At 36.8% G+C, this 102,205-nt stretch carries 98 protein-coding genes, 2 pseudogenes, 1 riboswitch and 1 other annotated feature (1 of these 102 only partly in view); of the genes and pseudogenes, 12 read left to right on the forward strand and 88 right to left on the reverse strand.

The window, feature by feature from the left end:
- The 3 genes in view from hemW to fmt are tightly spaced (at most 7 nt apart) and all read right to left on the reverse strand, a layout consistent with a single transcriptional unit that may run on beyond the window.
- A protein-coding gene (gene hemW, locus HMPREF9013_RS06630) for a radical SAM family heme chaperone HemW (protein WP_006627615.1) crosses the window boundary here: on the reverse strand, positions 1-358 show its beginning. Its footprint begins 734 nt before the window's first position; the window shows 358 of its 1,092 coding nt (coding positions 1-358); it begins with the start codon at positions 356-358; its stop codon lies off the left edge, out of view.
- Positions 348-2,153, reverse strand: coding sequence for a translation elongation factor 4 (gene lepA, locus HMPREF9013_RS06635; RefSeq protein ID WP_006627616.1), 1,806 nt, complete (start codon positions 2,151-2,153; stop codon positions 348-350). The genes hemW and lepA overlap by 11 nt, the downstream gene beginning before the upstream one ends.
- Positions 2,154-2,160: 7 nt before the next feature.
- Positions 2,161-3,090 (reverse strand): methionyl-tRNA formyltransferase, encoded by a 930-nt coding sequence (gene fmt, locus HMPREF9013_RS06640; RefSeq protein ID WP_006627617.1) that lies wholly within the window; start codon positions 3,088-3,090, stop codon positions 2,161-2,163.
- 115 nt (positions 3,091-3,205) lie between these two features.
- Here fmt and rpsT point away from each other — a divergent pair, with 115 nt between their 5' ends.
- Positions 3,206-3,466, forward strand: a complete 261-nt coding sequence (gene rpsT / locus HMPREF9013_RS06645; protein WP_006627618.1) for a 30S ribosomal protein S20 — start codon at positions 3,206-3,208, stop codon at positions 3,464-3,466.
- Between the two features lie 656 nt (positions 3,467-4,122).
- On the opposite strand, the gene HMPREF9013_RS06650 is transcribed toward rpsT, so the two are convergent.
- From HMPREF9013_RS06650 to HMPREF9013_RS06695, 10 genes are all read right to left on the reverse strand, one after another.
- Positions 4,123-4,770: a tRNA (adenine(22)-N(1))-methyltransferase gene (locus HMPREF9013_RS06650; RefSeq protein ID WP_006627620.1), complete on the reverse strand. Its 648-nt coding sequence runs from the start codon at positions 4,768-4,770 to the stop codon at positions 4,123-4,125.
- Positions 4,767-6,008: an RNA polymerase sigma factor RpoD gene (rpoD, locus tag HMPREF9013_RS06655; RefSeq protein WP_006627621.1), complete on the reverse strand. Its 1,242-nt coding sequence runs from the start codon at positions 6,006-6,008 to the stop codon at positions 4,767-4,769. Before rpoD ends, HMPREF9013_RS06650 begins: the two co-directional genes overlap by 4 nt.
- A gap of 136 nt (positions 6,009-6,144) precedes the next feature.
- A complete protein-coding gene (dnaG, locus tag HMPREF9013_RS06660) occupies positions 6,145-7,881 on the reverse strand; it encodes a DNA primase (protein WP_006627622.1) in 1,737 nt (578 codons plus the stop codon).
- Between the two features lie 8 nt (positions 7,882-7,889).
- Positions 7,890-9,272 (reverse strand): glycine--tRNA ligase, encoded by a 1,383-nt coding sequence (locus tag HMPREF9013_RS06665; RefSeq protein ID WP_006627623.1) that lies wholly within the window; start codon positions 9,270-9,272, stop codon positions 7,890-7,892.
- Between the two features lie 47 nt (positions 9,273-9,319).
- Complete coding sequence (recO, locus tag HMPREF9013_RS06670; protein WP_006627624.1) at positions 9,320-10,054, reverse strand: DNA repair protein RecO; 735 nt, start codon at positions 10,052-10,054, stop codon at positions 9,320-9,322.
- Positions 10,047-11,000: a GTPase Era gene (gene era / locus HMPREF9013_RS06675; protein WP_050772097.1), complete on the reverse strand. Its 954-nt coding sequence runs from the start codon at positions 10,998-11,000 to the stop codon at positions 10,047-10,049. The genes recO and era overlap by 8 nt, the downstream gene beginning before the upstream one ends.
- Positions 10,937-11,341 carry a cytidine deaminase gene (gene cdd / locus HMPREF9013_RS06680; RefSeq protein WP_006627626.1) on the reverse strand — a complete coding sequence of 135 codons (405 nt, stop codon included), beginning with the start codon at positions 11,339-11,341 and terminating at the stop codon, positions 10,937-10,939. The genes era and cdd overlap by 64 nt, the downstream gene beginning before the upstream one ends.
- Positions 11,338-11,781, reverse strand: a complete 444-nt coding sequence (ybeY, locus tag HMPREF9013_RS06685) for an rRNA maturation RNase YbeY (protein ID WP_006627627.1) — start codon at positions 11,779-11,781, stop codon at positions 11,338-11,340. Before ybeY ends, cdd begins: the two co-directional genes overlap by 4 nt.
- Before the next feature lie 65 nt (positions 11,782-11,846).
- The gene (gene add / locus HMPREF9013_RS06690; protein ID WP_006627628.1) at positions 11,847-12,860 is read right to left on the reverse strand and encodes an adenosine deaminase; all 1,014 of its coding nucleotides are present in this window, start codon (positions 12,858-12,860) and stop codon (positions 11,847-11,849) included.
- A gap of 42 nt (positions 12,861-12,902) precedes the next feature.
- Positions 12,903-13,003: riboswitch (purine riboswitch) on the reverse strand.
- A gap of 30 nt (positions 13,004-13,033) precedes the next feature.
- On the reverse strand, positions 13,034-13,957 hold the full coding sequence (locus HMPREF9013_RS06695) for a PhoH family protein (RefSeq protein ID WP_006627629.1): 924 nt from the start codon (positions 13,955-13,957) through the stop codon (positions 13,034-13,036).
- A 36-nt stretch (positions 13,958-13,993) separates the two neighbouring features.
- On the opposite strand from HMPREF9013_RS06695, the gene HMPREF9013_RS06700 reads away from it, so the two are divergent.
- Complete coding sequence (locus HMPREF9013_RS06700) at positions 13,994-14,755, forward strand: MmcQ/YjbR family DNA-binding protein (RefSeq protein ID WP_006627630.1); 762 nt, start codon at positions 13,994-13,996, stop codon at positions 14,753-14,755.
- A 68-nt stretch (positions 14,756-14,823) separates the two neighbouring features.
- Here HMPREF9013_RS06700 and rpsU read toward each other — a convergent pair whose 3' ends face one another.
- The 9 genes from rpsU to HMPREF9013_RS06745 form a co-directional block, all read right to left on the reverse strand.
- Positions 14,824-15,006, reverse strand: a complete 183-nt coding sequence (gene rpsU, locus HMPREF9013_RS06705; protein WP_006627631.1) for a 30S ribosomal protein S21 — start codon at positions 15,004-15,006, stop codon at positions 14,824-14,826.
- A 128-nt stretch (positions 15,007-15,134) separates the two neighbouring features.
- Entirely contained in the window at positions 15,135-15,617 is a 483-nt protein-coding gene (locus HMPREF9013_RS06710) for a hypothetical protein (RefSeq protein ID WP_006627632.1), read from the reverse strand.
- Between the two features lie 167 nt (positions 15,618-15,784).
- Positions 15,785-16,426 carry a deoxyribose-phosphate aldolase gene (gene deoC, locus HMPREF9013_RS06715; RefSeq protein ID WP_006627633.1) on the reverse strand — a complete coding sequence of 214 codons (642 nt, stop codon included), beginning with the start codon at positions 16,424-16,426 and terminating at the stop codon, positions 15,785-15,787.
- A complete protein-coding gene (locus tag HMPREF9013_RS06720) occupies positions 16,404-17,882 on the reverse strand; it encodes a UDP-N-acetylmuramoyl-L-alanyl-D-glutamate--2,6-diaminopimelate ligase (protein ID WP_006627634.1) in 1,479 nt (492 codons plus the stop codon). Before HMPREF9013_RS06720 ends, deoC begins: the two co-directional genes overlap by 23 nt.
- Before the next feature lie 2 nt (positions 17,883-17,884).
- A complete protein-coding gene (locus HMPREF9013_RS06725; RefSeq protein ID WP_006627635.1) occupies positions 17,885-18,592 on the reverse strand; it encodes an RsmE family RNA methyltransferase in 708 nt (235 codons plus the stop codon).
- A gap of 16 nt (positions 18,593-18,608) precedes the next feature.
- A complete protein-coding gene (locus HMPREF9013_RS06730; RefSeq protein ID WP_006627636.1) occupies positions 18,609-19,874 on the reverse strand; it encodes an HlyC/CorC family transporter in 1,266 nt (421 codons plus the stop codon).
- A 140-nt stretch (positions 19,875-20,014) separates the two neighbouring features.
- Complete coding sequence (gene ftsZ / locus HMPREF9013_RS06735; protein WP_006627637.1) at positions 20,015-21,067, reverse strand: cell division protein FtsZ; 1,053 nt, start codon at positions 21,065-21,067, stop codon at positions 20,015-20,017.
- Positions 21,068-21,085: 18 nt separating this feature from the next.
- A complete protein-coding gene (locus tag HMPREF9013_RS06740; RefSeq protein WP_006627638.1) occupies positions 21,086-22,345 on the reverse strand; it encodes a hypothetical protein in 1,260 nt (419 codons plus the stop codon).
- A 53-nt stretch (positions 22,346-22,398) separates the two neighbouring features.
- Complete coding sequence (locus HMPREF9013_RS06745; RefSeq protein WP_006627639.1) at positions 22,399-23,766, reverse strand: MATE family efflux transporter; 1,368 nt, start codon at positions 23,764-23,766, stop codon at positions 22,399-22,401.
- Between the two features lie 152 nt (positions 23,767-23,918).
- Here HMPREF9013_RS06745 and rpmB point away from each other — a divergent pair, with 152 nt between their 5' ends.
- Positions 23,919-24,122 carry a 50S ribosomal protein L28 gene (rpmB, locus tag HMPREF9013_RS06750; protein ID WP_006627640.1) on the forward strand — a complete coding sequence of 68 codons (204 nt, stop codon included), beginning with the start codon at positions 23,919-23,921 and terminating at the stop codon, positions 24,120-24,122.
- Between the two features lie 48 nt (positions 24,123-24,170).
- On the opposite strand, the gene HMPREF9013_RS06755 is transcribed toward rpmB, so the two are convergent.
- The 14 genes from HMPREF9013_RS06755 to sufC form a co-directional block, all read right to left on the reverse strand.
- Positions 24,171-24,779: a thiamine diphosphokinase gene (locus HMPREF9013_RS06755; protein WP_006627641.1), complete on the reverse strand. Its 609-nt coding sequence runs from the start codon at positions 24,777-24,779 to the stop codon at positions 24,171-24,173.
- Positions 24,776-25,405, reverse strand: a complete 630-nt coding sequence (gene rpe / locus HMPREF9013_RS06760) for a ribulose-phosphate 3-epimerase (protein ID WP_006627642.1) — start codon at positions 25,403-25,405, stop codon at positions 24,776-24,778. Before rpe ends, HMPREF9013_RS06755 begins: the two co-directional genes overlap by 4 nt.
- Entirely contained in the window at positions 25,402-26,271 is an 870-nt protein-coding gene (gene rsgA / locus HMPREF9013_RS06765) for a ribosome small subunit-dependent GTPase A (protein ID WP_006627643.1), read from the reverse strand. Before rsgA ends, rpe begins: the two co-directional genes overlap by 4 nt.
- 7 nt (positions 26,272-26,278) lie before the next feature.
- The gene (locus tag HMPREF9013_RS06770) at positions 26,279-27,898 is read right to left on the reverse strand and encodes a protein kinase domain-containing protein (RefSeq protein ID WP_006627644.1); all 1,620 of its coding nucleotides are present in this window, start codon (positions 27,896-27,898) and stop codon (positions 26,279-26,281) included.
- Positions 27,895-28,641, reverse strand: coding sequence for a Stp1/IreP family PP2C-type Ser/Thr phosphatase (locus tag HMPREF9013_RS06775; protein WP_006627645.1), 747 nt, complete (start codon positions 28,639-28,641; stop codon positions 27,895-27,897). Before HMPREF9013_RS06775 ends, HMPREF9013_RS06770 begins: the two co-directional genes overlap by 4 nt.
- A complete protein-coding gene (rlmN, locus tag HMPREF9013_RS06780; protein ID WP_006627646.1) occupies positions 28,638-29,684 on the reverse strand; it encodes a 23S rRNA (adenine(2503)-C(2))-methyltransferase RlmN in 1,047 nt (348 codons plus the stop codon). The genes HMPREF9013_RS06775 and rlmN overlap by 4 nt, the downstream gene beginning before the upstream one ends.
- Before the next feature lie 5 nt (positions 29,685-29,689).
- Positions 29,690-30,904 carry a 16S rRNA (cytosine(967)-C(5))-methyltransferase RsmB gene (gene rsmB / locus HMPREF9013_RS06785; RefSeq protein ID WP_006627647.1) on the reverse strand — a complete coding sequence of 405 codons (1,215 nt, stop codon included), beginning with the start codon at positions 30,902-30,904 and terminating at the stop codon, positions 29,690-29,692.
- A 76-nt stretch (positions 30,905-30,980) separates the two neighbouring features.
- The gene (priA, locus tag HMPREF9013_RS06790; protein ID WP_006627648.1) at positions 30,981-33,065 is read right to left on the reverse strand and encodes a replication restart helicase PriA; all 2,085 of its coding nucleotides are present in this window, start codon (positions 33,063-33,065) and stop codon (positions 30,981-30,983) included.
- 53 nt (positions 33,066-33,118) lie between these two features.
- Positions 33,119-33,643, reverse strand: coding sequence for a 5-formyltetrahydrofolate cyclo-ligase (locus HMPREF9013_RS06795; RefSeq protein WP_006627649.1), 525 nt, complete (start codon positions 33,641-33,643; stop codon positions 33,119-33,121).
- Positions 33,636-35,042, reverse strand: coding sequence for a Fe-S cluster assembly protein SufB (gene sufB, locus HMPREF9013_RS06800; protein ID WP_006627650.1), 1,407 nt, complete (start codon positions 35,040-35,042; stop codon positions 33,636-33,638). The genes HMPREF9013_RS06795 and sufB overlap by 8 nt, the downstream gene beginning before the upstream one ends.
- Complete coding sequence (gene sufU, locus HMPREF9013_RS06805) at positions 35,032-35,490, reverse strand: Fe-S cluster assembly sulfur transfer protein SufU (protein WP_006627651.1); 459 nt, start codon at positions 35,488-35,490, stop codon at positions 35,032-35,034. The genes sufB and sufU overlap by 11 nt, the downstream gene beginning before the upstream one ends.
- 9 nt (positions 35,491-35,499) lie before the next feature.
- A complete protein-coding gene (locus HMPREF9013_RS06810; RefSeq protein ID WP_006627652.1) occupies positions 35,500-36,714 on the reverse strand; it encodes an aminotransferase class V-fold PLP-dependent enzyme in 1,215 nt (404 codons plus the stop codon).
- On the reverse strand, positions 36,711-37,511 hold the full coding sequence (locus HMPREF9013_RS06815; protein ID WP_006627653.1) for a SufD family Fe-S cluster assembly protein: 801 nt from the start codon (positions 37,509-37,511) through the stop codon (positions 36,711-36,713). The genes HMPREF9013_RS06810 and HMPREF9013_RS06815 overlap by 4 nt, the downstream gene beginning before the upstream one ends.
- Positions 37,508-38,350, reverse strand: coding sequence for a Fe-S cluster assembly ATPase SufC (sufC, locus tag HMPREF9013_RS06820; RefSeq protein ID WP_006627654.1), 843 nt, complete (start codon positions 38,348-38,350; stop codon positions 37,508-37,510). The genes HMPREF9013_RS06815 and sufC overlap by 4 nt, the downstream gene beginning before the upstream one ends.
- A 116-nt stretch (positions 38,351-38,466) precedes the next feature.
- Between sufC and HMPREF9013_RS06825 the strand changes: the two genes are divergently transcribed.
- The 3 genes from HMPREF9013_RS06825 to HMPREF9013_RS06835 are packed head-to-tail and all read left to right on the forward strand — an operon-like array spanning position 38,467 to position 40,727.
- Positions 38,467-39,447 (forward strand): peptidylprolyl isomerase, encoded by a 981-nt coding sequence (locus HMPREF9013_RS06825; protein WP_006627655.1) that lies wholly within the window; start codon positions 38,467-38,469, stop codon positions 39,445-39,447.
- A 1-nt stretch (position 39,448) separates the two neighbouring features.
- The gene (locus tag HMPREF9013_RS06830) at positions 39,449-40,321 is read left to right on the forward strand and encodes a peptidylprolyl isomerase (RefSeq protein WP_006627656.1); all 873 of its coding nucleotides are present in this window, start codon (positions 39,449-39,451) and stop codon (positions 40,319-40,321) included.
- Position 40,322: 1 nt separating this feature from the next.
- Complete coding sequence (locus HMPREF9013_RS06835; RefSeq protein WP_006627657.1) at positions 40,323-40,727, forward strand: HIT family protein; 405 nt, start codon at positions 40,323-40,325, stop codon at positions 40,725-40,727.
- Positions 40,728-40,760: 33 nt separating this feature from the next.
- Here the strand turns inward: HMPREF9013_RS06835 and HMPREF9013_RS06840 are convergent, their stop codons facing one another.
- From HMPREF9013_RS06840 to HMPREF9013_RS06865, 6 genes are read right to left on the reverse strand one after another with little or no spacing between them, the layout of a single operon-like run.
- The gene (locus HMPREF9013_RS06840) at positions 40,761-41,762 is read right to left on the reverse strand and encodes a LacI family DNA-binding transcriptional regulator (protein WP_006627658.1); all 1,002 of its coding nucleotides are present in this window, start codon (positions 41,760-41,762) and stop codon (positions 40,761-40,763) included.
- A gap of 36 nt (positions 41,763-41,798) precedes the next feature.
- Positions 41,799-43,685: an alginate lyase family protein gene (locus tag HMPREF9013_RS06845; protein WP_156780660.1), complete on the reverse strand. Its 1,887-nt coding sequence runs from the start codon at positions 43,683-43,685 to the stop codon at positions 41,799-41,801.
- A gap of 51 nt (positions 43,686-43,736) precedes the next feature.
- Positions 43,737-44,555 carry a PTS system mannose/fructose/sorbose family transporter subunit IID gene (locus HMPREF9013_RS06850; protein WP_006627660.1) on the reverse strand — a complete coding sequence of 273 codons (819 nt, stop codon included), beginning with the start codon at positions 44,553-44,555 and terminating at the stop codon, positions 43,737-43,739.
- The gene (locus HMPREF9013_RS06855; RefSeq protein WP_006627661.1) at positions 44,542-45,330 is read right to left on the reverse strand and encodes a PTS mannose/fructose/sorbose/N-acetylgalactosamine transporter subunit IIC; all 789 of its coding nucleotides are present in this window, start codon (positions 45,328-45,330) and stop codon (positions 44,542-44,544) included. The genes HMPREF9013_RS06850 and HMPREF9013_RS06855 overlap by 14 nt, the downstream gene beginning before the upstream one ends.
- Before the next feature lie 21 nt (positions 45,331-45,351).
- Positions 45,352-45,843 (reverse strand): PTS sugar transporter subunit IIB, encoded by a 492-nt coding sequence (locus HMPREF9013_RS06860; protein ID WP_006627662.1) that lies wholly within the window; start codon positions 45,841-45,843, stop codon positions 45,352-45,354.
- A 10-nt stretch (positions 45,844-45,853) separates the two neighbouring features.
- Complete coding sequence (locus HMPREF9013_RS06865) at positions 45,854-47,041, reverse strand: glycoside hydrolase family 88 protein (protein WP_040333757.1); 1,188 nt, start codon at positions 47,039-47,041, stop codon at positions 45,854-45,856.
- Positions 47,042-47,228: 187 nt separating this feature from the next.
- On the opposite strand from HMPREF9013_RS06865, the gene HMPREF9013_RS06870 reads away from it, so the two are divergent.
- From HMPREF9013_RS06870 to HMPREF9013_RS06885, 4 genes are read left to right on the forward strand one after another with little or no spacing between them, the layout of a single operon-like run.
- Positions 47,229-48,212 carry a bifunctional 4-hydroxy-2-oxoglutarate aldolase/2-dehydro-3-deoxy-phosphogluconate aldolase gene (locus HMPREF9013_RS06870; RefSeq protein WP_006627664.1) on the forward strand — a complete coding sequence of 328 codons (984 nt, stop codon included), beginning with the start codon at positions 47,229-47,231 and terminating at the stop codon, positions 48,210-48,212.
- A 1-nt stretch (position 48,213) separates the two neighbouring features.
- Positions 48,214-49,233, forward strand: a complete 1,020-nt coding sequence (locus tag HMPREF9013_RS06875) for a sugar kinase (RefSeq protein WP_006627665.1) — start codon at positions 48,214-48,216, stop codon at positions 49,231-49,233.
- A gap of 13 nt (positions 49,234-49,246) precedes the next feature.
- Positions 49,247-50,050 (forward strand): gluconate 5-dehydrogenase, encoded by an 804-nt coding sequence (locus tag HMPREF9013_RS06880; protein ID WP_006627666.1) that lies wholly within the window; start codon positions 49,247-49,249, stop codon positions 50,048-50,050.
- A gap of 11 nt (positions 50,051-50,061) precedes the next feature.
- Positions 50,062-50,694, forward strand: coding sequence for an RpiB/LacA/LacB family sugar-phosphate isomerase (locus tag HMPREF9013_RS06885; protein ID WP_006627667.1), 633 nt, complete (start codon positions 50,062-50,064; stop codon positions 50,692-50,694).
- 131 nt (positions 50,695-50,825) lie between these two features.
- Here the strand turns inward: HMPREF9013_RS06885 and HMPREF9013_RS06890 are convergent, their stop codons facing one another.
- The 44 genes and pseudogenes from HMPREF9013_RS06890 to HMPREF9013_RS07100 all read right to left on the reverse strand — a co-directional run bounded on the left by HMPREF9013_RS06890 (position 50,826) and on the right by HMPREF9013_RS07100 (position 98,829).
- Entirely contained in the window at positions 50,826-51,395 is a 570-nt protein-coding gene (locus HMPREF9013_RS06890) for a hypothetical protein (protein WP_006627668.1), read from the reverse strand.
- Between the two features lie 95 nt (positions 51,396-51,490).
- On the reverse strand, positions 51,491-52,216 hold the full coding sequence (locus HMPREF9013_RS06895) for a type 1 glutamine amidotransferase (protein WP_006627669.1): 726 nt from the start codon (positions 52,214-52,216) through the stop codon (positions 51,491-51,493).
- Positions 52,213-53,523 carry a Mur ligase family protein gene (locus HMPREF9013_RS06900; protein ID WP_006627670.1) on the reverse strand — a complete coding sequence of 437 codons (1,311 nt, stop codon included), beginning with the start codon at positions 53,521-53,523 and terminating at the stop codon, positions 52,213-52,215. Before HMPREF9013_RS06900 ends, HMPREF9013_RS06895 begins: the two co-directional genes overlap by 4 nt.
- A gap of 1 nt (position 53,524) precedes the next feature.
- Positions 53,525-54,460, reverse strand: a complete 936-nt coding sequence (locus HMPREF9013_RS06905) for a 3'-5' exoribonuclease YhaM family protein (protein ID WP_006627671.1) — start codon at positions 54,458-54,460, stop codon at positions 53,525-53,527.
- On the reverse strand, positions 54,453-56,441 hold the full coding sequence (locus HMPREF9013_RS06910) for a RecX family transcriptional regulator (RefSeq protein WP_006627672.1): 1,989 nt from the start codon (positions 56,439-56,441) through the stop codon (positions 54,453-54,455). The genes HMPREF9013_RS06905 and HMPREF9013_RS06910 overlap by 8 nt, the downstream gene beginning before the upstream one ends.
- A 12-nt stretch (positions 56,442-56,453) precedes the next feature.
- On the reverse strand, positions 56,454-57,485 hold the full coding sequence (locus HMPREF9013_RS06915; protein WP_006627673.1) for a lysylphosphatidylglycerol synthase transmembrane domain-containing protein: 1,032 nt from the start codon (positions 57,483-57,485) through the stop codon (positions 56,454-56,456).
- Positions 57,486-57,642: 157 nt separating this feature from the next.
- Positions 57,643-57,969 carry a DUF1648 domain-containing protein gene (locus HMPREF9013_RS06920; RefSeq protein WP_198002145.1) on the reverse strand — a complete coding sequence of 109 codons (327 nt, stop codon included), beginning with the start codon at positions 57,967-57,969 and terminating at the stop codon, positions 57,643-57,645.
- Positions 57,970-58,041: 72 nt separating this feature from the next.
- Positions 58,042-58,260 (reverse strand): hypothetical protein, encoded by a 219-nt coding sequence (locus HMPREF9013_RS06925; protein ID WP_156780661.1) that lies wholly within the window; start codon positions 58,258-58,260, stop codon positions 58,042-58,044.
- Between the two features lie 229 nt (positions 58,261-58,489).
- The gene (locus HMPREF9013_RS06930; protein WP_006627676.1) at positions 58,490-59,494 is read right to left on the reverse strand and encodes a glycosyltransferase family 4 protein; all 1,005 of its coding nucleotides are present in this window, start codon (positions 59,492-59,494) and stop codon (positions 58,490-58,492) included.
- Positions 59,491-60,114: a V-type ATP synthase subunit D gene (locus tag HMPREF9013_RS06935; RefSeq protein WP_006627677.1), complete on the reverse strand. Its 624-nt coding sequence runs from the start codon at positions 60,112-60,114 to the stop codon at positions 59,491-59,493. The genes HMPREF9013_RS06930 and HMPREF9013_RS06935 overlap by 4 nt, the downstream gene beginning before the upstream one ends.
- The gene (locus tag HMPREF9013_RS06940) at positions 60,114-61,529 is read right to left on the reverse strand and encodes a V-type ATP synthase subunit B (protein ID WP_006627678.1); all 1,416 of its coding nucleotides are present in this window, start codon (positions 61,527-61,529) and stop codon (positions 60,114-60,116) included. The genes HMPREF9013_RS06935 and HMPREF9013_RS06940 overlap by 1 nt, the downstream gene beginning before the upstream one ends.
- 10 nt (positions 61,530-61,539) lie before the next feature.
- On the reverse strand, positions 61,540-63,288 hold the full coding sequence (locus tag HMPREF9013_RS06945) for a V-type ATP synthase subunit A (RefSeq protein ID WP_006627679.1): 1,749 nt from the start codon (positions 63,286-63,288) through the stop codon (positions 61,540-61,542).
- A 1-nt stretch (position 63,289) separates the two neighbouring features.
- Positions 63,290-63,886, reverse strand: a complete 597-nt coding sequence (locus HMPREF9013_RS06950) for a hypothetical protein (protein ID WP_006627680.1) — start codon at positions 63,884-63,886, stop codon at positions 63,290-63,292.
- A gap of 7 nt (positions 63,887-63,893) precedes the next feature.
- A pseudogene (locus HMPREF9013_RS07720) lies at positions 63,894-64,201 on the reverse strand (V-type ATP synthase subunit F).
- 2 nt (positions 64,202-64,203) lie between these two features.
- On the reverse strand, positions 64,204-64,635 hold the full coding sequence (locus tag HMPREF9013_RS06960; RefSeq protein WP_006627683.1) for an ATP synthase subunit C: 432 nt from the start codon (positions 64,633-64,635) through the stop codon (positions 64,204-64,206).
- Positions 64,636-64,645: 10 nt separating this feature from the next.
- Positions 64,646-66,454: a V-type ATP synthase subunit I gene (locus HMPREF9013_RS06965; RefSeq protein ID WP_006627684.1), complete on the reverse strand. Its 1,809-nt coding sequence runs from the start codon at positions 66,452-66,454 to the stop codon at positions 64,646-64,648.
- An 11-nt stretch (positions 66,455-66,465) separates the two neighbouring features.
- Positions 66,466-67,401: pseudogene (locus HMPREF9013_RS06970) on the reverse strand (V-type ATPase subunit); the annotation flags it as partial.
- A 99-nt stretch (positions 67,402-67,500) separates the two neighbouring features.
- Complete coding sequence (locus HMPREF9013_RS06975; protein WP_006627687.1) at positions 67,501-67,830, reverse strand: hypothetical protein; 330 nt, start codon at positions 67,828-67,830, stop codon at positions 67,501-67,503.
- Positions 67,831-67,946: 116 nt separating this feature from the next.
- Positions 67,947-71,507 carry a pyruvate:ferredoxin (flavodoxin) oxidoreductase gene (nifJ, locus tag HMPREF9013_RS06980; RefSeq protein WP_006627688.1) on the reverse strand — a complete coding sequence of 1,187 codons (3,561 nt, stop codon included), beginning with the start codon at positions 71,505-71,507 and terminating at the stop codon, positions 67,947-67,949.
- A gap of 183 nt (positions 71,508-71,690) precedes the next feature.
- Entirely contained in the window at positions 71,691-74,264 is a 2,574-nt protein-coding gene (locus HMPREF9013_RS06985; protein WP_006627689.1) for an FAD-dependent oxidoreductase, read from the reverse strand.
- Between the two features lie 175 nt (positions 74,265-74,439).
- A complete protein-coding gene (locus HMPREF9013_RS06990; protein ID WP_006627690.1) occupies positions 74,440-74,652 on the reverse strand; it encodes a YneF family protein in 213 nt (70 codons plus the stop codon).
- Positions 74,653-74,695: 43 nt separating this feature from the next.
- On the reverse strand, positions 74,696-76,042 hold the full coding sequence (locus HMPREF9013_RS06995; RefSeq protein WP_006627691.1) for a metallophosphoesterase: 1,347 nt from the start codon (positions 76,040-76,042) through the stop codon (positions 74,696-74,698).
- A 316-nt stretch (positions 76,043-76,358) separates the two neighbouring features.
- The gene (locus HMPREF9013_RS07000; protein ID WP_006627692.1) at positions 76,359-76,844 is read right to left on the reverse strand and encodes a hypothetical protein; all 486 of its coding nucleotides are present in this window, start codon (positions 76,842-76,844) and stop codon (positions 76,359-76,361) included.
- A gap of 51 nt (positions 76,845-76,895) precedes the next feature.
- Complete coding sequence (locus HMPREF9013_RS07295) at positions 76,896-77,294, reverse strand: L-2-amino-thiazoline-4-carboxylic acid hydrolase (protein ID WP_232209579.1); 399 nt, start codon at positions 77,292-77,294, stop codon at positions 76,896-76,898.
- A gap of 11 nt (positions 77,295-77,305) precedes the next feature.
- Positions 77,306-77,536 carry a hypothetical protein gene (locus tag HMPREF9013_RS07300; RefSeq protein WP_050772099.1) on the reverse strand — a complete coding sequence of 77 codons (231 nt, stop codon included), beginning with the start codon at positions 77,534-77,536 and terminating at the stop codon, positions 77,306-77,308.
- Between the two features lie 189 nt (positions 77,537-77,725).
- A complete protein-coding gene (locus tag HMPREF9013_RS07010; RefSeq protein ID WP_006627693.1) occupies positions 77,726-79,096 on the reverse strand; it encodes a hypothetical protein in 1,371 nt (456 codons plus the stop codon).
- Positions 79,089-79,973 (reverse strand): ABC transporter ATP-binding protein, encoded by an 885-nt coding sequence (locus HMPREF9013_RS07015; protein ID WP_006627694.1) that lies wholly within the window; start codon positions 79,971-79,973, stop codon positions 79,089-79,091. Before HMPREF9013_RS07015 ends, HMPREF9013_RS07010 begins: the two co-directional genes overlap by 8 nt.
- The gene (locus HMPREF9013_RS07020) at positions 79,966-80,325 is read right to left on the reverse strand and encodes a GntR family transcriptional regulator (RefSeq protein WP_006627695.1); all 360 of its coding nucleotides are present in this window, start codon (positions 80,323-80,325) and stop codon (positions 79,966-79,968) included. Before HMPREF9013_RS07020 ends, HMPREF9013_RS07015 begins: the two co-directional genes overlap by 8 nt.
- 104 nt (positions 80,326-80,429) lie before the next feature.
- A complete protein-coding gene (gene aspS, locus HMPREF9013_RS07025; RefSeq protein WP_006627696.1) occupies positions 80,430-82,178 on the reverse strand; it encodes an aspartate--tRNA ligase in 1,749 nt (582 codons plus the stop codon).
- A complete protein-coding gene (gene hisS / locus HMPREF9013_RS07030; RefSeq protein ID WP_006627697.1) occupies positions 82,171-83,442 on the reverse strand; it encodes a histidine--tRNA ligase in 1,272 nt (423 codons plus the stop codon). The genes aspS and hisS overlap by 8 nt, the downstream gene beginning before the upstream one ends.
- Before the next feature lie 37 nt (positions 83,443-83,479).
- Positions 83,480-83,679, reverse strand: a binding site (T-box leader).
- Positions 83,680-83,744: 65 nt separating this feature from the next.
- Positions 83,745-85,943, reverse strand: a complete 2,199-nt coding sequence (locus HMPREF9013_RS07035) for a RelA/SpoT family protein (RefSeq protein ID WP_006627698.1) — start codon at positions 85,941-85,943, stop codon at positions 83,745-83,747.
- Between the two features lie 48 nt (positions 85,944-85,991).
- Positions 85,992-86,525 (reverse strand): adenine phosphoribosyltransferase, encoded by a 534-nt coding sequence (locus tag HMPREF9013_RS07040; protein WP_006627699.1) that lies wholly within the window; start codon positions 86,523-86,525, stop codon positions 85,992-85,994.
- 41 nt (positions 86,526-86,566) lie between these two features.
- Positions 86,567-88,138 carry a DHH family phosphoesterase gene (locus HMPREF9013_RS07045; protein WP_006627700.1) on the reverse strand — a complete coding sequence of 524 codons (1,572 nt, stop codon included), beginning with the start codon at positions 88,136-88,138 and terminating at the stop codon, positions 86,567-86,569.
- Complete coding sequence (gene murD, locus HMPREF9013_RS07050) at positions 88,128-89,420, reverse strand: UDP-N-acetylmuramoyl-L-alanine--D-glutamate ligase (protein WP_006627701.1); 1,293 nt, start codon at positions 89,418-89,420, stop codon at positions 88,128-88,130. The genes HMPREF9013_RS07045 and murD overlap by 11 nt, the downstream gene beginning before the upstream one ends.
- 81 nt (positions 89,421-89,501) lie before the next feature.
- Entirely contained in the window at positions 89,502-91,799 is a 2,298-nt protein-coding gene (locus HMPREF9013_RS07055; RefSeq protein WP_006627702.1) for a protein translocase subunit SecDF, read from the reverse strand.
- 1 nt (position 91,800) lies between these two features.
- A complete protein-coding gene (locus tag HMPREF9013_RS07060; protein ID WP_006627703.1) occupies positions 91,801-92,088 on the reverse strand; it encodes a post-transcriptional regulator in 288 nt (95 codons plus the stop codon).
- 55 nt (positions 92,089-92,143) lie between these two features.
- Positions 92,144-93,148 carry a phospho-N-acetylmuramoyl-pentapeptide-transferase gene (mraY, locus tag HMPREF9013_RS07065; protein WP_006627704.1) on the reverse strand — a complete coding sequence of 335 codons (1,005 nt, stop codon included), beginning with the start codon at positions 93,146-93,148 and terminating at the stop codon, positions 92,144-92,146.
- 13 nt (positions 93,149-93,161) lie between these two features.
- Complete coding sequence (locus tag HMPREF9013_RS07070) at positions 93,162-95,228, reverse strand: penicillin-binding transpeptidase domain-containing protein (RefSeq protein ID WP_156780662.1); 2,067 nt, start codon at positions 95,226-95,228, stop codon at positions 93,162-93,164.
- A 112-nt stretch (positions 95,229-95,340) separates the two neighbouring features.
- Complete coding sequence (locus tag HMPREF9013_RS07075; protein ID WP_040333735.1) at positions 95,341-95,661, reverse strand: hypothetical protein; 321 nt, start codon at positions 95,659-95,661, stop codon at positions 95,341-95,343.
- On the reverse strand, positions 95,645-96,601 hold the full coding sequence (gene rsmH, locus HMPREF9013_RS07080) for a 16S rRNA (cytosine(1402)-N(4))-methyltransferase RsmH (protein ID WP_006627707.1): 957 nt from the start codon (positions 96,599-96,601) through the stop codon (positions 95,645-95,647). The genes HMPREF9013_RS07075 and rsmH overlap by 17 nt, the downstream gene beginning before the upstream one ends.
- Complete coding sequence (mraZ, locus tag HMPREF9013_RS07085; RefSeq protein WP_006627708.1) at positions 96,598-97,035, reverse strand: division/cell wall cluster transcriptional repressor MraZ; 438 nt, start codon at positions 97,033-97,035, stop codon at positions 96,598-96,600. Before mraZ ends, rsmH begins: the two co-directional genes overlap by 4 nt.
- 170 nt (positions 97,036-97,205) lie before the next feature.
- Positions 97,206-97,382, reverse strand: a complete 177-nt coding sequence (rpmF, locus tag HMPREF9013_RS07090; RefSeq protein WP_006627709.1) for a 50S ribosomal protein L32 — start codon at positions 97,380-97,382, stop codon at positions 97,206-97,208.
- Positions 97,383-97,395: 13 nt separating this feature from the next.
- Entirely contained in the window at positions 97,396-97,899 is a 504-nt protein-coding gene (locus HMPREF9013_RS07095) for a YceD family protein (protein ID WP_006627710.1), read from the reverse strand.
- Between the two features lie 54 nt (positions 97,900-97,953).
- Positions 97,954-98,829, reverse strand: a complete 876-nt coding sequence (locus tag HMPREF9013_RS07100; protein WP_006627711.1) for an alpha/beta fold hydrolase — start codon at positions 98,827-98,829, stop codon at positions 97,954-97,956.
- A 53-nt stretch (positions 98,830-98,882) separates the two neighbouring features.
- Between HMPREF9013_RS07100 and HMPREF9013_RS07105 the strand changes: the two genes are divergently transcribed.
- Complete coding sequence (locus tag HMPREF9013_RS07105) at positions 98,883-100,025, forward strand: tRNA(Met) cytidine acetate ligase (RefSeq protein WP_006627712.1); 1,143 nt, start codon at positions 98,883-98,885, stop codon at positions 100,023-100,025.
- Here HMPREF9013_RS07105 and HMPREF9013_RS07110 read toward each other — a convergent pair.
- Both HMPREF9013_RS07110 and HMPREF9013_RS07115 read right to left on the reverse strand, forming a co-directional pair.
- Positions 99,968-100,519: a hypothetical protein gene (locus HMPREF9013_RS07110; protein ID WP_198002146.1), complete on the reverse strand. Its 552-nt coding sequence runs from the start codon at positions 100,517-100,519 to the stop codon at positions 99,968-99,970. The genes HMPREF9013_RS07105 and HMPREF9013_RS07110 overlap by 58 nt on opposite strands.
- Positions 100,520-100,604: 85 nt before the next feature.
- On the reverse strand, positions 100,605-101,336 hold the full coding sequence (locus HMPREF9013_RS07115; RefSeq protein WP_006627713.1) for a YebC/PmpR family DNA-binding transcriptional regulator: 732 nt from the start codon (positions 101,334-101,336) through the stop codon (positions 100,605-100,607).
- A gap of 91 nt (positions 101,337-101,427) precedes the next feature.
- Between HMPREF9013_RS07115 and HMPREF9013_RS07120 the strand changes: the two genes are divergently transcribed.
- Positions 101,428-102,138: a fructose-bisphosphatase class III gene (locus HMPREF9013_RS07120; RefSeq protein WP_006627714.1), complete on the forward strand. Its 711-nt coding sequence runs from the start codon at positions 101,428-101,430 to the stop codon at positions 102,136-102,138.
- Positions 102,139-102,205 lie beyond the last annotated feature (67 nt).

Consider the following 102,205-nt stretch of genomic DNA (forward strand, 5'->3'; position numbering starts at 1 on the left):
CAGAACTCTGAAAACCGATAGAAGCCCGATTGATCCCATGTCTATGACAGATTTTTGCTTTCTCTAATGTCATTACTTCAGGATTGATTTCAATCGTATATTCCTTAATCTTTTGACAATAAGGATCTAATAAAATCAATAATTTTTCTAATTCATCTTCCTGAAGACTAACTGGCGTCCCTCCTCCTAAATAAATGGTTTCCAGATTTTCAGGCACTTTTTTATCTTCTATTTCTATTTTTAAAGCCTCTAACCATTGATTCACCAAAGAAGAACAATACCCCACATGTGCAAAATCACAATAGGCACAAATATGAGCACAAAAAGGCACGTGGAGATATAAAGCTTTACTTGTCATGATCCATGGATAGAACAGCCATGAAAGCTTCTTGTGGAATTTCAACCGATCCCACCGCCTTCATTCTCTTCTTCCCTTCTTTTTGTTTTTCGAGAAGTTTCTTTTTACGAGAAATATCTCCCCCATAACACTTAGCTAAAACATTCTTACGCAAAGCTTTAATATTCGTTCGTGCAATAACTTTACCACCAATGGCAGCTTGAATTGGAATTTCAAATTGTTGTTGAGGAAGTAGCGTTTTTAATTTAATGGCAATGGCATTGCCTCGTTTAAAGGCAGAACCACGGTGCACAATGATAGATAAGGCATCCACTGCTTCATGATTTAACAAAATATCCATCTTAACTAATTCTTCTGCTCGATAGCCTATCATTTCATAATCTAAAGACGCATATCCTTTTGAACATGATTTTAAACGATCAAAGAAATCAAAAATAATTTCCGATAGAGGTAATTCATAGTGAATTTCATTTCTACCCACATCAATTATTTCCATATTTTTATAAATACCGCGTTTGTTTTGACAAAGCTCCATTACCGATCCGATATAAACATCCGGTACCATGATTTTAGCTAAGACATACGGTTCTTCAATGCGATTGATCTTAGAAGGTTCGGGCATATGAGCCGGATTATCCACCGCTAACATAGTGCCATCCGTCTGATACACATGGTAAATAACTGAAGGAGCTGTCACAATCAAATCTAAGTTATATTCTCTTTCCAAGCGTTCTTGAATGACATCCATATGCAATAAACCCAAGAAGCCACAACGAAAACCAAACCCTAAGGCTTGTGAAGTTTCCGGTTCATAACGAAGTGAAGCATCATTGAGTTGTAATTTATCTAACGCCTCCTGTAAATCCGTATAACAATCCGCATCCGTTGGATAAAGACCACAATACACCATTGGATTCATCACGCGATAACCACTTAAAGCCTCTTTGGCTGGTTGATGAACATGTGTCATTGTATCTCCCACACGCACATCTTGAATGGATTTAATAGAAGCCGCAATCCAACCGACATCTCCACATTCTAATTTACTAACTTTTACTTCTCTTGGTGTTCGAATTCCACACTCCAAAACTTCATATTCCGCCTCGGTTGCCATAAATCGAATTTTATCTCCCACTTTAATAGAACCTTCCCAAACACGAATCAAAGGAATCACGCCCCGATAAGCATCATAGAAAGAATCAAACACCAACGCTTGTAGTGGCTTTTTCTCATCCCCTTGAGGACTTGGAATCAAGGCAACAATTTGTTCTAAAACTTGATCCACATGAAAACCGGAACGAGCTGAAATCAAAGGCGCATTTGAACAATCCAAACCAATGATTTCTTCAATTTCTTTCTTTGTTTTTTCAGGGTCGGCATTGTTCATATCAACTTTATTAATGACCGGTAGAATTTCCAAATCATTATCTAAAGCCAGATAAGTATTGGCCAAGGTTTGCGCTTGCACACCTTGTGTACTATCCACCACCAAAACAGCCCCTTCACAAGCCGCTAAAGAACGGGATACTTCATAACTGAAATCAACATGACCCGGAGTATCAATTAAGTTAAAGATATACTCCTGTCCATCTTTTGCTCTATATTTCAATTGAACAGCATTGAGTTTGATGGTGATGCCTCTTTCTCTTTCCAGATCCATATCATCCAATAGTTGCGATTTCATTTCCCGTTGTGAAACCGTATCCGTCATTTCTAAAATACGATCCGCTAATGTGCTTTTTCCATGATCAATATGAGCAATAATGCAAAAATTTCGAATTTTTCTTTGATCCATATAACTCCTATTCAAAACAATGACCAACCCAAGAACGACCAAGGCCATTCATGACGGATTTGGCATCCATTGCTTTCTTCCCTTCCGGTTGTAATTCGTTGACGATCAGATAGCCTCCTTGACAAGCGATCTTCAATCCTTTTCCCTCTAAACCAATCACTTCGCCAACCGCTTTTGAATGATGAACTATTTCTTTCCGACAAGAAATGAATTTCACTCGTTTTCCTTGAATGACACCATAAGCCATTGGCCAATCATATAAAGCTCGTATATGGTTGTACAACTGTACGATATCTTCTCTTTGAAAATGAACCATTTCCTCTTCTTTCGTCACATTTAAGCCTAAAATAACTTGCGATTCATCCTGAACAATAGCCTCTAATTTCCCTTCAAAATACAACGGTAAATCCTCACGAATGATTTTTTTAGCCACCTCTATCAGACGACGATTCAATTCGTAAAAACGCTCATCTTCACCAATCTCAATCACTCGCTGAGCATAGATATCACCAGCATCCATTTTTTTAACCATTTTCATCAAAGAAACCGCTGTTTCTTTTTCACCATTCATGATGGCATGATGAATGGGAGCTCCCCCTCGATACTTAGGTAATAAGGATGGATGAATATTCAAACATCCATATTTAGGATATTCTAAAATGGTTTGTGGAATAAATTGTCCATAAGCACAAGACAAAATAAAGTCCGGTTGATAAGATAATACCTCCTCAACAGCCTCTTTTAACTTTTCTGGTTGAAGGCAAGGAATATGATGATCCTTTGCAAATTCATGAGTCGGTGTTAAAGTGAATATTTTTTTACGACCAACAAAATTGTCAGGTTGAGAGACGACCGCTACAATATTGTACTCTTCTTGATAAAGTGTTTCTAACATTTCTCTTGCAAATTCAGGTGTGCCAAAAAATAGGATATTCATTCAAAATCTCCTTTCTCAATGGCTTTATTCTATCATAGTTTTTTCAGATAAATATTTGCAATTTAGTTGTGCTTTTGATATTATAGAACAGCTTATAAAGACAGGAGGTGTCACCATGGCGAATATCAAATCACAAAAGAAACGTGCTTTAACGAACCTTAAAAAACAAAACGCATTAGCTGGTCAAAAAACCGAATTGAAAACAGCTATTAAGAAAGTTTTAATGGCGGTTGAAGCTAAGGATAAAGCGGCTGCTACTGAAGCTTATAACCTAGCAAATAAGTCTTTAGACGAAGCTCTTGTTTCTCATATTAAGAAAAAGAACTATGTAGCCCGTCAAAAGTCTCGTTTGTCTAAATTAGTTAACGGTCTTTAATCAAAAAAGCGATCAATCGCTTTTTTATTTTATTAAAAAGAAAACTTTAAAACTTATTTCAATTTGTAAGCACACTTAAAACAAGTCCGATAGTTATCATATTATCTCTAAAATTTTATTTTTACATTCTTTAATAACCTTTTTATTTTCTTTTAACATTAAAAAAGCGGTATATCTACCGCTTTAATAACTTTAAAATTCACTTTGTCTTACTATCTGATTTTTAACTTTTCTATTTTAAATTGATTTTTTCTCTTCTTTTTTTGATTTATCTTTAGACTTTTGTTCACTTGCCGTTTGCTGTGAATCATTTGATTTTTTATCATCCGATTTCGATTCGCCCGATAAGCTACTTATAATAGCAATAACTAAAACCACCATGAGAACAACAAACCACGGTCTTTTATAGACCGGTTTTTTTCGACAAAAACTCTTCCATTTTCATCTACTACTTTTTTAGACATCAATTTTCTCCCTCAACATTCTTTAATTGGATTATATATATTGTCAATCTTAAAAATGTGCTTTCCATTTTTAAGTTTCTACTCATTGATTTTTGTACAGATAATATATTTCTCAAAATCGTTATGATTGACATATTTTATTTTTTCTATCACATAAAAAACATACACTAAAATAGTGTATGTTCATTAAAATCATCTGATATATTCTTTATAGTAATCAATACGTTTCTTAAATTTTTCGTCCTGAGTCAAAGGCAAAATCTTTTCAGCTTTCTTAATTTCTCTACAAAACCATTTTATCGCTATCGGATCTTTTTTCATTTTTAAATAAGGTCCAATAAAAATATCTTCTTCTTGATATTCTGTCTTTCCTGTATAGAAAGCAGAAATTGAAAGATAATAAAACTTTCGTTCTTGAACAACCCACTCTTCTTGAATCAAAAATCCATGTTCAAACAACCATTTTCGCAACTCCTCATACCCACGATTGACCTGTAAAATAATTTGCTGATAAGATTTCGCTTTTTCTAATTCACTTTCGAGAATATGAATAGCTGTCTTCCCACCCATACCGGCAATAATAATTCCTTGAGTGTCATTTGGTACTTTTTCGATTCCATCACTTAAAATTGTTTGAATTTCATGTTCATAACCGAAACACCTAATATGATCTTTCGCAATAGATAAAGGACCCTTTGCAATATCACAAGCATATACTTTTTTAGCGATACCTTCTTTCATTAAATCAATGGATAAAAAAGCATGATCACAACCAATATCAGCTATGACCAAGCCCTTTTGTACATGACGTTTTATCGCTTCTAAACGCGCTGAAATCATTTGTCAAAAAAATCCTTCAAACGTTTTGAGCGATTTGGATGCTTCAACTTACGAAGAGCCTTAGCTTCGATTTGACGAATACGTTCACGTGTCACATTAAATTCACGGCCAACTTCTTCCAACGTTCTCGTACGACCATCATATAAGCCAAAGCGTAAACGAAGAACCTTCTCTTCTCTTTCCGTCAAACCGGAAAGGACATCATTAATCTCATCCTTCAATAATTGATTCGAAGCATATTGATCAGGACTTAAAGCATCCTTATCTTCAATAAAATCTCCTAAGTGAGAATCGTCTTCTTCTCCAATTGGTGTTTCTAAAGAAACAGGATCTAAGGCAATCTTTTTGATTTCACGTACTTTGTCAGCTGAAATCCCCTCTAAACAAGCCGAAATTTCTTCCGGAGTAGGTTCCCGACTCAACTCTTGAACCAAACTTCTTTCCACACGAGTCAACTTGTTGATCGTCTCTACCATATGAACAGGAATACGAATAGTTCTAGCTTGATCCGCAATAGCTCGTGTAATCGCTTGACGAATCCACCAAGTAGCATAAGTCGAAAACTTAAAGCCCTTTGTATAGTCAAACTTTTCAACAGCCTTAACAAGACCCATATTACCCTCTTGAATCAAATCCAAAAACTGCATACCTCGACCCACATACTTCTTAGCAATGGATACCACCAAGCGTAAATTGGAAGAGATTAGAACATTACGGGCTTCTTCATCCCCTTGTTCAATTTTTTTGGCAATTTCAATCTCTTCACTTGCTTTCAATAAAGGAACACGACCAATTTCTTTTAAATACATCTTGACTGAATCACCAGAGGTGGCCGAAATATCCCCATGTATCGCATTCACATGGTCAAAATAATGATCTTTATCTTCCTTTTCATCATCCGATTTATCTAAATCGTCCAAATCCTCATCAGAATCTTCATCACGATCAACTACGAGATCCTGATCCTCTTCTTCCTCAAAAGTTTCCAACTCCTCTTCGGAAGTGACTTCCATCTTCTGTTCATTAAACCAGTCCCATAATTCATCCATTTCATCATCACTCAGATCCAAATGTTCCAAAGAAGCCATAACATCCTTTTGGAGTAAGCCACCATCCTTTTGGTAAGCAACTTTATATTCCTCTTTTAAATCATCCAGTGTTTTTAAAGTGACATTTTTTCCAATTCCTTTAACAGAATTAATCTTCTCTTTAGTTTCAGCTTTCTTTTTTGTTGGCATTGTTATCTCCCATCTAAATCCATCAGTACTCTGTGGGCTACTATCTTTCCATACAGGTTTTCATTGAAAACACTATCTATTTTTCATTCCACTTTCGCCTATTTTACCACAATCTATTCTAATACGGTAAATAGCTTTAGAATTTCTTTTGTTCGGAAGACTTCAAACGACCTAATTCTCGTTTCACTTCACTATATTTTTGTAACAAAAGCTTTCTGGTCGCCTCATCTAAACTAGGATTGGAAAGACTATCATATAGTTGTTTCACTTGATCATCCAATTGTTTCATTTTAATTCGATCAAATAAAGCTCTCAACTCTTCTTCTTGATAGTCTTTCACATTCATCTCAATCAATCTCGTCCAACAAGTTCTTTCTTCATCACTTTGGGCAGATTCCAACAATTCAATTGGTTGAATTTCTTGCCTTCGATGCAAGCGATTCACTAAAGTTAAAGCCACATTATTTCTCGTAGCATCTGTCAAAAAACCCAATTCTTCATCAAAGATCTGAATGGCTTTGGGATATTGAATCATGATAGCTAAAATCTCGTATTCCGCCACTTCTACCCCATCTACCTTTGTTTTGATAGAAGTTGATTTCGTTCTGGTTTTATTAACAGATACCTTAAAATTCAAGCCTAGTTTTTCTTCTAAAAGATGCTGAAAGTAACGTCGATCCACTTCATCCTTTAAGTTTTGAATTTCAAAGGCTATTTCTTGTCCAACTTTTTTTCGTTCGGAATAATTAGATAAATTAGCACTCTTTAATTGATAATCCATGAAAAATTCCATAAAACTTTCTTCCTGTTTTAAAAACTTTTCAAGTGCTTCCTGACCTTTTTGACGATAAATCTCATCCGGGTCAAGATGATCTATATTCTTAACAATTCGACATTCTAAGCCGATTGATTGTGCCAATTTAGCCACTTTATACGAAGCATTCTGTCCAGCATGATCACCATCATAAGCAATCACTAACACCGGTGCCATTGTAGCTAACAATCGTATTTGATCATCCGTACAAGCTGTCCCTAATGTACAGACTACATTTTCAATTCCGGCTTGTGTTAAGGCGATCACATCCATGACCCCTTCACATAAATACACTTTCCCCGCTCTTCTAGCGGGCGTTTTAGCTCGATGGTAATTGTAAATCACATTTCCTTTATGAAAGACTAAAGTATTATCGGTATTGATATACTTAGATTCCGATTTCGGATCCATACTTCTAGCTGTATAGCCAATACTTTGTCCTTGTCGATCATGGATAGCAAACGTAATACGATTTTGAAACACATCTTCAAAATGCCCATGATAATAACGAATCAAATTAGCTTGACTCATTTCTTCTTCTTGATATCCTTTTGCTTTCAAATAAGGATATAACTTTTGATAAGGATTATAACCAACACCAAATTTCAAAGCAGTTTCTTCATCAATTCCTCTAGAGTCTAAATATTCCTTGGCTTTAGCGCCATCCGTCGTCTTTAAAATATAAGAAAAATAACTTGTGGCATCGCTGAGCACTTCTTTTATCCTTTTTACCTGCGGATCCTCCACCACTTCTTTTTTAGGAACACTTTGGACATGAACTCCAACTAATTCTCCGACCTTTTCAACAGCTTCCGGAAAAGAGACTTTCTCAAAGTCTTGCACAAATTGAAAAACAGATCCGCCTGCTTGACAAACAAAACAATGATAAATTTGTTTATCTGGTGCAATTTTTAAAGAAGGATCATGATCATTATGAAAAGGGCAAACAGCCACATAGCCATTTCCCTTCTCACTTACGGGTATATAATGTCGAATCACATCTACAATATTCGCTTTCGTTCGAATATCATTGATGATATTTTTGGGAATATTCGCCATAGAACTCCTTAAAATTCAATTTCTTTTTGAACCTTTTGTAAAGCTTCCTCAACGCTCATTCTTTCCTGAGCCATAGAATCACGATAACGAAGTGTCACCATATTATTTTCTAAACTTTCATCATCAATAGTAATGCAGAATGGAGTCCCAATTTCATCTTGGCGACGATAACGTTTACCAATTGAGCCTGATCCATCACTTTGAACCGCAAAATGTTTTGCGAACAAGTGACGAACTTCTTCTGCCTTTTCACCATGAAGCTTAGCTCGTAATGGTAAGACAGCCACTTTAACAGGAGCCAACACCGGAGAAAAACGCATGACCACACGTGTATCACCATTTTCCAATTCTTCTTCATCGTAAGCATCAGTAAAGAACATGAAAAACAAACGTTCCACTCCAACAGCCGGTTCAATCACGTATGGCAAATATTTTTCATTAGTGATTGGATCTAAGTAAGTCAAATCCTTACCAGAGGCCTTTTCATGTTGACCTAAATCATAATTGGTCCGATTGGCAATACCCCAAAGTTCACCCCACCCCCAAGGAAATTGATACTCAATATCAGTGGTCGCTTTGGAATAGAAAGACAACTCTTCTTTAGCATGATCACGGAACCGTAAATTTTCAGCATGACCCCCTAAAGAAAGAATCCAATCCATACAAAAATGACGCCAATAAGAAAACCATTGATCATCCTCACCAGGCTTCACAAAATATTCCATTTCCATCTGCTCAAACTCACGAGTACGGAAAATAAAGTTACCCGGTGTGATTTCATTACGGAAAGATTTACCGATTTGTCCAATCCCAAAAGGAAGTTTTTTACGATATGCTCTTTGAATGTTCTTAAATTGCACAAACATTCCTTGCGCTGTTTCCGGTCGCAAATAAATGGTATTCTTAGAATCTTCTAAGATCCCTTGGAAAGTTTTAAACATCAAATTAAATTGACGAATAGGAGTAAAGTCATGGCTACCACATTCAGGGCAGGCCATCTGATGTTCTCTAATGTAGTTTTCCATCTCTTCATTCGACCAACCCTCCGGACTCACTTCTCCATTTGTGGCTTCTTCAATCAAATGATCCGCTCTATGCCTTGTCTTACAGTTTTTGCAATCCATTAAAGGATCGGAAAATCCGCTTAAATGTCCAGAAGCTTGCCACACCTTTGGATTCATCAGAATAGCAGCTTGCAATTCTACATTATTCGCATCTTCTTGAATGAATTTCTTTTGCCAAGCTCGTTTAATAGCATCTTTTAATAGCACTCCATTCGGCCCGAAATCCCAAGTATTGCTTAATCCACCATAAATTTCCGAACCTTGGAAAACAAAACCGGTTTCTTTGGCATGAGCCACAATCAAATCAAAACTTTTTTCTCTTTTCATCCTTCAATTTTCCTTCTAATATGCCTTTTGATTGTACCATATTCTACTTACATAAATAAATGTTCATAAAAATCAAAGGACTTTAAAGACAAACCGGCATGTTGTCTAAACAGATCCAAAGCAAAATGAATCTCTTGATGACCAAAATCAATCTTATTTTTCAATAAATCATAATGTTCTAATCGAGCCTTAAAAGCCATCCGTAATGTTTTTAACTGATTGACTTTCATCATCGGATTTCTCAACTCTTGAGCATGATCAGCACAAAGAAATCCTCCCTCTTTCGAACTAAAAGATACCACTTCTTGCTTACCACAATGAACACAAGCATCCATGTTCGGTTCAAAACCAAATTCTTGTAATAAAGTACTTAAACTTAATACAAAAATCATGTTCGCTTTCTCATTACTTTCCCATAAATCAAAGCTTTTTTCTATCAATATATAAAGATTAGAAGTATCTTCATTTAAAACAACCAATCGATCCACAATATCAACCAATACACTGGCCATAGATGAAATCTGTAGATCACTATACACATGACGATAAAAGCATAAAGGCTTCGCTCTTTTTAATACCTGAAGTTCTTTCCCTTCCCGATGGTCATATTCCACTTCCACTTTTGTGAACAGTTGTAAAGCTGCCGCATTCTTAGAATTGATGTTTCGGATTCCCTTTGCTATAAAACTAATTTTCCCTTCTTTTGTCAGAAGAGAAACAATGACCGCTTTCTCTTGATAAGGGACTTCTTTTAAAACAAAACCAACTGTCTGATCATTCATCACGATTCGCCCCGGCATAACCCATTTGAGAAATACGTGCATCCTTAGAACGCCATTCCTCTTCCACTCGAACAAACAATTCCAAAAACACTCTTTTACCTAATAAAATTTCCATATCCTCTCGAGCCAAAGACCCAATTTTCTTTAACATGGATCCCTCTTTACCAATTAAAATCGGTTTTTGTGACGGCCGATCCACCAAAATAGTTGCCTGAATATAACAGGCATTCTTTTTGACTTCCCGATTTTCGATGTATACAGCACAAGCGTGAGGAACTTCATCTTCTGTTTTGCGAAGAATCTTTTCTCGAATCATTTCCGCTAAGCGAAAATCCAAAGCATTATCACTAATGAGATCACAAGGATATAAATAACCTCCTTCTGGCAAATAGTTCAAAGTAGTCTTAATCAAATCCTCTAATTTTAAATGGAACTTAGCCGATAAGGGAAAATACTCCGCAAACGGATACCGTTTTGCCCACTCTTCTAATAGAGCGATCACTTTCTTTTTGGACAACCGATCCACTTTATTCAAAATTAAAAAGACCGGTTTTTTTAAATTTGAAATATGTTCTAAAACAAAAGCATCTCCTTTTGCGAAAGGAACACTTGCATCCACGACCAAATATAATATATCCACGTCTTGGATAACAGAGTATACTTCTTTATTCATCCGAACACCAAGACGATCCAAAGGCTTATGAATCCCTGGCGTATCCGTAAAAATGATTTGTCCATCTTCACGACTTAAAATGCCACGAATCTCTGAACGAGTGGTTTGGCTTTTTTCTGAAACAATCGCTACTTTCTCACCCACCAAAGCATTGATCAACGTGCTTTTACCGGCATTAGGACGACCCGCTATACCAACAAAACCACTTCTCACCGAATCACATCCTCTTTGTTGAAGTGATAAGGAAGTAGCTTTTGTATATTGGTATCCCATTCATCTCCATTGCCGTTAGATAAATAAATCGGCGTATCTAAATTCAATAATTCACTCAATACTTGTCGACAAATCCCACAAGGAGCCGCCACCCTTGGGCCATCGCAAACAATAGCAATCGCTAGAAAATCTTCTTTTTGATAGCCTTCTGAAATAGCCGCAAACACTGCTGAACGTTCACCACAATTAGTAGCTCCAAAGCTGGCATTTTCAATATTGACGCCATGAAAAACACGACCATCTCGGCACTGTAAAGCACTCGCTACATGGTAATTGGAATAAGGTGCATAAGAGTTCTTAAGCACTGATAAAGCCTCTTGTATCAATTCTTCTCTGGTCATTTTCGATCCGCTATCCCTTCTAATAGTTGATTTTGTAATGCAATCATTTTCTTTTCCTCTTTTGGATTCCTATGGTCATAGCCTAAACAATGCAATAAACCATGCGCAAACAAGAAACAAAATTCTCTTTTTTCCGAATGACCATATTCCTTAGCTTGACGAACAGCATAATCAACATTGATAAATAAATCTCCTAAATCATGTGTCTCTATTTCTTCCCCTCCATCTTGAATCGCAAAAGATATCACATCGGTTGGACGATCAATCCCTCGATAATCTCGATTGATTCGGTGTATCGTACGAGATCGAACAAAAGTAACAGAGATTTCTTTCTTTTCATCTAATTGTAAAACTGCTTCCGCTTTCTTTCCAATTTTCCGATAAATACTTTCATATTTTTTAGCTGGAAAATTAGTTCGATAATAAAAAGTAATTTCCATTTCAACTACCTCTTTTTTTTCTTATTATATCGTTATTTAAGTAAATAAAAAAGGACTTGTGTCCTTTAGTGTTCCTGCACATAAGCTTCAATTTCAGCTAAGTATTTCTCTTTTTCTTCTATCGTTAGCCAAGAAGCCAAGAAACTATTTTTAGCAAATTGAACCATATCTTCTTTGCTTAATTTTTCCTTTTCACAAGTCGCGACATAATTGTCAGCAATATAACCGGAAAAGTAAGCCGGATCATCCGAATTCAAAGTAACCCATAAACCTTGGCGCATCAAAGAAACCATTTCCTTTGTCTTCATATCATCCTTACGCACAAAACCATTGGATAGTGGGCAACAAGTGAAGCCAATCTGATGTTCTTTGGCCAATTGAACCAAGTTTGGATCCTCTACGATATTAGTACCATGATCAATACGTTCTACTCCCATGATTTTCAAACAATCTTCAATATGATGGATAGAATCCAATTGATCAATATCACAATGGATGGTGATATGATAGCCGTCCTTTTTAGCCAAATCAAAGACTTCTTTGAACTTTAAAGGTGGATTATCTCGTTCATCCGAATCCAGTCCGAAACCGACGATCCATTTCTGATAATCTTGAGCTAAACGATAGTGCTCCATTGCACTTTCAGCACTTAAATCTCTCAAAAAGCAACAAATTAATTTCGAATCCACGCCAAATGTTCTCGCTTCTTCTTGAGCTTGATGATACCCTTTCATAAAGGTTCCAAACTCAACACCACGTGAAGTATGTGCTTGTGGATCAAAGAACATTTCAACATAACGAACTCCTTGTTCCTTAGCTTTCCTTAAATATGCAATCGCTAATTCATAGAAATCCGATTCATCCTGTAATACATTCATGGCTGGATAATATACCGCCAGAAAAGAAGTTAAATCATTAAAATGATAGGAATTTTTGACTTCTTCAATGGATTTTTGACCAATATCCACCTTGTTTTTTTGCGCTAAAGCCAACTTTAAATCGGGCTCAAGGGTTCCTTCTAAATGAAGATGTAATTCTGCTTTTGGTAAACCGAATAAAAAATTTTTAGAAACTGACATGGTTTCCTCCTTCTAAAATGAAATTAATCTTTGGCAAAAAGAGAAAACTATGTTTTCGCTTAATTGTCGGATCATTAGGTGACCCGGTAGAAACTACCCAACCAAATTATGGGTATTAAACCAGCGATTAATTTACTTTATCATCATACTAGAATTCAATCAAAAAAAGAAGCTTATTGTTCATAAGCTTCAATAATTTTTTGAACTAAAGGATGACGCACCACATCTCTTCCATCCATGACCACAATAGCAATATCCTGCACATGGGCTAAACGATGTTGAACATCTAACAATCCGGACATGACCTGATCCTTTAAATCCACTTGTGAAATATCTCCTGCAATAATCATTTTCGAGTGAAATCCCAATCGAGTTAAGAACATTTTCATTTGGGCACTAGAAGTGTTTTGAGCTTCATCTAAAATAATATACGCATTTTCTAAAGTTCTTCCTCGCATATAAGCTAAAGGAGCTACTTCTATAATTCCTTTTTCCATCAGTCTTTCCGTTTGTTCTGAACCTAACATGGCATGTAAAGCATCATATAAAGGAGTTAAATACGGATCAACCTTCTCTTTTAAATCCCCCGGCAAAAAGCCAAGACTTTCCCCGGCTTCTACTGCCGGTCTTGTTAAAACAATCCGATCAACTTCTCGATTTTTTAAAGCTGTTACTGCCTTTACAACCGCTAAAAAGGTTTTTCCCGTTCCTGCTGGACCAATAGCTACCACAATGGTGTTATTTTCCATAGCCTTCGCAAAATGATATTGTCCTAAAGTCTTTGGATTGATTCTCTTACCTGAAGAAGTCCGACCAATCTGAATCTGATCCACTAAACCCAACCCTGCCTTTTGACTATTTTGAATTAAAAATTGCACTTCTGATAAACTTAAAGAATGGTTGATTCGCACAAAACGTACCAACTCTTCCAAGATAGAAAATGCTTCCTCCTTTCCGTCAATAATAAAATGATGATCGCGTAAAATAATCAAGCTTTGAAAAGCAGATTCAATCTCTTTCAAGTATTGATCTTGTGGTCCAACCAAAATTTGTAAATCTTGTGTACTTAACTCTCTTAAATCAATTGTCTTATTCATACAACATTATTGTACCATAGGTATTATAATATTCTTATGAAAAATATCCGTTATTTCATTATTAAACAAGCCGAAAAGAAATTTCATATCCACGCAGAACATCCTTTTCGAAGAATTCCAGAAGCTCAAGTTCTTCGTATTCCAAATAAAAAGAATTGGTTTGCACTATTTATGAAAATTCCCAAAAGAAAACTTGGCATAAATGAAGAGGGATTGGTGGATATTGTAAATTTGAAAAGTGACGAATTTATTTCGGGAACTTTGAGAAGAAATCCCGGTTATTTTCCAGCTTATCATATGAAAAAATCAAATTGGGTGTCTATTCTTTTGGATGGGACAGTTTTGAGTAACGATATTTTAGAGCTATTAGAAATCAGCTATGACCGTTGTGCTCATCCAATTCAAAATAGACCGTTTAAAGATCAAACTTGGATCATTCCTTCCAATCCAAAATACTATGATATTCATCAAGAAATTGAAAACAGCCCTGACCATAGTCTTCTTTGGCATCAATATCCCAATTTCCATAAGGGAGATACTGTCTTTATTTATGAAACAGCTCCCAGTCAAAAGATCATTTATGAAGGCTATATAAGTGAAGAAAAGATTCCTTGTTCTGATACAAACGAACCTTTTTCTTCCAAACAAAATATGCTCATTAAAATTCTATTCGACGATCGTTCTCAAGAGTTCACTTTATCTATGATGAAAGAATATGGGGTAGGCCCTATTCGTGGACCTCGTCATTTACCGGAAGAATTGGTTCAAGATTTGAGAGCTTCTAGAAAAAATCATTAGACCATTTTAAATGTTAGTTCCAAAATGTACCTTATATATAAAAAAGAAGTCTTTCGACTCCTCTGAAATTACTTGTTGCGCTTCCTAGCCTTCTTCGCAGCTTCAATCTTAAGCTTACGCTTAATACCCGGCTTAACGTAATATTCTCTCTTACGAGCTTCTGCGAGGGTTCCATTGCGGGAGACCTGGCGCTTAAAACGACGTAAAGCATCATCAAGGTTTTCGTTTTCTTTTAATACGACTCTTGCCATTCAACAACCCTCCTTTCAACTTAGCTTTATGATTATATCCTAAATAATGATACTTGACAATAGAAGTTTTCTTTTTTTAACGATTCATCCAAAACATCTTTTCTGCCAATTTCTCAACAAATATGATATTAGTATAATTTTGATATAATCGCTCCTACAAAATGACCTAATGGTGAAGAAATAAGTTCTGAAATTTTATGGATACACTCTGATTTTTCAAGTCTTAAAACCTCATCCCCCATTCTTGTACAATCATATGCATTAGCACCAAAGTGATTAGGTAGACCATTTTCACAAATCAATTTAGCCTCCAGAAGTTCCTTCAATAATGACTTGAACTGTTCTTGATATACTCCTAATTTTAGACTATCTATATATTTATATTCACTGATGGCCTTTAGTAACACATAGCGCCTATCCGCCGAATTTTTCAATTTATAACCACGTAAATTAAATGGATATCTCGTCCCATTCAAAATTAGAAATTCCCCATTCTTATAGTCTAATCCGGGGATTTTATCAATATTTTTTCGAACTGTACTTAATTTTACACCCGCCATAGCCAGAAATTCATCCATACTAACCATATTATTTTTTGATAATTCACTCATGTATTTCCTCCTGCATATGAATGATTTATTGACAAAAATCAGCTTTCAACCTTGGTGAATTCTCTAAAAGCAGAAAAATCATTCAATGACTTTCTTCTATATTATGACATGAACTTCAACAAAAAAATTCATAAACCCTACGTTATGAATTTTTTATTTCCAACTATTTATTCTTCCATCAATTTCACACCAGAAGAAGTTCCAATGCGTTGGGCACCTGCTTCAATCATAGCGTAAAGATCATCCTTAGATCGCACTCCACCAGCTGCTTTTACCTGAATGGCATCTCCGGCCACCGCTTTTAGAATCTTCACATCTTCTACCGTTGCTCCATGAGTTGAAAATCCGGTACTCGTCTTCACAAAATCAGCTCCACCTAAAATGACATCTTGGGTAGCTCTTTTCTTTTCCTCATCTGTCAATAAACAAGTTTCAATGATCACCTTCAAAAGATGATTACCACACGCTTCCTTAACAGCTTTGATTTCATCAATCACATATTGATCATGACCATCTTTCAATTGACCAATATTCATGACCATATCAATTTCATCCGCTCCCATTTCTAAAGCATTTTTTGTTTCAAAAACTTTGGTAGCGCAAGTCATAGCTCCTAAAGGAAAACCAATCACACAAGCTGATAATACGTCCGAACCCTTTAAAGCTTCTTTCACAGTAGGAATCCAACTGGGATTTACCATACAAGTCATGAAATTGTATTTTTTAGCTTCTTCACATAGTTGAAGAATTTGTGCCTTTGTGGCATCCGGTTTTAAAAGTGTATGATCAATATATTTGTTCAAATTCATAGTCCTCTCCTTCCTTGATCAAAACGTATTTCTTCAATACTTCTTTTACAATTATAACATCTCCTTGGTAAGAACAACGTCCAATATCTCTTTCCATGAATTTCTGATTACCCTTTCCAAGAACTAAGACCGTATCTTCCGGATCCGCCAGTTCCAATGCTTGGCGAATAGCATCATAGCGATCCGAAATAATCAAGTATGGTGTTTTATCAATACCTTTTGCGATTTCTTCTGCAATCTCTCTAGGGCTTTCATTACGTGGATCCTCTTCTGTTAAAATAATCATATCGCAATACTGATCCATCAAATTTCCCACTTTCTGTCGCTTGATTTTATCCCTTTTACCAACTGAACCATTGACTACAATAATTCGACAATTTTTAGGCGTAATTGAAGTAGCATATTCCAATACCCTAGATAGCCCATCTACCGTATGTGCTATATCGACTAAAACATTGAAATTTTGCCCTTCTTGAATCATTTGCATGTGACCTTCCATCTGTGTTAAAAATTTTACTCTTTCCTGAATGAGTTCCATCTTTACGCCGGATTCATGTAAAGCCACAATAGCGGCCGTCAAATTCATTAAATTAAACCGAGAAACCAAATTTGTTTCTATATCATATTCTTGATCATAAACTTTCAAGCAGAAACTGGTTCCATCTTTTTTCAAACGATATTGTCGAATCGAATACATCGCTTCTTCACTCATTCCATAAGTCACCACACGTGCTTCACTATCTTCAACCATCTTCAAGCCATAGGGATCATCTATATTAGTAATAGCACAAGCTTTTTCATCTAAATCATCAAAAAATTTTTTCTTAGCTTCGAAATAATTCTGCATAGTTCCATGAAAATCTAAGTGATTATGATCCAAATTTGTAAAAATAGCGTAATCAAAATGAACAGATTGTACTCTTTTTTGTTCTACACCAACGGAACTGACTTCTAATGTGGCCGCTTTCATACCGGCATCAACCATTTCTTTTAGAATGGAATGCAAATCAATGATGTTAGGCGTCGTTAATAACGGTTGTAACTTCACAGTCCCATAGGTGATGGAGTCGCTTCCAATATTTCCAGTCGCTTTGTCGGGATTTAAAACTTCTTGAATGATTTTAGCAATAGATTCCTTTCCATTTGTCCCAGTGACTCCAAACATTTGAAGATGATAAGATGCCTCGGCATAAAATAAATCAGCAATCACATTAAGCGTATCGACCACATCATTAACACGGAAATATAGAATCCCTTCTTCATAATGGACTAATTCTTCACTATGCACCACTGCAATCGCTCCATTTTCAATCGCATCTTGAACAAATTGATGCCCATCAAAGCGCATCCCCTTGACACAAAAGAACAGACTGTTCGGTTTTTTCTTACGAGAATCATCGTTGATGGATTGAATCTCAATTTCTGGAGCTTGTTTAAATAATTGATTCAGTAACATCTCTATATCTCCTTCATCGCTACCACTGATACTGCAAAAATAGCAGCCGTTTCAGCTCTTAATATACGATTTCCTAAACTAATCGAACGAAACCCCATTTTTTCTAATTTCACTATTTCTTCACTACTAAATCCACCTTCCGGTCCAATGACAATGGTGGTATTTTTTTTAGTTTTCAGATCAAAGAACGTGTGTTCTTGATGTTTCGTTTCATTAGCAACTACATTATCTTCGCTTTGGTAATTCTTTAAATCATCAAGATGAACCACCTCCAACACCTCTGGAATATAGTTTCGCTTGCACTGTTGACTGGCCTCCAAAACAATTTGGCCATATCGTTTTTTCATTTTCATCTCTTTTTCTTTTTGAACTTTAACAATCGTTCTTGAACTGGTAAATGGCACAATTTTTTTCACTCCCAATTCCGTTGCTTTTTGCAGAACCCATTCAAATTTTTCTTTTCGGATCAAAGCCATGCAAAGAGTGATTTCTTGTTCTAATTCATTGACAAAAAGATCCTCTTTCTCTACAAAACATTGAAATTGACCATCTATCACAGTTGCGATTGCGAAAAATGCTTTCCCATCATAAACCAATCGCAACACTTCATGATCTAAATGAAGCACATGATGAGCATGGTGTTCTTGTTCCTTTAATAAAGTATACGTTTGACCAACTATCGGTTTTGTTTGACAAAAATATTGATGCATTTCTTAAAAAAGAGGATCACTCCTCTTCCTCCTGTTCTTTTTCCTCAACACGAATACGAACTTCATTCACCTTACGGTTATCAGCCTTCGTGATTTGAACAAATAAATTTTCAAATTGGAAGGACTCCCCCACTTCAGGAATATGTCCTAATTGAGCAATAGCCCAACCGGAAACAGAGTTGTAATCATCTTCTTCCTCTTCCTTGACTTCAATATCAAAACGTTCGAATAAATCATCGACTTCCGCTTCTCCCTTGACCAAATATTCATTATCAGAAATTTTGGTGTAAAATTCTTCAACGACATCATGTTCATCCCAAATTTCACCAACCAATTCTTCGACAATATCTTCTAATGTAATCAAGCCATCCGTTCCACCCCATTCGTCTAAAACAACCGCCATATGGAGCTTTTCTCTTTGTAAAATCTGCATTAATTCGTAAATATGTGTATTCGGACTGGTATTAATCACTTTTGTAATGATAGAATGCAAGTCATTCTTTTTATGATATAAAAGATCATAAAAATCTTTTTCATGAATCACTCCTATAATATGATCAATGGTTTCTTCATAAACCGGTAAACGGCTATAAGAATTGATACGGAAAGTTTCCTCAATTTCTTTCAAATCTTCATTCACATCCACCGCCACAATATCCACACGTGGTGTGAAAACATCTTTTACTTCTAAATCACGAAACTCAATCGCTGCTGAAATCAAGGAAGATTCATGTTCTTGAAGATCCCCTTCTTTTTCTGCCTCATCCACCATGGTAATAAGATCGTCTGTAATATCCCCATCATCTTCTTCAATAGGAATTAGTTTACTCATTAGCCATTTCCAACCCGATAATAACCATGTCAGAGGGAAAAGAAGAAAGACCATCACCTGTACAAAACCGACCATGGCACAACTAAACCGCTCCGGAATCATTTTAGCAATTGATTTAGGCGTCATCTCTCCAAAAAGCAAAACCACAATGGTCATCACAATAGTGGAAATCGTTGGTCCATTGGCTTGGAAGTAACGAGTAAATAATACTGTACCAATCGTAGCCGAAGCAATATTGACCACATTATTTCCAATTAAAATGGTTGTCAAAAAACGATCAAAATGATCCAATATTTTTAAAACTTTCTTAGCACTTTCATTCCCATCGTTTGCCATGGAACGCAAACGAATTTTACTAGCAGAACTAAAACTTGTTTCTACAGCCGAAAAAACACCTGACAAAAGGATTAAGACTATTAAGGTCAATAAATAGGCAGAGTTGGAAGTCATCACACATACTTCCTTTCAAGTAAAATAAATATAGGTATTTCAAGATCCTCCAAAATAGACACATCCTTTCATTGATGCTATTGATTATAGCATAGTTTTAAAAAATTAAAAAAACCACTATTTCTAGTGGTCAACTCACATTAACGAAAGAAAGTAGGAATATTCTCATCTTCATCCACATGGATACCAAAGTCACCGGTAGTAGATTCCACACCGATTTGAGGAGCATACTCTTCCTTATTTTCCGACTCATGACCAGGTAAATCAAATCCGGTTGCAATCACTGAAACAATGATGGCATCGCCCAATTTATCATTAATAGCCACCCCAAAAATAGTATCAATTTCAGTTCCGGCCGCCCCTTCAATAGTCTCAACCGCTTGACTGGCTTCCTGCAAAGTCACCCCAGATCCGCCTGTCACGTTAATAATGGCGTTCTTAGCTCCTTGAATTTGAGCTTCCAATAATGGGGATTGAATAGCACGCAAAGCCGCTTCTTCAGCCTTGTTATCGCCTTCAGCCATGCCAATTCCAAATAAAGCCGTACCCTGTCCTTCCATAACAGACTTAATATCCGCAAAGTCCAAATTCACCATCGCTTGAACCGCAATCAAATCAGTAATCGTTTGAACTCCTTGGCGCAAGATATTATCCGCTTCTCTAAAGGCTTGATCAAATGGGACAGAACCCAAAACATCTAACACCTTATTATTCGATATAATAATTAAAGAATCCACATATTCCCTCAAATTAGTAATACCCTGATTGGCTTGATTGGAACGTTTCTTACCCTCAAATCTAAATGGGGTTGTGACAACACCGATAGTCAAACAGCCTAATTCCTTAGCTACTTTTGCAAACAATGGAGAAGCTCCGGTTCCGGTTCCTCCACCCATGCCGGCGGTAATGAAGACCATGTCTGCCCCTTCCATAGCTTGACGAATTTCTTCTTCACTTTCATCAGCAGCTCGACGACCATTATCCGGATTGCCACCAGCGCCTAATCCTTCTTTACCTAATTGCAATTTATTCGCAACTGGGGACATATCCATTGCTTGTAAATCAGTGTTAGCGATATAGAATTCAACGCCCTTAACACCATCTTGAACCATGCGATTTACTGCATTTCCGCCAGCACCGCCAACACCGAAGACTTTAATCTTCGCTACCTGATTGTAAGTTAATTCTGCCATAACGACTCCTCTTTACTCTTATTTACTAGTAAACATACTCTTCAAACGATTTGTAAGAGTATCTTCCTTTTTCTTCCCTTTTCTACTCTTTCGGAAAGAAATCTGGCGGACGAATTCATCCACATCTACGCTATCTTGTATTTCTCCATAAATAGGGAGCTTATCTTGATAAGCATAGAATAAACCCAAACAAGTCGCCAACGCCGCATCTCTTCCCCCTAAAGATTCAGGAATGTAACTACGAGTTTCCACTTGGAGGTTCTTATTCAAAAGTTTTACAAAACCCTCTTGTTCTCCACCTTCACCATTAACTATAACAGTACTTTCACCTGTTTTCAATATTGGAGAGCAAGTATTTACAACTGTTTCAATCCATTGGGACACACGCTCCCAAATTGATTTCATAAATTCTTCTTCACTCAAAAGAAACAATTCTCCATTTTTCAATTTCCACATATGAATTGGATTCTTTGAAAATACTTCTTTATCAATTTGTGTGCCATATTTTAATAATTCAATGGCCATTTCTTTGGTCAAACCATACCTATCTATAACCGGTTGAACCATGTCGACCAATCCGCCTTTAAACAAAACCGAATTTTGAAGTTTTCCCCTGTAAATTTGATTTAAAGTCGTTGAATCATATTCCAAATCAATCGAAATGATTTGCTTATTTAAAGAAGACTCAATCAAAGCCGCCTCTTTCGCAATCGCAAAGCCGGACACAAATAAATCCATCAAAGTCAAACCGGCATTCTGGATGACCATAGCGATATCGTAAGCTAACTTCTTATCCACAAAATATAAATCCACATCCACAGTTAATTGAGAACAACGATCCCCAATCGGAGGTTTTCTTGTGCTAATCCCATTGATTGTAAAACGAGATGCCGTGCTTTGTACACGGACATATTGATCACCATATTTTAAAGTTTCCGCCTTATGAATGGCACCTTGAATATCTTTGGCAGTGATCACACCATCAAACCCCGCAATATCCACTGTTTGTTTGGAATTCAAATGTTTGAAACGATACGAAGGAACGCAAGTAATCACACCTTTGATATCCATCTTTAGTTTTTCCTTCACCTGCTGAACCGCTTTATGAATAGCATTGACTAAAGCATCTTGATTCTCAACCCCTGTATAACTCATGCCTTGACAAGGAATACGAACCACTTGAAAAATTTGAAAACGAGTGTTAAAAAATTCTCCTACCACTAAGCGTACCTCATGGCTAACAATCTCTAGGGTCGCATATATTTTTTTCTGACTCACCGAAAGACTCCTTTCATCGTTTCTATAGTACCATAAGCTCTATCTATTCTGTATTATTTTTCCAACGCAATTGCTTTTCTTTCATTTTCTAATGCCCCATGCACTTGACGTAAGGTCATCAGTAACATAGGCATCAAGAATAAATCTGCTCCTAGCCAAGCTGTTTGATCAGCCCAAGTAATAGCCTCATAGCCAAAATCTTTAACAAAAACCAAACTAACAAAAACTCGACAAATCATTTCAATCACACCGCAAAAAATAGCTCTATTAGCAAATCCTAATCCCTGAACAGCCATTCTACCGATATTCAAAAAAGACAATAACCACCAGCCATACCCCATTCTTCTCAAATACAAAGCCGAAGCATTTAAAACAGCCCAACTATCCCGATTCACAAATAACATACTTAATTGATAACCAAATAAAATCATGATCGCGCCAGAAATAAGAGAATATATTAATGCAATCCCAATTCCTTTATAAATCCCTTCACGGATACGACCTTCTTCTTTCGCCCCATAATTTTGTGAGACATAGGTAGAAACAGCAGCTCCAAAAGCATCAAAAGGACTTAACATAAACAGTTTGATTTTCAAACCGGCAGTAAAGCCGGACACATATAAAGTTCCCAAGCCATTATTAGCCGCTTGAAGAACCATTGAACCGATAGCTGTAATGGAATACTGAAGTCCCATGGGAATTCCCATCCCTAAGACTTTTCGACTTTTTGACCATTGGAACATTCTTTCCTTTTTCCCCATTTGTAAGATGGTGAATTTTCGACGAATTAAAATCAAACAAAGAAATCCGGAAATGGCTTGAGAAAGTACCGTTGCGAAAGCTGCTCCAAAAACCCCCATCTTTAAAACAACAATGCAGAAGACATCTAAGAAAATGTTTAAAATAGCAGACAAAGTTAAAAAATAAAAAGGGGTCTTGGAATCTCCTACAGCTCTTAAAATACTAGATAAAAAATTATAGAGAAGTGTAAAAGGAATACCTATAAAAATCATTAAAATATACCGATATGTATCTTGATAAATTTCTTGAGGAACTTGTAAAGCATGTAACAAAGGATGAATCATAAAAATAGTGATGGACGTTACCGATACTGCTAAAATAATCATCCAAAAAGCTCCTTGATATTCGTATTGTCTCATATGAGACAACCGATTACCTCCAAATTCTTGAGCAACCGGAATCGCAAAACCAACCATACTTCCAATACAAAAACCTAAGACTAAAAATTGAACAGAACTGGTAGCCCCAACGGCCGCTAAAGCATTGGGACCTAAAATTTGTCCGACAATCGCCGCATCCGCCATGTTATAAGTTTGTTGAAATAAATTTCCCAACAACAAAGGAAGGCTGAATTCCAATATCAATCGAAGGGCATTTCCCTTTGTCATGCTTTTTATCATAGTGATCATTTCCTCCCATTTCTACTTATTATACGGGAAAGAATCGTTGTTTTTCCAACCATTTCTTATGCCGGAGTGGATTTCCCCTTGCCAAGATTTGATTTTTTTGATAATATTGTCAAGCATTCAAAAACAGGTAAGGAGGTTATGGTATGTCTAGAGTTTGCACCGTATCCGGTAAGAAAGCTTTATATGGAAACAAACGTTCCCACTCATTACGAGCTACACGTCGTAAGTGGAATGTTAACTTACAAAAAGTTCATATGATTGTGGATGGCAAGCCACAAACACTACGCATTTCTGCTCGTGCCCTTAAGACCTTAAAGGCAGGACAAAGAGTTAGTGAAGCTGAATAAACCTCTTATGAGGTTTTTTTATTGATCATTAAAAGGGGCTTGAACGAATCAAGCCCCTTTTTCATCCTCACATTGCATACATAACACCAACCCTTTTCTCACGGTTAATTCAATCTCATCTTGAAGAAACTGATTGGATGTTGCGAATAAATCTTCCTTCGTTAAACGTAATTTTCTTAAAGGATATAATAATCCTTCTGCACTTAACTCACTACTATCATTTGTTAAAAAAGAAAGATACTTATATTCCTTTTGAATTCGATATTGACCAGGTGCCAACACTTTCAATACTTGATGATGGTCACGCATTTCAATTCCCGGATACCGATATAACAAACCGATATTGACTAACTCATGATCCATTCTTCCTCCCATTGCTCCCCAAAGGATGATGGAATCATATCCTTTTTGTTTTAAAACTTTTAAAGAAGCCGCACTATCGGTATCTTCTTTTAAAGTCGGTAGTACGATGACTTCTTCAGCAAAGTTTCGTATTTCATCTAAAGCATCCGTCGAATCAAAATCACCAATTGCCAATTTCATAAAGATTCCTCTAGTAGCTAAAAAATCGGCTCCATAGTCCACTCCAATCCAATCCACATTGGTATATGACGGCAATTCTTGAACCCTTCCCAAGATAACAATCGCTTGATTCATCGCAAACTTTGCACTCTTTCCTCAATCTTTCCTTTAAAGATATAAGAACCGGCAACCAAAACTGTTGCCCCTTTCTCTTTACAAAGATAACCGGTTTCCTGATCAATTCCTCCATCCACTTCAATTTCGAAATTTTCTGAACGACGGGCTAACTGTTCAATTTTATCCAGAGCCATCGGCATAAACGATTGACCACCAAACCCCGGTTCCACAGACATGACCAAAACAATGTCTACCAGACTCAAATACTCCTCAATCGCAGATACAGGGGTAGCTGGTTTGATAGAAATACCAACCTTTACACCTTGTTGATGTAGCTGATGAATGAATGGAACAATTTCTTCTTTCTTTAAAGCCTCCACATGAAAAGTAATGGCATCCGCTCCCGCTTTAATAAAGGCATTGGCATAGAAAATAGGATCGCTCACCATCAAATGAACATCAAAAAATTTATGGCTACTAGATCGAAGCCCTTTGACCACATGAGGACCATAACTCAAATTCGGCACAAAATGACCATCCATAATATCTATATGGATCCATTCTGCACTAGATTGATTCAATTCATCCATTTGTTGGGAAAAACGGTTCATTTGAATAGCTAAAATAGATGGGGCAATTTTCATCGTTTCATCCTCCTGTTTTCTTCTCTTATTAAAGCTAGCACTTGCAAATAAGACTGGTACCGACTTTTGGCTATATCCCCTTTTAAAACAGCTTTTTTAATAGTACAGTCCGGCTCATTTTCATGCAAACAATCGTTAAATCGACACTGATGAAGATATGGTTCAAAGTCGGGAATACAATCAGCCATATCCTTTAGTTCTAAATGCGAAAAACTCAAAGAACTAAAACCTGGTGTATCGGCTACCAACCCGCCAGCGATTTCATGCAATTCTGAATGCCGAGTGGTATGCTTTCCACGTCCTAAAGCCTTGGAAATTTCCTGTGTTTCTAAATGAAAACTGGGATCTAGCGTATTTAACAAAGTTGATTTACCCGCTCCGCTTTGCCCGGTTAAAACGGTTATTTTACCTTCTAAAGAATGCTGGATGGCCGGATTTATAAATCCCTTTTCCGTTCGAATCACCAGCATTTTTCCTCTTTCATAGGCTTCTATTTCTGTTTCGACATCATCCGGATATTTCAAATCAGTTTTTGTAATCACTAAAATCGGTTTAATTCCGGCTGCTTTGACTAAAATAGATAGCCGATCCACCAAGGATGTCGAAAAATTAGGATCCACCACCGACATCACAATAAAAGCCTGATCTACGTTCGCAATAGCCGGTCGAACAAGCGAATTACGCCGAGGTAAGATACGATCAATGACATAACGATCCGTTTGATAACTCACCTCCACCATATCTCCAACTACCGGGGAAAATTGAAGTCGCACTTTACCCGCCACCCGAGCCATCACTTTTTCTTTTGTGTCTTCCAAAAATACACCATAATCTTTAGAAACAATTTTAATAATTTTCGCTTTCATCTCTCTCCTAATAAAAGAACAAGGTCACATAATTGTTTTTTTTCTGAACAAATGCAGTTCCTACCTTCGGTTCTACATCCACCACAACACCAACTTGAATCTTATCCAATTCTTTTTGTGTCATATGACTTGTATCCCGGTTGGAACGACGGACAACAAATCCCATGGCTTCTAATTCCTTGGCTGCTTCATCCACTGTTTTACCAAGAATATCTTTTGGAATGATCTTGGTTGGATAGGCCGAATACTCCAATTGAATCGTCGCCCCTTTCTTCGGGTCAAACAGACTACCTGGCTTCAACCCGGATTGACTTAGAATCGTTCCTGGCTTTTCTTTTGACTTTTTAGCCTGAATATGTACCTTTAATTTCGGATAGGCGGCTAATTGTTTTTGAACATCTTCCACATTTTGACCACTATAGTCTTTTACAAGAATTCCTTTACCACTCGATATGAGTAAGGATACTTTCGTTCCCTTATGAATTTCTTTTCCAATTGCAATATCTGTTTTACTCACCAGACCAGCTTCATATTCTCCCGATAATGCATGTTGAATTTTACGTTCATCCACATCCAAACCGACTTCTTTTAATCTTTGTTTAGCTTGGTTGATATCCAATCCTAATATATTCGGCATCACTACTTTTGCAAAATAATGGTTATATACCAATCCTAAGGTTCCCAACAAAACCAAAAACATTAAACCGATCAAAACCACTTTTGAAAAATAGGATTTCTTTTTTTGACTCTTTTCTTTTTTCTTTTTTGGAACGGTCTTTGGAATATACAATTTGACATCGGAATCTTTCATGGATAAGCAAGTTTCTAAATCCGCTAATAAAGCTTCACAATTGTTATAACGATCATTTTTATCCTTTGCCATAGCCTTTAAACAGATATTTTCAATAGCAAGTGGCACCTTCTTGTTTTTATAGCGAACAGACGGCACCGGTTCACGCAAATGTTTCATCGCTATTTGAATGGCTTGTTCTGCTTTATAAGGAACATCTCCCGTCAACATTTCATAGAAAACCACTCCTAAGGCATAGATATCTGATTGTGGTGTGGCCGGATCCCCTTTCGCTAACTCAGGAGCTAAATAATGAACTGATCCCATAACATTATTGGCTCTGGTCAATTGCAGATTTCCTTTCGCTATAGCAATCCCAAAATCCAACACTTTGATCGTTCCATCGCTTTTCACAATCACATTTTGCGGTTTGATATCTCGATGAATAATCCCTTTCATATGGGCGCAAGCTAAAGCAGAAGCCAATTGTTTCAGAATATCTACCGCTTCTTCTAAGAATAGCGGTGCTCTTTGACGAATCATTTCTTTTAACGTTTGTCCTTGTAAATATTCCATCACAATGTAATGGTGACTGCGATAATCTCCCACATCATAAATTTCTACAATATTCGGATGAGCTAAAGCCGCCGCAGCTTGAGCTTCTCTTTCAAAACGGACAATACTTAAAACATCTTTACTTAAATCGCTATGTAAGATTTTGATCGCTACTTGGCGATTTAAGATCATATCCACCGCCAAAAAAACATCCGCCATGCCACCTTTACCAATATGTTTAATCACCTCATAACGATTAGCAATGACATTTTTTTGACTCATCGATCATCACCTCGCAAATCCACAATAATAGCTGTCACATTATCAAAGCCGCCCACTCGATTGGCAACTTCAATCAAACGCCGAGCTTTTTTAGCGACCGGAATCGAATTGGAAAACAAGATCGATCGAATGACTTTTTCATCTACGTAGGCATGTAAGCCATCTGAACAAAGAAGAACGCCTTGAATTCCTGAAAAACCATGAAATTCATCAAAGCGAACATCCCGCCACACACCCAGTGCATTTGTCAACATATTCTTTTGTTTTGAGTGTTTCGCTTCTTCAAGTGTCATTTCTCCTTTACGAACTAAATCGTTCACATAAGAATGATCTTGGGTGATTTGTTGGAAACGACCATCTGCAAACCAAGCATACGCTCTTGAATCGCCAATATTCACAAACCAGCAACCCAATTCACAAACTAAAAGAGCACAAAGCGTTGTTCCCATTCCCTGATAATCCGGATGACTTTGTGCATAGTAAAAAATTTGTGAGTTTGCATTACTGATCGTATTACGCAACCATTCATGGATCTGATTTGGTTGATTGAATTTTAAAGACGACGAAAAACCCTCACACATCACCGATACTGCAATGCGTGAAGCAATATCTCCTCCTCTGTTTCCTCCAATTCCATCCGCCACAACGGCCAACACATCCTTAGATTCATTTGTGGCAATCACATAAGAATCTTGGTTGCTTTTACGGATAAAGCCTTTGTCGGTGATTCCATAATACTTCATACACGTATTCTACCTTTTTCGTGTTTAGCTCTTAATTGGCCACAAGCCGCATCAATATCATCCCCATGTTTCTGACGAAGAGTGGCTTTGACTCCATGTTTCATCAACACATCATAAAAATGTAATGCTGTTTTATCATCCGTGGATTCATACCCTTTTTCATCCACTTTATTGTATGGAATTAAATTCACATAGGCATTCATTCCTCGAATCAAATGAGCTAATTCAATCGCATGCTGATCTGAATCATTAACACCATGTAATAAAATATATTCAAATGTGATGCGACGATGATTACTTTCACTATATTCTTTTAAAGAATCCATCAATTCTGATAATGGATAACGATGATTGATGGGCATCAGTTTATCTCTTAATTCCTGATTTGGTGCATGCAATGAAATAGCCAAATTATATTGATAATGACTTTTTGAAAACTCACGAATTTTTGGCACGATACCGCAAGTGGAAATCGTAATATGTCGGGCTCCAATCCCTAAACCAATATCTTGATTAGCAGTCTTACAAAAACCCAAGACATGGTCGTAATTGTCAAAAGGCTCTCCTGTCCCCATGACAACAATATTACTGATACGAAGATTTTCGCTATCCAACTCTTTTTGAACATACATCAATTGACCCAGGATTTCTCCTTGGCTAAGATCTCTTTGTTTCTTAAGAAGACCCGAAGCACAAAAAGTGCAACCCATATTACAGCCTAATTGAGAAGTAACACAAAGACTTTCACCAAAATTAAAATGCATTAAAACCGTCTCAATAGAACTACCATCTTCTAACGAAAACAAATATTTCCGAGTTCCGTCTTTAGAAACTTGGCGCATCACTTCTTTGACTGGCATAATGATAAAATGAGATTTAAGTTCTTCAATAAAAGAAGTCGGTAAATCTGTCATTTCTTCAAAACTTAACACTCGTTTACGGTATAACCAGGTGAATAATTGCTTAGCACGATACTTTTTTTGTCCTAATTCTAAAACCAGTTCTTCTAATTGGTGAAGGGTTAAATCGTATATTGTTTGCATGCCTTTTATTTTACCATATCTTTTCGTTTTCTTCTTAGCTTTGCGTAATAAAAACCATCACTTCCATTTTTCGGAAAAAACGTTTTTTCTTTCTCTAAGATAAATTCTTCATATTGGTTTAAAAATTGTTGAATTTGTTTGTGATTTTCTTTTTGGTTAAGTGTGCAAGTACTATAGACCAGAATTCCTTCTTCTTTTAAATAAGAAGCATTAACCTCTAAGATTTTAGATTGTAATTGTTGAATTTCATCTATGGAATTCGGACTAATGTGATAACGTATTTCTGGTTTATGACTTAAATCTCCTAAACCCGAACAAGGCACATCCAATAAAATTCGATCAAAGGCTTGCTGCCAATCTTTCCGAAAACAACTGGCATCTTGTAACTCACTGTGAATGATCTTAGTACCTGTTTGACTAGCCAATTGATCCAGCAGTTTTAAACGATGAGGATAAATATCACAACTGATGATTTCTCCGTCATTACACATATACGTAGCGATCTGTTGGGATTTGGTACCAGGAGAGGCGCAAGCATCCAAGACTTTCAACCCCCTTCTTAGATCCAATTGTGGGACAATCATTTGAGAATGGCGGTCTTGAACTAATACTTTATGATTTCGAAAAGCTTCGGTGGAAAGTAGATTACCTGTATAGGAAACACAATCGTTTTCATAGAATGTAAATCCGGTCAATTCTTCTTTTTTAGCTAAAAAAGGATTATACCTTCCATACACTTTAGACGGTTTTTGGTTTTCTGCTAAAATTTCTAGGGTTTTATTCAAGCCATATTGAGCCAACCACAGACGAATCAACCATTCCGGATGCGAATAACGAATCGCCAAGTCTTCCGGATTATTTCCCATCGGTTCTATCCATTCAGATTGAAAAATCTTTCGTAATACCGCATTTACAAACCCTTTTTCCTGCGATTTCACCAATTCAACTGTAGAATTGACAATCGCATAATCCGGCACTTTCATAAAATGATGTTGGTATAAAGCCATCACCAAAAGAACATCCATTTTCTTCTTGATTTTTTTCACAAAGGGTTTGTATTGTTCTTGCAAAAGCTTGTAATGACGTAACGTTCCATACACCACCTCTGTCACAAATCCTATACTACCCTCTATTTTTAGCTGTTTCAAACTCAAAGACGCATATGCATGATCATATAAAACATGCTCCAAAATTCGAACAATGGCTTCTCTTTCTTTCATACTTACTCCAAATACAAAGGATTGACATCAATCTTCATCCCTTGTAACTCTACTGTTGTCACTTCTAAAAAAGCTCTTATTTTTTTAATAAATTTTCTAAATATTTCTCTTTCACCACAATACGATAACGATATAAATCCTGTTTTTTTAATAATGCAGCAACCCCCAAGCTAAAACAAATCTTCGCTATTTCTTGCTGAAAATTTTCCGCTATTTCTCTTACTTTCTCTTCTTTTCTACCTTCAAATGTAAAGCTGACAAAAGAAGTATAAGGTGGATATTTAGCTAAATGGCGGTAGACCATTTCTTGCTTAAAAAAACTTTCATAATCCTGTTCGATAGCAAAGCGAATAGCAAAATGAGTTGGATTATACACCTGAAAAATAACAGTTCCTTTTTTTTCTCCTCTTCCACTTCGCCCAGCTGCCTGCATCAAAAGATCAAAGGTATGTTCACCACTTCGATAATCACTTCTTTGTAAACCATCGTCTGCATTTAAAACGCCTACTAAAGTCACATTAGGAAAATCCAACCCCTTAGCCACCATTTGTGTTCCAACAAGAATATCGGCTTTATGGTTCCCAAAAGATTCCAAAATTTTTCGATGAGCGTTCTTTCGTTGCGTGTTGTCAAAGTCCATTCTCAAAATTCTGGATTTCGGAAATTCTTTTTGTACTTCTTCACATAAACGTTGTGTGCCAAATCCATAACCACTAAAACCGTGTTCACTTCCACAATGCGGACATCTTCTCAAAACCTTCATTTCATAACCGCAACTATGACATTTCATCTTTTGACAATCCGCATGATACGATAGTGCCAAGTCACAATGTGGACAAGTTAATACTTCCTGACAAGATTTACAACGCAATAAGCGACTATATCCCCGTTTGTTTAAAAGAAGAATGGCCTGTTCTTTTTTTCTTAAAACTTCTGTTAGTCTCTGTTTCAATTCATCCGACAAAATGTAATCCTTACCCTGACGGATTTCTTGGCTCATATCCACCACATGAACTTTAGCCATATCTTGACCAAAACGAGTCTTTAAAGAAACCATCTGATATACCCCTTTTAGTGCTTTGGCATAACTTTCCAAAGAAGGGGTCGCCGATCCTAAAACCAAAGGGCAATGATGAAATCCAGCTCTTTCCACCGCTACATCCCGACAATGGTAACTTGGTTGCACATCCTGTTTATAAGAAGAATCATGTTCTTCATCCAACACAATTAAGCCTAATTTTTGAAAGGGTAAAAAAATGGCCGAGCGTGTTCCCACAATCACTTTCAAACGTCCTTGTTTGACAAGTTGATATTGTTCATAACGTTCTTGTTCATTCAAACCCGAATGATACATTCCTAAGTCTTGACCAAAGACACGTGAAACACGGTTGACCATTTGTGGTGTCAACCCAATTTCCGGCACTAATATCAATACCTGTTTTCCTTCTTCTATTGCTTTTTTTGCTAAATGAAGATACACTTCCGTTTTCCCGGATCCTGTTTGCCCATATAAAAGATGAACTCCTTCTTTTCTTTGGATCAACTGATATGCTTTCGTTTGTTCTTGATTCAAAACCTTCAAAGGTTGCACTTCCTGTTCGGCTTGTAAAAAGGATAAACGTTCTTGAGCTTTCTTGATGAAAACTCCCTTATTTAACAAAGTTTTTACGATGGATGGATATTTTTTTCGTAATTCTGTATAAGAAATAGGAGTATGTTCTTGAACATAGCGTAAGCATTGCGCCTGTTTTACACTGAGAGAAAAAGATTCATCGGCTACCTCGATGATCTGCTCCAAAACAACCGATTTCACTTTCCCCTTCACTCTTTTTTTATTGGTCATCATCACCTGAAAACAAGCAATGGTGGTAGATAATGTTTTTTCTTTTAACCACAAGGCCAAATCATATAGTTCTTGATTCAGTAGTGGCTCTTCATCTAAAATTTGTTGGATTTCTTTCACCGGATACCCCAGTTTTTGACTAAGACTTTCTAAAGTCCCATCATATTCTTCACTATGATCCACAAAAGCCATTCGCCGACTCTTTCCAAAAGGCACATAACAACGGATACCTCTTTCAATTGGAACAGATGATCCATAGGTGAATAAATGATCTAACGAATGAACTGCATTTTCAATCCAACATTCTACTTTGTACATAGGATTATTATATCAAAAACCCCTCTACCCAATCACCCCATTCCATAAAAATCCTACCCCATAGGATAGGACTCTGTGATCACAATATCTAAAGGAACATCATGGCTTTCGCTTTCTATCTGATCTACTTCTTGTTCTTGAAAAGCTAAGCCGATTTTGAATGTGGCATCTTTTAAAACCGTATCGTAATATCCCTTACCATAACCACATCGATTTCCCTTTCGGTCAAAAGCACAAACCGGTACTAAAATCAGATCCATCTCTTGGATGGCTAAGGAAGATCCACCTGTTGGTTCTAAAATGCCAAATAAACCCTTCTGTACTAAATTTGAATCATAGGGATAAAAACAAAGAGTTCCTTTTTCTACCTTTGGCACATATAAAGAAATCCCTTTTTGCTTTAAAAGAAGATTTGTTTCAACTTCACAACCCGTTGATATATAAAGAGCGACCTTTTGTTTCCCTTTCATCCAAGTTAATGCTTTTTCTTGAATGATTTGACTATATTGATGCCTTTGTTTTGCACTTAGAAGCCTTCTTTTTTCTTGACCTCTTTTTCTGGCTTTGATCTTATCCAATAGAACCACTCATATCTAACTTCAATAGCTGATTCAATTCCACTGCGTACTCCATTGGTAACTCCCTCGTAAATGGTTCTAAAAAGCCCATCACAATCATTTCCGTTGCTTGCTCTTCACTCAATCCACGTGACATTAAATAAAATAATTGATCTTCTGAAATCTTAGAAACCTTAGCTTCATGCTCAATCGTAGAATGGCTATTTAAATTGATATCCACTGGAATCGTATCCGATTTAGACCGATTGTCTAAAATCAATGTATCGCATTCAATATGCGATTTCGCACGATCTGCTTGTGGTAAAATTCTAATTTCATCTCGAAAGTTCGTAACACCGCCATTTCTTGAAACAGACTTTGAAATAATAGAAGACTTCGTATCAGGAGCCACATGAATCATTTTAGCTCCTGAGTCTTGAAATTGATTTTGCGAACCCACCGCAATAGATATACAAAGACCCGTTGCCCTTGCTCCAGCTAAAATACAAGAAGGATATTTCATCGTAATACGAGAGCCTATATTGCCATCAATCCATTCCATTGATCCATCTTCTTCCACTTTCGCTCTTTTCGTGACTAAGTTCAAAATATTACCCGACCAGTTTTGCACGGAAGAATAGCGACACTTCGCTTGTTTTCCAACAAAAACTTCTACAACTGCCGCATGTAAAGAGTCCTTAGAATATTGTGGAGCTGTACAACCTTCCACATAAGAAATTTCAGCTCCATCATCCACAATGATAATGGATCGTTCAAACTGTCCCATAGATTCTGAATTGATACGAAAATACGATTGCAAAGGTTTCTCCAGCTTGACACCAGGTGGCACATAAATGAAACTGCCTCCTGACCAAACGGCTGAGTTCAACGCAGCCAACTTGTTATCTCCAGCTGAAACAATGGTTCCAAAATATTTTTTAAAAAGATCCGGATATTCTTTCAAAGCCGAGTCAATATCAAGGAAAATCACCCCTTTTTCTTCCACTTCTTTTAGCATGGAATGATACACCGCTTCCGATTCATATTGTGTCGTCACTCCGGCCAAAAATTCTCTTTCCGCTTGAGGAATACCCAATTTTTCAAACGTATTTTTCACTTCTTCCGGGACATCCTGCCAAGATTTTCCAGTTTCATTAGAAACCCTTCTAAAATAGGTAAAATCTTGAAAATCAATATCTTGTAGATCCGGTCCCCACTTCGGTAGTGATAATTTTTCAAAAATATGGAAAGCTTGAATTCTTTTTTCACACATCCATTCCGGTTCTTTTTTGAGCTTTGAAATTTGACGGACAATCTCTTCACTGATTCCCTTTCCTGTATCAATAATACTGGTCACGTTATCGTGAAAACCGTATTTATAGTGATCTTGGGATGACAAGACTTCTTCTCTATTTTTCATCCGGTTCATCCTCCTTTTCCAATATTTCTTGCAATGCGGACCAACCGATTGTGGCACATTTAATCCGATTCGCTTGACGATACACATTTTTCAAGGCGATTGCCTCCTCTAAAGAATCTGGATCATAGGCTTCTTCATGAACCATATGTAAAAAATTCTCTATCAGTACTTTCGCTTCTTCTTTGGTTTTCCCGATCAATAAGTCTGCCATCATAGAAGTGGAAGCCGTAGAGATAGCACAAGCCACCCCTTCAAAATTAATATCCTGAATGATGCCTGCTTCAACCTTAGCCTCCACAGTAATATCATCAATACAACTATCACTCGCTTTATGAACTGACTGATAAGGTGCTTTTTTTATTAATTTATGATGATGAGGATATTGGTAATGATCTAAAATCAATTCCCGCAACACTTCCGGTTGATCTCGATATTCTAAATTTCCCATACTTTCTCCTTAAAAAAAGATATCAATTGTCTTTTCAAGACTGATTTCACGCATCACTTTTACAAATCGATCAATCTCTTCTCTATTGTTATAGATAGCTAAAGAAGCTCGTACGGATTGATCCGTACCAATAATATGATGCAATAATTTAGCACAATGGTTTCCCGAACGAACAGCAATATGATGATGGGCCAAATACCCTGCCACATCTTGCGCAAATATTCCCTTCACATTAAAAGTGATTGGGCCAAAACTATTTTTTGGATTATAAACTTCCATCAAATCCAATTTTCTTATTTGATCATAAAAATAAGTCCTTAATTCTTTTTCATAGGCCTCAATTTCATCCAATCCGACACTCAATAAAAAATCACAAGCTGCTCCCAAACCAATCACACCTTCAATATTTGGGGTACCGGCTTCAAACTTATATGGAGCATGTTTTAATTCCACTTGTCCTTTTCGATAGAAACGAGCATTCATACCTCCACCAAGAACTATTGGATCCAAAGCCTCTAAAAGTGTTTGCTTTCCATATAAAACTCCAACGCCATTAGGACCATACATCTTATGGCTTGAAAAACAAATATAATCCACATCTAAATCTTGCACGTCTATTGGATGGTGAGCGATTGTTTGTGCCGCATCGACAACCATCATAGCCCCCACTTCATGAGCCAGTTGTGCTAATTCCTTGATTGGTTGAATCGTTCCTAAGACATTCGTTACTTCAGCAACCGAAACGACCTTCGTATTTTCTTTCAAAGAAATCTGATCCAACCGAACTTTCCCCACCTCATCCACCGGAAGATACTCTACTTCAATACCTAATTCTTCCTGCAAGCGAAACCAAGGCAACACATTTGAAGCGTGCTCCCCTTCGGTAATATAAACCACGTCTTTTGGCTGAAGTTGTTTGCTGAGACCATATGCAATTTGATTCAAAGAAGCGGTCGCATTGGCTGTAAATACAATTTCTCCATCCGATTTGGCATGAATCAATTTCGCTACTTTACGTCGTACAGACTCATACGCTTGATCCGCTTTAACCGCTGTTTCATAATCTCCTCTTTCCACATTGGAATTAAAATCATAGTAGTAAGAAAGAATGGACTGAATCACAGAATACGGTTTATAGGTCGTTGCACCGTTATCCAAATAAATCAATTCCGGATGATTTTGAAGCATCGGAAATTGTGAGCGAATATTGACTAAATCCATCATAAATGAGCCAACTCACTTTCTAATTCTTCACTTAATTTCTGGTTCAATTCTTCATCATTTAAAAAGTGTGTCATGGATTGTAGATAACCACGAGCAATTAAAGCAGTGGATTGTTTAGCCGTTAAACCGCGACTTTGAAGATAAAACATTGTTTCAGCATCCATACGTCCGATGGTCATTGCATGTGAAGCTTGCACATCATTCTCATCAATAATTAATTCCGGAATAATGGTACTCTTTTGTCCTTCTTCAAAGCACATCGCTCTGGATTGTTGGTGGGATTGTGACTTGAAAGATCCGTTAACAATTTTACCAATAGCATCTATATATAAATCTCCACCCTTTAAAACAACCGCAAAATTTTGAATTTCACCTAAGGTATGTGGCGCTAAGTTAACCACATTTTGAACCAAATGATACCGATTCGCCACCAAAGCAGAACTTCCTACCAGACCATGGGCATTTGGCTCACGTAAAGCCATCCAGACATCACGTTTTACTTCCTGTTTAGATAATTCTGCATATAAAACATGTGCCTTTGCATCAGCCATTACTTCGTGATGCTCTTGTGTTTCCAATGGATTGTTTAAACAATTCCAAACCAAATAACAAGTCGAACTGTTAGCGTAGTTAAATGTCCTAAAATGAAACTTTCCAACCTTTTTTAAGCGAATAAAAACTTGTGCATTTTCGCTATGATTTTCCAAAGAAAGTTCAACATCTCGATCAGTATCCACCAAAATTTCGGTCAACCCTTCTTCCAAATGAATTTCAGCATCGGAACGAACGAGGATCATTTTCCTTCTCCTTTAACCGTCATTTCTTTTACAGCACAACGACCAAGAACCGATCTTGGCTTCACTTTTGATTTCAAATTTTCCGGCGGTATAATCCCATATTTTTCATAGACCCAATCATAACCTTCAGAATCAATACGACGAGCTAAGTCCCCATCTCCTTGAATCGCAATCTTTCCGTCAATCAATACATGTGTAAATTGAGGCTCAATCATCGTAAAGAAACGATCGTAATGAGAAACAATGATCAAAGACATTCCGCTTTCTTGACGAAGTTGATTAATCACCTCTGCAACTACCCGCATAGCATCTACATCTAAGCCTGAATCGACTTCATCCAACATCGATAAACTTGGTCGCAACATTTCCATTTGAACGATTTCATTTCTTTTCTTCTCACCACCCGAAAAACCCTCATTCAAAAAGCGATGGGCTAAATCTTCTTTCATTTGTAAATCTTGGATGGTTTTTTCCATGGTTTTAATAAAGGTAAACAACGGTACCGGTTGTTCACGACGAACATTCATCGCCGCTCTTAAAAAATCAGAATTAGTGACCCCGGGAACTTCTTGTGGATATTGCATAGCTAAGAATAAACCGGCAATTGAACGTTCATTCACCGGCATGGCCAATACATCCTTACCATCATAGAAAATAGAACCTTCTGTCACGGTATAATTTGGATTTCCCATAATCGTAGCTAATAACGTTGACTTCCCATTTCCATTAGGCCCCATCAACGCGTGCACTTCATTTTCACGAACGGTCAAATCAATACCTTTTAATATTTCTTTGTTTCCAACCGAAACATGCAAATTTTTAATTTCTAGTTTTTTCATAAGTCTCCTCGATGGAGAAATTATAGCATTGTTCCTTCATTTTGCCTTGTTAGATGATTATTTGATAAGTCGTGTTTTTTCCCTTATAATTTTACAGAGTTACAAAGGAGGCTCCTATGGGTAAATTTTTAAAAAAGAACTGGTTTGTAGTCATGATCGTTATTATTTTTATCGGCATCTCTACTTACTACATTTATGATACAAATAAAGGAAAACTAAAAGGGAAGAAAACGAATGGTGAAGACGTTGTTTTCTCCATTGATAATAGTCATACAACCGCTAACCAACTCTATGACGAACTCTATCGTTTATCTGGAAAAGCAGCCATTACAACCCTTTTTAAACAAAAGGTAGCTGACGCTGCCATCAAAACAACCAACGAGATGAAAGATATCTCTGCTGCCCAAAAGAAAAATATCATTTCTCGTTATGAACAACAATATGGTTCTAAGTATGAAGCTAAATTAAAAACAGATTTACAACCAACCGGCTATACCGATTTAGAAGAATACCTGATTAATCAACAGAAAATTCAAAAGATTGCGGCAGATTATGCTAAAAAACATTTTGATAAGTTGAAAATTCGCCAAATTTCTTATATTTTAATAAAATTTGACAATGCCAAAAAAGCAAGTAAAACACCTACCGCAAAAGAAAAGGCCAAAATGGATGCTGTAGATAAAAAATTAAAGGCAGGCATGGCCTTCTCCAAGGTTGCCGCCAAGCATACAGAAGACACAACAGCCGTTGCAAATGGTGGTAAATTGGGGATTATTGATAAGAATACCTCAAAATTAGACTCTTCTTTCTTGGAAGCTTCTCTAGCTTTAAATGAAGGAGAAGTCAGCAAATGGATTTATTCATCTAATTTTGGCTTCTTTAAGATTAAGGCAGATGCCACAACAGCGAAAACCCTTTCCGCTTTAAACGCCAAGAATGATCCATTCTTACAATTAGTTTCCACTTATGATAACACTTTAAGCAATCCGGCTATTTGGGAAAAAGCCAAAGAAGTAGGCGTTGACTTTAAAGGTAATAAAGAATTAGAAAACACCATTAAATCTTCACTTGGTGTAACAGAAAGTAGGAATAAGTAATATGAAAACCATTCAAAAAATCGCTTTTTCGTTAGTGACTGTGATTGCTTTAGCCGGATGTAGCGATGCTGTTACCAAAGTAAAAGATGCCCAAAATACATTAGTAACCATCGCAGGTGAAAATTTAACTAAAGGTTCTCTTTATGCTTTCATGAAAAAATCTACCGGTGCCAGTACTGTAAACTCTATGGCCTTAAAGAAAATTTCTGAAAAAGAAGTTCCTGTTAACGAAGATATGAAGAAAAAAGCCAAAGAAACATTAGCTAACTATAAAAAATTATATGGCGATAGTTTCGCTTCTTACTTAAAGAGAATGAATTTGAGTGAGGAACAATATATGAATAACTACTTAGTTCCATCACAACAAGCTCAGAAATTAAGCGAAAAATACATTAATGCACACTACGCTACTATTGTTAAAAAATATCAACCCGTACAGGCAACGGTCCTAAGTTTCCCTACCGCTAAAGACGCCAGAGAGGCTTTAGCTGAAATTAAAAAAGGAACCGCTGTTGAAAAAGCAGCAAAAGCCCACAAAGCTTCCAACAAATTTATCAAACAAATTTTCACTCTTGACTCCAAACAGATTGACTCCCTCGTTCGAAATGCAGTACAGTCACAAGATGAAAAAATGAATTGGACTATGGTAAGAAGTTCAGATGGTGCGAGTTTTAACTTAATCAAAGTACATTCAAAAGACAGTAATACCTTGAAAAACGAAATCATCAAAATCTTTAAGAAAGATGATAAAATCACCTCTGATTCCACTGCTTATTTCTTTAAAAAGTATCAATTCCATGTTTATGACAAAGGTATTTATGATGCCATGAAATCTGATTACCCTCAATCTTTGGTTCAGGACGCTAAGAAATAATATGTGTTTATTTTGTGATATTGTAGCCGGAAAAATTCCAGCCTATACGATCTATGAAAATGATGATATTTTAGCTTTTTTGGATATTTCTCAAACCACAAAAGGTCATACTTTAGTCATTCCAAAGAAACACTATGATTCCTTATTGGATTGCCCCACAGATGAAGCCATCCGACTTATGACTGTCATTTCTGAGTTATCAAAAACATTAGTTACCTCTTTAGAGGCAAAAGGAATCAATGTGTTAAGCAATGCTGGTGAAATAGCTGGTCAAACGGTTTCCCATTTGCATTTTCATCTATTACCTCGTTATTCTAAGAAAGACGGTTTTCAAACCATCTTCTCTGAAACAAAACATCCTGATTACCTTGCGACTTTAAACCAAATCAAAAGAGACAACCCATAACCATAGCGGTTGTCTCTTTTACTTTATGAAAAACTATAATGTTGATTCGTGCCAGTGAATTTCACAAGCTAAAATTTGATTTGGACATTCCTCTGCTTTCTTTTCAATCGCATCTACTAAAATTTTAGCCGATTGATAACCTTCTTCATAAGCCGGTTGAACAATGGTCGTAACAGAAGGAGCGGATAAAGTAGTCCATTCCGTATTATCAAAACCAATCAAGCCAATGGTTTCCGGCATTAAATTACGATAGTTTCTCATCGCCAAAAACACCCTCGGCAATAAAAAGCAATTCGCTACAAAAATTAAGGTTTTTTTACCAAATTTCAATTCACCTTCAATCAATTTTTGAAGATCTTCTACTTGAATATCGCCATCTACAATTTTCGTTTTCCAAGATAATTTTTTCAATTCCAAAGCATCTTCAAACCCTTTTACACGTTCCATTCGGGTGCTTAAAACACTAGGATTTGCAGTAATCATCATAAATTCATCATATTGAGAATCAGCGTACTTTGAAATCAAACTTAAAACCGCCTCGTAATTATTGGTCTTGACCCACTTTTCATCTTCCATAGAAACTTGTGAATCAATAAAAACCACTTCTTTTCCCTTTTCCTTAATAATTTTCGTTAAAGAAGAGAAACGACGTGAAGGCTGAATAATAAATCCATCCACCCCCATCGATAACATTCGATGAACATAATTTTTCTCAATTTCAAAATCATAATTACTATTTCCAACAATCAGTTGATAGTGCTCCATTCGAGAAAAATCATCAATGCCTTTTACAATTTGGTTAGCAAAAGTGTTAGTAATATTTCCAATAATGACACCTATCAAGTGTGTGTGTTTCGAACTTAAAGAACGAGCCGCTATGCTGGGATGGTAGTTTGTTTCCATAATGACTTTTTCAATTCGTTTTTTTGTTTCTTCTGACATCTTATCCATTTTCCCGTTTAAATAAAAAGAAACGGTTGTTTTGGAGGTGTTTGCCCTTTCAGCAATTTCTGTAATTGTTATTTTTTCACTCATAAAAACCTTTCTTCAATCAGACTTATAGTAACATCTTTAGCAACTTCTTAATAGGTATACCTGTTTTTCATGAATGACGATAGCTTTAGCATGAAACGGAATATTTTGACAAAATAAAATTTTAGATCCTTGATAAATCTCTTCTTGCAAAAGAACAATCGTATAACGATTCCCATTCTTTCTCTCAATCGTATACGCTAATCCTTGCTTATCAGAAAGCATTGAATGATCCCCTTGTTGAATATTCACCTGATGAATCTTTGTATCAGGCGGATAAAAACAAGTCACAAAACTGCCCTCTTCTTTAAAATCATGATCAAGTTGCGCCACCAGATGATTTTCCAATTGATTATACGCTTTGGAACAAACTCCTTTTTTTAAAGTCAGAGAACCGGTATAAAACCAAGAAACTTCCTCTAAAGAAGTAATACTTGGATCAAAGTGGAAGAATTGACTTGCGGTATGTCTACCTGAACAATGTACCTGATCCAATACCAAGCAAATCCCCTCTTCTATAAATACGATTTTTCTTGTCCATACTTCCAAAGGATTTTCAGATAAAATCGTTCCTTCTAAATAATGAAACTCACCTACATGTTGAACAAAAGTTGGCATAACCTTCGCAAAAGCTTTGTAAGACCAACTACCTTCGGGAAGACAATTTTCTTTTTCATCCACCAATAAAACATTATGGCTTCTTTGAGATTTTAAAAGAGGTCTTAATTCACAATCTTCTCGGTACGTATAACGTCCTGTATCGATCACAATCGGCTTTCCATCTAAAAATAAACTGAAGTGTAAATTGTCACTATGCCCATGACCACTGCCCAAAGAACTATTTAAAAACATCAAGTAATTAGCCGATGAATTCCAAGAGCTACGAATGGTATAAATACCTGAATAATCACCATCGTAATATCGTTGAGTCATTTCTTGCTCCATTTGGTTAACATAAAAATCTTTGATATCTTGACCAAAACTAAAGAAAGACTCTCCTTCTATCCCTTGAACCAAACTTAAATCTTCTTTTTTTTGAAGTAGAAAAGCCGAACGCAACAACACATCATCGATAGAAACTTCATCACTATCCCCATAGGCTTCTATTTTATTTTTTGGAGTTATCAACTGTTTTAAAGCATTGGTCATATTGAAAATAGAGTAAGCTAATAATCTCTTTAACTCTGTTTCTAATTCTACATAATAGTAGACCTTTTGAAGACTATTTAACACTTCAACATGATACATGGTTGATTGTTCCCAATGCATACCATCTGGATAAATCTGTATTCGTAACTGATTTTTAAATTCTTCCAAAGCCCAATTCAGTTCTTCTGTTAATTCTTCAAATAATGGTAAAACAATCAATAAAGAAGCAATCTGTATACTTCCCCAGTTACTCAAGGTATATTTAGTTTTATACTCTTTTTTTAAATATAAAGCTTGTTTTTTCATGTTACAAAGAATCATTTCCAGTTCTTCTTTATTCAGCATATCAAAAGCTTTAAGATAAGGAAGTAATTCATAAAAATTCAATAAACGAATCCCCGTATCCAGTGTTCGAGTAGAGAGATCTATTGTCATCTTAGGATGATCTTTCACCCATAGAAGCATCCATTCTTTTGCTTTCAATAAGTAGCGCTTATCTTTTGTCATCTGGGTAGCTAGTGCTAAGTCTTTGAGATAATCCATTCGATTTAACATAAAGCACCATTCTTCATCGCCATTGGGATAAGCCAACCAATCCATAGGATCTAAGGTATAGCCTTGTAAACAACGTTCCATATCCCATCGCCTATCGAATATAAAGGTATGGTTTAAAAGACGCTTAGCATTATCTAACGCCCTTTCATCCTTAAAACAAGATTCTTTTATTTTCTTTCGGACGATCATTTCGTCCAAAATTTTTTCAGCTATTTTTTTCATATACAATAAAGAAAAAGGAAGCAATACTTACGGTTGCTTCCTTGAGGATGGTTATTTCAAAATACCACAGAAACTAAGGGCGATACCAAGAACAACAGTAATCAAAACCAATTTATAGGTAGTCATCCCCTTCTTCTTGATGAGATAATACATCAACAATGTGTAAAGCACCGGTAATAAGGCAGGAGCTACTTTATCCAACATAGCTTGAATATTCACTGTTGATTGTTTTACACCTTGTTGAACTTGACCGGCTGCTAAGGAAACTTTTACATTCATCTTCACGAATGTAGCTGCCAATCCAGCAATAACAGTCACACCAATCATGCTGGCTGCTTCAGAAATAGTTCCCATTTGGCTGGATAATTTATCAATCATATCGGTACCAAGTTTACGTCCATAACCACCAACAATTAACTTGATCGCTAATAAAGTAACATTTTCAGCCAATAAGAATAATAATGGAGCTAAACTGAAACCTTGCATGGCCATAGAAGCAAAAATAGTTGAGAACAATGGAGCAATACAGAATTGTGATAAAGAGTCACCAATCCCGGCTAAAGGTCCCATCAAAGCCATCTTGATACCGCGAACCTCTTCGTATTCATAACCGTTATCAGCCATTGCTAAATGAATGGAGGTTACAAATGGTAAGAAGTTTGGGTTGGTATTATAGAATTCAGAGTTATTTTCCAATTCTTTAGCCAATTTAGCTTGATCATCTCCATACATTTTCTTAAAAGCAGGATACATGACTAAAGCATATCCTAAACCTTGATAGTTCGTATAATTAAATCCATTTTGTAAAAAATAGGCACGCAATGTGGTCTTTGTATAATCAGCCTTCGTTAATTTATTAAATCCAGTCATCGTGTTCTTCTCCATTTCCGTTTTCTGTTTGTACAACGGCTTTTTTATTGGAATCATTGTAGTACTTGATAGCGAAACAAGCTCCAACTAAAGCAATTCCCATAACAGGCATCTTTAAATAAGCAGCTAAGATATAACCAAGAATAGCGAATGGAATTAATTCCTTCTTTAACATAACTGTCATGATCATAGCGAAACCAATGGCTGGTAACATACCACCAGCTACTGACAATCCCTTCAACAATTGAGCTGGAATCAACTTCACAACATTGCTTAACCATTCCATGGAATAAGCTCCCGTAAAACCTAGGGCAAAACCGACAACAGCGAATAATACAACCGTTGCGTTAGCGTGCCAACGGAATGCTGAGAAATTTTGTTTCTTAAGAGCTTTAGCAGCGGATTCCGGTCCACCAGCACGAACGGTATAAATAGCCGTTTGTAAGAATTGAATCGCTACCGCAAATGGAATCGAAAGCGATAAAGCGGATTCTGGTGTTACACCAGGAACTGTAATTGCCATCAAAGTACCAATAATACCAGGTCCGATTGGATTTGGAGGAACTGTTCCACCTGCCCCAACGCCGAATCCCATAAAAGCTAATTCAGCAATTGCACCACACTTTAAAGCCGTTGGGATGTCATTCAAGATCAAACCAACACCAAAGCTTAAAACAATAGCACGGTTTGTGAAAATCCCGAATAACATACCGGAATAACAGAACGCGGTCCATAAGCCAATTAAGATGGCTTGGATCAAACTAATAGTTACCATATCATTTTCCTTTCTCTCTCATCATAGGTAATTTTTTATGTCCACCTGAGCAGCCCCATCGGTTCCTCCAGGTGTTGTGACCGTATTAAATTGAATCTTGTATTTTTCAACCATCGTCTTAAGAGCTTCTTTATCTTGAGCTCCTAAGAAAATGGAACGAGTAACCATTTCTTTTCCTTCAGCATTATGGATATTGCCAATATTAATTTCCTTAATTGGAACACCCCCCTCTACCAGTTTTAAGGCATCTTCACAATCCTTAATCACCAAGAAGATCGTTTGTTGGGGACTAGCTTTATGAATGATATCAATCACTTTTTGAATGCTAAAGAATCGAACAGCCAAACTCTTTGGTAAAGCTGTTTTCATCAGTGTTTGCGACATATGATCCTCACTAACCGCATCGTTAGCGACAATCACGGTGTTAACACCTAACGTTTTTGCCCATAAGGCCCCTTGACCATGAACCAACCTTTCATCGATTCTAGTCATGACAATATTTGGTGTGCTCATATTTTCCTCCTCACCAATAGGAATTCCATTGTTTTAATTGACGATAAATGGCTTCCATATAATAGTAATCGCCCCAGATATTTCCTTCATCCACTCCTTTTCCCGAATGCCAAGAATAGACGCCATGTTCCAAAATAGCTTGACCTGGCTTTATTTCTTTGTTGGCATAATTTTGCATCAAAGATCTTAGAATAACCGCCCCAGCATGTTCATAAACTTGAGCATCCGGATCATTTTTCAAAAATGGCAACATCTCTAAAATACCGCAGACCGCAATGGCGGCAGCTGAAGAATCTTTGGACTGGTTAGAACCATCTGTGAAAATCAAATCCCAATAACACACATCGTCTTTTGGTAAACGATTTAAGAAGTAATGCAACATACCTTTGAAGTAAGGAATGTGATCCATGTTATGGGTATAGCGTACATTTAGCGGAATACCATAAATTCCCCACGCTTGCCCTCTAGCCCAAGCCGAACTATCCGAATAGCCTTGTCTGGTTGCTCCATGGGATGGACCTCCTGTTTCATAATCCATATAGAAGGTATGAAATGCAGAGGCATCTTCTCGAATGACGTATTGGCAACTTGTTTTAAAATGTAAACTCGCCACTTCTGCATATTTTGGATTTTTCGAGATATCACTTGCCCAATACAATAATGGAATATTCATCATACAATCAATGATGAAACGATAATGTTCTGGACTATCTTTAGGACCCCAAGCCTGTAAAAACTCACCCTTCTCTTGCCAGCGTTCCATCAACTTATCTGCCGCCAACAAAGCCGCTTCTTTGGCTAATTCACTACCTGTGATTTTATAGGCACTGACACAAGATAAAGAATAAAGGAATCCCAAATCATGATGATCTAACTCGATTCTCTTTTTGACTCGATTAGAGAAGCTTGCCACATTTTTCATAGCCAAGTCACGATATTTCTCATCTTTTGTATATTCGTAACACAACCACAACATCCCTGTCCAAAAGCCATCTGTCCACTCAATGTTTTCAATGATGGGATATTGACCTTGTTTCGTACAAGAGTAAGGGAATTTCTCTTTAAAATAATCCAAATTCGCTTCCACCTGTTTCACACACAAGTTCATGGCTTCTTCTAATTCATCCTTGCTAAGTAATTCAGAATGTAAGTATCTGTCTTTTTGCTGAATCGCTTCAATATGGATCGATCTAGCCATCATTCTCACCTCCTAAATAAAACCGGTTTACTAGCAAATCCTATTTTAGAAGCTCTTTATGGATTATGTCAAGCGTTTTATAACACAAATTTCACATAATCGAATAAATTAAACCGGTTTAGTTTGTCTTATTGACAAAACCGGTTTACTAAACTACAATAACTTTGCATGAAAAAGGAGGAATACAATGAACGATTTATATGATAGAATCTCACAAATCGGTATTGTCCCTGTGGTCAAGATCTTGGAAGCTGAAGATGCCCTTCCCCTAGCGAAAGCTTTATACAATGGTGGCATTGATGTAGCGGAAGTGACCTTCCGTAGTGAGCATGCAGTCAATGCCATCCAACAAATTCATTCTGAATTACCGGATATGTTACTGGGAGCCGGAACTGTTTTAACAATTGAACAAGCCAAACAAGCCAAACAGGCTGGGGCTTCTTTTATTGTGACGCCAGGGTTGAACCCAAATATTGTGAAGTGGTGCTTGGAAAATGAAATTCCTGTTTTACCCGGAGTTTCCACAGCCAGTGAAATAGAACAAGCTTTATCTTTGGGTTTGAAAACTTTAAAGTTCTTTCCGGCTGAAAGTAGCGGTGGGGCTAAAAAGTTAAAAGATTTCAGTGGCCCTTACCAAGATGTTCAATTTTTACCAACTGGTGGCATTAATGTTTCTAACATGCACGATTATTTACAACTGCCGAATGTTATCGCTATTGGCGGTAGTTTCATGTTGCCAAATGATGTGGTACAAGCTAAAGATTGGGAAAATATCCAAGCTTTGTCTGGAAAAGCCATTAAATCTTTATTAGATTATCAACTCATTCATGTTGGTATCAATTGTGATAGTCCAGACGAATCTGAAAAAGTGTGTAAACTACTTTGTCAGTTATTTCACTTCACTTACTACAAGAAACCAAAATCCAATTTTGCTGGCGTTGGTTTTGAAGTCTTACATAGTCATGGCCGTGGTCAAAATGGTCACATTGGAATCTATACCCCTTACCCGGAAAGAGCTTTATATCAACTAAAGAAAATGGGAATTCATGTTGTAGAAGAAAGTATCACACGTAATAAAAAGAGTCATCTGATTAATTTTGCGTATTTAGATTTAGAAATAGCCGGATTTGGAGTTCACCTCATTAACCCGGATCTAAAAATGGAGGTATAAGATGAAAATCATCACATTTGGTGAAATTATGTTACGGTTAGCCCCTCATGGCTACTATCGTTTTGGACAAAGTAATGATTTTGAAGCTACATTTGGAGGATGTGCTGCTAATGTGGCAGTCAGCTTGGCCAATTTTCATGAAGAAGTAGCCTACGTCACAAAATTACCAACACATGATATTGGACAATGGGCCGTCAATGAATTAAGAAGATTTGGTGTCGATACATCTCTGATTGTAAGAGGTGGCGAACGAGTCGGTATTTATTACTTGGAAAAAGGAGCCAGTCAAAGAGCCAGTCAAGTTATTTACGATCGAGATTACTCCTCCTTTGCACAAGCAAAGTCGGAAGATTTTGATTGGAAAGAAATCTTTAAAGAAGCTGATTGGTTTCATTTTACCGGTATTACCCCGGCTTTAAATCCAACGATTGCTGCCATCACTTTAGAAGCTTGTAAAAAAGCGAAAGAATTCGGGTTAACCATCTCTTGTGATTTAAATTTCCGTAAGAAATTATGGACTAGCGAACAAGCCAAAGAAACAATGTCTAAAATTGTTCCTTATGTCGATGTTTGCATTGCTAATGAAGAAGATGCCGATAAAGTCTTTGGTATCCAAGCAAGTGCTACGAATGTATTAACTGGTGAATTATCCCAAGAAGGTTATCAAGAGGTCGCTCAAAAGCTTCAAGAAACCTTTGGCTGTAAAACTGTTGCGATCACTTTAAGAAAGAGTTTATCTGCCAGCGAAAATTTATGGTCAGCTATGTTATATGAAAACGGTAAAGCCTATTTCTCTAAGGAATATCACATGCACATTGTAGATCGAGTTGGTGGAGGAGATTCTTTTGGAGCCGGATTGATTTATGCTTGTCGTCACTTCAGTAATCCGAAAGAACGTATTGAATTTGCGGTTGCTGCAAGTTGCTTAAAGCATAGTATTGAAGGTGATTTCAATCGTGTGAAAATTAATGAAGTCTTGACTTTAGCCCAAGGGGATGGTTCAGGACGTGTACAAAGATAAAAGGAGAAACGATATGTTTGAAATGAATTCATTTTCTTTGAAAGGAAAAATTGCCTTTATTACAGGGGCTAGTTATGGAATCGGTTTTGCGATTGCCACTTCTTTCGCAAAAGCAGGAGCAACGATTGTTTTTAATGATATTAAACAAGAATTGGTAGATAGAGGCTTAGCCTCCTATCAAGAGTTAGGAATTAAGGCTCATGGTTATGTTTGCGATGTGACCGATGAAGAAGCGGTCTTAGCTTTAGTTCAAAAAATTGAAAAAGAAGTTGGTATCATTGATATTCTTGTCAATAATGCGGGTATTATCAAACGTATTCCAATGGTAGAGATGTCTGCCAAAGATTTTCGTCAAGTCATTGATGTGGATTTGAATGCTCCATTTATTGTTTCTAAAGCTGTTATCCCTTCTATGATTAAAAAAGGTCATGGTAAGATTATTAATATTTGTTCCATGATGTCAGAATTAGGCCGTGAAACAGTAAGTGCATATGCGGCAGCTAAAGGTGGCTTAAAGATGTTGACTCGCAATATCTGCTCTGAATATGGTAAATATAATATTCAATGCAATGGTATTGGTCCAGGCTATATCGCAACCCCTCAAACGGCTCCTCTTCGTGAAAGACAAGCCGATGGTAGTCGTCATCCATTTGATAGCTTTATCGTGGCTAAAACTCCTGCTGAAAGATGGGGAGATCCGGAAGACTTAATGGGACCGGCTGTTTTCTTGGCATCCGATGCTAGTAACTTTGTGAATGGTCATATCTTGTACGTGGATGGAGGTATCTTAGCCTACATCGGTCGTCAACCAGAATAAGGAGGAATTATATGAAAATCGCATTAATCAATGAAAATTCGCAAGCGGCTAAAAATGCTATTGTTTACGCTGCTTTAAAAGAAGAAGCGGATAAAAAAGGCCATATTGTTTATAACTATGGTATGTATTCCGCTGAAGATGATGTTCAATTAACCTATGTTAAAAATGGGCTATTAGCTTCCATTTTATTAACCACTAAGGCTGTTGATTTCGTTGTAACCGGTTGTGGCACAGGGCAAGGAGCTATGTTAGCTTGTAACTCTTTTCCAAATGTTCTCTGTGGTCATGTAACCGATCCATTAGATGCCTTCCTATTTGGTCAGGTAAATGATGGAAACTGTATCGCTATGCCATTTGCTCAAAACTTTGGTTGGGGTGGTGAAGTCAATCTTCGCTATACCTTTGAAAAACTATTCTCCGAAGAATTTGGTGGTGGTTTTCCAAAAGAACGCCGTGAACCAGAACAACGCAATAAAAAGATTTTAGATGGAGTTAAGGAAATTACCTATCGTCCATTGATTGATATTCTGAAAGAAATCGACCGTGATTTTTTAAAGGAAACCATCTCAGGCAAACATTTTAAGGAATATTTCTACCCAAATTGCCAAGATGAAGAAATTGCCAATTTCTTGAAATCCTTATAAAAATAAAGTAAATGAAAGCGTTAAAAAAAGCGATGAACAAATAGATTGTTTATCGCTTTTTTACATTACTTCTATCAATTCAATTCCAAAAGATACGATGCCTCATTCGATGAATGTGATTCCAAATTGCTCTAAAGTTCGACAAAGGACTGTTTTATTTCAGACAGTTCTTGTACCTTTCGTTCCAATACCACCGGATTCATTCCATTTTTAACTGCAATTTCATAATACTTATCAAATTCGGGATGATTATTTTGTTTCACAACTGCTAAAAGTTCTGCAAAATATCCCCAGCTATTATTGTAGCTTTTGGTTGAAGTATAATCCTCTCTTTTCGGCATCCATTGCAGTTTTACAAAGAATTTGTAAAGTATCTTACTCCACGTTTCCACCTCATCGTCATAACAAAAAAACTTGGTCTCAAACAAACTGCCAAAACGCCTATCCCAAAATTTTACATTGTCAGGCAAATACCAAGTGTTACGGGTATCGTGACATATCAATTCGATTGCAATTCTTTCAAGTATAACAGCCGGGTCACCGCCAGCACAATCATAACTTCCAGCAACCATACTTTGTGAAGCTTCTTCTCTTAATTCCTCATAGGCTGTGCTACTATCAAGCAACACCAAAGCAATTTTTGCACGATGACCAAAAGCTTTCCCCGCACTCAATATCTTATATTTTTCAATCTGGTTCATAATTCCTCCCTTCAGCAAACAGGTTCTATCGTTTTGCCAAACAGCATGATTCAAGCTCGCAAAATTTCCCTTCGTAAAAATAGGTAGGATGACTGTCATTTCAATCGCTTTAGCATGATTTCTCTTGCCTTATTTTCCCATTCATCTTCAAGCGGCTTCAATGCCATCGTCATTCCTTTTCTTTTTAACGCTTTTTGTAAAATAAAGTCGGCCACTTTCGGATTTTTTGGTAACAAAGGACCATGCATATAAGTCGCAATCACTTGTTCATTCATAAAGCCTTCAAAAGCACTTTTATATTCATTCCCATGGCCACTCAACACACGACCAAATGGTGTATCCACCTGCTTGGTTTGACCACCATGATTTTCAAAGCCAACCACTTGAACCACCTCATTATCCAGTCTTGTTTCAATAGCAATATTACCAATACAACGATGACTTCGATCACTAGCGATTGTGTAATAAGGGAAAAAACCTAAGCCTTCGACAACTTGACCATCTTGATCCTTGTAGTATTGACCAAAGAGTTGGTATCCCCCACATATCAACAAGAATTGACAACCTCGATGCAATAAATTTCGAATCGCTTCTTTCCGACTCAATAAATCTTGATAAATGAAATTTTGTTCCCTATCCGCTCCACCACCCATGAAGAAAATATCGACATCTTCCATTTCAATGGTTTGATCCAAGGAACCATTCCTCACTTCCAACTCAATCCCCCTCTTAGCACAACGATACTTGAAGGTTTCCACATTTCCTTTATCCCCATACAAATCCATCAAATCGTGGTACATCCATAAAAGAACTAGTTTCATCGCACTACCTTCTTTCTAAGTAAATGGCGAGTTGAATGCAAGGCTGTATAAGTAGAAAGGACATAAGAAGGACATTCATCTTTTTCTAAAAATTCCAACGCTTCTTCTATCTTTTCTTTTACCATAACTTTTTCTTCTAAGCCCTCGTATTTTAAACGCAATGCCATATCGTATGCCCTTTTTCCGGAAGTCAAGATATGACGCACATTTCCCTTTAACAACCGTTCAAAATGGGCATCCCAAATCCAAGAAACATCGCAACCATCTTGATCGTTATCGTTTAAAATAATAACCACATTTTTTTCCTGTTCATCCTTTAAGATATACTTCAACACCTCATTAGTTCCTGTTGGATTTTTAATCAAATTGATAATACAAGGTTTGGATAATTCAAAAACTTCATTCCTTCCTTCTTTCATTTGAAATGTTTTAAAAACTTGATTCGCATGATCCACATCCAATCCTAAATCTCTCATCACCGTTAACACAGCCGCACAATTATAGATGGCATAAATGGTATTCATAAAAGAATGGAAACTTTTTCCCAAAGCTTGAAAAGTATGGCGATCGTATTGAATAGAATGAACATATACCGTTGGTTGAATTTTACCAAAATCATCCCGCTCACAATAAAAACGACCAATATGTGAATATTGATAATAATCATACACCAAACGATTTCCACAACGAGGACAAAATTTTCCTTCACTCGCTTCATCTGTTGTATTTTGTGACACAGCGTTTTCACAAACCGAATAAAATTGAACCCTAGCTTGTTTCGCCTGATCAGCCAAACGAACCACATTAGGATCATCACCATTTAAAATCAACGTTCCTTTAAAATCTCGAATGATTTCTTCCACACGACGAATTATCGTTTCCATTTCTCCAGCACGATCCAATTGATCACGAAAGAAATTATGAACAACCAAATGACTCGGATGAAGTGCTTTAAATTGATGATAGAGGGTCAATTCATCCACTTCAATCACACACGCATCCGCTTGAATCCGATAATGCCCATCACTATTCATCGCTAACAAAGAAGCAATCCCAACATTCAAATTATCTCCTTTGCGATTATGAACAACTTTCAGACCGGATTGATGCAAACTTTCTGCCAGCAAATTAGCTGTCGTCGTTTTTCCATTAGTACCTGTGACTAAAATGACTATTTTCGGCATTCGAAATTTGGAAATCATTTGCGGATCTAATTTCAATCCCAATGTTCCCGGAAAAGATCCCCCTCTGCCCATCTTCTGCAAAACTTTACCCACAACCTGCACCAAGCGTAATGACAACGACATCTTATTTCTCCTTTGGTTTATAGAACTGACGATTTTCCATTGAAAATTGACGACTTGTCCAAGAACCGGGTTCTATTTCTTTTAAAGCTGACTTTAAAGTATTCAAGCGAGCATCAATATTATCCACCAAAGAAAGAATTTCAGCTTCTTGAATGGCCGGTAAAACAGGTGAACCATATTCCAAGTGACCATGATGACTTAAAATCATATGATGCAATAAAATTGTTTCTTCCTCTTCTTCTAAATTCAATGCCGTAGCCACCTCTGTTAGCCAACCGTTCGCTAAAGAAATATGTCCTTCCAGCTTACCTGATAAAGTATATTCTGTTGTGATCGGTCCGGACATTTCCGCCGTTTTTCCCATATCATGAACCAAAGCTCCACTGATCAATAAATCTTTATTCAGTTGCGGATAGAGTTCACATAAAGCTAGACAAGTTTTAACCATGCTTAAGCTATGTTCTGATAAACCGCCTAAAAAAGCATGATGAATTTTAGAGGCTGCCGGATAATCAAAATATTTTTGCCCCACTTTTTGAAACATACCAATTACTAATTTTCTTAAAATACTTGAATCAATTTGATCAATATAAGATTTGACTTCCTTTTTTCTTTCCTCTTCAGAAATGATGGAAGAAAGCACAAAATCTTCCAAAGCAATTGATTCACTTGGTTGCTCAGCTTGCAAAATACGTCCTTGAAGTTGTCCCTTATAATCTAAGACATCAAAAGTAAACTGAATTAATTTTCCATTTTGAATCAGCTTCATATCTTCCGGACTGACATCCCACATTTTACATTCTAAACTGCCGGAACTATCAGCAAGAGTCAAAGATAAATAAGGTGCCCCTTTATTGGTCATTCCATTCTTCACTTCTTTAACCAGTAACGGTAACTGATATCTTTCTCCCACTATATATTCACTAATCTTAGGCATCATCATCCTCCATGTCATTCATGACTGTATAAATATCTTCGTGACTATAACCTTGACTTAGGCAATAGCGATAAATTCGATTACGTAAATCGGATCCTTGACTCTTAAAAGCGTATCGTTTCTTGGCTTGATTGGCACATTTACGCAAATGTTCCAACTCCTTCGCATCCACTTTACTAAAATCCAATTGATTTAAAACACCATCAATCACTTCATTTGTATAGCCCCTTTGATGAAGTCTCATACGGATGGAATCCTTTGTCTTCCTTACAGAATATGACGATGATTTCAGGACTTTTTTAGCGTATTCCAACGCAAAATTTTCTTCCTGTTCTTCTTTTTGCGATAAAACTTTTTGAATGAGATACTCTGAAATTCCCTTTTTAGCCAAACGACGACGAACCTCATTTTCTCCAAGCAAAGACGCAAACAAAGAATGAAGGTGTTCTCTGGCGTATCGTTCATCATTTAAATAGCCCTTTTCTTTTAAGGATTGAATGATGATTCGAACGCTCTCCAAAGAACAAGAAGTATTCTGAGTTAACCAGTCTACAATCTCTTTTTGGCTTCGATCTTTGATGGCTAATTTTCTCAAACAAGCTTGATAGGCCGCTGTTTGGACTTCTTTTGTTTTTAAAATGTCATAGACATATCGACCAAAAAAACCATGGGCTCTTAAGCCATACTCATAATAATCATCTACTGATACTTTTAGACGCAATTCCTCTTGATCGCTCGTTCTTAAATACAACTCCACAATCGAATCCTTGGTTCGCATACGTAATATTTCATATTGAATTCGATTTGAATCAATGGCTCGACTATAGACATCCAAGACCTTTGTATAAAAGGTTTCTGCATCAAACGGTTTTGACACTTCCACGCAACGTTTTCGATATTGCTCGTATTGGTTTAAATCCATTTTCTCAAACTCTAAAATAGAAGTAGCCAAACTTTCTTCATCCGCAAAGAACCACCCTGTTGCACCGGGAATCAGTAAATGATCTAAAACTTCATCTTTTCTAGCAAATAAAGGTAATCCTGAAGATAGAGCTTCAATAAATGTCATTCCTTGTGTTTCTGATAAAGAAGCTGACACAAACGCTTCACTACTGCGATATAAATCCGGAACTATTTCGCGTGAAATAGGCCCCGTTATAATAACGTCTTTTTCCAGTCCTTGCTTCGCAACTAGTTTTTGAAGACTTTCTAAATCAGGCCCACCACCAACAATCACCAACTGACTTTTCGCTCCTTTTTTAAGAGCTGTTTGATATCCAGCAATCACCAAATCTAAAGACTTTTCCTTTGCTAAACGTCCCACATAAATAATAATAGAACGGTCTAAAGATAATCCATATTTTCGACGGGTTTCCTGTTTTTGTTCTTGGCTAAACTCCTCGGGATTAAAACGATCTAAAGAAAGCCCCGTTGGAATAACCGTTAATTTTCTCTGGATTTCATACTTCTCCAACATTTCTTTGGTTTTAATGGAAGGGGTAATCACTTCTTGTGAACTTTCCCCATATAGTTTTGACAATTTAGCAACCGCCATTTTGCCAACTTCATCCACTGCTTTCGAATTAAGCAAGTTCACATAATGGGTATAATCTTCATAAGTCGTATGATAAGTTGATACCAAAGGAATATTCAAATGTTTGGCACAAATACGAGCAAAAATACCCACTCCAAATTCTGTTTGAGCATGAATGATTTGTAAATTTAAAGAACGAATCACTTCTAAAGCTTGCGAATGAAAAGGAGAAGTCATTACATAACCGTATAAAAATTTTAACTGAATCCCATTCAGACGCAATACGTCGTGGCTTTCATTCCATTCCATACTTTCTTTTCCACGATAGGTTGTAACCACGTAAACCTCATGACCATGTCTTTTGAGTTCTTGAAAAAGGATATAGGTTGAATTCGCTACCCCATTAATTTCCGGTACAAAAGTATCTGAAAATAACCCAATTTTCATGAAAGTCCCCTCCTATTCGGTTTTCATTTTCACAATAAAAAACACCATTGCTCCAATGATTAAAGTTAAATAAAAAGTTGATAAACGCCATAAAATCATAATTGATGTGGCTTGCGCTGAAGTGAAAATAGTGGAAAACATCAATACAAAGGTTGCTTCTGTTCCCCCACTACTTCCAGGCATAGGTAAAAATGCATTCACCATGGCCACAAAAGAACTCAAAGCTATCATATCTAAAATAGTTTTCATAGTGAATGGAATATGTAAGGCCCAAGCACAAAGAACAGGAACAGAATAAATAATTAAAAAGCGCATAAGATTAATACTGACTAATTGATACACCAAACGATGATTTTGATGAAGCGTCGTGATTTCCTGAGCCAAATTCTCTAAAGTCTTATCTAAACGACTCAAAGAAGTTTTGACATCCTTTACCAGATGCAATTTAGCTCCTATATAGATTCCTTTAGTTGTGAGCCATGTATAAAACTTTTTAGATTTCGCCAACAAAATCAAGAACATAATAATCCCCAAGGCAATCGCAAATCCGCCTAAAACAATCGCAAAAAAAGAAGAATAAGTGCGATAAAAATAACCAAAACGCATGAGTAATAAAGCCAAGACAACGGCAATCATGGTTCCCTGATAAACAATAAAATCAAGCCAAAGGACACCAACAGCCCTGGAAACAGAAACACCTTGTTTACGGAAAACATAAAGTTGAGCCACCTGTCCACCTGAAGCTCCTGGTGTAATGTTATTGAAAAGACCCGCTATATAAGCATTCACAAAACCTTCTTTAAAATGATAGTTTTTGTAATTAGCTTGTACTTCTAAAGCCAAGCCCTTCCCTAACAGTGCCTTTTCTAACACCAATAAAACCACTAATAACCATAAAATCCAAGGATTAGCGGCTTTTAAATGATTAATCACATCTTGGTAATGATCTTTTAAAGTCATATAAAACACAAAACCCGTCAGCGCAAAAACTAAAAAAATATTAAATACCGTATTTTTAAACAGCTTTTTCAGAAATTTTAGCATACGTTCATTATACTATCCTTTCCTTATTTTGAACATTTCACGTGTTGGTCTATATCCAAAAAACAACCTGCTATAAATAATGATTTCAACCATGTTTCTTTCTCCAGAAAAAAAGCGATATCGCATTCTATCGCCCGTATCTTGATCATTATGATTGTTACTTGTTAAATAATAAAGTGACAATCAATAATAAAATTCCAATCATTGAAACTATTAAATAATTCTTTTTTTCTTGAAAAAAATAGTAGCCCAATCCACCACCGATTGAAAATAAGATAGGTAATCCAACAGCCAATATTTTAGGATATGTATTAGATGGATTCCCTGAAAAATCTATCTGCACTGTCACCACTTCCGGCAAGACAATATAACTATAGATACCCAAGACAACTGATATGATCACAATCACTCCTACTATCACTTTTTTCTTCATCTCCATCATTGATACCTGCCTTTCAACCATTTCATACAATACCCAAGCCATCTCCACTATCATTTTTATCCCATGATCTTATTTTTTTAAACTGAAACATGATTTTATATTTTCACGACTCCATCACATCGTATCGTTCCACACCTCTATCTCATCCATCCACGATAAAGGATCCTGTCCGCGCTTCCGTTTACCTTTTTCACGAACTTCATACTGCATAGTTTCCGAAAACAAACAACCCTTGATCTGAATCGTTAACTGTAGATACCCTTCTTTATTAAGATCTAATTTTATATGAATATTCTTATACTTTCTACCAAGTGCCTCATATATCTTCACCACATCATTTATTTTATGAGTTGAACAGAAACTCCCTCTTCACATAAGGGACAATCTCTTTTTTCACCTCTTCTTTGTTCGCTCTTTGTTGCTTCATTTTTTCTACCCTATAGCCTCTTCTTCATTTTAGTATCATTTTTTACTCTTATCCAGTTCATTTCTAATCCAAATTCATCATCATATTCCAACAAAAAACAATATCACTGGCAAAAATATGCGTGATATTGTTATCTTACTGCTTCCATACGGATTCATAGACTTCTTTTAATTGTTCACCGATTTTTTCGATTTGCCTTTCTTTAGCCACCAAATAACCTTGTTCTGAAAGATCAGGCAATTGATGTTCTACAATACCTTGAAGCTTTTCTATAAACTCTCCATTATCTTTCGCTAAATACGCATTTTGACCATCCTTCAGCCAAGGATGATAACAACCAATATCTCTTAAAAGAACTGATTGTTTTGAAGCCAACGCCTCTAGCACTACAATGCCTTCCGTTTCTTCATAACTAGGAAAGAAAAAACAATCCGCATCATGATACGCTCCTTCAATCAACGCTCCTTTCACATAACCGGGAAAAAGACAATTCTTAGGAGCCTCTTGAATAGCTAAAGTAATTTCCGGTGGAATAATCAGCTTAGAAATATCACCAAACCAAATGAAGGTATATTCCGGCAATCGTTTCGCCACTTCAATAAAATCAAGAATACCCTTTCGCTTAAACAACAATCCCACTCCCATGACTACTTTTTGATTGGGTTGTATATAAAAATAATCACGATATAATTGGATCTTTTGTTTATCATAAGCATAGCGATTTAAATCAATCCCATTAGAAATCGCATAAATTTTTTGTGTTAATCCATACCCTTCCAACAAAGATTTCGAATAAGGAGTGGGCGTAATAATGGCATCAGCCTGTTTGTACAAATCCACCAAACGAATCTTCACAAATGGGGCAATCATATTGGAAAAAGTAAACGAATTACGGAAATCTTCCATCGTACTATGGGCATGATAGATGACTTTCTTTCCTCTTTTTTTAGCATGATGAATGATCGCATCTGAATTCATTCCCCAAGTATTAATATGTAAAATATCATAGTCATCTGCCCAAGGATCAGTGGTATACTCCACTCCTTGTGAACTAAGAGCTTTCATTTGATGCTGAAGAGCCCGACCAATTCCGGACTTTGCCAAAGCATCTTGCCCTTCAAAGTATAGTAAAACTTTCATAAAACTTGTTTTTCCTTTTGTGCTTTAATCACCTTCAAGCGAGAAAATTCTTCTCTTTCCTTTTCTTCCAAAGAGGCGGAAATGCGTTGAATTTGTGAAGATAAACGAGGAAGAACGACATTTTTTAAAGCGTTCGCCCTTTTTTGAGTTTGAGCAATCGAAGAAGCCAAACGATAGACCGCATTATCTACCTCTGCTAAGGTATAACTTAATTCTTTGATTTTTTGAAACTGTAAATACGCTTCATCAATACGCGAAGAAGTATTTTGAAGACCATAAGGAATTTCCCGGTTTTCTTTTGGAGTGTATAGAACATTTGGGATTTCAACACCCATGACAGAACGATACGTTAGTTCCACATCCTCTTCTAACGTTACTTGTTCTGCAATCGACTGAATGATTCCTGAAGACATATTGGCTTGTTGAAGAAGATAATATCCAAGATGATAGGCTTCTGTGATTTCCTTACGAAGTACCTTGACCTTTTCTACCATCTCCATCATTTCCTTGATTAAAATATTTCGCTTGCGATCCATCAAATCATACCCGTTTTTCGCTAAATCATACGAATGTTTTAAACGAAGTAGGTTTCCTTTTGTCATCGGGATCTGAGTAGGCATTACACCACTCCCTTTCTCGCCAGATCAATCACATTTTGAGCTCTTTGCGGATGATAATATTCCTTGATTAAATCATCATCCAACCGATCTAAAGCTTCTTTTGGAAGGATGGCTAATAAAGCCCAAGCCAAATCTAAAGTTTCAATGATCGATCGATCATCCCCTTTTTGACCAATAAAGACCTCTTCTACCTGACGACCAAATTTCATATATAGCTGATCTGTTTCGGATAATTCATCTTCTCCAATGACCGAAGCTAAAGAACGAGCTTCTTGTACTTTTGAATACGAAGCGAATAATTGGTTGGCGACAGATTGATGATCTTTACGAGTATATCCTTCGCCAATACCATCCTTCATCAAACGAGATAAAGAAGAAAGAATCCCGATAGGAGGTTGAATACCATTCATGAATAAGTCGCGATCCAAAACAATCTGTCCTTCTGTGATATATCCCGTTAAGTCCGGAACCGGGTGAGTAATATCATCATTTGGCATTGTTAGAATCGGAATCTGTGTCACGGAACCTTTTCCTCCTTGAATGATACCGGCTCTTTCATAAAGTGAAGCCAAATCAGAATATAAATAGCCGGGATATCCTTTACGAGAAGGAATTTCTCCTAAAGTACTAGAAAACTCGCGGACAGCTTCACAATAAGACGTCATATCTGTCAAAATAACCAATACATTTTGATGCTCTTCAAAGGCTAAATATTCAGCAGCGGTTAAAGCTACACGCGGTGTCATCATTCTTTCTAAAATCGGATCATCAGCCAAATTTAAATACATGCAGACTTTTTCCATGACCCCTGTTTCTTCAAAAGCTTTTTGAAAAATGTCCGCCACATCTTTTTTAACTCCCATCGCTCCAAATACAATACAAAATTTATCCGCATCTTCCCCTGTTAAATGAGCTTGGCGAACAATTTGAATCGCTAATTGATCATGAGGTAATCCAAAACCGGAAAAAATAGGCAACTTTTGACCTCGAATCAACGTATTTAAACCATCAATAGCCGAGATGCCGGTATTGATATAATGACGAGGATATTGACGTGAAATCGGATTTAAAGGTCTACCGTTCACATCTTCATAGTTTTTTACAAAGACCGGTCCTAAATCATCTATCGGTTCTCCTAATCCGTTAAAAATACGTCCTAAAATTTCTTTTGAAACCCCTAACTCCATGGGATGACCCAAGAATTTCGTTTTAGTATCCGTCTTTGAAAATTCATCCGTTCCTTCAAAAACTTGAATAATGGCTTTATCACCTTGAATTTGAACCACACGACCAGAGCGACGACGACCATCCTTCAGTTGAATCTGAACCATTTCTTCATTGGATACTCCTTCACAATGATCTAAAGCGACTAGAGAACCTTGAATTTGAGATAATCCTAATTTTCGAATACTCATGGTATTCCTCCTATCGTATCGTTGCTAGTGCAGCATGAATCTTATCTTTAAAATCATCCAGCACTTCCAAGTGGTCATTTAAAACTGTATATTTTATTTTGATGACTTCCTCAAAAATACCTGTCTTCAAAATCAAAGACATAGGAATATGTTTCTTCACTAAAGGAAGACATGCCTGATTCAAATCATGAATCACTTGTAACATCTTCAATTGTTTTTCCATCGGGACATAAGTATCTTCTTTGTGGAAAGAATTTTGTTGCAGATAACCAACGCGAACCACCCGAGCCATTTCTAACAATAACTTCTGATCATCCGGTAAAACATCCGCTCCAATCAAACGCACAATTTCCATCAATCTACCTTCTTCGTGTAAAATTTGTTGTATTTCTTCTCTTAAATCTAAGAAATCACGAGATACTTCATGATTGTAATACGGCGTTAACTCTCCTATATAATCGGAGTAAGAATCACTCCAATTGACTGCCGGATAGTGACGAGCATACGCTAAATTTTTATCTAAAGCCCAAAAACAGCGAACAAAGCGACGAGTATTTTGGGTCACAGGTTCTGAAAAATCAGCCCCTTGAGGAGACACAGCTCCGATCAAAGAAACCGATCCTTTTTGACCATTTAACGTTTCTACCATACCGGCTCTTTCATAAAATTGTGCAATTCGACTTGGAAGATAAGACGGAAATCCTTCTTCCGCCGGCATTTCTTCTAAACGTCCGGAAATTTCCCGCAAAGCCTCTGCCCAACGGGAGGTGCTGTCTGCCATTAAAGCCACATGATAGCCCATATCACGATAATATTCAGCAATCGTTACCCCTGTATAAATAGAAGCTTCCCGAGCCGCCACCGGCATATTTGATGTATTGGCGATCAAACAGGTCCGATCTAATAAAGGTTGATTGCTCTTAGGGTCTACCAATTGTGAAAATTCTTCTAAAACTTGTGTCATTTCATTCCCACGTTCACCACAACCGACATAAATAATAATATCCGCATCACACCACTTAGCAATCTGATGTTGCATCATCGTCTTACCAGCTCCAAAACCACCCGGAATCGCAGCTGAACCACCTTTAGCTAATGGAAATAAAGTATCAATAACACGTTGACCTGTGATCAAAGGAACTTGAATTCTCTGTCTTTTCCTGATCGGACGGGGAGTACGAATCGGCCATTGCTGTGTTAAGGTAAACGGAATGATTTTTTCATTTTTATCCAATTTTACCTCGATAATAGTGTCCTTAACCGTATACAATCCATTTTCTTGCACACAAACCACCGTTCCACTCATTCCTATAGGCACTAAAGAACGATGTTCAATCAAAGAAGTCTCAGGACATCTAGCAAAAACATCTCCTTCATTCACATGTTCTCCTACATGAACTTCTATAGAAACATCCCATTTTTTCTCCTCATTCAAGGCAGGAATCGGATCCCCCGCTACAATGAAAGAACCCTGTTGTGCTTGAATAGCCATCAAAGGACGCTCAATACCATCAAAGATATTTCCTAAAATACCTGGTCCCAATGTCACATTTAATAAACTGCCCATACCAACGACCGGATCTCCCTTACGAAGACCAACTGTGGATTCATAAACCTGAATCATTGTCTTGGTTACATCAATACGAATGACTTCTCCTAATAAACCTTCTTTTCCAACACGAACGACTTCCTTCATACTAAAAGAGTGTGTTTCCAAGACCGAAATAACCGACCCGTTGATAGAATAAATTTCAGCCATATTATTCACCTCTTTCTAAAATAAAGCCCGAATGTCCATGAAACCACTCCAAACTTTCTTCTAAACGTTCCGCTAATGCACAAGTAAATTCCAATCCTTGTTCAATATCAATGTAACGAAAACCTCCAAACTGAAAGTATTGTGTATACACTTCATGGTTCATTCCTCTCTTTGCTAAAAGGGATAAAAACAATGCTTTATCTTCTTCTCGAACACAGAAATACCCACTTTCTAAAATAGGAGCCTTTTTTAAATTTTGAACTAAATAATCCTGATATCGTTCACTTTTTACAAAAGCATGAATTCTTTCCTTAACTTCCTCTACCATTTCTGAAATGTATTCAGCACGCATGTTCAATAAACGTCGCATATACTCAAACTTTACTTGTGATTTTTGATTGGCGACAGAAACTCGAAGATCATTTAATTCTTTTTCCAAATAATGTTCTGTTTCATGTTTTAAACTTTGTTCATAAAGTGATAAGGTATCATCGTGCATCTGATGAATTTCATTTCTTAATGTATCTAAAACCATTTGGGATTCTGATTTCACACCCTGTTCAATCGCATTCAAGATTTTCTTTTCGTAATCTTCCATATCCCTCCTATAATTTCAAGCCAATAGCCGAACTAATATATCCGTCGATTCTCTCACTGATTTTTGCGGATCCATGACGATCTGAAATTTCCACAATCAAAGGTTGTTTCAAATCCATCTTCCATTTAGCAACCACATCCGCTACTTCGTTCATAGCATGCGTTGTCATAAAGATGATGGCAATGGATGGATCTTTTGTTTTTCTTGTAATGTTTTCAAAATTTCTTCTTTTTCGTGTAATACCACGCCTTCAATACCGGCTAGTCGTAATCCTGTTTGGGTATCCACATTATCTGATATACAATAGGCTCTCATAATTAAAGTTTGTTGATAATCAAAATGGAAATCAATAAACCATAAATCGCTACCCCTTCACCAAGGGCAACAAAGATAATGGCACGACCAAAGTTATTTCCATCTTCACTTACAGCTCCAATAGCCGCTGGAGCTGCACTGGCAACCGCCCAGCCGGCACCCAAAGAAGAACCGGCCACTGCAATAGCAGCCGCAATAAAGCCTAAACCGGCATTACTATTACTAGATTGAGTGGCTTCTTGAGCAAAAGACGCAAATTGATTAGCCTGGAAAAGAACCGTTGTTAAAAAAGCACCGGCAAATATCGCCACTTGCATCAAAACTCTAGATTTCACATTCTTTTGATTCACTCCATGGCGAACAATCAGCCATAAAGGTCCAACGATTAAAATAACAGCCATAAATGGTAAAAAAATTTGATTCAACGATAACATACACTCCTCCTTATTCTGCACTCTTTTTTGTGCTATATGCTATAAATTTTGTGCCACCACCGGTGTAATAGCGAGAAAACATTTCATAATATTCCAAGCGCAAGGTTTGAATGCCTACAATTAAACCCTCCAACCCCATCACAAAGATATTACCTAATACAAATACCACCATGCCGCCTGAACCGGTCATTTTCATTAAAGTGATCACAACCAACATCATCCCGGCATGAGATAAAATAAACCCGCCTACCCGCAAATACGATAAACTATTAGTCACAAAACTCAATAAGATTTCAAACACTTCAAAGAAATTTTGAACCATATAACTAAGCCAACCCCCACTTGGTTTAAAAGAATGACCGTTCGCTACCGCTTCAAAGCGCTCTTTCATCAAGAAACAAAGCAATGGTGTATACACAAACGGAATCATCCATGAAAGTGTCATTAGACGGACATGGTATAAAACTTGAGCACCAATAGCGACTAAAATAAAACCATAGAAACTAAATCCTGCGACTCCATTTTGTGAGAAAATCGCTTCGATCCATCTCTTATGACGGACATGATTCCAAATATTCATCAACATGGTGATCAGAATTAAACTAGCCCCAATCAACACTGCCCCAATCAATAATCCCATGGTATTAGAACCATCCATCACATCCAACAGCTTTTCACGAACATTAAATATTTGTTGATGAATTGGATTGAGAACCTCTTCTAAACCAAATACGGATCCATATAAGAAACCAAAGATAGAAGAAGTCACACCAACACGAGCAATGATACCAAACAACTTTCCTTTCTTTTCAAATAAGAACCCCATCAAGGCCAACAATAAGCCCTGTCCTAAATCTCCAAACATAATGCCAAAAATCAAAGAATAGGTCACCGCCACAAATGCTGTAGGGTCAAAATCATCGTATTTTGGCAAACCATACATTTCCACAAAAAGTTCAAACGGCCTTGTAAACCAATGATTATGTAGAACCGTTGGACAAGGAATGGAAACATGAATCGGATCTTTCTCTTCCCAAGAAACTTCTTTTAACAAAGCTTTGAAATTTTGAACTTCCTTATCTTTGACAAAACCCGCCAATTCATAGCGATCCCCTTTTTTTAATACATAAGGATATAGTTTCAAGATAGAAGATTGTTTTAAGCAATAAGAATATACATCCATCATCTTCATGCGACAGTCTTGAACCCTTTTTTCCCGGTCAAAAGAAGGAATTTTGATCGGCTCAAAGAACAAGGAATGAAGGACTTTTTTCGTTCTCATTAAATAAGCATCACTGGTCACATAGATCAACCAAACGTATTGATTATTGCTATGTAATTTATGAATTGAAAAATTTTCCCCAGCGTAAAGAGAAATCTTTTTGTATGAATCTAAAGGTAACCGACCTAAACCGAAATTTAAGTACTGTGCCTCCTTAATTCTTTCAAATCCTAATGGTGCTACTTCCCTTAACGCCTTTTCATCATCCTCTGATAGTGTTTCCAGATCCCCATTGGTATCTAAACCGAATTCATGGTTTAACTCGGCGATATAAGCCTGAATTTCCTCTTCTGAATAAACTCCTGTTGGCTCTTTTTCCTGTAAGACACAACCAACCATATGCCCAATATTTTGAAACCCTTGAACATAAGAATCATAAGGATTATCCCCACTCATTAAAACACCCTCTTCATTTTCCACCAATTGACTGGCTAAAATGGGATGGATATACTGACTCTTTCCAACTATCTCTAACATCTTATTCAACTGGCCTTTTGAACAAGAAAGAGACACATATTTCATTTTTTCAATTGCCATAATACCTTCTTCTAATAAATTAACAGAGCCTTTGTTTTCTCTTGACTGATACCATAATGAACCGCTTCTATGATATCAATCAAATTTTGAATTTCAATTTCACTTAAATGAATATAAGCAAACATCAAGATATTCAGGTTTGATTCCTGATACATAAAATGCCGATTCAGTTCATATTGAATTCTCTTTGTAAAATGTTCAATATATTGAAAGTGAGTCATCCCTATGTATTTTTTATATCTGGTTTGATGAAGCTTTTCTAAAATTTGATCCGCCGTCAACTGATCCACCCATTCCATTAACTTTGTCCAAGAAATATAAGCTGTTTGCTTCATCAATAAAGGACGAATTTGTTCAGGATTTACTTGGAAATATTTCTTTAAACGATAAATCACTCGAATATTTTCCAACTCAATACCAATTCTTAGAATCTCATTCATCTTCCTTTGCGTATCTTCACTGCCAAATTGACGAATATAAGACATGGTTTCTTCATCCATTTTCTCATGTAAGCGATGTTCCAAGGTCACAAAATCTAACTCTTCAATGGGTTTTGAACCATATAACTTTAAGACTGACACATAAGCCGTTTTCTTTAGTAAAGTTAACAATTCTTCAAAATTTGACACGTTACTTAAACCCATAAAATCAAAACTGCTATATTGTGATACATACAACGGTATATGTGTAATCAAATCTTCTCGTAATACTAAATTCCCTGAAGACAAAGCCCGTATTTTCATCATAATCAATTCAATTTCCGTATTAGAAATCAAATTATGCACAAGATGTTTCCCACTTCCTTCCATATACCGAATCAGTTTATTGATACGATGAAAGATTTCTGTCCGAATCAAAACCTCCAATTGACCCCGATGAATCGCTTTCACATTGATCCCCATTAAGCAATCATGAAAAAGATCACTATTCTGCAAAAAAGAGGCGACTTCCGATTCGTTTTTTTATGTAAAAGCATCAGATAATCTTTTTCTTGAAAAGAATGTCCATACATCGATCGAACTTTTGCCATAATGGCATTGCTGGAACTATTCATGATATTCTTCCAAAGAAGTCACACGCTTACTTAGCATTTCGATCCATTCGTCTCGATGACTGGAAAACTGTTTTTCTAATTTTTCTTTATTTTTGTTAAAACGACCTTCTAACCGTTTTTTTTCATCAGCCACTTCTTTTACCATTTCCTTTTCTTTCTGTTCAATTGTCACATGAACTTTATCCCACACTTCTTTAGAGAGACGTTGTTCTTCTATGGCAATCTTGGCAAGAAGTTGATTTTTTTCCTCATGGGCAGCCGCCACTTCTTTCCTAGTTTTTTCATCTAAATCTAGAAGTTTTTTAATTTGCTCAAGATCCATATTCATCCTCCATACAACGTCTTATTATAATCCTCATCACCCTGTTTTTTCATTTTTTTCCCAATTTTCTAATTCCAAATGAAAAAGAATGTACCGAAATACACTCTTTTTGACCATTATGATGGTTCTTCATCTTGTATACGTTTCTTCATTTGAAGCTTTGTATAACGCATTTGAGCATCTGTACAAGCTTTATCAAATAGCTGATTCGCCTCTTCTTCGCCCTTGATCTTCACTAAGTTGAAATAGCGTCCTTCATTCATCAAGAAATCTTTGAACTTTTCCCACTTAGGTGTACGAGAATCAATCGTTAGCGGTTTATCCTTGCGTGGATCATAACGATACAAAACGGTATACCCACATTCCACTGCATTCTTTTGCGTCACCGGCATATTGATCAAGCCACCCTTAATTCCTTGTTCAATACATGGAGCGTAAGCAATCACAATAGAAGGTCCTTTGTAAGATTCGGCTTCCTTGAAAGCCTTAATTGTTTGGCTTTGATTAGCTCCCATCGAAACAGAAGCAACGTAAGCTGTCCCATATTCCATAAAGATCTGACCCAAATCCTTCTTCGCTAAAGCCTTACCACCAGCCGCAAACTTTGCAATGGACGCTGCTTGCGAAGATTTCGAAGATTGTCCACCTGTATTCGAGTACACCTCTGTATCTAACACCAGCACATTCACATCCAAATTATTAGCCATCACATGATCCAGTCCACCATAACCGATATCATAAGCCCATCCATCACCACCAACGATCCATACAGACTTCGATATCAAGTCATCTTCATAGCTCAATAATTCTTTAACAGCTTCTACCTTAGAACTCCTTAAATGCTCCACTAAGCTCGATTTGATTTGGCGTTGCGCTTCGCGATTATCATTCGCTGCTAAATAAGCTTCAAAATCAGCCTTCAATTCAGGTTCTACTGTATCCAAATTTTCTTCCATCAACTTCAAAATATGAGCCGACTTATATGAATTCGCAATAGCCATACCAAAACCATATTCAGCATTATCTTCAAATAAGGAGTTTGCCCATGCCGGACCATCGTTATTTTCGTCAGTAACAAATGGTGAAACAGGAGTTGCCGAGCAGTAAATCATCGAACATCCCGTTGCATTGGCAATCATCATATCCTTACCAAATAATTGAGTGGCTAAGCGATAATATCCGGCTTCTCCACAACCAGGACATGCCCCAGACACTTCAAAATAAGGCATCATCAAAGAAACACCGGCCTCCGTATTTTGATTTCCAAATTCAGGTTTATAAGTCACTTCTTTATATAAGTAATCAGCTAACGCTTGTTGCTCCCTTTGCGTATTGATATCCTTTGCACTTAAAGCATCCACCGGACATACTGTAATACAAACACCACAGCCAACACAGTTTTCCGTTGAGACTTGAATACGGAATTTCAAGCCGGCTTCTTTTGCTCCTTTATAAGCAGGTGTCGGATCCTTGTAAGTTAATTCAAGGTTATTTTCCTTCGCGATTTCATCAGCCTTAATCAATTCTTTTTCGTCCATTAATACCGAACGAATGGTAGCATGAGGACAAGCAAATCCACACTTACCACATTCAATACACTTATTCACATCCCATTCCGGAACAAAAGCACCAACGCTTCTTTTTTCCATAAAGGCTTCATTACTGCGAACGGAACCATCTAAAATATCGTGTTTTATAAAAGTCGATATAGGCATATGATTGCCATCTAAAGCATTAATACGTTGGGCCACTTCATCATAATAAGAATCACCTGTTTCTTTATATAAAGCATTAGAGTAAGGCAAGTCTACCCATGCCGGATTCACCGGAATTTCAACCAAACCATCAGCACCGGCTTCAATAGCACGAATATTTGCGGCCACAACTTCTGGTCCTTTACGAGCGTATGTCTTTTCAGCTGAATGCTTCATCAACTCAAGAGACTTATGATAAGGCATGATTTGTTCATTTAACTTAAAGAAAGCCGACTGTAAAATCGTATTGGTGTGACGACCCATACCTGTTTCTTGTGCTAACTTAGTTGCATTAATGATAAACCACTTAGCTTTCTTCTTTGCCAAAGTCGCCAGCAAACGATTTGGCATACGATTGACAATTTCTTCCGCTGAAATCATGGTATTTAATAAGAAAGTACCACCTTCCTTTAAATCACGAACCATATCAAACTTGAAGCAATACGATTCTTGTGAACAGGAAATAAATTCAGCTTTATCAATATAGTAAGGAGAATGAATCGGAGATTTACCAAAACGTAAATGTGAACGTGTGACGCCTCCTGATTTCTTAGAGTCATAAGCAAAATAAGCTTGCGAGTAAAGATCGGTATTATTCCCGATGATTTTAACGGTTGACTTATTGGCACCAACGGTACCATCCGATCCCAAACCATAGAATAAGCAAGAAGTATAATCAGCATCTACAGAAATTGGTGCTTTGGCTAAAGATAAATTCGTAACATCATCTTCAATACCAATCGTAAATTCTTCTTTTGGATGACTCTTCTTTAGCTCTTCATACACTGCATTAATATCCGATGGATTTGTGTCCTTTGAAGATAGACCATAACGACCACCAATGATAGTTAAATCCTTATGTTTACGTAAAGCTGAAACAACATCTAAGAATAATGGTTCACGAGCTCCTTGCTCCTTTGTACGATCTAATACGGCAATACTCCTAACACTAGCTGGCAGCACCTCTTCTAACATCTTAGTGGAGAACGGACGATATAAGTAAACCTTCACCAAGCCAACTTTTTCACCACGTTTCACTAATGTATTGATGGTCTCTGTAATCGTATCCGTAACCGAACCCATAGCGATGATAATTCGCTCTGCATCCTTAGCACCAACATAAACAAATGGAGCGTAAGTACGTCCTGTATAATCCGAAACTTTCTTCATATAAGAAGCAACAATTTCAGGAATTTGATCAAAGTGTGTATTTTGTGCTTCCGCTGCTTGGAAGAAAATATCATCGTTTTGTGTACCACCACGTACCACTGAATTGCCATGTGGATTCAACGCATGTTTACGGAATTCAGCTAGCTTTTCTTGATTCAGCAAAGACTTCAAAAAATCATAATCCATGACTTCAATCTTATCGATTTCATGAGAAGTACGGAAACCGTCAAAGAAATGCATCACCGGAGCACTTGCTTCAACAGCAACGGCATGGGCCACTCCAGTTAAATCCATACAATCCTGCACCGAATGAGAACACATTTGGATAATGCCCGTTTGACGAGTCGCATAAACATCAGAGTGATCACCAAAAATACTTAATGTATGCGTTGCCAACGTACGAGCCGCTACATGAATAACCCCCGGTAACATTTCCCCTTTTAATTTGTAAATATTCGGAATCATTAACAGCAATCCTTGCGAAGCTGTAAATGTAGTGGCTAAAGAACCAGCTTGTAAAGCACCATGAATAGCACCTGCCGCACCACCTTCCGATTGCATTTCAACCACTTTCACACGATCACCAAAAATATTTTGACGATTAGTCGTTGACCAAGCATCGACACTTTCCGCCATTGGTGATGATGGGGTAATGGGATAAATTCCAGCTACTTCTGTAAACGCATAGGCAGCGTGCGCTGTGGCTGTATTCCCATCCATCGCTTCGAATACTTTCTTATGTTCTGTACTCATTTTGTCCTCCTTAATATGATTTCATTATAGTCTTTCCCTTTTGAAAATAAAATTTTTTTGCCCATGGTGATACATTCCTCAATATATTAAGAAAGATACAATATTTATATGAAGCTTATTTTGCAATAGAAAATAGGCAAAAATAAAAACAGTCTTTCCTTCGAAACACTGTTTTTATACATTCTATTTGTTATCTTCAACAATCGCTTTGGCAGCACTGCGACCAGAAACAAAAATTTCAACAATGGCATTACCACCTAAGCGGTTACCACCATGAATTCCACCAGTTACTTCACCTGCCGCATATAAGCCCTTAATAGCCTTGCCGTCTTTATCTAAGACATGGCGTTTCGCATCAACAACCAATCCTCCCATGGTATGGTGTGTGGATGGAGCTAATAGACGTATTTTTAACTTAACACCATCTAAAGTATATGTTTCCGGCTTAAACTTACCTTTCGCATCTTTTTCAGCTTTACCAATCAAATGAGTCCAGCCTGTCTTGGTTGGATTTAAATTCTTTTCCTGACCAGTCATCAAAGCCTTATCGTATTCTATGATTGTCTTCTTAACTTCTTCTGCATTAGTCTGTAATCCAAGTTGCTTAAATAAATCACCCAATTGATCCACTGTACGAGTGTATTGACGATTCTTAACATCACGATTCCATAACGTAAGGTCGTCGTCCTTTGGTGTACCATACGGATATGGTCCAGGAATATGATGATTATTATTCGCAATTTCAATGATAGTTCCATTAGAACCCTCAAAGCGAATACCATGATCAAATTCACCTAACGATAAAACATCCCGTTCTCCTGTTTCATTCACAAAACGCTTACCGGTCTTCGGATTGACGTAGATAGTATAATTACCACCACCAAAAGCCAAATTACCATTATCTACCCAAGAAATTGGCATCAATTGTGTATAACCCATACCGGTTAATTGTGCCCCTACTTTTTGAGCCATATCCAAACCACTACCCACTAAACTCGAACGATTGGTCGTCTTGGTAGAATCTGTCAACGCTCCATCTTTCCAATAAGTGTTTGTTTCTTTAACACGTTTAATATTAGCCGCATAACCTCCAGTGGTTAACACAACGCCCTTTTTAGCGTGTAAAATGACTTCTGTACCGTCATATTTTTGTGCTTTGACACCCGTTACTCTTCCATTTTCAACCATCAATTCAGTCGCTTTGGTACGTAATAAAATCTTATTCTTATCATGGTTAGCCACTGTATTTAATAATGTATTCTTCGTTGGTACAAAGTACGTATTCCATACCGATTTACCTTTCTTATTAGCACCATCTGGATCAGGAATTCCGTCCTTATTTAAATCCGATCCCAAGAAATCATTTTCACGATTCCATAAAGCCCCAACAATCGTAGGTTGAGTAGCGTTATCGAACATAGCCCCTTGAGATTCTAACCATCCTTTTAACTCTTGACCACCATTTACGAATTGTGCTACCAATTCATAATTACCATAAATCCATTCTGTCTTCTTCGCATTTTGTCTTAATCCACCATAATAGGTTTGGAAGATATGTAAGTTGACCGTTGAAAACAATGGCAATTCCGTTTCAGCCGTACCGGCATTTAGCTTAGGTTGTGCCCAATCAATGTAAGCTTTAATTTCTTTCTTTAGAGCTTTTAAAGTCCCTAAGTATTCCTTATGAACACCAGCTTTCGATAATTCATGGATATCTCCTGCCACAAAATTTCGATCCTTAAAATGATTACCATCAAATTCTTTTTCATTCCAATTTAAAATCGTCTTAAGAATCGTAATATTCCCGGCCGCTTGTTTTACTTTCTTATAAGTCTTGCCTTTATAGGTACCACTTGTCGCATTTGGTTTGGCAGGATCCCATACCAAATACTTTTGAACCGATTGGAATTGTCCACCGGAAGCCACGGTATTACCACCTATTTCCGCATTTTCTTCCACAACCGCCACACTGTTTCCCTCTTGTGCCGACTGAACAGCGCTAGCCATACCAGCTCCACCTGCCCCGACAATCACCACATCATAAGTTTCTTCTATCTTTTGACCGGCTTTATGAACCACTTTATTTTTCTTAAAACCTTCTAAATCACTTGCCTTTGCTTGCTTAGCCGCATCCACTAGCGCATTTTTAAAACCAATTGACGTAAAAGTAGCTCCCGAGACAACATCCACACCAGCTCCGTTGGCTTCCTTAGCCTCTTTCACTAAGTAATCAAAAGCTGGTTTACCAATATGAGCCGTTTCCTTGTTATCACTATATTGAATTTCCTTAATACCGTCTTTTGCAAAAGTCACTTTTAGACGAATGGATCCATTATAACCATTCCCTTGCCCAGTATAAGTTCCTTCCGTATAAGTCACCGGAACATTCTTATGTTCTGCCTTTTCACCATGATCCATCGCACCGGCTTTCTTTAAGGCATCATTGACTGCATCCATGATTCCCTTTGAAGTCATGGTCGCCCCCGATACTGTATCCACATTTGCCTTATTGGCCTTTTCAATAGCCTTTGGAATTTGTTCCAATGCCGGTTTTGCAATACTTTCCGTTTCTTTTTGATCCGTTATTTTGACTGATTCAATCTTATCTTTTGAAACAGTCACAGAGACTTTAATCTCTCCATTACGTCCTTTCCCCACTCCTTCATAGGTACCGGCTTTATACTTACCTCGGTTTGAACAACCAATAAGCGTTAAAGCCAAGATAGAACTTAAAAACAGATTGATTTTCTTCTTCATATTTCCTCCCCGCATATCGCTATGCACATTCATCTTAACAAAGCGCTTACATTGTGGCAATACCGCCCCCTCTTTCTTGGTGGTTTTTAAACCATATGTCTTTTTTTAATTCATCACTTATCCCATTACAAAAGAAAACTCATCCATAAAAAAAGAACAAATTTTACTCTGCTCTTTATTGTTTCATGGTCTTCATGACAGCTTTGATTTGAGCTTCGCTTGGTTTGCGACCCATCTGCATGAACATGGCACGAATCATCTTTTCAGTTACAGGTGGATTTGCTTTCAATTGCTTTTCAAAAGCACGTCTTGTTAAGAAAAAAGTCACTAAAGCTGACACAATAGCACCTGCTAAAAACATTCCTAATGAACTAAAAAATTCTGGCATGTATTTTACCTCACTTTTACTTGCTTATTCTATCTATTTTTTCTCAGACTTTCAAGTTCTTCACCTGATGAAATAGATCTTCATCCATCAAATGACGTTCTATAACGTGACGGATAAAACCATGATCATAGTGGCAAACTTCATCTTTCACTTTTAAACTTGGATAGCCTGTTCCTCTTTGTAGATAATCATCCGTCACAATGGAGTATACTTTCTTATCTTCTAATTTTTCACCATTTACAAAAAGATAACCATCCTTTTCCTGTACATTGGAACTAAAACTGAGAGTACCTAGCACCGTTCCTCTAAATCCCGGTCCTTTCCCGGATTGATGAATATGTTCTTCTATTTTGGATAAACGATACGCTTCTAGAATATCTTCTCCCTTCAATGAATACATGGTTGGATTCAATTTGGATGGAAATGTTTCCAACAGTGATTTTTGACTAACCGGTCGAAGCAAAGACTGATTGGCAATACCATGATGCATGATAGCCAAATCCTGTCCATAATCCTGCCATAAAGCCTCGCAAAGAAAACGAATCAATTCACAAGAATGAAATGGATCAAACCCCAGCTCATCATAAATCCTCATTTCTTTTTCCAGAATAGCATCCGCCCGTTTTAAAAAAACATCCCTTTTATTTTCAAACACGAGACTCTTTCCATCTTCCACATCAATTTGTTCACTTTTTACAAAGTGAATTCCATGCTCCGAAACATCCAATGTTAATACATCCAAAAGTTCCCCTTTACCACCTTGTAAATATTGATCCGTACAAATCTTTTGATGCGAATGACCACCCAAGATAAAATCAATTTCTTCAAACTCTTCCAAAAACTTCTTATCGACAAAATAGCCACTATGCGACAACAAAAGACAGAAATCGTATTGACCCTTTCTTTCAGTCAAAACTTCTCTTAAACTTGCAAAAGGTTCTTGCTGCTTTAAATGATCCATCACCATAAAATGATTATATCCATTTTCTTTTAGCTCTTCGTTATAATACGGTGTCAACCCAATCACTAAAATGGTTTGATTCGCTACTTTAAACAATTGACTGGAAGCCAGATTTTTTAATGGCTGATCAAACTCATCACTTAAATTAGCGGAAAGGTAAGGAAATCTTCCAAAGAGCTTCTTTAAAGAAGCTCCTAAATCGGTTTCATTATTCCCGATAGCTAACGCATCAGGATGACAAAGAGATAATAATTCCATAGCCATTTGTCCATGATCAACCGCCACCATTTTATGACTAATATCAATATAATCTCCACTATCCAAATAAAGGTCATCCTTCTTACGATGTTGTTGTAAATAAACAAATACTTTTTCTAAAAAAGAATAGTTACTATGTATGTCATTAGTATGAAATATTTGAATTTTCATGATTCTATTCTAGCTAATTTTATCAAAATGAAAACCCCTACAAAAAAAGAAAAAATGCTTGTTTTTTAAATACATAAAAAGCCAGAGGCTGATATGTTCCCTCTTATGTAGAGGTGGGCATTCTTATTCCCTCTTTAGGATTCTTGGGCGAACCAAGCATTCAACACCGAGGTCCTAATCAGAATTCCCTTATATCGAAATGTTAGAAAAATACAAATCCTCTGACAATTTTATTATAAAAGCTCACTGTTTGTTTTACCAGTCTTTTAATTCTTTTTAATTGTGGTAAAATACATCATCTATACTTCCAAATCATTTAATACATAAACACTATGAATTTAGCTAAAATGAAAGCCGCCACCAATAAAACAGGAATAAAGATAATTCTTTTTTTAATGACCTCTATCACACTAGGTATATATTCACTATCTTTTATACCTTTGATTTTTAACTTCTTGCTATTACTGGTCCATAAAATGTCCATGACTAGTCCATCAAAGATATTCCAAGATTGAAGAAAAATATTTAATTGAATAAACGCTTGTTTAAAATCATTGATTTTATTCCATGATCCAACCATTAATACCAAACTTCCAAACATTAAAACAATAAACAAAGAATAAAATATCATCTTATTTCTTTTGACTGTTTTATAATCTGTATAACCAAATTCAACAACTTGATCTATAACGGATTTAGGATAAAAATACACAATATTAATCGCATTACCTCTAAATGATAAAGCCACTAATAATGTGAATAATAAGCAATATAAAACTACTTGTAGAAATAAGAGATCCATTTTAAAGATAGCCTCCTTTAGTGATCCTATTTTATTTTTAAAGATCCATCATTATTTAGGATTCTGAACCTTGTCTCCAACAATCCAAAAATCGCACATATCATCACCTTTAGCTAATGTTTTATCCCTCAATAATTTTGCTTTTCTAGTTTTAATCGTAAGATGATCTAATTCGCAAAATATAGGAGCTATTTCTTCTAAGTGATGATCTTTAAAGAATTTAGCGATGGGACATTTAGTAAAATAATAATAAAAACCATCTTGATGACTATCATCAAAATTAAATTTCCAAGTTTCCGGATACTCTTTGCGATGAAGCTCTGCCCAATCAGAATTCCGATGCATAAGCTCTTTAAATTTTTTTAGATCTTTTGGATGATTATAATCTTTCTTGCCCATTAATTTTAACAATATGGGATCCGATAAAGTCATTCTCATGATTTCTTTCAAATCTTCAGAAATTATTTTACCTTCACTTCCCTGCATAAAAGAAAAAATAACAGACAAAAATAGAAATTAGAAGCCATAGGATTTTTAGTGCCAATATCATCCGCTTTATTTAGTAATTCTCTATATTCGATTTTAGCATTTCTAACAATCGTTTTAACATCTTCATGACTATATTTTGTTTTTAAGGCCCTTTTTATAAAAGGAATCATCACAAACCAATATATGGGTTGATACTTTAACATTTCCACCTCGACATAACACTAAATTAATGGATAAGATTATCACTATTTCTACTATAGCACTAATCAATTATGTTTACTATTTCCCATAGTAAATACTATCAAAATCTTAACTTTGGATTATGATTCTTCTTTATACAACCGTTTTAGATCCGTTGGAAAGACTCCTGATAAAAACAGGGGAATCGGTATCTACTTTTCAAATTCAACAATGGATGGATACTTCTTTAATATCTCTATCTCTTTCTCATTTAACGTTCTGTGCATTGCATAACGATACAAATTAGCGAATTTATCTGTTTTGGTATCATTTCGTACTCTTAAATAACCATACACTTTTTTATCACTATTTAATTGATAGTATTGATTAATTTCTTCCTTACGATACTTTTCCATCATATCAATAACTTCTTGATACTTGGAAAACTCATGAGTTGGAATACGAATATGTATGTTCCTTGTTCGATAGTCATCATTATTTATTTCGTAAATCAGTGTTTCTCCTACTTTTAATTGATATTGATTAGCCAGTCCAAAGCCCTTGGTATGCATGCCCATAAAAGCGAAACCGAAACCGATAGCCATTGTCAAAACAAATACAATCACATTATTTCTCGATAAAGCAATCTTTCGTCGATACACAAACATGGCGATCACATAAGCCAATAATAATAACAATAACGATAAAACGATCAAAAATCTTTCCATTTTCCAATATTGAAAAGCCAACGCAAACATCAATCCCCCTAAATACACATGAATGATCAATGGATACGCCATCGGATCATTGGATACCAGCTCTGCGTTTTCACTTGATCGACAAATAAAATAACGACGCAAACCAATGAGTGCCACAAGACCATACATCACCAGCAAAGATATCGTAAACCAAGCCGGATAAAAATCATAAATAGATCCCATAGTCATAAAAACTCTTAGATAATCATTTATAATCATCATAACCGGTGAGAACAACAGATATACTTCTCCTAACCAACCGACTCCCCAATCACCTTGACCTGCAATAATGGATGACGTAAACGATTTTTCCAAGAATAAAACAATGAAAAATATAAAGAAATAGGCGATCGTCATTATAATACCGTCAAACACATTATTAGCCACTAAGAAAACTAAGCTATTGACTAGCAATAATACCCCAATAGCTAACGCCATATAAAGGATCAATAATGGCCATTTTTGTAAAAAACCAGCGTTCATCAAAATATGAGCCAATACGGTTACTCCAAGCCAGTTCATTAACACAAAGAACCAAGCAAAACCAATGGTGCTTACTAATATAGTTCTTCGATTCAATGGTAATGCAAAATACTGATCAGAACTTCTTCGCCTTTGATATACTGAAAACAAAATAGCCGGTAAAACAAAACATAATATTAAAGATAAAGATAAAGCAACTGTCACAATGGTTTTCAAACGCAATACTCCATCTTCCATATCAGATAAAACAGGCGTAAAGGAAATCGCAAAGAAAACAAGTGTCAAGAAATTCCAAAGTATTTTTTTGGATTGATAAAGATACTTAAAATAGGATTTACTCATCTAAACTTCCTCGGCTTTCTAATTCATAAATAAACAATTCTTCAAAATTCACCGGCAATACGTCTAATAACAGCGGATTTAAAGTATATAGGTTTTCTTGAACTTCCTCTTGTTTCCCACGAATCACCAATTGATAGACCCTTCCTGCTTTTTCAAAATGAAGCACGTCCAAATCTTTGAAATTTGATCTTGTTAATTCCTGTTCAAAAGCAATTTGATATTTATGTAAGTCATCTTTAGATTCTAACAAATCACCCGTCCGAAGAATCTGCCCTTTTTCTAAAATCCCAAAAGAATCACAAATATCCTCCAATTCTTTTAAACTATGAGAAGAAATCAAAACCGTCAATTGTTCGCTTTCCACCAATTCGGCTAATACTTTTTTAAACTTCAAACGGATCAATGGTTCTAATCCATCATACGCCTCATCCAACAATAACAATTTTGGTTGAACTGCCAAAGCGAACAACAAAGCCACTCTTCTCTTATTTCCTTTGGATAAAGTAGAGATAGTCATTTTTTCATCCAACTCGAACATCTTTAAAAAGCGCTGGTAATTCTCCTTTGAAAAAGAATATAAGTTCTCATAAAAACACCTTTGACTACCTACCGTCGATCCTGTTGGAAAATATAAATCATCCGATACAAAGGCAATCTTCTTACGGACAGTCGCATCTAAATAGCTGTCTTGTCCATCAAAAAGAATTTCTCCTCTATCCAGTCGATATACTCCGGCAATTGATCGAAGTAACGTGGATTTCCCAGCACCGTTAATTCCTACCAAACCAAAGATGGAACCGGATGGAATCACTAAATCTAAATCACGCAAGACTTTTTTTGAACCAAAAGATTTGGTCCCTTTTTTTATTTCAAGCATTCTTTTCCTCCCTATATAGTTTTTGAATGATCGCTTCTAATTGTTCCTGTTTCATACCATTTTTTTGAAACGGTCTTAGAAAATTTAAGATTTCGCTTTCTAAACTTTGTTGAACATTAATTTTAGCGACATATACCCCTTTTTTGGGAACATTGTACACAAAACCTTGTTTTTCCAACTCACTATAGGCTTTCATCACAGTATTGGGATTAATGCCGTTATCTTGAGCCAATTGACGAATTGATGGTAAACGATCTTCTTCTTTCAAAATACCGACTTCGATAAATCGAATCATTTGGTTTTTAATTTGTTCTTGAAGAGGTATCTTAGATTGTAGATTTAATAGAAACATGTTACCTCCATCTGTATTATCTGTACTATCTGTCTTAAATATATAGTACAGATGATTTTCCGTCAACTAAAAAAACACCTGAAGGTGTTTTTTTAAGATGAATTCTACTTTTTGATTTCAATACCAACCACATTCAATTGCTCAGTCTCTACTTTATTCGGACTTTGAGACATCAAATCCATTGAAGAATTCGTTGTTGGAAAAGCGACAACATCACGAATATTATCCGTATGAGCCAAACACATAATCAATCTTTCTAAACCAATTCCCACTCCACCATGAGGAGGAGCACCATATTGAAAGGCTTCTAAGAAAAAACCGAATTTCTCTTTAGCTTGTTCAAAGGTCAGACCGATAGACTCAAACACTTTTTCTTGCACCTCTTGGCTATGAATACGAATAGAACCAGATAATAACTCATAACCGTTTAATACTAAGTCATAAGCACGAGCCAAAACACGCTGCGGATCACTCACCAGATATGGTATATCTTTTTCACGAATGGCAGTAAATGGATGGTGCGTTGCGACCCACCGCTTTTCCTCTTCTGAATATTCAAACATCGGGAAATCGGTCACCCAAGCAAAATGATAGTTTTCTCCTTCCGGAATTAAGTTTAATTCCTTAGCCAAACGAACACGTAAAGCTCCTAGAGCACTTAAAGTACGATTTTTAATCCCAGAAATCAAAAGAACCAAACCATTATTTTGAACCTGTAATTTTTCATCTAAATGCTTTAATTCTTCCTCACTCATGACTTTGCGAATAGAACCAGTATAGCTACCATTTTCCTTTTTTAAATAAGCTAATGCTTGAACTCCAAAACCATGTTTCACAAAATCTTGAAGTTGATCCAATGCCTTACGAGAATATTGATTCGCCGCATTTTCAAAGTATAAAGCACCAATGGTTCCTGTATCCTTTAACCCTTCTTGAAAGCCTACAAATTCAGATTTTTCAAAAATTTTTTTCATGTTTTGAATTTCATTTCCAAAACGTAAATCCGGTTTATCTGAACCATAGCGATCCAAACTATCTAAGTATGGAATTCTCTCAAAAGGTGTCTTTAATTCGATCTCTTTCGTTTCTTTCCAAATGGCTTTCATCAACTTTTCAACCACTGTAAAAATATCTTCTTCATCCGCAAAGCTCATTTCAATATCAATTTGATTAAATTCCGGTTGACGATCAGCTCTTAAATCTTCATCCCGATAACAACGGGCAATTTGATAGTACTTATCCAATCCGGCAATCATACATAGTTGTTTATAAATTTGTGGAGATTGAGGTAAAGCCCAAAATTTTCCCGGATAAATACGAGATGGGACCAAATAGTCACGAGCTCCTTCTGGTGTGGATCTGGCTAAAGTCGGTGTATCTATTTCTAAGAAACCTTGTTCTTCCAAAGATCTTCTAGCCGCCGATTTTACTTTTGCCCGTAACCATAAATTCTTTTGCAAAACAGGTCTTCTTAAATCCAAATAACGATATTGAAGCCGTGTTTCTTCTAAAGATTCGCTATCATCTTTGATTGGAAAAGGCGTTGTTTTAGAACGATTTAAAACCACCATCTTTGAAACCAGAACTTCAATATCGCCTGTCTCTAATTTTGGATTAGGATCCTTCCGAAGAGCCACCTTTCCTTCCACTTGTAAAACATACTCACTACGAATCTCTTTTACTTCCGGAATATCTTCTTCTTGAATCACCAATTGAACTAAACCAGAACGATCTCTTAAATCCACAAAGATCATGGATCCAAAGTTCCTTCTTGTATTGACCCAACCGACCAGCTGAACTAACTGACCGATGTCTTCTTTTCTTAAACTGCCGTTTTCTCGATTTCTAAGCATTGTCCTTATCCCAGCTTTCTAATTGTTTTATTAATTCTTGACGAACGATGGTCACTTGTGTCTTATCACTTGTCCGTTTGACATTGACCCGGCCATTTTTTACTTCATCTTCCCCGAGAATGATAACATACTTAGCTTCATGACGATCAGCCGACTTAAATTGTGACTTAAGAGATCTCGGTAATAAATTTGCCTCTACAATAAACCCATTCGTTCTTAATTCCTGTGCCATCTTTAAAACTTCTAAACTAACATCTCCTAACCCAATTACATAAGCATCACAAGTGATATCCTTGCCAAAATCGAATCCTTCATCACTAGCTAAAGAAATTAACCTTTCCATACCAATCGCAAACCCGATGCCCGACATATCAGGACCACCATAATACTCCACAAAGTGATCGTAGCGCCCTCCTGCAAAAATCGTTGCTTGAGCTCCACTATCTGGTCGAGTGGAAACCACTTCAAAGACAGTGTGTGTGTAATAATCCAAGCCACGAACCAAGTGATCATCTACTTCATAGGGAATTCCTAAAGCATCCAAAGCTGCTAATACACGACTGAAATATTCTCTAGACGCTTCATTTAAAGAATCGACTAAACGAGGTGCTTTATGTAAGCAATCTTGATCATGGTCAATTTTACAATCTAAAATACGAAGCGGATTTTGTTCATAACGACGACGACAATCAGAACACAACTCCTCCAAATGTGGTTGGAAATGTTCTTTCAAGGCTTGACGATAATTTGCCCTTGACTCATCATCTCCTAATGTGTTGATTAAAACTTTAATGGATGAGATGCCCATTTGTTTCACAAGATCATACCCCAAAGCAATCGTTTCCGCATCTAATTCAGGTGACTTAGCCCCAATATTTTCAATCCCAAATTGAGTGAATTGCCGTTGCCTTCCTTTTTGCGGTCTCTCATGACGAAACATAGCTCCTAAATAATACAAACGCACCGGTAATTCCATCGATCCATAAAGCTTATGTTGATCAAAGGAACGAATGACGCCCGCCGTCCCTTCCGGTCTTAAGGTATATGAATCTTTTCCCATATCGAAAGTGTACATTTCTTTATTCACCATATCAGAAGAATCATTTTCTCGTTTGAAAACCTTGGTTTCTTCAAAATAAGGAGTTCGAATTTCTTGATAGCGATATTTCTTGGTTATCTGCCGAATCACTTTTTCTACATAGTGCCATCGTTTCATCTCTTGTGGCAAAATATCATAAGTTCCTCTTGGTGTTTGATAGCTCATAACTTCATCCTTTCTTATTTCAAAAAAGCGTCCTTGTAAAAAGGACGCTTTCGCGCGGTACCACCTTTATTCATGAATGATCATTCATGCCCTTGACCTTAACGCAGTATCACGTATTTTCCTACTCTTTTCAGAAAATCTTCTCCGGAGTGTCCTGAATAAGTTCACCGTCAATGCTTGCACCATCTCATTGTCGCTAAATCGGTTTCCTTATTTTTTCTCCTTCTTTGAATTATCTTTGTTATTATACACTATTTTTAATGTGACACACCACTTCATGTTCATACCATCAATGGATCCATTTAATGAATCGTTCTTTCCACTGATGTGATAGAGTCAATTTTACGAATATTAGCCATTAAATTTTCTAGTTGTTCTAAATTTTTCACCCTCACTGACATCGCAAAGCTGGCCGTTAATGTCTCATGATTGGTGACCGCATTAATAGCTTCTAAAGTCAATCGACATTGAGAAACAATCGTCACAATATCTGTTAATAAGAAATTACGATCACTTGCAATCACCAACAAATCCGTTTGATAGGTTTGATCTTCCATATGTTCTTCCCAATAAACATCAATTAAATGAGCTCCTTTATGATTCGCATTAGGGCAAGAAGAACGATGCACCTTGACCCCATCCGTCTTGGTGATATGACCCACGATAGCATCGCCATATACCGGTAAACAACAATGCGCCAAAGACATTTTAATGGAATCAATTCCAGGTACAACCAAGCCCGATTTTGAAACTTTTTTTACAGACGATCTATTTAAAGAACGTGATAAATTCAAATCCTCCGCTACTCTAGACTTTTGATTCGTTAACCGCTCCGCTACCAAGCCGATGTTGATATTCCTAGTCGCAATACCATACATCAATTCTGTGTAATTTGAAGCCGGAAACGAATTACAGAGTTCAAATAGTTTATTTTTATCCATATATTCCTTCGGATCGAAACCTCGTTTTCTAAGTTCTTCACTCAACGCTCTTTCGCCATCTGGAACACGTTCTTCTTTTAATTGGGATTCTTTCTTTAAAAAATATGCCTTAATCTTATTCTTAGCCTGATTCGTCTTCACCACGTTCAACCAATCCTCTGAAGGACCCGTCCCTTTTTGTGTACGAATATGGACAACATCCCCTGTATGAAGAGGAGTATTCAAAGGAACCATAGCGTCATTGACAATCGCTCCTACCGTTGTATGACCAACATCTGTATGAATCCGATACGCAAAATCCAATGGCGTCGCTCCACTTGGTAAATCAATAACCCTTCCTTTTGGTGTCATAACATAAACATTCGCTTCAAAGATATCTTTTTGCAAGGTTTCCATATACTCACAAGGGCTTGCATTTTCCTCTGAATAAATCGCGAAGTCTCTGAACCAAGATAATTTCGCCTCAATTTCTTTATTTGCGGTATGTTTATCATACTTCGTTCCCTCTTTATAACGCCAATGGGCCGCAATCCCTCTTTCCGCAATCGCATCCATTTCTTCTGTTCGAATTTGCACTTCAAAAATCTTTCCTGAATCACCAATGATCGTCGTATGCAAGGACTGATACATGTTAGGCTTTGGAACAGCGATATAATCTTTCAAACGCCCGGGAATCGGCTTATAAGTTGCGTGAATATAACCCAATATTTCATAACAATTCAACTCTGTCTTTGTCACAATACGAATCGCCAATAAATCTAAAATTTCATCAAAACGCTTATTCTTTTTCTTCATCTTACGATAGATGGAATATAAGTGCTTTGAGCGACCAAAAATACGAAATTCCAAATGATTTTCTCTTAAAACAGTTGAAATATCTTGAATCATCACATTTACATTATGATCCCGTTCGGTTTTCTTAGCTTCCACTAAATGAGCAATACGGTAATATTCCTCCCGATTCAAATAATAAAAACTCAAATCTTCCAATTCATTTTTAATGGTCGAAATACCTAAACGATGAGCAATAGGCGTATACACATCCAACGTTTCTGAGGCAATTCGTTTTTGGCTGGCTTCGGGCTGAAATTGAAGCGTACGCATATTATGAAGACGATCACAAAGTTTAATTAAAATAACGCGAATATCTCTTGCCATCGCAATAAAAATTTTACGATGATTGGCCGCCTGGTATTCCGGATCATCTTTACCTTTGTATTCCAAAGTACCAATTTTGGTCACAGACTCCACCAAAGAAGCGACTTCTTCCCCAAAATCTTTGGCTAAAGTTTCCTTCAAAATACCGCAATCCTCAATCACATCATGTAAAAAACCGGCACTAATCGTCTGTGGATCCACTCGCAATGTTGCCAAAATATAAGCCACATTAGCCAAGTGAAAAAAATAAGGTTCGCCACTCTTACGAAATTGGCCAGCATGCTTTTCCAACGCATAGTTCGCCGCTTTTTCAATTAAAGAAAGGGATTCTTCTTGATGAATATATGTTTGAGCTTCCTTTAAAACATCCGATATGCCTGGATTATTCATGATTTGTTTCATCTTTTCTCCCCTCCTTCCAATAAAGCAGCGAATCATCGCTGCTTTCAATTATTGGTCACTTAATTCCACCATACTAAAGACATTATAGTCTTCTAACATTTTTCTTCCTTCCATACCGTTCCCATATAATTCAACGATAAAAGCGCAACCGGCTACCACGCCCCCTAATTCTTCCACCATTTCACAAGTGGCTTTCGCTGTACCACCGGTGGCTAATAAGTCATCCACGATTAAAACACGTTGACCCGGTTTAATGGCATCCTTGTGCATAAACACTTCATTAGATCCATATTCCAAAGAATACTCCTTAGAGATCGTTTCTCGAGGCAATTTACCAGGTTTACGCACAGGCACAAAACCCAAGCCCATTTGAACCGCTAATGGACAACCAAAGATAAATCCCCGACTTTCCGGCCCTACAATTATATCTGCTTTTACTTTTCTAGCATAAACTTCTAATTGGTTGGTCACTTCTTTAAAAGCTTCTCCATTTTGAATTAATGGCGTCACATCTCTAAATAAAATTCCCTTACTTGGAAAATTTGGAATAGCAGCGATATAATCAGCTAAATTTAATGCCATAATAATCTCCTTTTTTAAAACGCAATTGTATTATATCATTCTCACCATAAATCTTCGATAATCATTTGGATTTTCTCTTGATTTCGAAAAGAATTCATCGAAAGTGTCCCTATAAAGTTCGTTGCCTTTGAATCTGCTTGGATTCCTTTATTGGCATAAAGAACAGCTTCCACTTTTTCTCCATTCACTTCAAACTCATATTTTTGCATTGAAGGATAGTTTCTAAATACAATCTGACTTGGATGTTCAATCCAAACAAACGGATTTTTCCATTCACTTGGATACGGTTCCAGCTTCATAAGTGATTGAACCGCTTGAAAGCTAAAATCTTCAGTTTCTATCCATAAAGCTTCTTTGCCAACCTCTTGGTTAACTGCCAGTTGAATTTCTGCCACATAATTTTCAAATGCTGAAAAATTTTCTTCTAGAACACTCAAACCACAAGCTTGTTCATGACCACCAAAGGCTTCATAAAATTCAAAATCCTTTAACGCTTCAAATAAATTCACACCTGGGATGGATCGACCACTACCTTTGATCATATCTCCATCTGTTTTCGTCAACACCAAACAAGGACGGTTGATTTTATTGGTGATTCGACCGGCAATTAAACCACAAACCCCCTCTAATAAGTCCGGATCATATAAAACTTCAATGGCTTGATCTTGTACTTTTTCTTCCAACTCTTTAGCTTTAATTTGGGATACTTTTTTTCTTTCTTGATTAATATGATCAATTTGTTTGGCCATTTTTATTTGAGCTTCTTCATTTCTTGTTAATAAATACAACACCAATTGATTCACATTGGCTAAATGGCTCATTCTGCCCAAACTATTCAACTTTGGAATGATCGAAAACTGGATGGTTTGTACATTGATTTGGTTCCCTTTAGGCACCAACTTTTGTAAAGCAGGCATATAGCCTTCTTGTAAATATTGAACCGCTTTTTGAATCAAGGGACGGGTTTGTGCAAACGGAGGCATCACATCTCCCAACGCCGCCACTCCAGCCAACACAACCATTTCTTTCGCTTCCCCAATCAAGTAATAAGAAATCTGTAAAGCAACCCCGGCTCCGGAAAAATAGCGATATTCCTTTTCCATCAAATCAGGATGAACCAAAATATCCACAGGCACTGGTTCTTCTATTTGATGATGATCACTGACAATCACTTCTATCCCCAACTCTTTCGCTTTCTCAATCGCCGCAAAAGCTTTCACCCCATTATCAACCGTGATAATCAATGAATACCCTTTTTCTTTCGCCAATTCAACGGTATGGACTTGTAACCCATAGCCTTCCTTAACCCGATCGGGAATATAGTAACCGTTTAAAATGCCATATTGATCTAAGCTATATTTCATAATAGCCGTCGAGCAAACCCCATCACAATCATAATCGCCAGCGATCAATACCTTTTCTTTATTTTCCTTAGCTTTCTTTAAACGCTGAACTCCATTTAAAACACAAGCGGCCTTGGAATACATGATTTGCCTGGAAGACGATAAAACTTCATGAATCTTCTCCTTATCCTGACTAACCATGCTTAATAATTTTCCCACTAAATTGTCCACCGGATATGGATTTTGTTCAATGATCCTTTTATGCCACATCATCTTTCACCATATTTTTAAATTGACAACCCCGATCTTCAAAATTCTTAAATGAATCATAGGAGGAGGCCGCTGGGGATAATAAGACCATTTTCCCTCTTTCTGTGATTCTTTTAGCTAAACAAACCGCTTCTTTCAATGTTTCAACAAAATAGAAATTCTTTTCTCTCTTTCCCAATTCCGACAAGATTCTTCTGCCGGTCGCATACATGAAAATATAATGATGGTTTGGATGTTTTTGGATATAATCTTCCAATTCCTGATATCCAATTCCTCGATCCATACCACCAATCAAAACCGTCTGAACTAAAGGAAGGCTTTCCATCGCTTGTATGCACGATTGACCAATGGTTGAAATAGAGTCATTCACATAATGAATTCCTTGGTATATTCCCACATACTCTAAACGATGTTCTAAAGGTTCAAACGTTTCCAAACCCTTTTGAATGCCTTTTTCACTGATTCCTAGTTTCATGGCAATAGCGACCGCTATCGCCATATTTTGTTCATTATGATAACCAATCAATTTTGTCTTGGGAATGATCAATTGTCCCAATGGATTAAAGAAATACCCATCTTTCACAAAGACTTCTTTTTCAAGATACCAGGCTGTTTCCGGTTTTGGTAAAAAAGAAGGTAGATTCATCGGCACAATCGCTAAATCATTGTCTTGTTGATAACTATAAATATGAGATTTCGCCAAGCCATACTTTTCAAAGCTACCATAATGATCCAAATGTTCCTCATATAAGTTTAATAAAACCGCTATATATGGTGATACACGAGTATATTCCATTTGGTGACAAGACAATTCAAAGACGGCCAATGCGCCTTCCTCCATTGCCTCTATTTCCTCAAAACAAGGCTTCCCAATATTCCCCACTAAAACAACTTTTTTCTCTTGTTTCAATAAAGAATATACCAAAGAACTGGTAGTACTTTTCCCCTTGGTACCTGTAATACCAATCACTTGATTCCGATACATTTTAATAAACAATTCACTTTGAGAACTGATGGTTTCTAATTCTTGTTCTGCTTTTAATACGATGCCCGGTGCTTTTAAGATATAGTCAAAATCATGTAAACAAACTTCTTCAATCGTTTTTAAATCTGCTCCCGGATAACTTTTTTGGAAAGCTAAGGAATCTTTTCGATCGATCAAAATCAATCTTTGTTCAGGAAATAGACGATGTAAAAAACGATAGGAAGATTCCCCCTCTTTTCCAAGACCCCATATCGCTATTTTTTTATCTTTCAACAAAGTTTTCCAATTATCCAACATAGTGATTCTCCTTTCATCTATTGCTGACATCCAATCAAAGAAGTCGTAAAATCAAATGATCTTACGACTTTTTTATTATTTTTAAGCATTAATACCCGGAATCGTGTATTCATCCAAGTGTTCTTTTCGAATTTCTTTCTTTTTCTGATTCTTTTCTTTTGGTTTATAGTGCGTACGAAGGTAGTACCACAAAATCGGTGAAACAAAAATGGAAGAGAAAGTACCGGCTACCAATCCCACCAACATCGCGAAGATAAATGTAAAGATAGCCTGACTTCCCAAGAATAATAGAATAATAACCGGTACAATGGTTGTAAAAGAAGAATTTAAAGCTTCTTTAATCGTTGCATCAATCGCATCATTCACCACCACTTTATAGTCGATATTTTCCTTATTTTTACGAAGATTCATCTGTTCCCGAATGCGGTCAAATACAATAATCGAGTTATTGATGGAATAACCGATAATGGTCAATAGAACTGAAATCAACTCAATATTCACTTCTAAACGTAAAATACCAAAGACAGCCAACACAATCAAAACATCGTGAACCAAAGCTACAATACAAGATAAAGCATAATCCCATTCATAGCGTATCGTCACATAAGCCATCATCGCAATCCAGGCAACCATTGTTAAAATAAACGCATTCTGTACTAAGTCTTTACCAACCACCGGTGTCACCACATTATCTCCCGGTTCTTGACCATATACTTCCTTCAAGCTCTTCTTCACCTTTGATAATTCTTCTGTAGAAATAGCCTGTTTGGTGGTCGCATAGACGGTTTTATCTCCGGAAGCTTGGAACGAATAATTTTTTAAACCAATCTTTTCAAATTCCTTTTGCACATCCATGGTTGTGATCTTTTTATTGGACGTGATGGTTAATTTCGTACCAGCACTAAAATCAATCCCCAAATTCAAGAAACCAGTTCCCTTAAATTGATTGAAAATACCTAAACCTAAGAAAATGGCGATCGTCACGATAGCTGTACGAATTAAGTATTTTGCTTTATCAACATAGTTCACATGATGTGTGCCGGTATAAAATTGTTTCTCTCCTTTGGTCACATCTGGGATTTGGTTTGGTTTAACGGCAAACCATGTCGGATGTCCATCGCAAATACCGGACTTGATTAAAAGATCCAATAAAATCTTAGATAAACCAACATTTAAGATCAATGTCATAAAGACAGTAATTATCAACATCGTCGCAAAACCTTTGACTGTGCCAGATCCCCAAATGTACATGATTAACGCTGCAATCAAGGTTGTAAATTGAGCATCAAAGACAGCCGCAAAAGATAATTTTTGTCCTTCACGAACCGCTGATCGAATGGATTTTCCGGCATACATCTCCTGACGAATTCGTTCATAATTCACAATATTAGCATCCACCGTCATCCCAATACCAAGCACCAAAGCTCCAATACCTGACAACGTGAAAGTAGCCCCCATTAATGCATAGATACCAAAAACAGCCCAAACATAAGACACCAACATAATGGAAGCAACGATACCCGGCAAACGGTATACAGCTATCATAAATAACATAACAACGCCAACCCCGATCATGCCGGCAAAAGCTGTTTTACTAAGTGCATCTTGACCATACGCCGCCGAAACAACGTTTGAAGAAATTTCTGTCAATTTCACCGGTAAAGAACCGGAGTTGATTAAATTCGCTAAAGTACGAGCACTTTCTTCTGTAAAGTTTCCTTGAATGATCGAATCTCCTGATAAAGCTTGATTAACAGAAGCTGCCGAAACATATTTAGGTTCCTTTCCTTGTGCCTTTTTCTGTGATTCTACTTGGTAGGAATCTCCCTTACTATAGTCCAACCAAATGACCATAACATTTTGACCATTCTTTTTTGCGGCAATTTCTCGTGTAATTGCTCGGAATTTTGCAGTATCTTTAACTTTAAAAGAAACCACCGGTTCCCCGCTTTGATAAGCTAAAGAAGCGCCTCCCTCTTGCAAGATAGAAGAATCGGCTAATTCTTTGTCATTAACATCTCGGAAAGTTAGTTTTGCGGTTGTCCCAATCAACTTACGAGCCGTATTAAGATCTTTCGCGCCTGCTAATTGAACACGCACACGATTATTCCCTTCCACACTAATTTGAGGCTCATTTACCCCTAAGACATTAACACGCTTACTAATACTCTTGATCACCGATGGCATATCCACCGCTTTTCCTTTTTGAAGCGGCTCAATCTGATAAAGGATTTCAAAACCACCCTGTAAGTCAAGACCAAGGTTAATACGACGAATAATCGTCTGATAAGTTGTAGCGGCTAGCACAATCAAAAGAGTCACGATTAACCCGAATACTCCTAAGCTTTTATTTTTAATTTTTCTTCTTTTCTTTAGCATCTTATCCTCCAATCATTTCTGAAAAATCGGCAATAGGCATCTTTGCCCCCTCACGAATAGCTTGATTTGATAAAAAGCGAATGATATCACGTGATTCTATCTTCCAAATCGTATCTACCGCTTCTGTTAAACTATCATTTGTCCCGTTTTTCCAAATAAACAAAGTCAAATAGTCTTCTAAATCACTATAACTAAGAGTCGGAATTTGTGTTCTTTTCATCTGTTGTAATTTTAAAACCATCGCCATTTGAACTGATGGATGATTTACATCAAAGACATCTTTGTTCATTCTTCCTCCCCAGTTTGAAAATTATACCAAAAAAAAGAGCTCTATAATAGAGCTTTTAATGAATTAACAACCATAATCCCATCATAGCAAACATAAATTCCAACAACCAGAACAAATAAACCACTTGAACTTCCTTCAATCCCCAAATCTTAAAACTATAGTGAATGGGGGTATAAGGAAATACACGACGATGACATAATTTCACTGATCCAATTTGAATCATGACACTTAAGGCTTCCAATACCGGAATTCCGGCAATCAGAATAAAAGCCCATTCGGTATGTGTAATAAAGGCAATGGTTGCTAAAGATCCCCCTAAAGCCAAAGAGCCTGTATCTCCCATAAATACTTTTGCTGGCTTATGATTGAAAAACAGATAGCCAAATAAAGCTCCCATCATAGCGGCACAAAAGATAGCGATCACTGGTAACTGTTTTTGTACTGCATAGATAAAATAAGCCAGAAAGGCAATCAAACTAACTCCACCTGCCAGACCATCCATTCCATCAGTTAAATTGACCGCATTGGTAGAACCCATAAACATCAATAAAGTAATACTCAAAAAAAACAAATACCCTATCCATGAAGATCCCTTTAAATAATCCAATCCATTCAAACAAGAAAGAAGGAGGATCATGACTAAAGCCAACACCGCTTCAATAGCCAAGCGAGTCCTTGCTTTCAAACCGACATTATTTCTTTTCAAAACAATCGTCATATCATCCACAAATCCAATCATTCCAAAACCGATCACCCCTAGTATCAGCATCCATAATGTCAGGTCTTTTTTACCGACTGAAAAAACTAACGTAACCACAACGACCACCAGATTAAATAATAAGCCTCCCATAATCGGGGTTCCCGTTTTCTTTTCTAAGGCATATTCAGATTCCGTTTGTTGAATAGATACTTTCTTTAAATACTGAATGAATTTTGGCATCAAAACCAAAACCAATGCACTACTTAAGTAAAAAGCCATCGCAAATAAGATAGGCATCGTTATAGCCACGATCAGACAACCTAAGAGATAAATACCCATCTGAACATATATTTTCTTCATTCTATTCTTCTCCTTACGTTCCCAGCTGGACTTCTATCTTATCATTTTTATGCACCACTGTATTAGGCGGAATAGATTGTTTTAACACAACTCCATTTCCTTTGATTTCAAAGTTAAATCCCGTCGCCTGTTTCAACGATTCAATTTCTTTACGAGACCAACCCCTTAAATCCGGCAATTTAAACTGATTCTTATCCATCACTAAGAAAACTTTTTCAGAAGACCACACACGACGAGAAGCTAGTGGATACTGGCTAATCACCGATTGTCCTTTCCCTAACACAAATACATTTGTCTTAGTGGCTTCCAACTGATTCTTAGCATAACTTAAAGAATGATTCACTACATTTGGCATCTTGGATTGAACCAATTGCTTATCGCTATCCTTTTGATTAGTGGATTTGGTGGTTTTACCTCCAAAGCCATAAGTCATGGCGATCTTTCTTAAAAAAGCTTTTTGTGGTTCAACCGTTACATGAGCATTCAAATTATCAGGTCCTTTGAAAGCATAATAAACAAGTACTTTTGGATTTTCAGCCGGCATGGCACATATAAAAGATGAAATTGTCTTTCCCGTATTATAACTACCCTTTTCCGCCACTTCAGTTGTTCCTGTTTTACCCAGTAATTTCACATTTGGAATGCGATAGAACTTACCCGATCCATCTTTGTCATTTACCACTTTTGTCATTACCTTTTGAATCCGTTTGGCTGTCTCAGGCGTAATTGGTTGACCAACCACCGTCTTTTTGGCTTGATAAATCACCCTTGAAGCATCATAAGGATCTTTAATAGACTCTACAAAATAAGGCTTCACCAGCTTTCCATTTCCCGTTAAAGCCGTATAAGCTTGCATTAATTGAATCAAAGTCACTGTAGACCCTTGACCAAAAGATAAAGAAACCTTATCTCCTGGATAATTAAAATTTAGGCTTGTAGCTGCTTCCGGAAGACCGTCAGTATCGACATTTTGAAAGAAGCGAAAATTCTTTAAGTATTTCAAATAAGTATTCGGCGTTATATGTTCCGTTAGAATCGTTGCGGCAATTGTATTCAGTGAATGAACCAATCCGGAATCTAAACTTTGACTACCCCATTGATGACGACGAGCATTATAAATACAACCATAACTCTTACTTTCGCCCGTACGAACCGGATTGTTTTTCCGATCCGATGTATAGCACCATTTATTTCCCTCAGCCTTTTTTTCACCGTCATATTTACCTTCATTCATAGCGGCAGCCCAAGTAAACGACTTCATAGTAGAACCCGGCTCATACGGCATTTGCGTACCAAGATTTGAATACTCTTTAATATTTTCAAGCGTATTTGGATTAAAGGAATTCGATTGCCCCCATGCAATCACTCTACCGGTATCAATTTCCATTGCGGCTGCCCAAACGGATTCCGCCTTCATATTTTTAAGCGTTGCCCTCATGGACTCTTCTAAGGTATTTTGGATACCGGAATCCAAAGTCAAGGTCACATTATTTCCATTAACCGGCGGTTTGGATTCTTGTTTCATGCCCGGTAAAACATAGCCGTTTTTATCTCTTTGTTCAACAATAGAACCGTTTTTTCCGGTGAGATATTCATTCAAATACAATTCCAACCCCATTTTACCGATCGTATTACCTTTTTCATTACCTGTTGCATAGCCAATTAAATTCGACGCAAATTGACCATTTGGATACACCCGTTTAATCGAATCGGTAAATTCAATACCAGGAAGTTTCGCTTCTTCAATTTTTTCTTTCGTTGCCTTACTTAAATTTCGTCCCTTACTGCCTAATTCAGTTTGATATTTTTTCTGACTTAATTTTTTAATCAATTCTTTTTTGGGAATTCCTAAAATAGGACTTAAGACTTCTGCTGTCCGTTCTTTATCTTTGATATAAGCCGGTTTTCCATCACCTGTCAACCGCTTTTCGCTTAAGATACAAACAATATTATAAGTACGATTATCTTGTGCAATGACATTACCATTACGATCATAAATCACACCTCGAAGAGCTTGTTCTGTCTTGGTGACAACATTAGCTGTTTCAACATACGGTTTTAGATCTGTTTTGGAACGCATATGATATTGTCTAAGACTCACTTGGAAAACGGAATAAACTAAAAGAAAAAAACAAGAGCTGAAACCACTAAAATTTTTCCGCTTTCTGCTATCATTCTTTTTTTCGCCATAATTATTCTCCCACTTTGGTGTTAGGAGTTGGAACCGTTGTAATATTTCCTTGATTACGCTTCATCCCATTTTTACTGGCAATTTTATTGATACGATCAGCCACCAATAACTTTTGTGTTTCCACCGCAATAGCATTATTTTGCAGTTCCAAGGCAGCTGTTTCTGATTTCACTTTTTGCACTTGCGTTGCCAAAGCATTATTGACATTACTCAAGAACAAAGACGAGATTAAATATAGGATAAACATCACAACAGATATCATGACATATATTCCATCGAAATTTCTTTTTATTTTTCTGGTTTTTTTAACAAGACGTGCCATATTCCTTTGTCCTTTTCTCTATTACTCTTAATTTCGCGCTGTGTGCACGATGATTATTTTCCAACTCTGCTTCTTTCGCTAAAATCGGCTTTTTGTAAACCAATCGGAAATCGGCCTGTTGTATATCCTCAAATCGAATCGGAAGTCTTGGATCCGGCTTTTCAATTTCACAATGTTTTTTCAAAATGGTTTTAACCATCCGATCTTCAATAGAATGAAAACTGATTACCGCTAAACGACCTCCTTCTTTTAACAAGGAGCAAGCTTGATTCAATGCTTGTTCAAGCGTCCCCAATTCATCGTTTACTTCCATTCGAATCGCTTGGAACACTTGTTTAGCAGGATGCTTCTTTTTTCTTAATTCCTTAGCCGGTAAGCAAGATTTAACGATATTGACTAATTCAAAAGTTGTTTCAATCGGCTTTCTTTCACGAATCTCACAAATTTTATTGGCAATCATAGGAGCATATCTTTCTTCAGAATATTTCAAAAAAATGTCCTTTAGTTCTTTTGCACTATAATGATTAACCACTTGGTAAGCATCTAAATCTTGGCTTTGATCCATTCGCATATCCAAACGAGCCTCAAAACGATAACTAAAGCCCCGATCCCCTTGATCAAATTGTGGAGAACTGACTCCCAGATCAAATAAAATACCATCTACTTTCTCGACTCCTAACGATTGAAGTTTTTCCATCATTTTTGAAAAATCCGCATGAATCAGTGTCACTTTTTCAGCATAGGATTTTAGCTTTAGAGAACACTCTTCGATCGCTTGTTGATCCTTATCAAAGGAATATAGATGACCCGTTGTCAACTTCTTTAAAATTTCCACACTATGTCCAGCCCGACCCAAGGTCGCATCCACATAAATACCTTCCGGCAAAATTTTTAAAGCCTCTAAACTCTCCTCTAATAAGACCGAAATATGCTCACTCATAACAGCATCTCCGTCAAATCTTCCGCAAAGTTTTCGAAATTGTCACCACCAATTTGGCTATATTCGTCATATTTCTTTTCTGGCCATATTTCAAAGTGATTCGAAGCCCCAACAACCACACAAGCTTTTTCAAAGCCTTCATCCCGCAACTGAAATTGAGGAAGAAGGATGCGACCTTGGCTATCCAAAGCACATTCATCCGCTTTTCCTGTGATACGGCGAACAAACGCCCTAACTTTCGCATTGGTGATTGGTAACCCGTTCAATTTTTCAACCAACGCTTCCCATTCTTCTTGTGCAAAAGCAGCCAAGCAACCATCCAACCATTCCGTCACATAAATCTTAGGGGTTAATTGATCACGGTATTTCGCAGGAATCATCAAACGATTTTTAGCATCCAAATGATGGCGATATTCACCAGTAAATAATCTCATTTCACAATCCTTCCCACTTCTTACCACTTTCTACCACAATATTAACAAAATTCTTATTTTTTTCAAGTGTTTCAAGAGCTTTATCCAAAAAACATAAAAAAAGAAGAAAAGATTTTCTCTTCTCTTCCCTTACACAAAAAATAAAAAAGACTTTTCCAAAAGGATCAGTCTTAAGCGTTCACTGCAGAACTTTCTTTCCCTGTACCACCACAACTTGGACAGGCATGGTGAGGAAGCTTGTAAGCGCCACAATTAGGGCACTTCACGAATGTGGCAGCGGCTAATTTGTAGTGCGTTCTTCTCTTGTTCTTGCGAGTCTTTGAATTTCTTCTTTGTTGAACAGCCATCTTATTGCACCTCCTAATCTTGTTCTTTAAACTCTTTCAGCTTAGCCAAACGAGGATCTATTTCCTCCGATTGACTTTTCTGGTAGGCAGCTTCACTATAGACTTTCCAGCCATCCCCTTCAGGATACTCGTCATCGGCTGCTTGTGTTACTTGTAGGGGAACCTCTAATTGAATTGCATCTAAAATCGCTTGCCGTAGATCGACGACATCATTTTCAACCAGGCGAACACCATCTTCTTCACTTGGAACGAAGCTATACACTTCATCGCTTTCCGTTCGGAATGGTAAGCGAAGAGGCTCGTTCGTAATGGAATCGGGAAGAATCATATCCCCCTCCAAATCCAAATGAACTAAAACTTCCGTTTCTTCTCCATTCAGATACCCATCTGCGACCAAATGAACATTCTCAAGCGCTAAAATCTCCGACATTCGATCAAAATCAGATTGTAAAAATCCTAGATCTTGATCCACATGAAAGTTATCATTTTGCAATAATTGCGCCCTCGTCCACTTCACTTCGTTCTCCTTACCTAATAACGCCTAATCATTATACCAGAGGAAAGCCTAAAGTCAATCAACCACGGTCTTCAAATAAGCTCCCACTCTTTTATATACCTTTTCATATCCTTCTTCATGGAGGATATCATGTTTCATATGACTAAATAAAGCACTTTGAATCTTTGTATAACCCACCAATCGTAAGCGATAAATCGTATCCTGAAAACCCTTTAAATATCCAATAACCGGATCATCTTCTCCCCCGATCAACAAAATAGATAAATCAGGATTATGACAAGCATACTCCCTGACATCACTCATCTGAATATTTAGTGCCAACAAATCATAGTATCCCTGAATTGTCCAAAGTGGAATTAAATAAGGGTCTTTTCTGGCTTCTGCTAAAAATTTTGAATTATAAGCAACCCAACTTTCCCCTTTTTTCTGACCTACCTGAAATCCTCCGGTCACGACTTTATCCATTAATTTAGATTTTCCTTTTGGCCCTTTTTGAATTTCTAAAATCTTCGCTAATGTCATCCCCATATAAGCGCTTGGATTATACATAGCCGGTCCTTGTAAAACCAAAGCTTCAATCAAGTGATCGTATTCTTGAATAAAAGCCCGGGCAATCATAGAACCGAAAGAATGGCCATACACAACCACAGGTATTCCAGGATAGCTATGTTTGATTCGCTCCACCACTGTTTTCAATTGTTCCACCAGATTCTTCCAACCATCTTTTTCTCCAAAGTAGCCCCTATCTTCCTTAGCCACACTTGGTCCATGTCCCAGCAAAGAATAACGTACGACCAGATAGCCTTGTTGACTTAAATAGTTCGCAAAATCAGTATAGCGAAAAAGATGTTCCTGCATACCGTGTACGATGATCACTATTGCTTTTACTTTTCCGATTGGCTTTTCAATCAAAAGGTCTCTTATTTCCATTGTTCAAACCTCTCTTTTCCTGTTATTCTAACATAAGTATAAGGAGGAATCGGATGAAAACCTGCGGAATTGTTGTTGAATATAATCCCTTTCACTTTGGTCATCTGTACCAAATTCAAAAAATCAGACAAGATCTACAAGTAGAGGCAATCATCGTGGTCATGTCGGGTAACTTTGTCCAACGGGGAGAACCGGCCATCATTGATAAATGGGCACGTACAGAGGCCGTTTTAAAACAAGGAGTGGACGTGGTGATTGAATTACCCTATATCTATGCCACCCAAAGTGCTTCCCAATTCGCTAAGGCAGCGATTGAAATTCTTAAATTAGCCCAAGTAAACTATATCTGTTTCGGAAGTGAATGTGGAAATTTAGAAAATCTAATGGAAATTGCAGAAACTTCAATCAATCCGGATCATTTACGAGAAGCCATGCGTGAGGGTTCCTCCTATCCAAAAGCCTATTCTTTATTAACTGGTGCGATGTTACCAAACGACATTTTAGCTGTCAGTTATTTAAAAGCCCTAAAAGGCTCTTCCATTCAGCCATATTTGATTCAACGCCAAGGAGAATCTTACCATAGCCTGGAAAACAAAGAATTGGCTTCCGCTAAAGGAATTCGTTATGCTCTGTTCCATCATCAAGACGTTACCGAAGCCACTCCCCTCTCCTTTAAATCAAATCAATTACATCATTGGAATGACTACTACCCTTTCCTTCGTTTTCAGCTTCTATCAAGCACCAGGGAAGAATTACAATCCTTTTTCTTAGTTCAAGAAGGTATTGAGAAACATTTGATTCATTGTGCAAAAGCTTGTGAAAATTTTGAAGAGTTCATTAATATGGCTGTCAATTATCGTTACACTCAAGCTCGCATTCAAAGAACTTGTTTACAAATCTTAAATCACATCAAAAAAGAAGAGGTTCAATTACTAAAACCACTTCATCAATTTCGGATTCTAGGTTTCAACACCATTGGTCAAACATGGTTAAAAGAAAATAAACACCTTCCCGCTATCGTGAAATTTTCAAAATTAACGGAGCATCTTCGCCAAATGGAACTACGAACCACCTATAGTTATGCTTTAGTTCATCACGAACAAGATCTCATCCAACGAGAAGTGAAAGGCCCTATTATTCATTTTGAAAAGAAAACCGAATCATTCCATTCCGATTCATTTGGAAACACCCTATGAAATAATTTTTTCATCTCTTTGGCGTATTTAGTCGCGGCCGGAATACGTAATCTTTTATAATAATCAGAAAGAATTTCAGAATGATTTTTTAAAATATCAAATTCTATTAGATATTGAGCAATACTAGATCGAACATATTTGCCCACCATGATAATAGATGATTTGTCTTCTTCATCAATTTCCTCCCCTTCAGGAAATTCACCATCCGGATAGTCTTCAGACGTATGACGACTATATTCCCAAAATTGTTGGATCCAACGAATGATATCATGACGATTTTCTTCCATTATTTTTTGATAAAACTCAATTATTTCTTTTTCTGACTGTAATTGGCAATGAAATCCCTCTAACAAATACTGCCGTTGTTTCAACCGATCTTTCAAACACAATAGTTCCATAGTATATTGTTTTTCTTCAAAATGATCTCTCCCTAATTTTTGAATAAAGCTTAGGTATAGATCACTTTCCAAAAAGTTCTGAATTGTTTTCATCATTTCTCTATAATCTTCCATTTTAACTATCTGTTGATATTCAAAAATGAACTAAAAAATCTATATCATCTTAAGATGATATAGACCATCATTCACCCTTCACCAAAACATTAGAATAAACTTTATCCACATCATCCACTTCATTCAACATATCCATTAACTTATGATAAGCGTCAATATCTTCTTGTTCCGTTAAAATGACATATTCATTTGGAATCCAAGTGGCTTCACAAGTCTCAAATTCAAGATTTGAAAACTTTTCTTCGAAGACCTCATGTGCCTTACCGAAGTCTGTGAAAGAAGTCTTGACTGTCATCATACCATCTTCCACATTTATATCCAAAACATCCACATCGCCTTCCATCATGGCATCCAACATCGCTTCTTCGTCTTCAAACGGGAATACAAATAAACCCACGCTTTCATACGTATAAGAGGCACTTCCGGCATTAACCATCTTGAATCCCTTACACTTGTTGAAACAAGTCTTAACATCGGTGATTGAACGATTGGTATTATCCGTCAAGCAATCCACAATGACGGTTGAACCGGCAGGACCAAAACCCTCATAACGAGCTTCTGAATAATTATCCGCATCGCCACCCTTTGCTTTTTCAACAGCCCGCTTGATCACATCTGCCGGAACTTGATTGCTTTTAGCTTCTGCAATCTTTCTCTTTAAATTCAGGTTCATTTCAGGATCAGGGACACCGGATTTCGCCGCAATAAAAATTTCCTTTCCAAAACGTGAATATAATTTTGATTTCATGGCAGCTGTCTTTGCCATTGAAGCAGCTCGAACTTCATGTGCTCTTCCCATTGAATATACCTTCTTTCTTTTTGTAAACGCAGATATTGTACCAAAAATCATCCTTTCTGTATAGAAAAAAAGCTTATGTTAGAATAAAGTCATGTCAACTTATGTGATGAGTGATCTACATGGATGCTATGATGAATTCCTAGAAATGTTAGAAAAAATTCAATTTAATGAATATGACCATTTGTATATTGATGGAGATATTTGTGATCGAGGTCCCAAATCCATCTCTTTATTGCAATACATTATGGCACAAAAAAACATGACCGCCATTTTAGGGAATCATGATGTTTGGTTAAGGGATTTTGCGGATTATCTGATTGATCTAAAAAATAATCGCCAATGTGAACCCGCTTGTTTAGAACTTCGTTTATGGATGGAGTCCAATGGTGGTGCAAGCACTATTGATCAATTTTTAGGTCTATCCAATCCGGAATGTTACGATATTAAAACATACTTAGAATCCCTACTGCCCTATCATACCCTGACCGTTCGTAATCATCACTATTCCATCGTTCATGCCGGTTTAGGAAGCGATATTCGAGATTATCACTTAATTCCTGCCATCTCTGAAAACGATTTAATTTGGGGTGATGGTGGGTTAGCTTCTAATTCTCTTCGCAATAGCACTTTGATTGTAGGGCATGTACCAACTTTCATTTATGGCAAACAATATGAAAATCATATTATTCATGAAACAACCAGTGATACTTTTCATATTGATGGTGGTTGTGTCTTTGGAAAAAGTTTGCTTTGTTTAAGATTAGAAGATCAAAAAGAATTTGTGATTCCATCCAATAGTTAAATACCCCCATCCACAATCGAACACAAAAAAGAGCGGTACACATCAAATGTACTGCTCTTTTACTTTT

The sequence above is a fragment of the Bulleidia extructa W1219 genome, assembly GCF_000177375.1.
Taxonomy (GTDB): Bacteria; Bacillota_I; Bacilli_A; order Erysipelotrichales; family Erysipelotrichaceae; genus Bulleidia; species Bulleidia extructa.

Excerpts from the sequence above, each read along its gene's own strand:
- lepA (WP_006627616.1), bottom strand. The coding sequence starts at position 2,153 with ATGGATCAAAGAAAAATTCGAAATTTTTGCATTATTGCTCATATTGAT.
- fmt (WP_006627617.1), bottom strand. The coding sequence starts at position 3,090 with ATGAATATCCTATTTTTTGGCACACCTGAATTTGCAAGAGAAATGTTA.
- rpsT (WP_006627618.1), top strand. The coding sequence starts at position 3,206 with ATGGCGAATATCAAATCACAAAAGAAACGTGCTTTAACGAACCTTAAA.
- HMPREF9013_RS06650 (WP_006627620.1), bottom strand. The coding sequence starts at position 4,770 with ATGATTTCAGCGCGTTTAGAAGCGATAAAACGTCATGTACAAAAGGGC.
- rpoD (WP_006627621.1), bottom strand. The coding sequence starts at position 6,008 with ATGCCAACAAAAAAGAAAGCTGAAACTAAAGAGAAGATTAATTCTGTT.
- dnaG (WP_006627622.1), bottom strand. The coding sequence starts at position 7,881 with ATGGCGAATATTCCCAAAAATATCATCAATGATATTCGAACGAAAGCG.
- HMPREF9013_RS06665 (WP_006627623.1), bottom strand. The coding sequence starts at position 9,272 with ATGAAAAGAGAAAAAAGTTTTGATTTGATTGTGGCTCATGCCAAAGAA.
- recO (WP_006627624.1), bottom strand. The coding sequence starts at position 10,054 with ATGAATGATCAGACAGTTGGTTTTGTTTTAAAAGAAGTCCCTTATCAA.
- era (WP_050772097.1), bottom strand. The coding sequence starts at position 11,000 with ATGGGATACCAATATACAAAAGCTACTTCCTTATCACTTCAACAAAGA.
- cdd (WP_006627626.1), bottom strand. The coding sequence starts at position 11,341 with ATGACCAGAGAAGAATTGATACAAGAGGCTTTATCAGTGCTTAAGAAC.
- ybeY (WP_006627627.1), bottom strand. The coding sequence starts at position 11,781 with ATGGAAATTACTTTTTATTATCGAACTAATTTTCCAGCTAAAAAATAT.
- add (WP_006627628.1), bottom strand. The coding sequence starts at position 12,860 with ATGTCAGTTTCTAAAAATTTTTTATTCGGTTTACCAAAAGCAGAATTA.
- HMPREF9013_RS06695 (WP_006627629.1), bottom strand. The coding sequence starts at position 13,957 with ATGAATAAGACAATTGATTTAAGAGAGTTAAGTACACAAGATTTACAA.
- HMPREF9013_RS06700 (WP_006627630.1), top strand. The coding sequence starts at position 13,994 with ATGAAAAATATCCGTTATTTCATTATTAAACAAGCCGAAAAGAAATTT.
- rpsU (WP_006627631.1), bottom strand. The coding sequence starts at position 15,006 with ATGGCAAGAGTCGTATTAAAAGAAAACGAAAACCTTGATGATGCTTTA.
- HMPREF9013_RS06710 (WP_006627632.1), bottom strand. The coding sequence starts at position 15,617 with ATGAGTGAATTATCAAAAAATAATATGGTTAGTATGGATGAATTTCTG.
- deoC (WP_006627633.1), bottom strand. The coding sequence starts at position 16,426 with ATGAATTTGAACAAATATATTGATCATACACTTTTAAAACCGGATGCC.
- HMPREF9013_RS06720 (WP_006627634.1), bottom strand. The coding sequence starts at position 17,882 with ATGTTACTGAATCAATTATTTAAACAAGCTCCAGAAATTGAGATTCAA.
- HMPREF9013_RS06725 (WP_006627635.1), bottom strand. The coding sequence starts at position 18,592 with ATGCATCAATATTTTTGTCAAACAAAACCGATAGTTGGTCAAACGTAT.
- HMPREF9013_RS06730 (WP_006627636.1), bottom strand. The coding sequence starts at position 19,874 with ATGACTTCCAACTCTGCCTATTTATTGACCTTAATAGTCTTAATCCTT.
- ftsZ (WP_006627637.1), bottom strand. The coding sequence starts at position 21,067 with ATGGCAGAATTAACTTACAATCAGGTAGCGAAGATTAAAGTCTTCGGT.
- HMPREF9013_RS06745 (WP_006627639.1), bottom strand. The coding sequence starts at position 23,766 with ATGATAAAAAGCATGACAAAGGGAAATGCCCTTCGATTGATATTGGAA.
- rpmB (WP_006627640.1), top strand. The coding sequence starts at position 23,919 with ATGTCTAGAGTTTGCACCGTATCCGGTAAGAAAGCTTTATATGGAAAC.
- HMPREF9013_RS06755 (WP_006627641.1), bottom strand. The coding sequence starts at position 24,779 with ATGAATCAAGCGATTGTTATCTTGGGAAGGGTTCAAGAATTGCCGTCA.
- rpe (WP_006627642.1), bottom strand. The coding sequence starts at position 25,405 with ATGAAAATTGCCCCATCTATTTTAGCTATTCAAATGAACCGTTTTTCC.
- rsgA (WP_006627643.1), bottom strand. The coding sequence starts at position 26,271 with ATGAAAGCGAAAATTATTAAAATTGTTTCTAAAGATTATGGTGTATTT.
- HMPREF9013_RS06770 (WP_006627644.1), bottom strand. The coding sequence starts at position 27,898 with ATGAGTCAAAAAAATGTCATTGCTAATCGTTATGAGGTGATTAAACAT.
- HMPREF9013_RS06775 (WP_006627645.1), bottom strand. The coding sequence starts at position 28,641 with ATGAAGTATTATGGAATCACCGACAAAGGCTTTATCCGTAAAAGCAAC.
- rlmN (WP_006627646.1), bottom strand. The coding sequence starts at position 29,684 with ATGCAAACAATATACGATTTAACCCTTCACCAATTAGAAGAACTGGTT.
- rsmB (WP_006627647.1), bottom strand. The coding sequence starts at position 30,904 with ATGAAAGAAAGAGAAGCCATTGTTCGAATTTTGGAGCATGTTTTATAT.
- priA (WP_006627648.1), bottom strand. The coding sequence starts at position 33,065 with ATGTACAAAGTAGAATGTTGGATTGAAAATGCAGTTCATTCGTTAGAT.
- sufB (WP_006627650.1), bottom strand. The coding sequence starts at position 35,042 with ATGAAAAATAGAGAAGAAGTCTTGTCATCCCAAGATCACTATAAATAC.
- sufU (WP_006627651.1), bottom strand. The coding sequence starts at position 35,490 with ATGGGAAATTTAGAATATCGAGATCAACCGGAAGTGTTGCGGGAATTG.
- HMPREF9013_RS06810 (WP_006627652.1), bottom strand. The coding sequence starts at position 36,714 with ATGATGGATTTAGTCAATATTCGCTCACAATTTCCGATGCTTCAAAAT.
- HMPREF9013_RS06815 (WP_006627653.1), bottom strand. The coding sequence starts at position 37,511 with ATGATCCTCGTTCGTTCCGATGCTGAAATTCATTTGGAAGAAGGGTTG.
- sufC (WP_006627654.1), bottom strand. The coding sequence starts at position 38,350 with ATGAAAAAACTAGAAATTAAAAATTTGCATGTTTCGGTTGGAAACAAA.
- HMPREF9013_RS06825 (WP_006627655.1), top strand. The coding sequence starts at position 38,467 with ATGGGTAAATTTTTAAAAAAGAACTGGTTTGTAGTCATGATCGTTATT.
- HMPREF9013_RS06830 (WP_006627656.1), top strand. The coding sequence starts at position 39,449 with ATGAAAACCATTCAAAAAATCGCTTTTTCGTTAGTGACTGTGATTGCT.
- HMPREF9013_RS06835 (WP_006627657.1), top strand. The coding sequence starts at position 40,323 with ATGTGTTTATTTTGTGATATTGTAGCCGGAAAAATTCCAGCCTATACG.
- HMPREF9013_RS06840 (WP_006627658.1), bottom strand. The coding sequence starts at position 41,762 with ATGAGTGAAAAAATAACAATTACAGAAATTGCTGAAAGGGCAAACACC.
- HMPREF9013_RS06845 (WP_156780660.1), bottom strand. The coding sequence starts at position 43,685 with ATGAAAAAAATAGCTGAAAAAATTTTGGACGAAATGATCGTCCGAAAG.
- HMPREF9013_RS06850 (WP_006627660.1), bottom strand. The coding sequence starts at position 44,555 with ATGACTGGATTTAATAAATTAACGAAGGCTGATTATACAAAGACCACA.
- HMPREF9013_RS06855 (WP_006627661.1), bottom strand. The coding sequence starts at position 45,330 with ATGGTAACTATTAGTTTGATCCAAGCCATCTTAATTGGCTTATGGACC.
- HMPREF9013_RS06860 (WP_006627662.1), bottom strand. The coding sequence starts at position 45,843 with ATGAGCACACCAAATATTGTCATGACTAGAATCGATGAAAGGTTGGTT.
- HMPREF9013_RS06865 (WP_040333757.1), bottom strand. The coding sequence starts at position 47,041 with ATGGCTAGATCGATCCATATTGAAGCGATTCAGCAAAAAGACAGATAC.
- HMPREF9013_RS06870 (WP_006627664.1), top strand. The coding sequence starts at position 47,229 with ATGAACGATTTATATGATAGAATCTCACAAATCGGTATTGTCCCTGTG.
- HMPREF9013_RS06875 (WP_006627665.1), top strand. The coding sequence starts at position 48,214 with ATGAAAATCATCACATTTGGTGAAATTATGTTACGGTTAGCCCCTCAT.
- HMPREF9013_RS06880 (WP_006627666.1), top strand. The coding sequence starts at position 49,247 with ATGTTTGAAATGAATTCATTTTCTTTGAAAGGAAAAATTGCCTTTATT.
- HMPREF9013_RS06885 (WP_006627667.1), top strand. The coding sequence starts at position 50,062 with ATGAAAATCGCATTAATCAATGAAAATTCGCAAGCGGCTAAAAATGCT.
- HMPREF9013_RS06890 (WP_006627668.1), bottom strand. The coding sequence starts at position 51,395 with ATGAACCAGATTGAAAAATATAAGATATTGAGTGCGGGGAAAGCTTTT.
- HMPREF9013_RS06895 (WP_006627669.1), bottom strand. The coding sequence starts at position 52,216 with ATGAAACTAGTTCTTTTATGGATGTACCACGATTTGATGGATTTGTAT.
- HMPREF9013_RS06900 (WP_006627670.1), bottom strand. The coding sequence starts at position 53,523 with ATGTCGTTGTCATTACGCTTGGTGCAGGTTGTGGGTAAAGTTTTGCAG.
- HMPREF9013_RS06905 (WP_006627671.1), bottom strand. The coding sequence starts at position 54,460 with ATGCCTAAGATTAGTGAATATATAGTGGGAGAAAGATATCAGTTACCG.
- HMPREF9013_RS06910 (WP_006627672.1), bottom strand. The coding sequence starts at position 56,441 with ATGAAAATTGGGTTATTTTCAGATACTTTTGTACCGGAAATTAATGGG.
- HMPREF9013_RS06915 (WP_006627673.1), bottom strand. The coding sequence starts at position 57,485 with ATGCTAAAATTTCTGAAAAAGCTGTTTAAAAATACGGTATTTAATATT.
- HMPREF9013_RS06920 (WP_198002145.1), bottom strand. The coding sequence starts at position 57,969 with ATGGCTTGGGTATTGTATGAAATGGTTGAAAGGCAGGTATCAATGATG.
- HMPREF9013_RS06930 (WP_006627676.1), bottom strand. The coding sequence starts at position 59,494 with ATGAAAGTTTTACTATACTTTGAAGGGCAAGATGCTTTGGCAAAGTCC.
- HMPREF9013_RS06935 (WP_006627677.1), bottom strand. The coding sequence starts at position 60,114 with ATGCCTACTCAGATCCCGATGACAAAAGGAAACCTACTTCGTTTAAAA.
- HMPREF9013_RS06940 (WP_006627678.1), bottom strand. The coding sequence starts at position 61,529 with ATGAGTATTCGAAAATTAGGATTATCTCAAATTCAAGGTTCTCTAGTC.
- HMPREF9013_RS06945 (WP_006627679.1), bottom strand. The coding sequence starts at position 63,288 with ATGGCTGAAATTTATTCTATCAACGGGTCGGTTATTTCGGTCTTGGAA.
- HMPREF9013_RS06950 (WP_006627680.1), bottom strand. The coding sequence starts at position 63,886 with ATGGAAGATTACGAAAAGAAAATCTTGAATGCGATTGAACAGGGTGTG.
- HMPREF9013_RS06960 (WP_006627683.1), bottom strand. The coding sequence starts at position 64,635 with ATGTTATCGTTGAATCAAATTTTTTTACCATTTATGGCTGTTATTTTA.
- HMPREF9013_RS06965 (WP_006627684.1), bottom strand. The coding sequence starts at position 66,454 with ATGGCAATTGAAAAAATGAAATATGTGTCTCTTTCTTGTTCAAAAGGC.
- HMPREF9013_RS06975 (WP_006627687.1), bottom strand. The coding sequence starts at position 67,830 with ATGGATCTTGAGCAAATTAAAAAACTTCTAGATTTAGATGAAAAAACT.
- nifJ (WP_006627688.1), bottom strand. The coding sequence starts at position 71,507 with ATGAGTACAGAACATAAGAAAGTATTCGAAGCGATGGATGGGAATACA.
- HMPREF9013_RS06985 (WP_006627689.1), bottom strand. The coding sequence starts at position 74,264 with ATGAAGAAGAAAATCAATCTGTTTTTAAGTTCTATCTTGGCTTTAACG.
- HMPREF9013_RS06990 (WP_006627690.1), bottom strand. The coding sequence starts at position 74,652 with ATGCCAGAATTTTTTAGTTCATTAGGAATGTTTTTAGCAGGTGCTATT.
- HMPREF9013_RS06995 (WP_006627691.1), bottom strand. The coding sequence starts at position 76,042 with ATGAAAATTCAAATATTTCATACTAATGACATACATAGTAACTATTCT.
- HMPREF9013_RS07000 (WP_006627692.1), bottom strand. The coding sequence starts at position 76,844 with ATGGATCTCTTATTTCTACAAGTAGTTTTATATTGCTTATTATTCACA.
- HMPREF9013_RS07300 (WP_050772099.1), bottom strand. The coding sequence starts at position 77,536 with ATGTTAAAGTATCAACCCATATATTGGTTTGTGATGATTCCTTTTATA.
- HMPREF9013_RS07010 (WP_006627693.1), bottom strand. The coding sequence starts at position 79,096 with ATGAGTAAATCCTATTTTAAGTATCTTTATCAATCCAAAAAAATACTT.
- HMPREF9013_RS07015 (WP_006627694.1), bottom strand. The coding sequence starts at position 79,973 with ATGCTTGAAATAAAAAAAGGGACCAAATCTTTTGGTTCAAAAAAAGTC.
- HMPREF9013_RS07020 (WP_006627695.1), bottom strand. The coding sequence starts at position 80,325 with ATGTTTCTATTAAATCTACAATCTAAGATACCTCTTCAAGAACAAATT.
- aspS (WP_006627696.1), bottom strand. The coding sequence starts at position 82,178 with ATGCTTAGAAATCGAGAAAACGGCAGTTTAAGAAAAGAAGACATCGGT.
- hisS (WP_006627697.1), bottom strand. The coding sequence starts at position 83,442 with ATGAGCTATCAAACACCAAGAGGAACTTATGATATTTTGCCACAAGAG.
- HMPREF9013_RS07035 (WP_006627698.1), bottom strand. The coding sequence starts at position 85,943 with ATGAAACAAATCATGAATAATCCAGGCATATCGGATGTTTTAAAGGAA.
- HMPREF9013_RS07040 (WP_006627699.1), bottom strand. The coding sequence starts at position 86,525 with ATGGCATTAAATTTAGCTGATTATATCGCTGCTATTCCAAATTTTCCA.
- HMPREF9013_RS07045 (WP_006627700.1), bottom strand. The coding sequence starts at position 88,138 with ATGTGGCATAAAAGGATCATTGAACAAAATCCATATCCGGTGGACAAT.
- murD (WP_006627701.1), bottom strand. The coding sequence starts at position 89,420 with ATGTTGGATAATTGGAAAACTTTGTTGAAAGATAAAAAAATAGCGATA.
- HMPREF9013_RS07055 (WP_006627702.1), bottom strand. The coding sequence starts at position 91,799 with ATGCTAAAGAAAAGAAGAAAAATTAAAAATAAAAGCTTAGGAGTATTC.
- HMPREF9013_RS07060 (WP_006627703.1), bottom strand. The coding sequence starts at position 92,088 with ATGAACAAAGATGTCTTTGATGTAAATCATCCATCAGTTCAAATGGCG.
- mraY (WP_006627704.1), bottom strand. The coding sequence starts at position 93,148 with ATGAAGAAAATATATGTTCAGATGGGTATTTATCTCTTAGGTTGTCTG.
- HMPREF9013_RS07070 (WP_156780662.1), bottom strand. The coding sequence starts at position 95,228 with ATGCGTTCCAAAACAGATCTAAAACCGTATGTTGAAACAGCTAATGTT.
- HMPREF9013_RS07075 (WP_040333735.1), bottom strand. The coding sequence starts at position 95,661 with ATGGCACGTCTTGTTAAAAAAACCAGAAAAATAAAAAGAAATTTCGAT.
- rsmH (WP_006627707.1), bottom strand. The coding sequence starts at position 96,601 with ATGAGTGAGCATATTTCGGTCTTATTAGAGGAGAGTTTAGAGGCTTTA.
- mraZ (WP_006627708.1), bottom strand. The coding sequence starts at position 97,035 with ATGAGATTATTTACTGGTGAATATCGCCATCATTTGGATGCTAAAAAT.
- rpmF (WP_006627709.1), bottom strand. The coding sequence starts at position 97,382 with ATGGCTGTTCAACAAAGAAGAAATTCAAAGACTCGCAAGAACAAGAGA.
- HMPREF9013_RS07100 (WP_006627711.1), bottom strand. The coding sequence starts at position 98,829 with ATGGAAATAAGAGACCTTTTGATTGAAAAGCCAATCGGAAAAGTAAAA.
- HMPREF9013_RS07105 (WP_006627712.1), top strand. The coding sequence starts at position 98,883 with ATGAAAACCTGCGGAATTGTTGTTGAATATAATCCCTTTCACTTTGGT.
- HMPREF9013_RS07110 (WP_198002146.1), bottom strand. The coding sequence starts at position 100,519 with ATGATGAAAACAATTCAGAACTTTTTGGAAAGTGATCTATACCTAAGC.
- HMPREF9013_RS07115 (WP_006627713.1), bottom strand. The coding sequence starts at position 101,336 with ATGGGAAGAGCACATGAAGTTCGAGCTGCTTCAATGGCAAAGACAGCT.
- HMPREF9013_RS07120 (WP_006627714.1), top strand. The coding sequence starts at position 101,428 with ATGTCAACTTATGTGATGAGTGATCTACATGGATGCTATGATGAATTC.